The organism is Bacteroides sp. AF39-11AC (genome assembly GCF_003474285.1).
Lineage (GTDB): Bacteria > Bacteroidota > Bacteroidia > Bacteroidales > Bacteroidaceae > Bacteroides.
This window is the reverse complement of the sequence record NZ_QROH01000006.1, coordinates 57,672-173,014: the sequence shown is the minus strand read 5'-3', so window position 1 is coordinate 173,014 and position 115,343 is coordinate 57,672. Positions and strand designations below refer to the sequence as shown.

General features: G+C 42.6%; 80 protein-coding genes, 1 tRNA gene and 2 pseudogenes (2 of these 83 cut by a window edge). 48 read left to right on the top strand and 35 right to left on the bottom strand.

Annotation, left to right across the window (positions count from 1 at the left end; genetic code table 11):
• The 4 genes and pseudogenes from DW036_RS14425 to DW036_RS14410 all read left to right on the top strand — a co-directional run.
• A protein-coding gene (locus DW036_RS14425) for an MFS transporter (RefSeq protein WP_118465012.1) crosses the window boundary here: on the top strand, positions 1-450 show its 3' portion. It extends 759 nt beyond the left edge of the window; the window shows 450 of its 1,209 coding nt (coding positions 760-1,209); the start codon falls outside the window, past its left edge; the stop codon is at positions 448-450.
• Between the two features lie 5 nt (positions 451-455).
• Positions 456-1,118 (top strand): vancomycin high temperature exclusion protein, encoded by a 663-nt coding sequence (locus DW036_RS14420; protein ID WP_118465011.1) that lies wholly within the window; start codon positions 456-458, stop codon positions 1,116-1,118.
• A 122-nt stretch (positions 1,119-1,240) separates the two neighbouring features.
• Entirely contained in the window at positions 1,241-1,747 is a 507-nt protein-coding gene (locus tag DW036_RS14415) for a flavodoxin (RefSeq protein ID WP_118465010.1), read from the top strand.
• Positions 1,748-1,807: 60 nt separating this feature from the next.
• Positions 1,808-1,894: pseudogene (locus DW036_RS14410) on the top strand (DUF2023 family protein); the annotation flags it as partial.
• Between the two features lie 94 nt (positions 1,895-1,988).
• On the opposite strand, the gene ccsA (DW036_RS14405) reads toward DW036_RS14410, so the two are convergent.
• The 8 genes from ccsA (DW036_RS14405) to DW036_RS25995 all read right to left on the bottom strand — a co-directional run bounded on the left by ccsA (DW036_RS14405) (position 1,989) and on the right by DW036_RS25995 (position 11,790).
• Positions 1,989-4,049, bottom strand: coding sequence for a cytochrome c biogenesis protein CcsA (gene ccsA / locus DW036_RS14405; protein WP_118465009.1), 2,061 nt, complete (start codon positions 4,047-4,049; stop codon positions 1,989-1,991).
• Positions 4,036-5,190 (bottom strand): Rid family hydrolase, encoded by a 1,155-nt coding sequence (locus tag DW036_RS14400; RefSeq protein ID WP_118465008.1) that lies wholly within the window; start codon positions 5,188-5,190, stop codon positions 4,036-4,038. The genes ccsA (DW036_RS14405) and DW036_RS14400 overlap by 14 nt, the downstream gene beginning before the upstream one ends.
• Positions 5,191-5,202: 12 nt before the next feature.
• Positions 5,203-5,937, bottom strand: coding sequence for a hypothetical protein (locus DW036_RS14395; protein ID WP_118465007.1), 735 nt, complete (start codon positions 5,935-5,937; stop codon positions 5,203-5,205).
• Between the two features lie 18 nt (positions 5,938-5,955).
• Positions 5,956-7,167, bottom strand: a complete 1,212-nt coding sequence (locus DW036_RS14390) for a porin (RefSeq protein ID WP_118465006.1) — start codon at positions 7,165-7,167, stop codon at positions 5,956-5,958.
• A gap of 45 nt (positions 7,168-7,212) precedes the next feature.
• Positions 7,213-8,646 carry a di-heme oxidoredictase family protein gene (locus DW036_RS14385; RefSeq protein ID WP_118465005.1) on the bottom strand — a complete coding sequence of 478 codons (1,434 nt, stop codon included), beginning with the start codon at positions 8,644-8,646 and terminating at the stop codon, positions 7,213-7,215.
• Between the two features lie 128 nt (positions 8,647-8,774).
• A complete protein-coding gene (locus DW036_RS14380) occupies positions 8,775-9,893 on the bottom strand; it encodes an imelysin family protein (RefSeq protein WP_115502857.1) in 1,119 nt (372 codons plus the stop codon).
• Between the two features lie 40 nt (positions 9,894-9,933).
• On the bottom strand, positions 9,934-11,304 hold the full coding sequence (locus tag DW036_RS14375) for a hypothetical protein (RefSeq protein ID WP_022210573.1): 1,371 nt from the start codon (positions 11,302-11,304) through the stop codon (positions 9,934-9,936).
• Positions 11,305-11,418: 114 nt separating this feature from the next.
• Positions 11,419-11,790, bottom strand: a complete 372-nt coding sequence (locus DW036_RS25995; RefSeq protein ID WP_369906606.1) for a hypothetical protein — start codon at positions 11,788-11,790, stop codon at positions 11,419-11,421.
• Between the two features lie 99 nt (positions 11,791-11,889).
• Here DW036_RS25995 and DW036_RS14365 point away from each other — a divergent pair, with 99 nt between their 5' ends.
• Genes DW036_RS14365 through DW036_RS14355 form a run of 3 tightly spaced genes read left to right on the top strand, consistent with a single transcriptional unit; the run spans position 11,890 to position 16,108 of the window.
• Positions 11,890-12,501 (top strand): TetR/AcrR family transcriptional regulator, encoded by a 612-nt coding sequence (locus tag DW036_RS14365; RefSeq protein WP_233560447.1) that lies wholly within the window; start codon positions 11,890-11,892, stop codon positions 12,499-12,501.
• Between the two features lie 59 nt (positions 12,502-12,560).
• The gene (locus DW036_RS14360) at positions 12,561-14,381 is read left to right on the top strand and encodes an ABC transporter ATP-binding protein (protein ID WP_118465003.1); all 1,821 of its coding nucleotides are present in this window, start codon (positions 12,561-12,563) and stop codon (positions 14,379-14,381) included.
• A complete protein-coding gene (locus DW036_RS14355) occupies positions 14,378-16,108 on the top strand; it encodes an ABC transporter ATP-binding protein (RefSeq protein ID WP_118465002.1) in 1,731 nt (576 codons plus the stop codon). The genes DW036_RS14360 and DW036_RS14355 overlap by 4 nt, the downstream gene beginning before the upstream one ends.
• A 126-nt stretch (positions 16,109-16,234) precedes the next feature.
• Here DW036_RS14355 and hcp read toward each other — a convergent pair whose 3' ends face one another.
• Positions 16,235-17,887 carry a hydroxylamine reductase gene (hcp, locus tag DW036_RS14350; protein ID WP_187374623.1) on the bottom strand — a complete coding sequence of 551 codons (1,653 nt, stop codon included), beginning with the start codon at positions 17,885-17,887 and terminating at the stop codon, positions 16,235-16,237.
• A 196-nt stretch (positions 17,888-18,083) separates the two neighbouring features.
• On the opposite strand from hcp, the gene DW036_RS14345 reads away from it, so the two are divergent.
• Together DW036_RS14345 and DW036_RS14340 are read left to right on the top strand one after the other, a co-directional pair.
• A complete protein-coding gene (locus tag DW036_RS14345) occupies positions 18,084-18,722 on the top strand; it encodes a Crp/Fnr family transcriptional regulator (protein ID WP_118465000.1) in 639 nt (212 codons plus the stop codon).
• A gap of 45 nt (positions 18,723-18,767) precedes the next feature.
• Positions 18,768-19,457 (top strand): Crp/Fnr family transcriptional regulator, encoded by a 690-nt coding sequence (locus DW036_RS14340; protein WP_118464999.1) that lies wholly within the window; start codon positions 18,768-18,770, stop codon positions 19,455-19,457.
• A gap of 35 nt (positions 19,458-19,492) precedes the next feature.
• Here DW036_RS14340 and DW036_RS14335 read toward each other — a convergent pair whose 3' ends face one another.
• The 5 genes from DW036_RS14335 to nrfH are packed head-to-tail and all read right to left on the bottom strand — an operon-like array spanning position 19,493 to position 24,902.
• On the bottom strand, positions 19,493-20,770 hold the full coding sequence (locus DW036_RS14335; RefSeq protein ID WP_118464998.1) for an alginate export family protein: 1,278 nt from the start codon (positions 20,768-20,770) through the stop codon (positions 19,493-19,495).
• Between the two features lie 8 nt (positions 20,771-20,778).
• Positions 20,779-21,570 (bottom strand): cytochrome c biogenesis protein CcsA, encoded by a 792-nt coding sequence (gene ccsA, locus DW036_RS14330; protein WP_118464997.1) that lies wholly within the window; start codon positions 21,568-21,570, stop codon positions 20,779-20,781.
• Positions 21,567-22,799, bottom strand: coding sequence for a cytochrome c biogenesis protein ResB (locus DW036_RS14325; protein WP_118464996.1), 1,233 nt, complete (start codon positions 22,797-22,799; stop codon positions 21,567-21,569). The genes ccsA (DW036_RS14330) and DW036_RS14325 overlap by 4 nt, the downstream gene beginning before the upstream one ends.
• A gap of 9 nt (positions 22,800-22,808) precedes the next feature.
• Entirely contained in the window at positions 22,809-24,290 is a 1,482-nt protein-coding gene (nrfA, locus tag DW036_RS14320) for an ammonia-forming cytochrome c nitrite reductase (RefSeq protein ID WP_118464995.1), read from the bottom strand.
• Between the two features lie 21 nt (positions 24,291-24,311).
• Positions 24,312-24,902: a cytochrome c nitrite reductase small subunit gene (gene nrfH, locus DW036_RS14315; RefSeq protein WP_118464994.1), complete on the bottom strand. Its 591-nt coding sequence runs from the start codon at positions 24,900-24,902 to the stop codon at positions 24,312-24,314.
• A gap of 161 nt (positions 24,903-25,063) precedes the next feature.
• Here nrfH and DW036_RS14310 point away from each other — a divergent pair, with 161 nt between their 5' ends.
• The 10 genes from DW036_RS14310 (at position 25,064) to DW036_RS14265 (ending at position 43,206) form a co-directional block, all read left to right on the top strand.
• Positions 25,064-27,814 carry a heparinase II/III family protein gene (locus tag DW036_RS14310; RefSeq protein WP_118464993.1) on the top strand — a complete coding sequence of 917 codons (2,751 nt, stop codon included), beginning with the start codon at positions 25,064-25,066 and terminating at the stop codon, positions 27,812-27,814.
• 306 nt (positions 27,815-28,120) lie between these two features.
• The gene (locus tag DW036_RS14305) at positions 28,121-30,910 is read left to right on the top strand and encodes a two-component regulator propeller domain-containing protein (protein ID WP_118464992.1); all 2,790 of its coding nucleotides are present in this window, start codon (positions 28,121-28,123) and stop codon (positions 30,908-30,910) included.
• 95 nt (positions 30,911-31,005) lie between these two features.
• Positions 31,006-32,262 carry an ATP-binding protein gene (locus DW036_RS14300; protein ID WP_118464991.1) on the top strand — a complete coding sequence of 419 codons (1,257 nt, stop codon included), beginning with the start codon at positions 31,006-31,008 and terminating at the stop codon, positions 32,260-32,262.
• 213 nt (positions 32,263-32,475) lie between these two features.
• The gene (locus DW036_RS14295; RefSeq protein WP_118464990.1) at positions 32,476-32,991 is read left to right on the top strand and encodes a sigma-70 family RNA polymerase sigma factor; all 516 of its coding nucleotides are present in this window, start codon (positions 32,476-32,478) and stop codon (positions 32,989-32,991) included.
• Positions 32,992-33,036: 45 nt separating this feature from the next.
• Positions 33,037-34,293, top strand: coding sequence for a DUF4959 domain-containing protein (locus DW036_RS14290; protein WP_118464989.1), 1,257 nt, complete (start codon positions 33,037-33,039; stop codon positions 34,291-34,293).
• 32 nt (positions 34,294-34,325) lie between these two features.
• Entirely contained in the window at positions 34,326-37,688 is a 3,363-nt protein-coding gene (locus DW036_RS14285; protein WP_118464988.1) for a TonB-dependent receptor, read from the top strand.
• A 23-nt stretch (positions 37,689-37,711) separates the two neighbouring features.
• Positions 37,712-39,718, top strand: a complete 2,007-nt coding sequence (locus tag DW036_RS14280) for a RagB/SusD family nutrient uptake outer membrane protein (RefSeq protein ID WP_118464987.1) — start codon at positions 37,712-37,714, stop codon at positions 39,716-39,718.
• A gap of 46 nt (positions 39,719-39,764) precedes the next feature.
• A complete protein-coding gene (locus DW036_RS14275; protein ID WP_118464986.1) occupies positions 39,765-40,151 on the top strand; it encodes a hypothetical protein in 387 nt (128 codons plus the stop codon).
• 75 nt (positions 40,152-40,226) lie between these two features.
• A complete protein-coding gene (locus DW036_RS14270; protein WP_118464985.1) occupies positions 40,227-41,528 on the top strand; it encodes a matrixin family metalloprotease in 1,302 nt (433 codons plus the stop codon).
• Positions 41,529-41,775: 247 nt separating this feature from the next.
• Positions 41,776-43,206: a glycosyl hydrolase family 28 protein gene (locus DW036_RS14265; RefSeq protein ID WP_118464984.1), complete on the top strand. Its 1,431-nt coding sequence runs from the start codon at positions 41,776-41,778 to the stop codon at positions 43,204-43,206.
• A 135-nt stretch (positions 43,207-43,341) separates the two neighbouring features.
• Here DW036_RS14265 and DW036_RS14260 read toward each other — a convergent pair whose 3' ends face one another.
• Positions 43,342-43,677: a Spy/CpxP family protein refolding chaperone gene (locus DW036_RS14260; RefSeq protein WP_118464983.1), complete on the bottom strand. Its 336-nt coding sequence runs from the start codon at positions 43,675-43,677 to the stop codon at positions 43,342-43,344.
• Positions 43,678-43,889: 212 nt separating this feature from the next.
• On the opposite strand from DW036_RS14260, the gene DW036_RS25765 reads away from it, so the two are divergent.
• The 3 genes from DW036_RS25765 to DW036_RS14245 all read left to right on the top strand — a co-directional run bounded on the left by DW036_RS25765 (position 43,890) and on the right by DW036_RS14245 (position 48,310).
• Complete coding sequence (locus DW036_RS25765; RefSeq protein WP_187374616.1) at positions 43,890-45,479, top strand: hypothetical protein; 1,590 nt, start codon at positions 43,890-43,892, stop codon at positions 45,477-45,479.
• Positions 45,480-46,115: 636 nt separating this feature from the next.
• Positions 46,116-47,426, top strand: coding sequence for an ATP-binding protein (locus DW036_RS14250; RefSeq protein WP_118464982.1), 1,311 nt, complete (start codon positions 46,116-46,118; stop codon positions 47,424-47,426).
• A gap of 356 nt (positions 47,427-47,782) precedes the next feature.
• On the top strand, positions 47,783-48,310 hold the full coding sequence (locus DW036_RS14245) for a hypothetical protein (protein ID WP_118464981.1): 528 nt from the start codon (positions 47,783-47,785) through the stop codon (positions 48,308-48,310).
• A 75-nt stretch (positions 48,311-48,385) separates the two neighbouring features.
• Here DW036_RS14245 and DW036_RS14240 read toward each other — a convergent pair whose 3' ends face one another.
• Positions 48,386-52,279 (bottom strand): hypothetical protein, encoded by a 3,894-nt coding sequence (locus tag DW036_RS14240; RefSeq protein ID WP_187374615.1) that lies wholly within the window; start codon positions 52,277-52,279, stop codon positions 48,386-48,388.
• Between the two features lie 170 nt (positions 52,280-52,449).
• On the opposite strand from DW036_RS14240, the pseudogene DW036_RS14235 reads away from it, so the two are divergent.
• From DW036_RS14235 to DW036_RS14195, 9 genes and pseudogenes are all read left to right on the top strand, one after another.
• Positions 52,450-53,898: pseudogene (locus tag DW036_RS14235) on the top strand (family 43 glycosylhydrolase); the annotation flags it as partial.
• 54 nt (positions 53,899-53,952) lie between these two features.
• Positions 53,953-54,261 (top strand): discoidin domain-containing protein, encoded by a 309-nt coding sequence (locus DW036_RS14230; protein WP_118464979.1) that lies wholly within the window; start codon positions 53,953-53,955, stop codon positions 54,259-54,261.
• 113 nt (positions 54,262-54,374) lie between these two features.
• Positions 54,375-56,678 (top strand): glycoside hydrolase N-terminal domain-containing protein, encoded by a 2,304-nt coding sequence (locus tag DW036_RS14225; protein ID WP_118464978.1) that lies wholly within the window; start codon positions 54,375-54,377, stop codon positions 56,676-56,678.
• 12 nt (positions 56,679-56,690) lie between these two features.
• On the top strand, positions 56,691-58,076 hold the full coding sequence (locus tag DW036_RS14220) for a glycosyl hydrolase family 28 protein (RefSeq protein WP_118464977.1): 1,386 nt from the start codon (positions 56,691-56,693) through the stop codon (positions 58,074-58,076).
• 93 nt (positions 58,077-58,169) lie between these two features.
• Positions 58,170-59,612, top strand: coding sequence for a TlpA family protein disulfide reductase (locus DW036_RS14215; protein WP_118464976.1), 1,443 nt, complete (start codon positions 58,170-58,172; stop codon positions 59,610-59,612).
• A gap of 155 nt (positions 59,613-59,767) precedes the next feature.
• The gene (locus DW036_RS14210) at positions 59,768-61,411 is read left to right on the top strand and encodes a hypothetical protein (protein ID WP_118464975.1); all 1,644 of its coding nucleotides are present in this window, start codon (positions 59,768-59,770) and stop codon (positions 61,409-61,411) included.
• 61 nt (positions 61,412-61,472) lie between these two features.
• A complete protein-coding gene (locus tag DW036_RS14205) occupies positions 61,473-63,416 on the top strand; it encodes a glycoside hydrolase family 97 protein (protein ID WP_118464974.1) in 1,944 nt (647 codons plus the stop codon).
• Positions 63,417-63,561: 145 nt separating this feature from the next.
• Positions 63,562-65,211, top strand: a complete 1,650-nt coding sequence (locus DW036_RS14200; RefSeq protein ID WP_118464973.1) for a glycoside hydrolase 43 family protein — start codon at positions 63,562-63,564, stop codon at positions 65,209-65,211.
• Positions 65,212-65,224: 13 nt separating this feature from the next.
• On the top strand, positions 65,225-66,448 hold the full coding sequence (locus DW036_RS14195) for a glycoside hydrolase family 88 protein (protein WP_118464972.1): 1,224 nt from the start codon (positions 65,225-65,227) through the stop codon (positions 66,446-66,448).
• A gap of 18 nt (positions 66,449-66,466) precedes the next feature.
• Here the strand turns inward: DW036_RS14195 and DW036_RS14190 are convergent, their stop codons facing one another.
• From DW036_RS14190 to DW036_RS14175, 4 genes are all read right to left on the bottom strand, one after another.
• Positions 66,467-68,791 carry a HAMP domain-containing sensor histidine kinase gene (locus DW036_RS14190; protein ID WP_118464971.1) on the bottom strand — a complete coding sequence of 775 codons (2,325 nt, stop codon included), beginning with the start codon at positions 68,789-68,791 and terminating at the stop codon, positions 66,467-66,469.
• A 183-nt stretch (positions 68,792-68,974) separates the two neighbouring features.
• Positions 68,975-69,430, bottom strand: coding sequence for a preQ(1) synthase (gene queF / locus DW036_RS14185; protein ID WP_118465231.1), 456 nt, complete (start codon positions 69,428-69,430; stop codon positions 68,975-68,977).
• A gap of 11 nt (positions 69,431-69,441) precedes the next feature.
• The gene (gene queC, locus DW036_RS14180; RefSeq protein WP_118464970.1) at positions 69,442-70,098 is read right to left on the bottom strand and encodes a 7-cyano-7-deazaguanine synthase QueC; all 657 of its coding nucleotides are present in this window, start codon (positions 70,096-70,098) and stop codon (positions 69,442-69,444) included.
• 6 nt (positions 70,099-70,104) lie between these two features.
• Complete coding sequence (locus tag DW036_RS14175; RefSeq protein ID WP_118464969.1) at positions 70,105-70,785, bottom strand: queuosine precursor transporter; 681 nt, start codon at positions 70,783-70,785, stop codon at positions 70,105-70,107.
• Between the two features lie 832 nt (positions 70,786-71,617).
• On the opposite strand from DW036_RS14175, the gene DW036_RS14170 reads away from it, so the two are divergent.
• The 8 genes from DW036_RS14170 (at position 71,618) to DW036_RS14135 (ending at position 84,766) form a co-directional block, all read left to right on the top strand.
• A complete protein-coding gene (locus DW036_RS14170) occupies positions 71,618-74,836 on the top strand; it encodes a TonB-dependent receptor (protein ID WP_118464968.1) in 3,219 nt (1,072 codons plus the stop codon).
• 12 nt (positions 74,837-74,848) lie between these two features.
• Positions 74,849-76,654 (top strand): RagB/SusD family nutrient uptake outer membrane protein, encoded by a 1,806-nt coding sequence (locus tag DW036_RS14165; RefSeq protein ID WP_118464967.1) that lies wholly within the window; start codon positions 74,849-74,851, stop codon positions 76,652-76,654.
• 22 nt (positions 76,655-76,676) lie between these two features.
• Entirely contained in the window at positions 76,677-77,582 is a 906-nt protein-coding gene (locus DW036_RS14160) for a hypothetical protein (RefSeq protein WP_118464966.1), read from the top strand.
• 6 nt (positions 77,583-77,588) lie between these two features.
• Positions 77,589-79,460: a glycosyl hydrolase family 18 protein gene (locus tag DW036_RS14155; protein ID WP_118464965.1), complete on the top strand. Its 1,872-nt coding sequence runs from the start codon at positions 77,589-77,591 to the stop codon at positions 79,458-79,460.
• 132 nt (positions 79,461-79,592) lie between these two features.
• Positions 79,593-80,222: a DUF4369 domain-containing protein gene (locus DW036_RS14150; RefSeq protein ID WP_118464964.1), complete on the top strand. Its 630-nt coding sequence runs from the start codon at positions 79,593-79,595 to the stop codon at positions 80,220-80,222.
• Entirely contained in the window at positions 80,219-81,949 is a 1,731-nt protein-coding gene (locus DW036_RS14145; protein ID WP_118464963.1) for a DUF6057 family protein, read from the top strand. Before DW036_RS14150 ends, DW036_RS14145 begins: the two co-directional genes overlap by 4 nt.
• Positions 81,946-83,409: a PD40 domain-containing protein gene (locus DW036_RS14140; RefSeq protein ID WP_118464962.1), complete on the top strand. Its 1,464-nt coding sequence runs from the start codon at positions 81,946-81,948 to the stop codon at positions 83,407-83,409. Before DW036_RS14145 ends, DW036_RS14140 begins: the two co-directional genes overlap by 4 nt.
• A 76-nt stretch (positions 83,410-83,485) precedes the next feature.
• Positions 83,486-84,766, top strand: a complete 1,281-nt coding sequence (locus DW036_RS14135) for a DcaP family trimeric outer membrane transporter (protein WP_118464961.1) — start codon at positions 83,486-83,488, stop codon at positions 84,764-84,766.
• Between the two features lie 79 nt (positions 84,767-84,845).
• On the opposite strand, the gene DW036_RS14130 is transcribed toward DW036_RS14135, so the two are convergent.
• Positions 84,846-86,177 carry an OmpP1/FadL family transporter gene (locus DW036_RS14130; protein WP_118464960.1) on the bottom strand — a complete coding sequence of 444 codons (1,332 nt, stop codon included), beginning with the start codon at positions 86,175-86,177 and terminating at the stop codon, positions 84,846-84,848.
• Positions 86,178-86,757: 580 nt separating this feature from the next.
• Here DW036_RS14130 and DW036_RS14125 point away from each other — a divergent pair.
• From DW036_RS14125 to DW036_RS14105, 5 genes are all read left to right on the top strand, one after another.
• Positions 86,758-87,765, top strand: a complete 1,008-nt coding sequence (locus tag DW036_RS14125; RefSeq protein WP_118464959.1) for a 2-hydroxyacid dehydrogenase — start codon at positions 86,758-86,760, stop codon at positions 87,763-87,765.
• A gap of 103 nt (positions 87,766-87,868) precedes the next feature.
• Positions 87,869-88,573 (top strand): pirin family protein, encoded by a 705-nt coding sequence (locus DW036_RS14120; RefSeq protein WP_022391356.1) that lies wholly within the window; start codon positions 87,869-87,871, stop codon positions 88,571-88,573.
• Positions 88,574-88,654: 81 nt separating this feature from the next.
• Positions 88,655-89,386, top strand: coding sequence for an MBL fold metallo-hydrolase (locus tag DW036_RS14115; protein WP_118464958.1), 732 nt, complete (start codon positions 88,655-88,657; stop codon positions 89,384-89,386).
• A 12-nt stretch (positions 89,387-89,398) separates the two neighbouring features.
• The gene (locus DW036_RS14110) at positions 89,399-90,529 is read left to right on the top strand and encodes a DUF4468 domain-containing protein (RefSeq protein ID WP_118464957.1); all 1,131 of its coding nucleotides are present in this window, start codon (positions 89,399-89,401) and stop codon (positions 90,527-90,529) included.
• A gap of 26 nt (positions 90,530-90,555) precedes the next feature.
• The gene (locus DW036_RS14105) at positions 90,556-90,936 is read left to right on the top strand and encodes a VOC family protein (RefSeq protein ID WP_118464956.1); all 381 of its coding nucleotides are present in this window, start codon (positions 90,556-90,558) and stop codon (positions 90,934-90,936) included.
• A 90-nt stretch (positions 90,937-91,026) separates the two neighbouring features.
• Here the strand turns inward: DW036_RS14105 and DW036_RS14100 are convergent, their stop codons facing one another.
• The 4 genes from DW036_RS14100 to DW036_RS14085 form a co-directional block, all read right to left on the bottom strand.
• Positions 91,027-91,209: a hypothetical protein gene (locus DW036_RS14100; RefSeq protein ID WP_044155084.1), complete on the bottom strand. Its 183-nt coding sequence runs from the start codon at positions 91,207-91,209 to the stop codon at positions 91,027-91,029.
• Positions 91,210-91,302: 93 nt separating this feature from the next.
• Positions 91,303-91,986 (bottom strand): sensor histidine kinase KdpD, encoded by a 684-nt coding sequence (locus DW036_RS14095; protein ID WP_118464955.1) that lies wholly within the window; start codon positions 91,984-91,986, stop codon positions 91,303-91,305.
• Positions 91,877-92,461: a hypothetical protein gene (locus DW036_RS14090; RefSeq protein WP_118464954.1), complete on the bottom strand. Its 585-nt coding sequence runs from the start codon at positions 92,459-92,461 to the stop codon at positions 91,877-91,879. Before DW036_RS14090 ends, DW036_RS14095 begins: the two co-directional genes overlap by 110 nt.
• Positions 92,462-92,464: 3 nt before the next feature.
• The gene (locus DW036_RS14085; protein ID WP_118464953.1) at positions 92,465-92,965 is read right to left on the bottom strand and encodes a hypothetical protein; all 501 of its coding nucleotides are present in this window, start codon (positions 92,963-92,965) and stop codon (positions 92,465-92,467) included.
• Positions 92,966-93,121: 156 nt separating this feature from the next.
• Between DW036_RS14085 and DW036_RS14080 the strand changes: the two genes are divergently transcribed.
• On the top strand, positions 93,122-93,853 hold the full coding sequence (locus DW036_RS14080) for a bifunctional 2-polyprenyl-6-hydroxyphenol methylase/3-demethylubiquinol 3-O-methyltransferase UbiG (protein ID WP_118464952.1): 732 nt from the start codon (positions 93,122-93,124) through the stop codon (positions 93,851-93,853).
• Positions 93,854-93,876: 23 nt separating this feature from the next.
• Here DW036_RS14080 and DW036_RS14075 read toward each other — a convergent pair whose 3' ends face one another.
• The gene (locus DW036_RS14075) at positions 93,877-94,416 is read right to left on the bottom strand and encodes a TlpA disulfide reductase family protein (protein ID WP_118464951.1); all 540 of its coding nucleotides are present in this window, start codon (positions 94,414-94,416) and stop codon (positions 93,877-93,879) included.
• Between the two features lie 24 nt (positions 94,417-94,440).
• The gene (locus tag DW036_RS14070; RefSeq protein ID WP_118465230.1) at positions 94,441-96,306 is read right to left on the bottom strand and encodes an SLC13 family permease; all 1,866 of its coding nucleotides are present in this window, start codon (positions 96,304-96,306) and stop codon (positions 94,441-94,443) included.
• A 241-nt stretch (positions 96,307-96,547) separates the two neighbouring features.
• Here DW036_RS14070 and DW036_RS14065 point away from each other — a divergent pair, with 241 nt between their 5' ends.
• On the top strand, positions 96,548-102,343 hold the full coding sequence (locus tag DW036_RS14065) for a DUF3320 domain-containing protein (RefSeq protein ID WP_118464950.1): 5,796 nt from the start codon (positions 96,548-96,550) through the stop codon (positions 102,341-102,343).
• A 547-nt stretch (positions 102,344-102,890) separates the two neighbouring features.
• Here DW036_RS14065 and DW036_RS14055 read toward each other — a convergent pair.
• The 3 genes from DW036_RS14055 to feoB all read right to left on the bottom strand — a co-directional run bounded on the left by DW036_RS14055 (position 102,891) and on the right by feoB (position 105,698).
• A tRNA-Cys gene (locus tag DW036_RS14055) sits at positions 102,891-102,962 on the bottom strand.
• A gap of 52 nt (positions 102,963-103,014) precedes the next feature.
• Positions 103,015-103,230 carry a hypothetical protein gene (locus DW036_RS25985; RefSeq protein ID WP_118464949.1) on the bottom strand — a complete coding sequence of 72 codons (216 nt, stop codon included), beginning with the start codon at positions 103,228-103,230 and terminating at the stop codon, positions 103,015-103,017.
• Positions 103,227-105,698, bottom strand: coding sequence for a ferrous iron transport protein B (gene feoB, locus DW036_RS14045; RefSeq protein WP_118464948.1), 2,472 nt, complete (start codon positions 105,696-105,698; stop codon positions 103,227-103,229). Before feoB ends, DW036_RS25985 begins: the two co-directional genes overlap by 4 nt.
• A 163-nt stretch (positions 105,699-105,861) precedes the next feature.
• Between feoB and tilS the strand changes: the two genes are divergently transcribed.
• The gene (gene tilS, locus DW036_RS14040; protein ID WP_118464947.1) at positions 105,862-107,169 is read left to right on the top strand and encodes a tRNA lysidine(34) synthetase TilS; all 1,308 of its coding nucleotides are present in this window, start codon (positions 105,862-105,864) and stop codon (positions 107,167-107,169) included.
• Between the two features lie 20 nt (positions 107,170-107,189).
• Here the strand turns inward: tilS and DW036_RS14035 are convergent, their stop codons facing one another.
• The 5 genes from DW036_RS14035 to DW036_RS14015 form a co-directional block, all read right to left on the bottom strand.
• Positions 107,190-107,957: a phosphatase PAP2 family protein gene (locus DW036_RS14035; protein ID WP_118464946.1), complete on the bottom strand. Its 768-nt coding sequence runs from the start codon at positions 107,955-107,957 to the stop codon at positions 107,190-107,192.
• Positions 107,941-110,325, bottom strand: coding sequence for an outer membrane beta-barrel family protein (locus DW036_RS14030; protein WP_118464945.1), 2,385 nt, complete (start codon positions 110,323-110,325; stop codon positions 107,941-107,943). The genes DW036_RS14035 and DW036_RS14030 overlap by 17 nt, the downstream gene beginning before the upstream one ends.
• A 388-nt stretch (positions 110,326-110,713) precedes the next feature.
• Entirely contained in the window at positions 110,714-111,799 is a 1,086-nt protein-coding gene (locus DW036_RS14025) for a HAMP domain-containing sensor histidine kinase (protein WP_118464944.1), read from the bottom strand.
• On the bottom strand, positions 111,796-112,476 hold the full coding sequence (locus DW036_RS14020) for a response regulator transcription factor (RefSeq protein ID WP_118464943.1): 681 nt from the start codon (positions 112,474-112,476) through the stop codon (positions 111,796-111,798). The genes DW036_RS14025 and DW036_RS14020 overlap by 4 nt, the downstream gene beginning before the upstream one ends.
• Before the next feature lie 88 nt (positions 112,477-112,564).
• Positions 112,565-113,395, bottom strand: a complete 831-nt coding sequence (locus DW036_RS14015; RefSeq protein WP_118465229.1) for a 4Fe-4S binding protein — start codon at positions 113,393-113,395, stop codon at positions 112,565-112,567.
• A gap of 290 nt (positions 113,396-113,685) precedes the next feature.
• Here DW036_RS14015 and rho point away from each other — a divergent pair, with 290 nt between their 5' ends.
• Positions 113,686-115,343 carry the 5' portion of a transcription termination factor Rho gene (rho, locus tag DW036_RS14010; RefSeq protein ID WP_118464942.1) on the top strand. The gene runs 397 nt beyond the window's last position, so 1,658 of the gene's 2,055 nt are visible here — the first part of the coding sequence; it begins with the start codon at positions 113,686-113,688; its stop codon lies beyond the right edge, outside the window.

The following is a 115,343-nucleotide window of genomic DNA, read 5'->3' as shown; positions in this document are numbered from 1 at the left end:
AGTGTGCAGGACTCCCAGCTTTACCTCTTTGTGTTTCTTGTGGCTACAGCCATCGGTACACTGATGGGTGGTCCTATCGGAGATCGTATCGGAAGAAAGTATGTCATCTGGGGTTCCATCCTCGGTGCTGCACCTTTCAGTATGCTGATGCCTCATGTCGGCTTGCTTGCCACAATTATTATGAGTTTCTGTGTCGGCCTGATTCTTTCATCTGCTTTCCCCGCCATCCTGTTATATGCGCAGGAATTATTACCCAGTAAACTGGGACTGATCTCCGGATTATTCTTCGGATTTGCTTTCGGAGTGGCAGGTATTGCCTCGGCTGTATTGGGAAATATGGCGGATAAGTTCGGCATCGAAGCTGTTTATAATGTCTGCGCTTATATGCCGTTACTCGGATTGGTTACCTGGTTTTTGCCTGATCTGAAGAAAAACCGTAAGAATACCTGATTAGTATGAAGAAGCTTATAAAATCATCCAAATGGGCAAGACGGATCAAATGGTCTATCCTGACCGGCACAATCCTCATATTTGCAGTAATAGTTTGCGCTAATTACGCAGTACGCCATACTGCAAAAGCGTTTATCTATCAGAATATCGATTCTATTCCCCAGAATAAAGCTGGTCTTCTGCTTGGAACCTCTAAACTATTACGTTCCGGACTCCCCAACCAATACTTCCAGAATAGAATAAAGGCAACGGTAGACTTATATAAAGCCGGTAAAATAGAAGTGGTTGTAATCAGTGGTGACAACAATCGCGAAGGTTATAATGAACCGGAAGATATGAAATCGGAACTGATGTTACGCGGTATTCCTGAAGATAAGATTTATCTGGATTATGCAGGATTCCGCACTTTAGATTCCGTAGTTCGCATGGAAAAGATTTTCGGACAGAAAAGCTTCACAAGCATATCACAGAAATTTCATAACCAACGTGCCATTTACATTGCGCACGCCAAAGGATTACAGGCCGTAGGATACAATGCCGAAGACGTGAATGCTTACAGTGGTTTCAAAACACAACTCCGGGAGAAGTTTGCCAGAGTTAAGCTCTTTCTGGACTTGTGGACCGGCAAAAATCCGAAGTTTCTGGGAGAACCAGTAATCATTCAGTAACCCCCACTCCATCATACCTATAAGTGGTTAGCTACAAAGAAACATTTCATTATTTGTGGGTATTTCATAACCCCCTCTGATGCCGTTACTTTGCAACCGTACAAATTAAACCATTTTATAGTATGAAGAAAATAGGAATATTTTATGGTTCCTCAACCGGAACTACACAAGGCATTGCCGAAACAATCGCTTCTAAACTTGGTGTTCCCGCATCTGATGTAATCGATGTCAGCAAAATGAATGCCGACATGGTAAAAGAATACGAAGTTCTTCTTTTAGGAACTTCCACCTGGGGTGACGGTGAATTGCAGGATGACTGGTATGATGGCGTTAAAGTGTTGAAAGAATCAGACCTGAAAGAAAAAACAATTGCCCTGTTCGGTTGTGGTGATGCTGAGTCTTATTGCGATACATTCTGCGATGGCATGGGTATCATATACGAAGATATCAAGGATTCCGGTTGTACCATCGTTGGTAAGGTATCTGCAAAAGATTATTCTTTCTCCTCCTCTATCGCCGTCATCGACGGTATGTTTGTCGGACTCGCTCTTGATGACATCAATGAAAGTGATAAGACGGAAAAACGTATCGACGCTTGGGTGAACGACATAAAAAATCACTTGGCATAATTTTCTCTTACTCCATAGCCTTATGACAATATCTGACATTAACCCGGTAGAATTGAAAGAGAAGATTTTATACTCAAGGCAATGTTAGGTTATGATATATGCGCGCAATGCGAACGGTACTGTGAAAGAAAAGTCCAGTGCGCTTGATTAACTTTGCATGTGTTTAGTTAGTTGTTTTTGTAGAAAATGCCTGCGGATTCCGTAGGCATTTTTATTATATCATCCGAAAATAGAAAGATAATCAGGCATAGCTATGCATACCGCCCAGCAGATAATTTACTCCGAAGTAAGTCATCAGCACCGTAAGGAAAGCCAACACCATATAAGTATGAAAGAACCGGGGTTGCCGAAAGACGGCAAGCGATTGTCCGTGGAATGCCGCACCATAGATTAAAAAGGTGATCAAAGCCCAGACTTCTTTCGGGTCCCAGGCCCAATAGCGCCCCCATGAAACGTTCGCCCACACAGCACCAATAAAAATCCCCGTCCCCAGACAAAATACTGCCGGATAGAGCATCAACCGACTGAAAAGCATCAATTGCTCCACACGGACCTTACGCTGTTCCTGAATCTCCGAATCGATTGCCTTTTTTCGCCAGCCTCCTATGCAGAATGCGAGTAATCCATTTAGCATCATAAAGGCAAACATTGCATAAGATACCATAATCAGAGAAACATGGATACTTAGCCAAGGAGAAAGCAACACAGGCATCAGAGGAGTAATTTGAGGATTGTTCTGCCCAAGATAAGCTACCAACAAGGCAAAACCCGAAATAAGTAACCCAAAAGGCAACGTAAAAGAGAAGCGACGCCGGAATATGCATGCAAGCAGAAGTGTACACAGTGCCATAAACTGCATGGTTTCATATCCATTACTCAACGGAATACGTCCGCCAATATACCACCGCAAACAGTAGCCAAAGAGTTGAAAAAGAAATGCCGCATAAAGTGTAACTGTAAAAACGCTCCATGCCTTACCTGCCGAACGATGCATGCTGCAATAAAGTAAATAGAAAAATGCCAGCATCCCTACAGTCAGATTGAACATGAACAACAGTTTGCTGAATGGAATGCGATTGTACAATATTTCAGCCTGCACCTTTACGTCAGACAGTGGTTTTATACTCCCATCTTCCGGTAAAGGACGGATAAGTGTTCCACTCCGTAACATCAGTATCAATCCTACCTTTTCGTCCGTTTCCATGATAGCCTTTTCCAGCGAAGTCATTTTCATGTGTGGCTTTTGTCCTCCTTTCCAAAATTCCTGCAAGCGATAGTTTTGCCCATCAAACAAATCAGTAAGACGAGCATAGGAAGAAGGTAATTGGAGTAAATGACGAAGTTCCGCACTCTTTATATAAATCATCGGTTCATTCTGCCAAACCTCCGGACGGAGTAACCAACCTCCGACAACCTGTTCGGGTGTCATGCCACCATAAGAAGATTTCCCGGTCAGTTTCAATACAAAGTCTCGTGCAAGGGTATTAAAAGGTACTACGCGATCATGATAAATCACTTGTTTGGAAGCCAGACTATCCGCCTGTCTGAGTGCAAGTGCCGGAAGACTTCTGTTTTCTGCTTGCACCACCATTCCCGTAGCCATGAACAACCACATAAACATTCCCCCTTTTCGAAGCAACGGATGCCTGAGCAATCTACGGAATTCCCCACTATGACTGACAAGCATCCACAACATGGAAATACCCAGCAAAATATATCCTGCATACGTAATCCCTATTCCCCACGGATCATAATTCACCGACAACCAGCTCCCCTCCTTATCATCATCAAAAGAAGACTGGTAAAAGCGATATCCCTGACGGGAGAGGATACGATTCATAGAAACTGGTTCCGCATCCCGAATATAACTGACATAATCTGCCGGAGCTTCCGTCCCCGGATAATACTCCACTCGGAAACTGTCCAGACACAATGTGAATGGTAATTCGATTACCCGCTTACTGTCTTGGTCTATGAAAGTTCCCACCTCAGTACCTACAGTGAGATGCATATATCCTTTTTTGCTGCATGAAAATGTAATCATGGCTCCCACCAAGATAACGAGGAAGGAGCCATGCAACAACAATGTCGGGAGATGCCGCCACAACTGCCGCTTAACCAACACGGCAACTGCCAATGCGGCAAGTACTCCCCACAAACAACAAAACCAAACTGTATGATAAACATACTTTTCTACAAACTCTGTTCCGTGTACATGCTCCACAAAGGTCACCACAGCGAGCAAGGCCACCAGACAGATATATAAAAAGATGAGACTTTTCTTCAAATTAAAAAGGCGCATATTCCTTATTCTTCAAAGCCTTAACTCCCATACATTCCATTTCGATCAACCATCCGGGACGACATACAGGCGCATGTACAAAAACTTTAGGAGTATCCGGAAAACGCTTGTCATACATACTCTTCACAACTGCATAGTCTGCAATGTCACGCAGGTAAACAATCATATGTCCCAAATCATCAAATGTACACTCAGCCTCTTTCAGCAAGGCTTCTACATTTTCCCACATCCGTTCCGTCTGCCTGCGGATGTCACCGGGGTATACCACTTCCCCTTTATTGTTGATACTTGCTGTACCTGAAATAAACACTTGACGCCGGTCACCGTAATCGACATACGTTCCGCGTTCAAAGCTGACACCATACTCATAAGTAGGATTCAGATGCGTAGGAGCATAAAGGAAGTGTATCTGTTCCGGCTTTAAGCCTGCCACAGCATAGGTATCCATTTGTACCAATACTTTGGGATCAGCATGACGTCCGCCGATACCTGTACTGGCAATATAGTGTGTCTTTTCCGTCAGATTCTGAGTAACAAAAACCTCATTACGTGCCTTTACCACACCGGCATAATTCACATCTACATTCTGTACGAAGAACCAGGTACGAATACAGTTATCCGCCAATTTACATCCTTGTTCCATAAGTTGCATCACGTAGTCATTCAGCAACAAACGGGTCTGGTATTCAGAATTAGCAGCACGATTGAAAGCACTGCCTCCCCACAGGTGGCGATACGCATTGTGCTTTACTTCAAATAGTCCGTTGTGCAACACTTGTGTCTGCACATTGGTCTGTAAATAAGCCCACAAAGCTATTTTCGTCCCATCCAAAGGGGGTTGCTCTACCACGGAAAGAGCACAGTCGGAACTTTCGGTAGTGATAGCCAGCAGGAGGTCAGCCTGATTGGCGGTATCACTCAGGAAATAACGTTTAAACACAGCCATGGCACCTTTTAGTTCACCCGTAAGCAAATCATCATAGGCATTGACTACTGCATTTAATTGTTCCTCATAAGTATCTTCCGGCCGGATTGAGTGAATCATTACATGAAACTCTGAAACACCTTCTTTTACTTCATATTTAAAAATCTCGGTTAATGTATTCTCTGATTGGTTGGTTTGTTGTTTTTTGTTGTTCATTTCCAATATCGTTTACTCGTTATTCAAAAAAATTCCTTCGTTTATCCAATTATCTATCAGTTTCAATAAGGGTTGCTCATCTTCTGACAGCATATCGGTATGGTTCATACTCGTATCACCAGCCCTGTTCAAGACCAAATGTAGAAAACTCTCTTCCGCACTGCCGGGCTTCACCAATAGTATATCACTATTCTTATGCGCCGGCTGGTTGACCAACGCATTATAGCTCTTACCCTCCGTCAGAAATAAATTACCCGATGCAGAACCGGTCTGCCCATGACACGCCACACATCTTTTATCGAAAACCTGTGACTGGATAGAACTGAACATACCCACGTCCAGTGTTCCCACATCCATTAATATGGTATCTGTGATAGCTGTGAGTTCTTCATCTTCCATCGTCTTAAATTCGACTATGCATTCGCGCAAACGACTGATAACACACAATTTGAGTGATTTCACATCATCACTGATACCTCCCAGTGTCATAACGATATCTGTTCCGTCGGCTACATTGACTGGTAGTGATTTCGTTATAACGGCGTATTCACTTTTATCATTGAAGCCTGCCACAACGACACTATAATCGTCCGTCCAATTGCTGATACCACTGAAACGACCGGTCAACTTCATAGCACGTCCACCACGCTGTATATTGACCTCCTTCTCATAGATTCTTCCATCATCACATGAACAGAAGCAGAGTGTCATCCAGATAGCAGCAAAGAATAATATACATTTCTCCATAACTACTCTCTTTGTTTTTTAGAAAGTATATTGCAGCATTACTGTTGCAGAATGAGTAGCCAGACCTAAATTATCATTATCGCGGTCGAGCTGTGTATCGTGACCCGTACGGGCAATATACTGGTACATAGCCTGGAGTTTCAGGTTACAACCCTTAAAGAAATAATTCATACCCACAGCCGGCATATTCAAAAATCCGTCATCGCCAGTACCGTTACGGTTAAAGAAGTCATAACGCAAGGCAGCCTGCAAACGGGGAGCAATAAAGTAGCCGCCCTGTACATAACCACCCAGGTAATTGTAGCTCTCATTGATCTTCTGGCGATCCGTAAAACCTACATTCATATAATATGCTTCGGCACCCAAATACAGTTTGTTCTTTAACATGGCAAATTCCACTCCCACACGGGTATCATTGGTACTTTCATTCTCACTTTCCACATTGATTGAAGCCGATACACCGAACATGATCTTATCTTCATTCAAACGATTGGGATTACCTTGGGTGGACGGCATCACACCTTTAGGCATATAAGTAAAGCGCCCCGCATACAGTAAAGAAGGAATATGCCAATCATCACTCAGAGTTTTTGTTGCTGTATTTACAGAAGAACCGGTGCCATTAAATAAACCTACTTCATAGCCAAATTTATCAGCTACCAATCCATGAATTTCAACACCGAGATCGAAGCCGGTACCAATGTTAGGCGTTACCGCATTCAAAGAATAAGGCAGAATGACGGCAGAAGTCAATGATACCGGCAACTGCGGCAACAATGTTTCGCCCAACGTCGTCAGATAAGCATGCGAGAAAGGTGTTTTGAATTTACCGACACGCACGGCAAACTGTTTTTTAAGTTGTACATCGAACCATGCTTGTTGAAGCAATGCTCCCCCACTGGCAGCCGCATTGATAGAAAGATTAAAGGCTACTTTACCAAAAGCTTTACCGGTGAAACCCAATACAGCATAGGGAATTGAGAAACCGGAATTAGCTACATTATCCTGATTATATGCCTTATCCAGACCTTCATCATCATACCAATTGAAATTTGCACAAGTCTGTACCAACAGATAGGGTTTGAATACAAAGTCTCCCTTCTTAGTTTCTATCGTAAATCCCTCTCTTCCGGCAAGTGACACTACACCGTTTTCTGTATCTTCTTCATGCTGTGCCATAGCAGCCAATGAAAGGGCAGCCATTACAACCATTAAAATTATTTTTTTCATAATTGCTTGTATAATACTTATTGGTTTTATTGTTCGTTATTTGTTTTATAATGATTTCAGGAATGCGATCAAAGCATCACGATCTTCTTTACTCATCTTTTTGAAAAGGTTCTTCGATGCTTCACCTTCACCACCGTGCCACATGATAGCCTCAACATAGTTGCGGGCGCGTCCATCATGCAGGAAGTAAGTATGACCGTTCACAGTTTCCTGCAATCCGATACCCCAAAGCGGAGTCGTACGCCATTCGTTACCACGGGCCAAACCGCTTACATAGTTATCATTCAGTCCTACGCCCATAATTTCAGAGCCCATATCATGAAGCAGAAAGTCCGAATATGGATGAATTGTCTGACTACCCAGCCAGGGAAGGCGGGTTCCATTCAATAGTACAGAACCACGTGGCTTTGTGTGCAAGGTAGTTACATGACAGAGATGGCACTTCGCCTTATAAAAATTCTGCTCACCCCTGATCACTTGTTCATTATTCACATTACGGCGTGCCGGAACACTAAGGCTCTGCATGTAGAGATCTACATTCTCCATTTCTTCCGTAGATACATCCAACTGGGCATAAGAAAGTCCCATCATACTGCCTTGATTTACTTGTGCCTGTCCTTCGCAGATTTCTTCGGGATAGCGGCTGTTCGTAACTCCCATATCGCTGGAGAAACCAAGTTCCACTGTCAGGTCAGCATGCTGTGCTTTATTGCCGGACAAGCCTAAACTTCTCACTCCTCTCTCGGAGATATAGTTGCAACGGCCACTGATACCGTATTCCGGATAATTGCTTTTAGCAGCCAAAGCTTCAATTTCAGTGGGATCGAGCGCCATCATCTGTCCCATACCTACGTGGCGCAGAGGAATACGCACTGTACAGAACAGGTCCTCGGGTTTGATGCTGTCCGCATACCATTCATAAATGGAGTAATTGGGTTTGCAGAGTTCATACGTCTCACCATCAGGGAACTGGAAAGTCTCATAGGTATATTCCACTTTCAGTTTTCCCTCGGGCTTCACACCATAAATAGCCTGATCATGAAGCACACGTCCATAATCCTGAAAGAAAGCTCCATTCTTACGACTAATATAAACCAACATAGACGAAAAGCCGGAGCTACCGGAACCGCCTTCACTCCACAAAGTAGGTTGCGTACGTCCGGCATTTCGGTGACAGCTACCACAAGAATAACCGGCATAAACCGGTCCCAGTCCTCCACCTATTCCATTACTACTGGTGCGGATATCATCATACAATTTGTCACCACGGGTGAAACGTTTATCGTATGCCCCTGTTATCCAGTCAGCAGACCTGTCATAAGCATAAGAGGAAGTCAGGAAGTTGGTAGCAGTACCGGCAGAGAGGGCAAAGCCGGCAGGTACTTCTATATCATCCACATCAATTCCATCATTTTCGCAGGCAAACAATGCCAGAAGCGAAAAACAGATTGGAAATGAGTATTTTAATAAGCCATTCATTCGTTATTGAATTATTATTGCAAAATACGTAACTAACATTTATCTTTTTAACGCAGATGTTGCGGAAGCAACAGAATATTCATTATCCCGCTGTTTCCGCAAAATCTTATTTCTAACAAGTAAAAATCTTACTGAATGGTACGAGCTTCACCATCTTTGAAGATCAGATATTCCAAAGTGTGGTAACCACGCAAAGCTTGTGCACCGGCAATTTTATCATCTTCTTCATCATAGTCACCATCCCAGTTCAAGTCTGAATAGTTACCGGAAGTCAGAATCTGTACGATACCATCCTGATCGAGTGGCCAGCTATCCATATTGGGGTCAAGACCTTTGTCGGCAACCGGACCAAAAAGGAATGCCTCACTGGTTTCCCACGGTGTACGAGCAGCAAGCCATGCTGTGGCACAAGCCTTGAAGTTAGCATTGCTGGGAGAAGTACGGAATGTTTCAACAGCATCGAAAAGAGCCTGATTTCCCGCTTTCAAATCAGAATAAGTAGGTAATACAACTACATCCACATAATTTCTTACGACTTCGGCCAACACTGTTTTATCAATACTTTCGATACAATTCTTCAAACTTCCCTTGAGTACTCCCTCTAAAGTGGCACAAGCTTCCATAGCACTTACTGCTTCCGGACTATTGATATTGTTACGGAAAGGACTCGGGATAGCCCAAATTGCTGCTGCTGCATCATCAATCGCTTTTTTCACTTCAGTATCAAGATTAGCATTTACTGCAGCTACTGCTTTTGAGAGAGATGACTCGCTAATAGCTCCTGTACGTGTTCCGTAATAAGCATTACGAATAGAATAGATATTGTTACGATAGTCTTCACGAGAATGCCAGCTATACCATGACTCTACAGCATACAAAGCCTTTTCTTCATTGTTATGTATGAAAAGATCGTAAGGGTCACCAATTTTGGCAGTACCTACTTCATTGGCAATGTCTACACAGCCGTCAATCAACTGCTCAACACTTGTCAAAGCATCTTGATTCTTAAAGAAATCTGCATAGCTTCCACCTTCATTGTATTTAACCGCCCAGTCATCATAAAGAGCAGTAGCATCATTCACCAACAATTGTGCAACTACTCGCATGTAATTCCCCCAACTACTTGCATTCTCTGCCGTATAGTCAAGATTTTTAGCGTCTATAGTCGTAGTGTCATCATCACTACAAGCCGTAATGGAACACATCATGCCCAATGAAAGAGCCGACAAATAAAAAAACTTTTTCATATTACTTAAACATTAAATTAATTATAAATACCTATTTGAACTATCTCTTGGTAAACCAACCGACATAAGCTATGCCGATAGCAAATTCATTTTCATTGTTATATTTAGTCGATCCAAATACTTTGTTCGTACCAATATGACGGGTAGTGTAATCGGCCTTCACAACCAGATTCGGCAATGCAAACCAGTTAACTCCTGCCGTCCATTTGCTTACCTGACAGCGTTTCTCCATTGTAGCAGAACCTTCTGCCTCTTCCTGCGGGTTGTAGTATTCATAACGGGCATAAGGATAAATAACCGGACATTTCTTCTGCGAGAAGAAAGCACTCAGGTTAAGACCAGCCTCCAAGCCATAGCACAGGGCATTCTTTGCTACATTACGCATAGCACCGTGATAATAATTGGAGTTATTAGAAAGAGTAACCTTGCTAATCTTGGAAGAATTCTCTAAATCACCATAAATGATATTACCACGAGCGGTAACATATTTATTTTTATACTGTGCATCGGCAGAGTAGATTTTCACTGATGAGCGGCCTACGCTGCTATACTTATAATTCTTATCTGCATTGGCTGTCACGTCATTACAATAGTAAAAAGCAGCACCTACACGCAGTCCCGGTACCCCTTTATAGTCCAGACGTGCTACATAAGCAGGTGAAGTAAAGTTATCTTGTTCAAAGAGTCCCTGCTTACCACCGGCTACCCAGTTATCGCGACCGAATCCATCAGCATTCAAGCCGGCAACAATCATTGCCTGATAATCAAAGCGCGCATATCCTTTACCAAAAGAGCCGAAGAATTCCAATCCTGTCTCATGCCAGGTAGAAGGAATAATTGTGGTTTCACCCTCAGGACGAGATGTTCCGAAGAAGTTGATAGGCTCATGGTGTGCATTGGTCAATCCCATAGGTACAATCAAATGACCGGCACGAACGTTGAAAGCCGAATGTATCAGACGGGTAATGTGAAACTGCTCAAGAGCGACTTCTCCACCCTTTTCCATTTCTGTTTCATACTCACCGTTTTCTGAATTCTCAAGTTCTGTTTCAATACCTACACCTCCTGCTTCAAACTCAATTTCAGCACCCAGTATCCACTTGGAATTAAACTTGTAGTCAAAAGCCAACACAAAACGAGGAATTGCAATGGTATTGCGGTGATCACTGTTATCTACCCCACCATAGAAACGATTCGTTCCGTAGTTCATAAACTTTGCTACCATTTCTCCGTATCCACCGAAACGGAACTTTTCGTAGTCGTCATCTTTTGTTACCTGTTTTATTCTCTCTTTCTTTGCCGTAGTTTCAGATACCTCTTCTGTTGAGGTTACTTTTTCAGGTTCATTAGCCCGTAAAGTATTGTTAAAAAGCAAGAAACCTAAGGCGAATAAGCAAGTTAATTTTCTCATCTTTTATCTTAAATTTTGTTGGCGCAAAGGTAGAGGGAGTTAAAAAGGCGGGCAATACCCAAATATGAGTATTGTGTTATTAAAAATAATAACATGTAGGTACTTAAACGAACACTATTTCTTTTTGTTCTTTTTTACAAAACAGTAATTCACTAAAAAGACAGCCGCAAAGATCACAGCAATCCAGATAAAACTAATAAATATCAAATAACGGTTATAAATGTACTCTCCCTCTTCAGGAACATGATTAAGCATACATAGCAAACAGTTACACTGAGGATTATCAGCATCATGCGAAAAGTAAGAGTACAGTAAAAAAGATAAGCTACCTGCAAAAAGAATAATAATAGATATTATTCCCCATCTCTTACAACTTAAAGGTCTGTCAATTGCCTTTTTGTGGTTAGTTAGTTTCACCATATAGCAGTTTATAGTTAGATTGTACGCGCAAAGTTGCATGCTTTCAGTGACCTTGGCAATACCCAATAATTGTGATTTTTATAAAAATATAACAAAAAACCATCATTAATGGGTATTTCAAAAAACGCGGATTCTCCCCTACTTTGCAGTCGAGAAATAAAACTTATGCAATACCCTAAAGATGACATACAAAAAGAAATTTTGAAAGCTGCCGAAAAGGTATTCCTCGAAAACGGCTTTCCAAAGGCTTCCATGCGTGAAATTGCGCAAGAAGCACAGGTAGGGTTGAGCAATATCTATAACTATTTCAAAAATAAGGATGATATTTTCTGTACGGTGGTACGGCCTGTAATCAGTGCATTCGAAAGGATGCTGCACGAACATCACGGTCGTTATGGAGCAGATATCATGGAGATGTATTCCACAGAATACCTACGATATGTGATAGAAGAGTACATGACATTGATACAAAAACATCGCAAATTGTTGGTATTGCTATTTTTCCATGCACAAGGTTCTTCACTGGAAAACTTCAAGGAGAACTTTACCGAACGCTCCACATCACTCGTGAAAGAGTACTTCAGAGATATGAAAGAGAAACATCCGCAAATGAATATCAATGTAACCGACTTTTCTATCCACCTGCACACGGCATGGATGTTCACCATGTTTGAGGAATTGATCATGCACCGAGTCGGGATAGAAGATTTGGAACAGATAGTCACAGAATACATCACATTCGAAGTAACTGGTTGGAGAGAGCTTATGAAAATATAAGCTCTCTCTTTTTTTGAATAAATCTGAATATTGTTCGTTTTTTAAAAGTATGATAGATTATGAAAGAGAAACTGAAAAAGAAAAGAGGAATCGCCCGCCTGTTTGAAATTGCAGGCGAGCGGAAAGGGCTGCTGATCCTGGCTGGTATCTTGTCGGCAGGAAGCGCTACGTGCATGTTGGTTCCCTACTGGTCGGTATACCGCGTATTGCAGGAATTACTGCTTCACGCCAGTGATTTAGAAAAAACAGATAGCGAGATACTGATATACTGGGGATGGTTTGCCTTCTTCGGACTGATCGGAGGATTATTGCTACTTTATGCGGCACTGATGGCCTCACATGTAGCAGCTTTCCGTATCCTATACGGATTACGTATCAAGTTATCGGAACACATCGGACGCTTATCGTTAGGATACCTGAACGGTACATCTACCGGAAGCATCAAGAAAATTATGGAACAGAATGTAGAAAAGATTGAGAACTTCATTGCCCATACCATCCCCGACCTTGTGAATGTATTGGCTACGGTCACTCTGATGTTTATCATCTTCTTCTCCCTGAATGGCTGGATGGCTGCGGTCTGTCTATTCTGTATTGCATTGAGTATAGGATTACAATTTGCCAACTTCTTCGGGAAAAAAGCACAGGAGTTTACTAAAATCTACTTTGATACACAGGAACGAATGAGCGCCTCAGCCGTACAATATGTACGCGGCATGCCGGTCGTGAAAATCTTCGGTCAAAGCGTCCGGTCATTCCGCCGTTTCAATAGTGAGATTGAGGCGTATAAAGAATATGCACTGAAAGTATGCGATACATACGAACCCGGTATGGTGGTCTTCACCATATTACTGAACTCACTCATTACGTTTATTCTGCCGATAGGTCTACTATTACTGAGTCATGAGCCACAAAATCTGGCATTAGCTGCTGTCTATCTATTCTTTATTATTATGGGCCCCGGAGTAGCCTCCCCTATTTATAAACTGATGTTCCTCGGATCGGGTACACGAGAAATAGACGAGGGCGTAGAACGCATTGACCGTATCTTTGCCGAACCGCCCGTACCGGAAGCACAAACGCCGCAAGTACCTGCCGGTTATGACATTGAATTCCGCAAGGTTAGTTTCGCTTATGAGAATAAAGCGGAGACAACTCGTACCGAAGCGCTGCGCGACATCACCTTCACAGCACGTCAAGGTGAAATTACGGCACTCGTAGGCCCCTCAGGTTCAGGAAAGTCTACAGTAGCCAATCTGATTCCCCGCTTCTGGGATGTAACGGAAGGCGAAATACGGATCGGAGGAGTCAACATCAAAGATATTCCCACTGAAAAGTTGATGAACATTGTTTCCTTTGTTTTTCAGGATAGCTTCCTTTTCTTTGATACCCTCTATGAGAATATCCGGGTAGGAAACTCCAGTGCAGGACGTGAGGAAGTGATAGCAGCCGCAAAAGCCGCACAGTGCCATGAGTTTATAGAAAGCCTTCCGCAAGGTTATGAAACCCGCATCGGAGATGAGGGCGTCTACCTTTCCGGTGGTGAGTCGCAACGAGTCTGTGTGGCAAGGGCCATCCTGAAAAATGCTCCTATCCTGGTGCTGGACGAAGCGACCGCTTTTGCCGATCCCGAAAATGAATATAAGATGCAGCAAGCTTTGCAACATCTGATCCAGAATAAGACGGTTATCATCATTGCACACCGCCTCTCGTCCATCATTTCGGCACAGCAAATCATCGTACTGAACGAAGGAAAGCTCGTACAGCATGGGAAACACGAGATATTAAGTAAAACGGAAGGATTATATAAGAATATGTGGGACGCTTATACGGATGCGTTCCGCTGGGAACTAAACAGTAAGAAGGAGGTAAAAGAATGAATGCAATAGAAAATATTACGATAGGGCACACCGAACGCCTTCGCAAACCTGTGGGCTACACGATGCTTGCCAACCTGGTAAATATTGTCCCATTCTGCCTGTCTATCGAAGCAATCAACGTGATATTCCGTGCTTTCGATGGCAGCGGAACGCCGTTGGACACTCAACGGCTCTGGACTATTTTTATCCTGCTTGTAGTGTATGTATTTGTCATGGCATTGGCAGAAAGGGCTTCCTACCGCGCCAATTTCCGGGGTGCCTATGAAATGAGTGCCGCAGGACGTGTCAGCCTGGCAGAGCATTTGCGGAAACTCTCATTGGGTTTCCTGTCACGCCGCGATCCGGGTGATCTTTCGTCCATGCTGATTACAGACTTTACCATGGCGGAAACAGGTATTTCGCATCACCTACCCCAATTGATGGGTGCACTGGTGATGCCTGTACTTGCCTTCCTCGGCTTGCTATGGATAGATTGGCAAATGGCCGTTGCCATGTTTATAGCCCTGCCACTTGCCGTGGGAATATTGCTGGGCAGTACTTACCTGCAATACAAACTGAGCGGCAAACAGATTACTGCCAAAATCAATGCAGGCAATCGCCTGGAAGAGTACTTGCAGGGAATACGGGTAATGAAAGCATATAATCTGCTGGGCGACAAGTTTGTCCGTCTGAAGAATGCCTTTGCCGAACTGCGCCGTGCCTGTATCCGCCAGGAAGCATTGCTCGGCCCGTTCATACTGCTTTCTGTAACGTTGATACGGGCAGGTCTGACGTTGATGATACTTTGCGGTACGTACTTGTTGATAGGAGGAGATTTGTCTCTGCTCACGTTCGTTATGTTCCTCGTTGTCGGTTCCCGCGTCTTCGATCCGCTGACTTCGGCACTGACCAACTTTGCAGAATTCCGATATTTCTCCATTGCCGGAGGGCGTATACTAACGCTGATGAACGAACCGGAAATGCAAGGGAGTAAAGAGGCCCCGGAAAGTGGCGATATTACTTTCAATCACGTATCATTCGGCTACCAGAAAAAATGGGTACTGCATGATGTATCGGTAACACTGCGTAAGAATACACTCACCGCTCTGGTAGGTCCTTCGGGGAGTGGAAAAAGTACCATGCTGAAACTATGCGCACGTTTTTACGATCCGCAACAGGGACAGGTTTTATTTAATGGAGTAGATATGAAAACCCTGGAACCGGAATCATTGATGAGTCATATCTCAATGGTATTCCAGAATGTGTATCTGTTTCAAGATACCATTCGCAACAATATCCGTTTCGGCAAAACCGACGCTACGGACGAAGAAATAGAAGCAGCGGCCCGCAAAGCATGTTGCCACGATTTCATCATGCGATTGCCCAAAGGGTATGATACGCAGGTCGGTGAAGGCGGTTGTACCTTGTCCGGTGGAGAGAAGCAGCGCATTTCCATCGCACGTGCTATATTGAAAGAAGCTCCCGTAGTACTTCTGGATGAAGCAACGGCTTCACTCGATCCGGAAAATGAAGTGGAAGTACAGCGTGCCATCAATACATTAATTGCAGGACGTACGGTAATCGTGATTGCCCATCGCCTGAAGACGATCAAGAATGCAGATAACATCATAGTATTGGAGGAAGGATGCATTGCCGAACAAGGTAAGCATCAGGAACTACTCGATAATAAGGGGCTATACGCCAAGCTATGGAATATACAGGAAAAGACATTGGGGTGGAAGTTGTAATTTTCAAAGACCACTCAAGAAAATCCTACTAAAATAATAATTCGCCCCTACAAATTAATCACGATATGATTAACTTGTAGGGGCGGGAATTATCCATCCGAATATACTTCAGAATTTATTAATCATTTATGATAATTGGAACATCTTCAAGTCATCTTCCACATCACTGATGGTACCTATCTGAAAAGTATCTACCAAGACTTTTGCCACATTGGGCGACAGGAAGGCAGGCAGCGTAGGCCCTAAATGGATTTTCTTCACACCCAGGCTCAACAAGGCCAGTAGTACGATAACGGCTTTCTGCTCGTACCAAGCAATGTTATACACAATCGGGAGTTCGTTGATATCATTCAGTTCGAACACTTCTTTCAGTTTCATTGCAATGACTGCCAGTGAATAGCTGTCGTTGCACTGTCCTGCATCCAGTACACGTGGAATGCCGTTGATATCTCCCAGAGGCAACTTATTGTAACGATACTTGGCACAACCTGCTGTCAGGATGACTGTATCTTTAGGTAACGCCTTGGCAAATTCGGTATAATAATCACGTCCCTTCATACGTCCGTCGCAACCTGCCATAACTACAAAGCGACGAATAGCACCGCTCTTCACGGCATCCACCACTTTATCTGCCAGTTGCAACACCTGATTATGGGCAAAGCCACCGATGATTTCTCCACGTTCTATTTCCGTAGGCGGTTGGCATTGCTTAGCTATCTCGATAATTTCGGAGAAATCTTTTCTACCTTCGGCATCTGCCTGAATGTACTTGCAACCGGGATATCCGGTGGAATTTGTTGTAAACATACGTTCTTTATATTCAGCATTTGCCAACGGGGGAACAATACAGTTTGTTGTAAACAGGATAGGGCCATTGAAGGTGGTGAACTCCTCACGCTGCTTCCACCAGGCATTTCCATAGTTGCCTACGAAATGGGAATACTTCTTGAAAGCAGGATAATAGTGAGCAGGAAGCATTTCGCTATGTGTGTACACGTCGACTCCCGTACCTTCGGTTTGCTTCAATAGCTCTTCCATATCTTTCAGGTCGTGGCCACTTATCAGAATACCCGGACGCTTCCCTACTCCGATATTTACTTTTGTCATTTCCGGATTACCATAGCGTTCGGTATTCGCTTTATCCAGTAAAGCCATAGTCTTCACACCGTATTCTCCGGTCTGGAGCACCATCTTCACCCATTCGCCTGCCGGAAGTGATTTTGTGGCAGTGGCGGCCAAAGCATGTTGCATAAAAGTATGGATAGAAGCATCGTCATATCCCAGACGCATGGCATGTTCCAGATATGCCGCCATACCTTTCAGACCATAGGTCATCAATTCTTTCAGGGAACGCAGATCTATGTCGGGTTCACGCAGCACACCCACGCTTTCCGCCTTGGAAGCATACTCATCACGTCCGCCCTGCCATTGCAATTCGTCGATTTCAGGCAAGGAAATACCTTTTTCTGTGGCTTCTTCTATTAAACGGTTACGCAATGTCATACCTTTATCCACCCTGTTCAGAATGCTTTCATCATCGAAGTTAGCATTTGTAATGGTACAGAATAAGGCATCCACAACAAAACGGTTCACTTCGGCAGCCACGGGATGTCCGGCGTTGCGGAACTCATCAGTAACGACTGATATTCCACGTACCACGAACATCAGCAAATCCATTGCCTTTGCTGTATGACTTTCTTTTCCACACACACCTTTCAAGATACAACCGGTGCCTTTCATTGTTTCCTGGCACTGATAACAAAACATTTTAGCTTCCATCATCTTATTCTTTTTATTTAGTTATAAAATATATATTCCTTCTCTTTTAAGAAGATAAGCTGCATCTCAGCATAACTTTTTCATGCAAGCATGAAAGTTCTGCATTCGATTTGCATTATCTTTGTGCAAAGATGGAGAGTTTATGGCAGGTAAATTGTCACGTATGTTACACCCAATCACAAAAAACTTAAAAAGAATGGAAGCACATATATTATTACAGATGCCATTATTTCGAGGCATAACAGAAGAAACGCTATTAAAGTTCGTTCTGTTGCACCAACATACTCTTAAATCCTACAAACCAGGAGAGTTTATCGCCATGCAGGGAGATATTTACCGTTCTCTCTATATTCTATGCAATGGAACAGTGCGTACGCAAATGGTCAGTGCAGAAGGAAAACAACTCACTATAGAGACCCTCCGTGCCCCGAAACTTCTTGCACCGGCTTTCATCTTTGCTTCCGAAAACCGTTTCCCGGTGAATATCGAAACCCTGGAAACCTCGGAAGTATTGATTCTGAATAAGGATGCTTTTCTGGAGTTCATGCACCAGTACCCGGTCATCATGCAGAATTTCCTGAAGTTGATTTCCGACCGGAGCTTGTTTCTATCCAAGAAACTAAACGAATTTGCCTTACAAAGTCTGAAATCAAGATTGCTCAATTATGTAAAGATGCATGGAGGCATCGGTTCCCAACAGGAAGTAGCACATATACTTGGGGTAGCCCGTCCGTCATTGGCACGTGCCATATCTGAATTGAGCAATGAGGGTTGTATACAAATAGAAGGAAAAAAAATGTTTATTGACGAGGAGAATTCGAAGAAATACTTTTAATTCTACTTTTTCATCGTATCTTTGTACAACCAACTACCTAATATAATGAGGAAAATAACATTAACCGACAAACATCAGGAATTACTTTTCCAGATTCCGCTGTTCCGTGACCTTCCCCTTAATATCAAGCATTCGTTGCTCGACAGATTGGATATCTCCCTGTACTCGGTCGACAAAAAAGATATCATTGCCACCCAAGGAACACTCTGCAAAAAGTTATATGTATTGTTGGAAGGAAAACTACGGGTAGATATTATTGACGGATTGGGAAATGAAGTCATGATAGAATATATCGTTGCAGCACGTGCATTCGCCACTCCTCATTTATTCAGTTCAGACGGAGTGCTGCCGGCAACCTTTACTGCTATAGAAGACAGTACCCTGCTCACCGCCAGTAAAGAGTCCATGTTTAAGCTTATCAGTGAGGAACCTAAGATATTACACAACTTTCTTTGCATCACGGGCAACTGCAATGCCTGCACAGTATCTCGCCTGAAAACTCTATCACGGAAAACAGTGCGCGAACGTTTCGTTGTCTACTTACTGGAACACAAGAAAAAAAATTCTTCAACAGTCAACATCATCCACAATCAGGCAACCCTTGCCGAATATCTGAATGTAACCCGCCCTGCACTATCGAAGGAAATTAATAAAATGATAAAGGAAGGAATTATAGAGATGGATGGAAAGACAGTCCGTGTTCTGGACGAACCATCATTAGAAAAATACGTATGAGGAAGCTCCCCATACGTATTCTCTTTTATCTATCTTTACCACTTCACAAACAATACTCTCGGATTGATATTTACTGAAACCCATCCCCAGTCTTGCCAGCTTTTGTGATTACCGCCTTTCACGACATCCATGGTTTCCGTTCCGCGCATGAAGGAATATCCGGCAGAGAGTTTCACATCTTTCATCACCGACCAGTTAATCTGGTAATCTACTTCCGAACCTAATGCTTTCTTCAGATTCGGCAATTTCGCCGCAGTTGAAAAATGGTGGTAGTTCAAATCCATATCCACCTTATTGGAAGCACGGAAACGTACACCCAGACGTTTATCAAACAGCCCGGGAGCATATCCGTTTTTAAAGTCGGATGCGTAGAAATAATCCATAGCTCCGTAAAACTTGTGGTGTGTGCCATACAGAGCATTGAATGCCTTGTACTTGTCACCGTCACCGCTGTCTCCGCTTAGATAATCCACGCTTGCCACTACGGTCCAGGTCTTGTCAATGGCATAAGCGGCCTGCAGGCTTGCCATAAAGGCAGATACCTTTTCTACATTCAGGTTCTTACCCATCTGGTAGTAGAAAGCACCGTCCACATTCCAGCCGTTATCCTTATAAGTAATATAAGTACCCATCGTTTGCAGATAGCGGGTATGGGATTCTTTAGTTGCTGCATCTCCGGTCTCCAATCCCAGATTCATGAGCAATAAGGATGCATCAAAGGGAGTATAATCGGATTTATAGTGATACCAGAGTGTCTGCATATTCTTGTAAGGCTGTGCTCCGGCCTGCACATAATAGGTACCGCCTATCTTAGTCTCGTCATTCTGGTTGAAAGCGAGGATAAGATGCAATTGGTTGTTGGGGTCGGCATAACCCAGTTTCAATGCATCATGATAGCGTCCGGCTATGTTCCAATCCAGTCCGCCCAAAATGCGTTCGTCATCGTACGAAAGGGTCTGACGACCTAATTGTGCAAAGAAGTTTTTACCGAAATTCAGTTTAGCCCATGCCTCGTTCATGATGAAACGCCCATTCTTGTCAATCTGCGGATCTTGTCCCCATACCCCCACATGCTGAGCCGAGATTTTCATTTGCAAATCAGAACGCTTGTATTCCATAGACAATCGTGCACGGTTATTGATGAATCCCGCAGGTTCCGCTCCTTCCTCACGGGGCATCAGAGCACCATTACGATATTCCGCACGAGGCCTGATCTGGATGGACATTGTAAACTCATTCTCTTTTTCTGTCGTTTGCGTATACGCCATGCTTGGCAAAAGCATGAAAAGCATTGCCCAATAAGTAGTTTTCATAATGATTATCAGTTTAAATTATACGTATGAATGCTGACTCCCTGTGCAGAGGGCAGATAGTTTATGCCGTACCAGCACATTTGCAGCAAAACAAATGATATCAGAAGTAAAATTAAGGCCTTACGATGTAACAAAGGTTTTCCAAGGCGGAAATGTATATAAATAAGATAGGAGAACCAGGTAGCAGCAGCCCATGTCTCTTTCGGGTCCCACGACCAATAATGTCCCCACGCCTCTTTTGCCCATACAGCCCCCGACAGCATGCCTAATGTCATAAATGCCAGTCCTACATAAGTCAGATTATCGCATAGATCCATCTCCCGGCTGTCAATCGGCTTCTTCTTGAGCCAAAGCAGGTAAATAGCCATCACGGTAGCCGCACCCAGCATAGCATAGGCAAACATATATACGATGACATGCGGCGTAAACCACGGACTTTGTAAAGCCGGCATCAAAGTTTTGTTATGTATTTCCGGTTTAAAGATATTGATGCAGATAAATACCAATGACAGGATAAAACTGAAACTGAGTATCCACTTATACCTCCAACGGCTGTATGTGATGAGTCCTGCCAGTGGAAGAAAGAAAGAGTACCACAGGCGCGTCTCTCCCATGGTCCGCATAGGCGGACGTTCCAGGGAAATCCACATTCCCACAATGAAGCAGAAAAAGATAGCAAGTCCTATCAAGGTAAGCCCGCCAACAACATACGGTTTTCTTCCGCGCCAAGCGGCAAAGGCACCGAATCCCCAGAAGTGCAGGGCGGCAATTGAAAATGGTACAAAATAATCCCACGTCATTCAGCATCCTCCTCTTTTCTTTTTTGTGCGTTAACAAACAGACAGATAGCTCCCAACACCATCATGATAATGCCCGTATAGACAGCAGGCAGCCACGGATCACGTACCAATTCAAACACACTAATATCGCTCCAACGCCCTTTCGTATCATCATAACTCAATTGATAAATATTCCATCCGGCCACATTCAGAGGATGGTTCACTGCAATCGTATCTTCCACCTGTTTGCCGTCTTCCGTGTAAACTTTCACTGTAGATGCAAAACGCTGCGGCTCGCGTTCAGGCATGATAAGGCTTGTCAACGAATCCAGACGCAATGCTTTATATGGGAAAATAAAACTACCGCAACTTACCCACCCCTCCTTTGCAGCTTTTGTCTTTTGATTGATAGCCTGCAAATAAACGGCATACGTGGCTCCCATCGAATGGAATTCGGTAAACTTCACCGTATCTTCTGTAACCACGGAAGCCGCCCAGGGAATCGTTTGCCGGATAGTCACCAGCCAATCGGCCAGCTGCCCATCCGTTACACCTTCTTCCAGTAACAAATGTTCCGGTGCTCTCTCAGGCAGTGTACGACCCGTTTCATTATCAATCAACATCAGTTTCGGAGGATACTCGTCAATCGTGAAGTCTTTCAGTTCAATGGCCAGCGGAAGTTCTATCAATTTACCGTGCTCACCCATTGCACGCCATTCAGCATTATCTATCCGGGTGGTCATTTTCAGCCGCTGCATATCGGCATTTCCCAAGGTTGCCGTAATCAGGGCAATGAACAGCCCGGCATGATTCAAAAGGAAAGCAAACTTCTTCCATCTGAATGGAAATCCGGCACGAAGCGTAGTCAACCCCAGTACAGTCACCATCCAGATATAAAGTAATACAAAAGGCCATGCTGAAAGCATTCGTGAAAAGCCAAGCACATCCGCCGGATGACCGGAAGGGAGCTGACGAATAAGTCCCATCACCACCGTAATGCCCGCCACCCATAAAAGAGAAGAGACAGCCGATGTATAATGGCTCATCCAACCGAAGAAATAAACACGTTTGCGCAGGCAATGCATGGCAACTATTCCGGCTATATATAAAACCAGAACAATGATGTTCACCGGATAGGCAAACAGACTCCAATCTATTTCACCGATTGTAATCTGTAGCAGCCATCCTGTCACCAACAGTCCTGCGCCTATCAGGCATCCTTCTTTAAATCCCCACGGTCTGATCCACATATCTCTGTTTTATTTCTGAGCCAGGCGACCGTTAGCTTTCGCTTTTTCCAGCCACGCAGGTACAGTAGTTTTCAAGAATTTCTCTTTAGCAGCTCTTTCCGCATCCATGTCGAGGCCAATGTATTGTTGTGCTTTCTCTTTGGTTGAAATGTCCGGCATCGGCACATCATCCGTAAAGCCATGCTTAGCCAATACTCTTGATACAGCCAGACGAGCCTGCATAGCCTTGTCCAATCCGTGTGAAAGGATACGCTGGATTTCCTGCGGAGCGTGGAAAGAACCACCGTGAGAAGCCACACCGAAATCCCAACGCCACTGCGCCTGACGGATAAGGGCAAGTACATCTTTCATCTGATCTTCCGTAGCACCCTTGTCCCATGCAAACTTAGCCTCGATATGAGCCTTGGCAAGTTCCTGTTCCAAACGGTTACGTATTTCGTTAGCCTTACGTTGGCGTTCGTACACATTGTTACGCAGTGTTGCTTCACTTTCACGATGGCAAGTCTGACAAGTGCGGTCTATCATCGCCAGCGGGCTTTGAATATGGTGATCGCTGAATTTCACACCACCTTCGCTCTTATAAGGCATGTGGCAATCTGCACATGACACACCTCTCTGGCCGTGAATCCCCATCTGACAGATTTCATAATCAGGATGCTGCGCTTTCAATATCGGAGCACGGCTCAGTTTATGAATATAATCATAGAAACCTTCATTATCATAATAAGCCTCCATATCTTCCACAGTAAAGCCTTTATCCCAGGGGAAAGTCAGGTACTTACCATCACCCTTGAAGTAATATTCCACGTGGCACTGCGCACAAACCAGCGAGCGCATTTCCTGCGGAGTAGCTTTCGTAATATCTCTGCCTTGACGTGCAAAAGCCTCGATCAAAGCAGGACGGCTGATGTGCAGGTTCATATTTTCCGGTTCGTGGCAATCGGCACAACCGATAGGATTTACAATCTCATCGCCCATTGCTCCCCACTTATTATTATAGAATGCATCCACACCGATAGCCTCCATCATACGGGGAACATCCGGGCTCTTACAAGTCCAGCAGGTAGACGGTTGCGGACCATCTTCGGGAGTAGCAGGTGCACCCGTACGAAGACTTGCTGTAATATCCTCTATCGCATGCATATGGCCACGCGGAGTCGAATAATCCTTTGAGAAAGCATATCCTGCCCACAAAACCACCATTTCAGGACGTTGTTCCAATACATCGACTGCAATGTTTCCGTTGAATTCACTCTGGAAATCCGTCTTCGCTGTTTCCGTCCAGGTCTGATATTCGCGGGGGAAATCACTTTTGAACACTTCATTACGGGCTTCAATGCCTGTAATAACAGTCCTGCGGTTATTGAACACGCTTTCTAATTCCGCCCGCCTCTCCGTCAGTGCGGAAACACATAATCCTAATACAAACACGACTACCATCGAACCACCGAACAGCAGCCAGCCTTGCCATGATTTCAATTTCTTTTCCATAAGTATATTGATTTTATTTCATTATTTCTTAAGCATCTTTTGCAGCCAGTCCGGAACGGGCGATTCGGGATAAGGTACCAGTGCATTGGGAGTAGATGACAACGAATTGCTTCCGCCATGAGGCACATCCCGGTGACAATCCCAGCATGCCTTACCCTCGCCTACCTGAGACATCATATAATCTATTTTTCCGGTTTTCACAAACTCCGTATTCAACTGCGTATGGCAACGAATACAGTTGTTCATAATCACCTCTGAACTGGCTTCATGCGCCCTGATAACCTGCGGCTCGCTCTTTGTCAAAAAAGCAGCCACATGCTTCATACCGTCCATTCCTTTGAATGTCCATTTCTTAACGGCATTCTCATGAGGAACATGACAATCATTACAAGTGGCATCCCGACTATGTGAACTGTGGAACCATGTAGCGTAGTAAGGTGCCATAATATGACAGTTCACGCACGCCGACGGCTCATCCCCTAAGTAGGTATGCGCCCGCAGCAGATACATGAACAAGCTTCCCCCGCCTACCACAACACCGCAGATAATTATCGCAGCCACTTTCCATTTGTATGAAGGTAAAAACCTGTTTATAAATGACAATTTCTTCATAGGAAATAGTATTTTTCACAAAAGTAGGGGCTTTATTTTTAAAAAAGTGTAATAATGATTACATATTTTACATAGTCTTGCGCTATCTTTGAAGAATTCAGTTGAGTGATTATCCACCCTCATCCGTATATTCTTTAAACACCTAATGTTATTGATAAAATATGAAAGCACTTAGTTTATTGATATGCCTTCTCTTTTCAGGGATATTACAAGCTCAGGAGGCGGCAATCGCCTTCCAGCAGCAATTGCCGAACAGCCATCCACGTTACCTGACAGACAGCAATGGTAAAAGTGAAACCCTAAATCTGATAGAAAAAGAAGATTGGGCAAAAGACGTATTTGAGAAATTGAAAAGGCGCACCGATCTTTATGCTAACCTGACAGACGCACAGCCGGACTGGTTACTTTCACGTCTTGCCATGTATTGGAAGTCTCATGCTACGGATGTATATATAAAAGGTGAAACCTTCGACCATGCCGGAGGTGAAAAAGCGCCGGCACCCACCGTTCGCTATACCGGCACGCGCGGCACATTTGCCACCCACGGACGTCCCCGTCTGGAAGATGTAGTGCCATACGATGATGATGCGGAAGGAAATGTTACATTCTGTAACAATGCCCTGCCCGGCCGCCCAATGGAGAGTGTACATCCTTCTAAAACCGGTCGTAACATTGAGAGTCTGAACCGAGAAATCATGGGTATCGCCCGTGATGCCGCCTTCCTTTACTGGCTTACCGGAGAAGAAAGATATGCAAAACTTGCCGCCGGAGTATTCGATACCTATATGACCGGTATCTATTACCGGAATATCCCCATCGACCTCAACCACGGACATCAGCAAACCCTGGTAGGCATGAGTTCTTTCGAGGTTATTCACGAAGACATTCTTTATGATATCGTTCCCCTTTACGATTTCCTGTATGACTACCTGAATGCCCGGCATACCGACAAGATGGATATATACGCAGGAGCTTTCAAGAAATGGGCAGACAATATCATTGCAAATGGTGTTCCTCACAACAACTGGAACCTGATGCAGGCTCGCTATGTCATGAATATCGGTATGATACTGGAAAACAATAAGCAATATGCCGATGGTAAAGGACGCGAATATTACATTGATTATGTACTCAACCGTTCCAGTATCCGCCAATGGAGTCTGAATAAATTAGCCGATTATGGCTTCGATCCGAAGACAGGTATCTGGGCCGAATGTCCCGGATACAGCAATGTAGTACTGAATGACTACACCAGCTTTGCTACCCTCTTCGACCGGAATCTGAATTATGACCTGGTAAAAGCAATGCCGGTTCTTTCTAAAGCGGTAGTCGCTACTCCGCAATATTTATTCCCCAACCGGATGATCTGTGGTTTCGGCGATACCCACCCGGGGTATCTGAACACCAATCCTATATCCCGCATGATACGAAATGCACAGCACAACGGTAAAAAAGAACAGGAAGAATATTTCACTGCCATGCTAAAATGCTTCCATCCCGATGCGGGAAAAAACAAAGACAATAAAAAAAGTGTCCCCGTTTCTATCAGTTCTTTCTTTGATGAAAAGCCATTGGAACTGAATCCCAATATCGAAGCCGGAAAAATAGAACAATATGTCTCTCCCCTCTTCTATGCACCGAACGTTTCCTGGTTGGTACAACGAAACGGAATGAATCCCCGTAACAGCCTTATGATATCTCTGAATGCCAGTGAAGGAAACCACATGCACGCCAATGGCATATCCATGGAACTTTATGGTAAGGGATATGTTCTGGCTCCCGATGCCGGAATCGGCCTTTACTTATACAGCGGACTGGATTATCTGGAATATTATTCTCAATTTCCCAGTCATAACACGGTTTGCGTGGATGGCATTTCCAGTTACCCGGTTATGAAAAGTAATCACTCCTTTGATCTTAAATCCAGTTTCCCTGTTTCTTCCGAACCGGGAAAAGCTTTCACTTCCGTAACCTATAGCGATGTTTCTTTCCGTGAACCGGAAAGCCGTGCCGACCAGACCCGTATGATGAGTATCGTCACTACCGGTCCGGAAACCGGTTACTATGTAGATATCTTCCGCAGCCGGAAAGAACGTGGTGGTGATAAAATGCATGATTATTTCTATCATAATCTGGGGCAAACCCTAACACTGACAGGCACAGACGGTGCAGACTTGAATTTGCACCCCACCGAAGAACTGGCCTTTGCCGGTGCTCACCTTTATGCTTATTCTTATATCTATGATAAGAAGTCGGCTACTACCGACAAAGACATAAAAGCTACATTTACCATTGCCATGCCCGACAAGGATGACATTTCAATGAACTTGTGGATGAAAGGAGAAACAGACCGGGAAGTTTTCACCGCCTTGTCTCCCATGACGGAAGGTTTGAGCCGTACCCCGGGGATGCCATATAATATAAAAGAACAGCCTACCCTGACATTTGTAGCCCGCCAGAAAGGAGAAGCCTGGAACCGACCATTCGTCGCTGTCTATGAGCCTTCATCTGTAAAAGAACCCGGCTGCATTACCGAAGTAAGTTTCCCCGAAGTAAAAAGTAAAACGGAAAACAGTGCCACCAGCATATGTGTTGTACAGAAAGATGGACGTATAGATTATATCCTATCATCAGATAACCCCACGGATATCTGCACCAGTGGAAAAATGAGTGCACAAGCCACCTATGCTTTATGGGGAAATAAAAAGGGCGATGATTGCACCTTCTTTTTAGGACATGGAACTTTGCTAAGTACCCCGAATGTAGTTATCAAGGCGGAAACTCCCGCAGATGTATTACTGGAATTCAAGAAAGGGGCATGGTACTACACTGCATCGACTGATTGCACCGTCAGTATTCAAAAGAAAACGTACAAGCTAAAAGCCAATACAGAGGAAAAGATATTGAAGTAGAATTTTATTTAATGATTAATTGATTGTATTATATAATTAGAAAAAGAAATAGCAAAAGCATCAAGGTTATATCAACTTCCTATCGAAACCTTGTCAAGTCCGTATCATCTCCATGTCTATAGCCAAGGAGAAGGTACGGACTTGACAGGGACTTGGTACGGGCTTGGCATGGACTTGGTCATAAAACAACAGATCGGCAGAGGATTTCCGCCCTCTGAATTATCATTCTAAACCTAAACGTTTTCGTTCTTTTTCCTTATATTTGCTTGCAGAAACATAATACATAGAAACGAAATATAATATATAGTGAAAAACATATCAAAATATACCATCCTATTATTCCTACTGTTTAGCTTCCTGCCGGGCTATTCCCTCCCCTCTGTATTCCGGGGACTGTCCGTCACCGAAGGACTGTCCGACTTAGTAGTGAATGCACTTTATAAAGATTCCATTGGTTATGTTTGGATAGGTACCGGCAATTCTCTGGAACGTTTTGACGGCACACGCCTGAAACATTTCCTGATTTCGGGAGCAAATGAAAAGATCAAGCGAGTCAATGCCATTGCCGAAATGGAAGGCAACCAGATATGGATGGGAAACGGCATGGGACTTTGGCGGGTGAATACCGAAAAAGATATTCTCGAACCGATTGCTGCCGAAACATTACACTACGGTGTCCGCACACTTCTACCCGATGGAAAAGGTACTTTATATATAGGTAGCGAAGCCGGTCTGTTTATCTATAAAAACGGGAATCTGGACCAGGTACTTATAGACCCCAATGTCCTTTCGGCCTCTAATGTCATCACCGGACTCACTCTGGGTGAAGAAGGTCTTCTCTGGATATCCACCAACGACGGACTTTATTCCCTAACATTGGCTGACAAGAAAATTACCCCGTATCATAATATAGTAGAGGACAAACATTTTTGCTCTTACAATAACATCACCCGTATTGGCAACGTAATTTACCTGGGTACAATGGGGCAAGGCATCATCTGTTTCGACATACAGACGCATAAGTTTAAGCATTTTGTCGACGTAGGCTGTAATGTGATATCTTCCTTATCCAGTGATGGTAAAGATATGTTGTATGTGGGTACCGATGGAAACGGGGTTCATTTCATTTCGACCCAACAAATGAAACTTCTACGCTCTTTCCGCCATGAACCGGGAAAAGAAGAAAGTATCCGGTCCAACTCCGTATACTCACTTTTGGTAGATCGTGACGGCCTCATCTGGATAGGCTTCTATCAGCTGGGACTGGATTACAGCCTATACCAAAGCGGACTTTTCTCTACTTACAGTTATCTCCCGTATTTTGACTCCAAAGATATGCCCGTCCGCAGTATCGCAATCACTGAACATGAAAAGTTAGTCGGCTCCCGCGACGGTTTATTCTACATAAACGAAGAGCAACGGCGTTTCAAAAACTTTAAATCTCCCGAATTGCGTTCCAGTATGATCTTCTGTATCTACAAGTTTCAGGATAAATACTATATCGGAACTTATGGCGGCGGCATGTACATATTCAATCCTGCTGATCTTACTATCCACGACTTCGAACCTGGTGAACCGCAACCTTTCATGCGGGGACAGATTTTCTGTATAAAGGCTGATGCAAAAGACCAATTGTGGATAGGTACCTCAATGGGGCTCTATTGCTATAAGGATGGAAAAAGAATCAAACACTACACCAGTGCCAACTCCAAACTACCTGAAGGGAATGTTTACGAAATCTATTTCGACTCCACCCATAAAGGATGGATTTGTACGGAAAATGGCATGTGTATCTGGGACCCCTCTTCCGAAAGTCTGAAAACCGACATCTTCCCGGAAAACTTTATTCATAAAGAAAAGATCAGAGTTGTATATGAAGACTCCGACCATAATCTTTATTTCCTGCCGGACAAAGGCAGTATGTGTATATCCGATCTCTCCATGAGCCGTTTCAGAAGGTTGCAACCTGATACACAACTGGAAGGAAAAGATGGTATGTTCATATTGGAAGATGACGAAAAATGGCTCTGGATAGGAACCAATAACGGACTCTACCGCTACGACAAGAAAGAAACTTTTATTCCTTACAATTTCATAGACGGTATTCCCAGTTCTATTTTCACATTGTGCCCTCCCGTACAGGACCAGCAGGGCAATATATGGATGGGAAATTCCAAAGGTCTGATTTATATGAATTTCAAGGAAAATAATCAGATGAAAAGATACACTTATCCACTGACTATTACAGATATTTACGTCAACGGAAAGAAGTCGCTTCATCCTGTTATTGAAAGTGGAAAAGTTCCTGAAATACAACTTGAATCTTCCCAAAACAACCTGACTTTTCATTTCTCCGGTTTTACCTATACCGAACCGGCTTATATGACTTATGAATATAAATTGGAAGGTGAAGATGAAGACTGGCAGATACTGACCGGAAAGTCGGAAATTACTTATTATGATTTGTCATCCGGAAACTATCTTTTTAAGTTACGTTATATCGGAAACCCTGATTCTGAAGTATGTACAGCTGTCCACATTACCTACCCTGTAGAAACATGGAGTATTATTGCTATCTCTATAGCTTTAATCTTTATCGGATATATCTACTATCACCGAAAAAGGAAAGCTCAACAAATCAAAGTCATTCAACCTCAATTGCCGAAGGAAATACAGGAAGTTGAGAAGCAAGAAAAGATAGCTGAAGTAAAATACAAAACCAACAAGATAAGTGTAGAGGAATGTCAGCACCTGACCGAGAAACTGGAAGCCCTGATGCACCGTGATAAGCCTTACACCAACCCCGATTTGAAAATAGCTGACCTGGCAACTATGCTCGGCAGATCGGCCCATACCCTATCCTATCTATTCAATCAACATTTGAATCGTAATTATTACGATTACATCAATGACTACCGTATTGAGGAATTCAAACGTCTTATCAATGAAGACGAGTATTCCAAATATACGCTGGGGGCACTTTCCGAACTCTGTGGTTTCAGTTCACGCGCCTCTTTTTTCCGCTACTTCAAGAAAGCTACCGGCATCACTCCCAATGAATATATCCGGAGTATCGGAAAGAATAACAACGAATAATCCATAATATTAAGATATACTTCATTATTTTCCGCAATTATCTTTCAGTATATTGAAAGATAATTGCTATTTTTGTTGCAATAAACAGAAAGAACATGGAAAAAAGAGTTATTAAAAACTTGATAATAGAAAAGCAACGTGAAATTCCTCAGATGGAACTCATGCCCAGAACGCTCGAACTGGAAGACACATGCAACTATGTATTTGTCGGATTACGACGTGCCGGAAAATCCTATCTCATGTTTCAGCATATACAAAGTTTGTTAGCCACAGGAAAGGCTACAATAGAAGATGTGCTTTATATCAATTTTGAAGACGAACGAATAGCACCTATACAGGCAGAAGAACTCAACTTACTGTTGGAAGCCTATCATGAAATGTACAATAACAAACCACTGATCTATCTGGACGAAATTCAGAATGTAGCAGGTTGGGAAAAATTTGCCCGCCGACTGGCAGACTCTAAATATAAAGTGTTTATCACTGGAAGCAATGCGCAAATGCTGAGCAGGGAAATGTATACCACACTCGGCGGAAGATACATCCCAATAGAAGTCTTTCCCTTTTCTTTCTCCGAATATCTGCAATACCACCAATTCTCCTTATCACACAATTGGGAGTATGATATTTCAGTAAAAACAGATTTGGTGAAATTGTTTCAACCCTATTTCTACTATGGTGGTTTTGCTGAAACATTTCCACTCAAAGATAAACGTTCCTGGCTGAACTCCCTATTCCAAAAAATACTTTTGGGAGACGTTATATCAAGAAATGACATACGAAATGAAAGTGCTATCCGCCTGATCGTAAGAAAGCTGGCAGAAAGCGTCATGCAGCCCCTGGCATTAGCACGTATTCTGGGAGTTATCAAATCTGCAGGTTGCTCACTGTCGCACAATACACTTGTAGACTATCTGCAATATCTGAGCGACGCTTATCTCATTTTCGGAATTTCCAACTATTCTGATAAACTAAGTGAAAAGGAAAGCATCAAAAAAAGATACTTCTTCGATAATGGCTTATTGAATACTTTCATCATCGAACCGGAAAGCAAATTACTGGAAAATCAAGTGGCCATTGTCTTAAAAAAGAAGTACAGTAATGGTTTATACTACTATAACAAGAACGTAGAAGTAGATTTCTATATTCCGGAAGCAAGAACAGCCATACAAGTATCCTATACTTTATCGCAAAGCGATACCCGCGAACGCGAAATCAAAGCACTTCTTAAACTTTCTCAGGTATACCCAGTCGACAAATTGCAAATCATCACATGGGAAGAGGACTCTGTTATTGAAGAAGAAGGGCTTCACATCGAAATACTCCCCTTGTGGAAGTGGCTTCTCGAATAAAGATACATCCAAATTCCTTCACAGAGTCTCAAATTATTAGTTGACACTATGAGTCTCAAATTATTAAGTCGCTATTTATTAGTGACTTAATTTATTTTTAGTCCAACTTAATGAAGTGAGATTTGTTAAGCCCTCTAAAGAAATGTTTTCTATTTTTTAGCTTTTATATTTGCAATCGTAACGCTAATGTAAAACGTAACCAAAGTCTGAAACATGGAAAACCCAACGATGACATCCACTCAATTAGTAGCCGACTCTTACGCGAATTATCATCGCTCTGTTTATCTCTATATCTATTATAGAATAAATAGTAAAGAGGAAGCCGAAGATTTATCTCAAGACGTATTTCTGCGTCTGATGGACTACAAGAAAATGCTTCGTCCGGACACCGTGAAATATTTCATTCACACCATAGCCCGCAACCTGGTGAACGACTACTTACGCCGCCACTATAAGAAACAGGAAATAACCTCTTATATGTATGAGCATGCAGTAACCTACACGAATGAAACCGAAAGTCAGATTATTGCAAAGGATTTACTATCCTTAGAAAAGCGTAAACTACAAATGCTTTCCGATCAACGCAGGAAAGTCTATGTACTGAATCGCTTTCAAGATAAATCTGTCTCAGAAATTTCCATGAGTCTGAATATCTCCCATCGTACGGTTGAGAACCATTTGTTCGCCAGCCGTAAGGAGATACGAGAATTCATCAAACAATGCATCTAATTAGATTAATTATAAGACTCTATTTTAATTTTAAATTTAAGAATTATGAAGAATGATTTTCTAAAGTTCTCATCGAAAAGAAATCTGCTCTCTGCGATGATTATTTGTTGCCTATCTTTCGCGTTTAGTTCTTGTGATGACGAAGAAGGGCGAATCAAAATTGATGATTCGGCACCAGCCAAAGTCACCAACATTACTGCGACTCCCGGTCCGGGAGAGGTCATGCTGTCCTGGACTAATCCAAGTTCCTCCAGCTTTATGTATACAAAAATAGAATATACAAATGCAAGAGGAGAAAAGAAATACACAATGGTATCTAAAGAAAAAGCCAATGAAAACAATGTTTCCACAGCCACAATCAAAGGCTTTGCAAATACCAATGAACAAAAGTTCGAAATATTTGCCTGCTCTGTAAGAGGGAACAATGCTGGAGCTGTTGAAGTATCTCAATCACCAGGTAGCCCTGCTTTCCTAGAAGTAGTCAAAACTGTCAGTCTCGAACCAGTACTCGGTGGTGTACTTGTAAATTATGAAAACAAGTATAACAGTACTATTCTGATAGCATTGAACTTCTATGAAGCAGATAATGAAAGCAAGGCAGGCTCCATCAAGTTTGAAGCTCCAGCCAATTCGAAAGGTCCACAACTCGTAATGCTTACCAACGACAGCAGCAAAGAGTTTTTGAATGGCGAATGTATTGTCAAAGTCAGTGCTGAAGATGAATACGATAATGCATCAGAAGCCAAAGAATTAAGAGCAACACCTATACCTGCCGTAAAGTTCGACCGTAGCAACTGGAGTTTCCCCGGATACAATGAAAATTCCAGTGATGGCACTATAGGTTACAGTTCACAAGAAGCTATAGGTGAAGGCGACAAAGACGGTTTAAAGAACGGACGTGTAGCTTCTATGATAGATGGTAGCCTGAACACTTACTGGCATGCTTCATGGAAAACTCCTTCAACCAGTTATCCGCATTGGTTCATCCTTGATATGGGTAAAGAAGTCACGATAGCAAGTGTGGAACTAACACGCCGCCAAGGTGATGCCAGAGGACAAAAAGGGCAGATAATTTATACTTGTACCGAAGCCGGCGCAACTGATGCAAACAATCCGGACAGTTGGAGATGGGTTGATCATGGTTCATTTGTCTTTAACCCGAATATTGATGTTCCGCAATCCTGTGGTTTAACGACAACGCCCAAAGCCAGATATATCAAAGTTTATTTCGGAACAGAACATAAAGGCAGTGGCGCTCAGGCAATGCTTGCCGACCTGAACGTATATGGTGCCGAAGAATAAATCTAATACTAATAAGTAAACATATTTATATCATGAGAAAAAGAATCATATTTGCGACAGCTTTATGCCTGACAATAGCATCCCCTGCATATAATGTTCAGGCAGCAACAAATGTGGCACAAGAAATGAAGCAAGAAGGTACCATACGTGGTAAGGTCATTGATAATACCGGAGAACCCGTCATCGGTGCCAATGTCACGGTAAAGGGCACGACTAACGGAACCATTACCGATATAGACGGAAATTTCACTTTAACCAATGCCAAAGGAACTTTAGTGATTTCCTTTATTGGCTATAAAACCGTGGAAGTTCCCATCTCAGGAAAAAACACCATCAATGTCAAGTTACAAGAAGATTCCGAACTATTGGATGAAGTAGTTATCACCGGTTATGGTAGTGCCCCGAAAGCATCTTTAACCAGTGCCATCACACAAGTGAAAGGTGAAGATGTATTCAAAAACAGAGGTATCGCCAATACGACTGTAGCTCTTCAAGGCGAAGTTCCGGGATTGGTTGTAACACGCAGCTCTACCCGTCCGGGTAGCGAAGGAGCTGCAATAAAGATTCGTGGTGATGTTTCTTTAAATGGTAATGATCCGCTGGTCATCATAGATGGCGTTGCCGGTTCATTAAGTGAATTGAACTCTATGGATGGCAATGATATTGAAAACATTTCTGTACTGAAGGATGCTTCGGCTGCTATCTACGGTGCACGTTCCGCGTCCGGTGTAATATTGGTGACTACCAAACGTGGTAAAAAAGGTAAAGCACAGGTATCTTACAGCGGTACTGTCAGTCGGACTATTAACGGTATTCAGGCACCTCTTACTAATAATCAAGAGTGGTTGGACATGTTCTTTGAGGCACAATATTATGATACGGCTGCCAGTAATCCGAATCTGACAGATCCTCGAGAAATTTATCAAAATATAAACTGGTGGATATTTAATAGTTTTGGAGGAGGATCAGTAGCAAAAAATAGCAAAGGTGAATGGAAACCAAACTACAAAGATATTGATCCAGATACCAATGCTCCTATGATGTATAAAGGTGACAAACTCTTCAATGCTTTACGAACAGGAAGATCTCTTTTTGCACAAAACGGGAGTAAGATTGAAAGTTGGATGCCTAACAACTATATGTTGGATGCATTCTATGGACAAGCAACGTCACATAAACATTCAGTCAGTATTTCCGGAGCAGATGAGAAATTTGCATATAGAGCCTCTTTAAGTTATAGTGATGCTCAATCACAGTTAAAAGTAGCCGAAGACGGTGAAAAGAAATATGGAGCGCGTTTGAATACGGATTACCAGCCGACTGACTTTTTAAAGTTTGAAACAGGTATGTCCTACGAAAAAAGAGATGTCACAACTCCAAGTACAGACGTAGGCGGTGGATATTTTGATCCCTGGTTCTGGGCTCTATTAAATGAAAACGGAGATGCTTATGATACTTTCAGCGGAAATCGTAATCCCTATGGTGGGTTGCTACAAGGTGGTCGGAACAACACTTCACTCGCTACTTTTCGCGCTACGGGAAAGGTAACATTCGATTTTGACAAATGGGTAAAAGGATTCGATATTTCAGCCACCGGTGCTTATAAACTGGTTCGTGAAGATTATACGGAACAGAAAAACGCAGTACAATATTATGACTGGGTAGGAAATCCAACTGGCAATAAGCAAGGTCCCGGTTCACTGAAAGAGCAAAACAAAAAATGGGAAAATGTTACTTTGGGAGCATTTGCCAATTATGACCGTACATTTATGAATGTTCATCATGTAAAAGCTATGTTAGGTATGTCTGCTGAACAGGAAACTTACAAACAAATTGGTGCAGTACGTAAGATGGGTCCCCTTTATCCCGGTTCCGATTTGGTCGACTTGGATGTATGGGTTAACGGTACCAACAATGAAGCCTACGGTGGACAAAGTTCATGGGGATTCGTTTCTTATCTTACCCGCTTGAACTATGACTATGCCGGTAAATACTTGTTTGAGTTCTTGGGACGTCGTGATGGTTCTTCCAAATTAGTGAAAGAACAGCGTTGGAAAAATTTCTATTCGGTTTCCGGTGGCTGGATTATCTCAAATGAAGACTTTATGAAAGATTTTACTTGGTTGAGTAACTTGAAGCTACGTTACAACTATGGCAAAATGGGTAGTGTGAACGGCATCGGCAACTACGAATCTTATGCACTTATCAAAACTGAAGGTACTTTACTGGGTGTCAGTCCTTCCTCCCATACCTCATTAAAACTGGATGGTATGCGTTCAAACGAACGCAGTTGGGAAACGATTGAAAGTCATAATGCCGGTATAGATATTGCTTTTCTGGATAATCGGTTGAGCGGGTCATTCGATTACTTCGTAAAGACCAATACAGGCATGTTTATCAGTGTTACTTATCCTTCTATCCTCGGAGCCGGTGCACCCAAAAGTAACGATGGCAAGTTCCGTACAAAAGGTTGGGAAGCAATGGTAAACTGGAGAGATCAAATCGGCAGCGTGAAGTACAATTTAGGTTTTTCTTTGGCAGATTATAAATCAAAGGTATTGCAATTTACAGATATGACCAACGTTCCATTTCCGGGAAGTTTAGGTAGTGGTGACCGTATTGAAAACTGGAATGGCAATGCAAAGAATTACTATCTGGTAGGCAGATCCCTAACACCGGTTTACGTATTCCAGACAGACGGTATTTTCCAGACTCAAGAAGAAGTCGATGCATATTATGAAATGTATTATTGGAATGCCGATCACACCGCACCGAAAGCAGGTAACATCATTCCTGCACCAGCTGATTCGGGTACCGGCCGTCTCCGCCCGGGTGCTCGCAAGGTGGTCGACCTGGATGGTGACGGTGTCATTACAAAGGATGACATTTATTATGCAGGTGACAGAGACCCACATCTTACTTTCACTATCAAAGCCGGATTGGAATGGAAAGGAATTGATGTTAATGCCTTCTTCCAGGGAGTGGGAAATCAAGTGATTTTACGTCAAGGTCAGATACCATACCTTTGGAGGACTAACTACGTAATGCAAAACAAAACCTATATGGGTAAGACATGGACTCCAGACAATCCCAATGCTGAATACACTATTGCCTCACGTGATCAAAATTTCAACTCATGGAATTACCAATATAAAGATATCAGTTTACAGAAAAACAGATACATCCGTCTGAAATCACTGGTAGTAGGCTATACCCTCCCCCAACAGTGGACAGCTAAAGCCGGACTAAGCAGGGTACGACTCTATTTCTCGGGTGACGATTTGTGGGAATGGACCAAAGTTAAGGACGGCTACGATCCTGAATACGGTGCAGAAACCAATAACTCTTTCCCGTTCAGCCGTTTACTGTCATTTGGCGTAGATGTAACTTTCTAAATGAACCCTTAAATACGAAAGATATGAAAAGTATAATAAACAAAATATTTATAGCTTCGGCATTGACTCTTTTTTTGTCAGCTTGCAGTGATTTCCTAAACAAAGAGCCTTTATCGCAGGGCACGGAAGCAATTGTCTTCAAGACTCCTGAGCATTTCGAACAGGCAGCTTATAATTTATACGACCTGTATGGGTGGGATTATAATGCTATGGATCGCAACCTTGATATTTCAGGTTTGGGAAGTAACGGTGGTGGTACTGCTCCCGAAAGTAGTGGCAGTTGGGGAGGCCCTTATGGGCAAATCCGTAATTGTAACATCTTGCTCGAAAAAGCGCAGACTTATGCAGGAGATCAGAGTGCAATAGCTCATGCTGTAGGAACTGCTTACTTTTTTCGTGCTTGGCAATACTTTAAACTTTTGAAAACATACGGAGGGGTTCCTATTGCAGACCATTCTCTGGATTTATCGGATCCCACACTGCACGCTCCTCGTAATAGCCGTTATGAAGTAGCCAATTTTATTATCAATGATTTGAAAACAGCTATTTCATTACTTACGAAAGAATCAAAGATTCCCGATGCAGACAAAGGAAAAATAAGCAAAGAAGCCGCCCAAGCTTTCCTGGCAAGAGTAGCTCTGTATGAAGGAACGTGGGAAAAGTATGTACCAAACATAGGATACGACCTCGATGGTGACGGTAACAATACAGGAGCGGGTACTGTAAAGCCAGAAGGCTATCCTTCTGTAACGGATTTGCTGACTCTGGCAAAGGATATGTCAAAAGAAGTTATTAAAGAAGCTGAAACCGGAACTTACAAGCTCTGGAATGAATGCGACTCATTGAGTTATTTCTATCTCTTTAACATTGATGACACGGATGGTAATATTCCTAACTTCAAAAGCAAAGGAAAAGCTACTAACAAAGAATTTATCATTTATAAGAAATACGATTACAACTTGGGAAGACCGAATAAAAACATATCGCATACTGTCATTGTAGGTTTAGCCACGTCTATCAGCCAACAGTTCGGCGAATCCTTCTTGTGCCGCAACGGTCTTCCTATCCGTATCAGTTATACCGGTGACATGGCAAATGCGCAGAATAACCCGCAGTTTGGAGGATATAAAACATTCGTCAGCGAATTCCGCAACCGTGACTATCGCTTTGTAGGGTGTACCACTTCTATCCCTGACCGTACATTCTGGAGCAGTCGTACAGAAGACGGACGTCAATTAACAGCTGCCGGAAAGCCTTATCCTGATCCGGTTTTCCCTCAAAGCAATGACGTTTATAATCCCAGTGACCCTGCCTACAGTAGTTCTTGCGCCGTATTTAAACCCACTCTGCGCAACAATAGTACCGCTACCGGCTATAGTAGTCGTAAATACCTGATCGAAGGAGCCAATCGCCCAACTAATACGGAATCGGCAGACTATCCCAACCTTCGCTTAGCCGAAGTGCATTGCATCTATGCAGAAGCTACTTGCGAGTTGGGTAATGGAAGCATTTCTGATGAGGAGTTGAATTTCTCAATCAACAAGAATCGCGCCCGTGCTGGTGTAGCACCCTTAACTAATGCTTTGATTGCCAACATTTGGGATGCAGGGTATTGGGATTACGAACAGAATAAAACAGTTTGCAAAAAAATGACTATGCTAGATGAAATCCGCCGTGAACGTACTTGCGAACTCTTTGGAGAAGGTCACCGTTTGGATGACTTGAAGCGCTGGGGTATTGCACATATCAATTTGGTAGGTCAAAAACTGGGGCATTACGTACTTGGAACAGCTTATGAAACTGAAAAAGCGAATGATGCCACTTATTTCGGAGAACCTTGTTACTATCCCGAAAAATATCCTCTTAGATATGGCATTTACGAAGGAACAGGTAAAAATGATCCTGATTATGGACGTTCCATAGCCAATGACCCAACTACCCTAACCTTTGGACAACGCGATTATCTGACTCCCCTACCTTTGGACCAGATGCGACTGAATACAACTCTGAAACAGAATCCAGGGTGGTGATGGTTAAAATAGAATGATTATTATATAGATTAAAAATAATAGCTTTATGAAAAATTTAAAATATATTCTGGCATTCGTGCTTCTATTGCCGTTTTTAGCGTCATGCGAAGACGATGAAGTGGGTAATCCTAATGTTAGTTCTCAAGACTTTGTAACAGTCAGCAACCGTACGGCCCGTCTTTCTCTGGACAATACATCCGGCATGTATGTATTAGATGAATATGTGAAAGCCGATACACTTAATTATGAGACTTGCATTTTCATGGTTGACCGTAAGGTAGATCAAGAAAAAGTAAAAGCCTTGGGTAATGTGACGGATGTAGTCTTTAGCGGTACAGGCATGAAAACGGATTATCGACCAGCCGAAGCACAAAATGGTAAGAAATGCTATTTGATACTACTGAACAATATTGCTGCAAAGAAAAATCAATAACGTATAATTTAACGCCTGCAATTATTCTTGAATGATTAATTGCAGGCTATATTTCTTAATTTTAATCTTTTTAGTATGAAATATTATAAATTCAAGGGGGGCATTTTGCTATTATTAGCAGCAATGATTAGCGCATGTAACAATGAAAGTAATTTCTTTTTAGAAGAAGGCCAACCAGTAACAAGATCAGCTATATATAGTAATGAGAATGACTCCACGGAGTATGAAACAAGGGTTATCTATGATAGTAATTTGCGGTATATACTTAATGATTATCGTTGGAATAAGAAATCATTTAAGTATTATTTTCTCAATAATTCCTCGCAAATAGATGGCTTGGCTGCTCGTGCAGCCGTACAGGCTGCCTTTTGGGAGTGGAGTAAAGATTTAAATGTGTCATTTTACGAAGTTAATTCAAAGAATGATGCAGATATTGAAATTGGTTGGTTCAGTAATTCTCCTCATGAAGATAATTGTTCTTTTGATGCTAGCGCATTGGCACATACTGTTACAACTTATAATAGAAATACTCATATTGTTGTAAAACAACAACTTCATTTTAATGAGAATTATTCGTTTGACACTACTGGAAATACGCATGACTTGATGAGCGTGGCACTTCATGAGATTGGTCATGTTCTTTGTATTGGTCATTCAAACGATTATTCTGCTGTAATGTATCCTTCTTATAAAGGTGTACAAAGAACTTTATCTAAAGACGATTGGTTAGCAGGCTGGAGTATGTATCCATATCAAACAAATTTTAGAATAGAAGGTAATACAACTTTTGAAGACAATGCTGTCTATACAGTGACAGGTTTGCTTCCGGAGTATTCAATCGACCATTGGAGTGTCAATTGCGAATATTCAAATACTTTTTATGCAATGGACACCAAAACAGAAACAAGAGAGTTTATAGATCAAGATTTAACTTTAACGAATTGGTATCCTAATTACCGACTGCAGCAATATACATTGACTGCAACAATTAGAAATAATAAGTATAATGTTATTCTTTCTAATATGCCAGTTTCTTATATCACATATAATTGTTATCCTTCATCTTCTTATGGAGAATTATGTTGTAATACTCAAACTCAATATATCATTATACAGTCGAGTGGAAGTAGTAGTGAAAAATTAGATTTTGGAACAAATGATAATTTAGATGCCCAATTAGTTTATTTAGAAGACAATGGTCCATTGTGCTATTCTTCAGTGAATCCTAATTTTGGATTTTGGATAAATAGTCGAAAATATGATTATAGTGGAAACATCAAATTATATAAAACAGATATAGACCAATATGGCTATATTGATGTAGATGTATATTTTGGAACAAGAAGTGAAAGATTTAGTATAGCTGTCCAGCAATAATATCTATATTATTTTATAAATATACTTACTAATATTTCACAAAATTCATTTGAAAGGGCGTCATTAATAGACACCCTTTTTCTAGAAAAACTTATTTTCCATCATATTATTTGAATATACTTTCCCCAGCATTCGTATATTTGCATATCTCAACTTCAAGCATAAAACAGTTATCTGGAATATTGAATAGGTGAATTTCTTTTCTCGTTCGTATCATAAATGAAAGAACTATTATATAACTATAAAAATGAGACTAAATAAATTTATTGCTATAACAAGCATCCTGTTGGGTACCACCCACAATGCAAATTCTCAGAACCAATTAGTTACCTATCCGGCACCGGAAGGAGCCGAACTCATGAACGACTTCACCATCCAGGTAAGAGAAACAGGAAAAGACTGGAAACCGGTAGATACCTATATGGTTAAAGTAGATGAAGTGCGCGGTACTAAACATCAGGTAGAAAAAGCCTCCATGAGCTATTTCGACTTCTCCGGCGAAGTGGAAGTATCGGTAACCTTCAACCATGGCACTATTCAGACAGGGTGCGTTCGTCCACTCTCTTACCAAATCACTCCTTCCATATCCGGCAGCACCATGACCTTCAAACTGGATCGTCCGCGTAACTTGTCGGTAGAAGTGAATGGAGATATATTTCATAATCTCCATCTGTTTGCCAATCCGATAGATAAGAATAAACCTAAGAAAATAAAAGATAAAAATCTGATCTATTTCGGCCCGGGCATACATACTTTCCCGGGTGACACGCTAAATGTACCATCCGGAAAGACTGTCTATGTAGCAGGAGGGGCAGTAGTGAAAGGCCTTATCCAGATAGTCAATGCACAGGATGTGAAAATATTGGGAAGAGGAATCGTGATTCCTGACCGCTGGGCCGGACTGCGCATTGTCAATTCCAAGAATGTAACGATAGAAGGCGTAATCAGTACCCAGTGTCCCACCGGAGGCTCAGACAGCGTAACGATACGGAATGTAAAAGTCATCAGTTCCTACGGTTGGGGAGACGGACTGAATGTCTTCGCCAGCAACAATGTACTGTACGATGGTGTATTCTGCCGTAATTCCGACGATTGCACCACAGTTTACGGCACACGTATGGGTTTCACCGGTGGCTGCAAGAATATTACTATGCAGAACTCTACCCTTTGGGCGGACGTGGCACATCCCATATTCATCGGTATCCATGGAAACACAAAGAATCCTGAAGTTCTGGAAAACCTGAATTATATCAATATAGATATTCTGGATCACAAAGAGAAACAACTGGATTATCAAGGCTGCCTCGCCATCAATGCGGGAGACAACAACCTGATCCGTAACGTTCGTTTTGAGAATATCCGGATTGAGGATTTCAGACAAGGGCAACTGGTTAATCTACGCATTTTCTTTAACGAGAAGTACTGTACAGCCCCTGGTAGAGGCATTGAAGACATTTTGTTTAAGGACATCTCCTACACGGGAGAGAATGCGGAAGTTTCCATGATTATCGGCTATGATAAAGAACGGAAAGTGAAAAACATTCGTTTTGAGAACTTGCAAATAAACGGTGAAGTGATTTATGATGACATGCCTAATAAGCCTAAATGGTATAAGACCGGAGATATGGCACGCATCTTTGTGGGCGAGCATACGGAAGGGGTGACATTCAGTAAATAACCGCTTGAGAGATATGCAATAAAGATTATATACTTATATTTTTCATCCGCAGATGACACAGATTTCACGGATCTGTTTTTTAATTAAAATCCGTGTTTCTGCGTCATCTACGGATGAAAAATAGCTTATAGAAGATTATTTTCCTCTTCTCTGTCCTCTCTGAGGTCTCATGCTCTGATACTTCTTATACTGTTCATCGGTCAGAATCTTTTTTAGTTTTGCATCCGCCTCATTACGCTTCTTCTCCATTTCCTCGCGTGAAGGTCTTTCGCCCGAAGCATCTCTGTTTGGTCTCATTTCCTCCATTACTGCCTTGAATTCTTTAGCCTGAGTTTCATTCAGTCCCAGGTCAGTTACCATCTGTTCGATGCGTTTTGACGGATCAGGACGTTCGCCTCTGTTTTCCTGTGCCATACCTACAGCCGTCCCCAAAAACAGGGCAAGGGCCAAAGTTAAAATTTGCTTCTTCATAATTCTATTCATTTAAAAGTGAGTTAATTCCATTCTATTTATGAAACACGTATCTATGACAATATTTCCGGAATATAGTTTAATCCATAAATAGAAAAATCGACTAACAGAAGTTTTTTATCGATGAAAAAGAAAGTATTTATAACCAAAGCTTTACCTTTACATAAAAAGGAATTACTTTTGCATATATCACTTACCTTCAATTACAAACTATGGCCCGAAAATTATTACTTTTCCATCTGCTATCCTTCTGCTGTCTGCTTTCGGCAAATGCAACCGGACAGATTCCCGATTTAATCATCATCGGAAAAGACACCCTGATGCTACTGGAATGTCCCATAGAACATGACTCAATCCTCCGCCGACAAGTGGGTGAACGTTTATCTAACGAAAACTCCAGTACAGATTGCTGGAGAGGTTATCAAGCTCTGTGGCAGATTGAAAATGGCGAGTTAAGCCTTATACAAATAGAAGACGGCAAAAGCCTCTATACCCACATTCCTAAAATAACGGTAAATATGAACGGCATTTTCGACAAATACCGAAACAAAGAAGGGAAAGTGATAGCTACCTGGTTCAGCGGAAAACTAAAAGTAGTTTCCGGCAAAATGATTCATTATGTTCACTTCGGATTTATGCGGGAACACGAACATGAGACGGACTATCAGGTAGAACAAGGAAAGATTATTTCGCAGACCAGCTATCAAAACTCACTAAAGAAAGGAACGTCTATAGAAGAAGTGATGTCCTTTCTCACGACACAATTCAATGGAGACCGTTTTCCCGAATTAGCTAACCGCAGAGTATTCGTTTATATTAATGTTTTACCCAAAATGGATGGCAGTATCGACCATGTAAAAATCCATATACACCCGGATAGCATTACAGAAGAACGTAAGAAACTCTATGCGGAACAGATAGCTACGGCACTGCATAAAGTCCCCCGATGGGATGTGCTTACCGTACGAAATGAAATATGGGAAGTGGCAAATACGGAAGCATTGTATTTATGGAAAGGAAAAGGCTGCAAAGCCCTCTATCAGAAAGAACAGGTAATGGATACTTTACTATACAACGATACCGTTTATGCCTTGCGGGGATTTCCGCTTCAATATGATATGAACCTTTATGAAAAAGTAAAACCCTATTTAAAAGAAGAATGGAGAAACGATTGCTTCCGGGGCTATACCGGACAGTGGAAAATAGAGAACGGCAAGCTCTACCTTACTAACTTATTTTACGGAATAAGCACCTCCCCTCTCCCGCTCGACTCCATCTTCGGTACAGCGGACAAGCAACCGATAGAGGCTTCCTGGTTTTCCGGAGAACTCTATTTGATATGCGGAGGCAGGCTCATAGACAGTTACGGATTTAGGGATGTATTTAAAAAGGAAATATTCTGCGAAATAAAAGAGGGAAAAGTCATCCGGCAGAAAACTTACAATAATTCGTTCACCTTGGGAAATAGAGAAGCTTTGAAACAATGCGAGGAGAAACTACAGGCAACAGAGATATGGAGTAAATTCCCGGAACTGAAAGGAAAATCGGTGCATTGCCGCTATCAGATAAGCCTGCGACCGGATGGAACAACCGATTCAACTACCTGTACCGCATATGTGAATGGATGTGATTGGAGTCAAGGTCCCCAAAGATACCATGAAGAAATTACCAACCAGGAACATCCGTATATCCGGATTTTCAAGAAAGCATTGCAAACTGTTCCTCGATGGGACGTTCTGTATATCCGTGATAAAATCAGGGAATATGAAAATTGGATAGATGGTAAAAGATGTGACGATTAAATAAAAACAAGATTCAAGAGCTACAACTCATCATCAGGTATTAATTTGTTTTGCATTAGGGACTATTCTGTTTCCTCCTAAGGAACATCCCGTTCACCCTTAGGAATGATTGGGTCTTAACCTTGGTCAACCGCCCTGTTAACCTTGGTTGCTCGGCCTGTCGACCTTCATTAACGAGCCTGTTGACCAAGGTTAACACCCAATAAGACTTACTATAAAGACACAAAAGAAGCAGGGCAAAGTCAAGTGACTCCCTGTGTATTCCTCAATTACTATTGAAGCTTTTACTCTGATATGAAGGGGATTTCAACTCCTACTCCACTTTATCATTCAGGAAACTTTCAAGCTGCCTTGCATAATTAAATAGAAGGTTATACAACTAAGAGCTAATCGTTGAAATATAGACAAATATTCAATATTAAAAGACTGAATAAAGTCTAAAACCAAAGGAAAAATAGAGTTATTTTAGGTCAAAACCAAAGCTAAAATAAAAACATTTAGGACTAAAACCAAAGCTAAACTCAAGAAGAAAGAGCTCCACATTTTTTTTTGGCAACAAAACATAGAAAAACACTGAGCGTTTCCTTTCATTTAGGAAAGAATTTCATATTTTTGTCCTAAATAAAAGGAAACCCCATGAGAAAAGATGTTATTAAGTCGCTTTTTGCTATCAAGCAGAGTGAAATTCCTTTCGATGTAATTGAACGCGATACAAAGTTACCGATAGATCGCAAAAAAATTATCACTATCCCCGGTGTACGGCGCTGTGGTAAATCTACTTTGATGGAGATTGCCATAAATACGCTTGTCGAAAAAGGTGTGCCAAAAGAATATATTCTATGGTTGGGATTCGATGATGAACGTCTGAGAAGTATGACATCCGAAGAATTGGATGATGTCATTGCTTCATATATGGAAATGTATCCCAATATACCTATTAAAGATGTATATATGTTCTTTGATGAAATCCAACTCATCAAGGATTGGGAATATTTTATATTGCGAGTTTACAAAACTTACTGCAAAAATATCTATGTATGCGGTAGCAATGCAACAATGCTCTCAACGGAACTGAGTTCGGCATTGAGAGGATATCCACTTGAATATGAAACATATCCACTTTCATTCAATGAGTATTGCCGTTTCAGAGGAATCAGTACAAACAGCTACCTCGAACAGGACAGGGCAAAATTGAGAATCGCTTTCGAAGAATATAACCAGGAAAGTGCATTCCCAGAAATTGTACTGACCACCTCCCAATCAGAACGATTGAAACTATTGCATGGCTATTTTGATACAATGTTATTGAAAGATTTGGTTGAACACTACAAAATATCAAATGTAAGTGTAGTAAGATATTTTGTAAAGCGTATTATGGCGAATCTCACAAAACCGACATCAATAAATGCAATATATAAAGATATCAAGTCACAGGGGTTGAAAGTTGGCAAAGATGATCTATATCTATGGGCAAACTACATTTGTGACATATTTATGTTTGTTCGTATTTCCAAATATGATCGATCTTTGATTAAGGAACAAAAATCACTCGATAAGTATTACTGTATAGACAACGGCATACGGGGTGCAGTACTCCTGCCGCAAAGTAATGATAACGGAAAAAATTTAGAGAATACTGTTTTCATGCAACTGAATCGGACAAAATTACCCTCAGATAAGATTTCTTATTACCAGAGTAATGGTGAATGTGATTTTGTACTCCAACGCAATGATGCCGTAGTGCAACTGATACAAGTAACCTGGGATATGTCAGATGAAAATACTCGCGAAAGAGAGATTGGCGGAATTCTGGAAGCTTCAACTGCAACCGGATGTACCAATCTGCTTATCATCACCAAGGATGAAGAGACAGTTATCGTACGAGAAAGTAAGCAAATCAGTGTTGTGCCAGCCTGGAAATGGCTATTGCAGAACAAGTCTATTTAAAACTAAAACCCAAACAGAATTCTATTTGCCAAATAAAAATAATTAGCAGAATAGTGAAACAAATCTATGTTTTCATTGTTGGATTGTGAAAAAAACGTATCTTTGCAACAGAACACGCGACATGTGGTATATTATATATCTTGCATGTCCTCTTCCGGTACCAGTAAAATGTGGAAATTTAACTAAAAAACCGGATGAGCGTAGCCTGTATCAATTATTGGTACGGGCTTACTCTTCCTATTTTTAGAGGTATCCACATACCTACTGGTAGGGAAGGTGTAACGCCCCGTACCTTTATAATATAAAACCATTATAGCCGTATAGGGATTGATTTAAAACTTATAATCAAACACTATATGGCTAATTGGGTATCTATAAAATCAGTAGCCGAAAAATACGGCATACCGGAAGAGCAAATCCACGAATGGATCAGGCTCCGTTATTTGACATGTTCTTCTATAGACACAGAACCTTACGAAGACGAGAATCCGTTAGTAGATACTGACGAACTTGACAAGGCTCTTGAATTTAACTCACTAAAATCTTGTCCAGATGATGCTATTATGGTGAGAGTGCGAAAAGAGCACTTGAGTTGGCTCTATCAGGAGAGAGCACGCTTAGAAAAAATCAACAACTGTTTATTTGAGATCAATGATTATCACACCCAACGGGAAGCTGAGTTGGAAGAGAATTTTAAAAAGTTGATGAATTATACCAATGAAATCCTCGCGTTACATAAGAAAATGATAGAAGATTATGAGAACATGATGGAAAATCACGAGAACATAATGAAAGATTGCAAGAACATGAAGCTTGAGAAAGGGAGATTTTGGTCTTCCCTCTGCCACTTGTTTGTCACGAAAAAGAACAAAGCCCTCATCTAACCAATATATACCCCGTTTTTACAATCCTTTTCATCTTATGAATACGGAGCTCGTGATGAACTCCGTATTCTTTTTTTAATCACATACTGTATGTTCTTCACGCAGCAGCACACCTTCTTTCCATTCTTCCATCTTTACGGTAGGTGCACCTCCCTCCTCTTCCATTCCTGCAAAATAGAACCGTTGTTCCCTGCCATCCTTCAGTATTACAATCAGTTCATCTGCCGAAGGAGCAAATACAGACTGTACGCTATTCTCTTTTTCAAAAGGCTCTATGACAGTCAGGTAACGAACCTGAGCAGCGTCCATGCGCACTCCGAAAGTAATGCGCCTTTCAGCCTCATCACCCAGAGGATAATCTCCACCGATAACTGTTTTCAGACGGACGGCCTGAAGCCCATCCAAATCAAAAGTATATTGAGCAGGAGTTTCAAAACCTGCATTCATTGGTTCGGCAGGAAGCCCCCAACTGTAGTTCTCTCCACTGATATTGATGCGGCCATCGGCATAATCCCGAGTATTCCCAAAAGGATTCTCCTGCACGTTATCCTTGACAACCGGAAGATCGGCAAGGCGAATTTGTTTACCGTCTTTCGTTTCCAGAATGGCTTCTGCCCAGAACAGAGTTTTAGAACGGTTGGCATGTTGAGTGGCGGAGGACAGAGTTAGTTTCCGGATACCCGTAATATCAACATCCACCTTTCCTTCGCCCAGAATCCAGGCACCGAAACTGCCTTCGGCAAGTAGTTTACCATCTCCCTCTACCGTGTACTTCAGGTTGCGCTGCGTTCCGTGATCCTCGGGAGCACGTCCGGTGTAAGCAATCCGTTGGGTATTGGGCCAGGCATTATAAATATCCATGTAGAGATAGCCCGGCTCACCATACATACGCGTGCCCCGGTTATCAGCTTCGGGGCCGAATTTAGTCAGGAAGCTGGCTTTCAGAGTTCCGGTTACGAAATATTGATTGATATCAGTCACTAACGGTGCGGCACTCAGGGCATCGGTATCCAATTGTGCCTGATGGGAAATGAACTCTTTCTTATCGGCAGACAATCCTAACAAGCCTTTTATCTGGAAAAGAAGATCGAAGCGGTGTTGCTTGTTCCCGGTACTTTTGTCATAATCTGCAAGAACCACATAATCGTCCGTCACAACCATCAGTCTGCGTTGGAAAATAGGTTCGGTAAATCCTGTCAGCACTCCGAAGCCGGGATGCTTTTCGGGTGTGGGGAAATAACGGGCTTCCCACTCTGTTTTTTCTTTGAAATCCCTCGGTCCACGCATACTGTGCCGCAGTCCACCATAAGCGGGATAACTCCATGCTGCTGTTCCCTCTACACAACCGGCCTGAAATAAATCACCCGTATGGAACAGGCTACGCTTACTATCATCGGCTTCCTGCTGTTTCAGATCAACGGTAACCATATTTTTGGAGATACTGCTCTGTACATAGAAATTATACATATAGGGAGCATAGCTGTACCACACCATCTCCGGATTGTAGAAACTACGCCCGTAACGCATCAGTGAAAGCATGGCAGTACGGTCGAAATGTCCGTGATAGCCACCGTGTGTTCCGTACTTCAAAACGGCCTGTATCTTTTCGCGCGGCTCCTTCTGGGTGGAACGCAACATCAACGCTCCCGCATTGTCAGCATAAGTTCCCCGGACATCTCCCGACTCTACCTCGGGCAACTCGGGTACTCCATAAATCAAATCATTCCGTTTGGGAGACATCCGTATAAAAGCGGCATAGCGCGGATCACGGAAAGCATAGTATGCCATCTCGAAACTATCACCACCCACTTCGCGTTCGGTGGCGTCATTGATTCCGAATATCCAGCCCCGGTAATCGAGGAAAGGCAGAAGAGCATCCGACATCATTTTGATAGTGACATAAGGCTGGTGGATAGGACCGCGAATACGAAAACTGTGTCCATGATGAAGATTACGGCTGTCTTCACGCTCATTGGCCCCGACTTTCTCATACTCGGGGGTAAGATTATAATCAACGGGAAACTTTTCCGTCAGCAGGGAATATCCGAAAGGATTCAATGCTAACCCTATTTGTATATATTCGCTCGCTACCCAAAGGTTATAACTGACTGTACACTCGTACCACCATCCATCGGGCATTGTATAAGTACGGAACTTATCCAGCAGGCAGGAAGGCGCATAAAGCACTTCATCCACCAAGTTGAAATCCTGCATGACCAAAGCACAGAAGAAGACTCCCGTCAGTTGGGAAACCGCCCAGTTGGCTCCGCCCGTTGATTTATAACGCAGATATTGGTCGATGTAAAGCCGGAAGGTGTGTTCTATCTGAGCTTTTTCCTGTGCGTTCAGGATGTTGGCATCCATAATCAGATCATAAGCCTGCGCCAGATGCTGAAAGAAGTGCCCTTCCTGTACACTTGCCTGGTTGGAAGCTTTTCGGGTTAACGGAAAGCCGGTCTGATAATCGCTGATCATCAGCAGGAATTGCTTTACCTTATGGGCAAATTCCGTTTTACGTGTCAACTGCCATGCGATGGCATTATTCATCAGACCGTGCTCATGAGTGGTTGCACATAAATAAGGAATACCGTCGCTGTTAGCAGCATAAAGAGGACGCAAGGGCACTCCCCAACGTTCTGCATCCTGCACATAACGTTTTTTGCTCTCCATAGCCCAGTCATATTTTTCCGCTTTTGCGCGAACTTCTTCCCATCCTTCCGTCGTATGGATTGTAAACGGATGCGGCATACTACGCAAAGTGGTAAACGTTGATGTCTGCACAGCAGCAGGATTGGCAGCAGGCAAAATCTGTAGTACCTGTTTTTCACGGCCTCCGGCGGGAATACCCGGCGGTACCACCACCTGTAATTCCACTTTCCGTTTCTCACCCGGTGCCAACTCTATTTGTGCCGGTTCTACTGTAACCGGAAAAGCTTCCCAACCATATTTAGGAATGGAAAAAGAAACTGTTTGTGATTTTGATTCACAATTAGTAATCCATACCGGATAAATAACTGTTTCTCCAGCTTCTCCCGATTTGGAATAAGAGTCGGCTGTTACCTTCACCGAGTTTCCTTCTACCAGACGGGTAGAAAGTAATTTCACTTTACCGCCATGCTTTCCAGCAAGACGAACAGCAATGGATTTGATCCGCCGTATAGTGCTCTGTGAGGCTTTCGGAGTATCAAAGACAGAGAAAGGTACGAATAATCTGCCGTCGCCATTCTTTTGTTTTTGCAAGGTTAACCGGACTTTGCGGGTATCAAACGGATTGTCCTTTTTTTCCGGTTTTCCGAGCTTCAAGGCATTGCTTGAAACAAGTATTTCAACGGGTATATCGTCTGTGCCGGATAACTTCAGATTAAGTTCAAGACCATAATAAGACATCAGATCGATCACGGAATTGTCAGTATATGGATGTCGGGGGCCATCAGGCTCCGTATAGATAAAAGTTCCGTCGGAGGTACAAGTCCAATCGTTTGTAACCCCTTGCCAATTCTGTTTATCAGCAAATAAACCGGTCTTCAGCTTTTGGCGGACAATGGCAACTGCATAAATCTCGCCTATAGATGCCGACTGATCATATGCTTCAAAGCGGACAAGTGCAGAAGTCCCATTCTTCAACGCTTCCGCCGGAATGGGATATACCACTTCAAATAGTCCATGCCGGTTACGGTTGAGCCCTTCGGTATACAAGAGGGTATCATTGACAGATATATTAAATAAGAAATTCTCCCCTTTTCCGGGTTTATTCTCGCCGGAATACTGCACAACCAGCAACTGCGGAACGGTATCCGCTTTCATCCGGTAAATGAAAGCCTTTCCTTTTCCACTGGCTTGAACAGGGTAGTTCGATGTATAAACTACGTCTACAATATACGGTACATATCTTTCGGGCAATGTACTTTGGGCAGCTACATATAAAACAATCAAGCTATACGCCACTATCAATAATATCTTTTTCATCATAGTATTTATCATGGATGGTTTCAATATAGTACGAATCAAGTAAACATATCACTCATTTTACATTTACAATTATGATATCAGGAACAGAATGAGTGTTATTTATCTTTAGTTCGTATTTACATAAAAGGAAGCGTACAAGTAATTCCAGATAAAAAGGTAATATAAATATCATGAAACAACTTTTATTCTTTATTTTTCTGGCCCTGATGGTATCCCGGATGGATGCACAGGAATATCCGAAAGCAATCTTACCGGGCGATTATCCCGACCCCTCCATCATGCGCGACGGGGAGGATTATTACATGACTCATTCACCTTTCTATTATGCACCGGGATTCCTGATCTGGCACTCCCAGGATTTGATGAACTGGGAACCTGTATGTCGGGTAATGCCGGAATACGAGGGCTCTGCCATGGCTCCCGATCTGTTGAAATATAAAGGGAAATACTACATTTATTATCCCGCAGGAGGTACCAACTGGGTAATCTGGGCCAATGACATCAAAGGTCCGTGGAGCAAACCGATCGACCTAAAAGTACGTGGCATAGATCCGGGGCACATTGCCGATGAGAACGGAAACCGCTACTTATATGTGAACGAAGGAGAAGTAATTCAGTTGACAAACGACGGACTGGGCACCATCGGAGAAAAGAAACAGGTATATGAGGGTTGGATATATCCCAAAGAATGGGATACGGAATGCATGTGTCTGGAATCGCCCAAACTGAATTACCGAGACGGCTACTATTACATGACTTCCGCCCAGGGAGGAACAGCAGGTCCGGCAACCAGCCACATGGTGGTTTCCGCCCGTTCGAAGAATATCACAGGACCATGGGAAAATTCTCCTTATAATCCGGTGGTACATACTTACAGTGCAACGGATAACTGGTGGTCGAAGGGACACGGTACACTGATTGACGATGTAAACGGCAACTGGTGGATTGTATATCATGCGTATGCAAAAGGGTATCACACTCTGGGACGTTCCACGCTTATCGAACCGATTGAATGGACACAGGATGGCTGGTATCGCACCAAGTCGACAGCTACCCCGATCACTCCCAAACAGAAAATCAAACATGGTTTAGAATTATCTGATGATTTCAATGGGCCGGATCTCGGACTGCAATGGACATTCTGGAAAGAATATGCTCCCCAATCCCTGACATTCGAACAACAAACACTGTGGATGAATGCCAAAGGAAAAACTCCCGCCAATGCCCGCCTTCTGCTGGCTACCGTTGAAGACAAGAATTATGAAACAGAGGTGGAGATAAACACAGGAAATGGAAATACAGCCGGTCTGATTCTCTATTACAATGAAAAAGCTTACGCCGGAATCACCTCTGACGGAAAAAGCTTTACCATCCATCAAAATGCAGAGAAGAGCTTCGGACTTCCCAACAAGATAGGCAAACGCTTCTTTGCCAAAATTCAAAATCAGGGAAACATCATGCGGGTTATGGTCAGCAAAGACGGTAAAGAATGGAACACTTTAGCCGAGAATATAGATGTCTCCCAACTGCATCATAACAATTATAAAGGCTTCTATGCGTTGCGCATCGGATTGCTTTCCGCCGGCAAAGGAAATGCGGGATTCAGGCAATTCCACTATGCAATAGTACCGAAGTGATAAAAAAAATATGTCCGTACAAAACAAGAAAAGAGCATACAAACTTTTGAACGAAATAATCCGACTTTTGCAAGCAGTTACCACGAAGGACAAGCAGTGGGATTGGCTGCGGATGGCAATCTGGTAACCTTTTGGCAAGATGCTGAAAAAGATACGGCTCCTTACTGGATACTGGATACAGAAAAAAGCCTAACTTTGCATGAAATCCAGATTGTTTTTCCTTCGTCTGCCGTATATTGCTATACTGTAGATATTTCAGATGACAAACAACAATGGCTTACCGTATCAGACAAACAGAATACAACCAAAAGCGTACAGCAAGTCTTGTTATCTTTTAAGAAATAATCAGTAAATGCACGTTTTGTACGTATCCGCTTCTCTGAGAAATCGCCTGCTGCCATTTCCGAGGTCATTGTGAAAGGAATTGTACGCGAATAAAAATAATAAAGTAATATTTCATGATACAGAACAAGTTATTTTCTTTTATAGGCTTTCCAATCCTTTTTATATGGATTGTGTTTACTTTGATTTCTTGCACTAAAACGCAACCGGTAACCCTGAAGTTGTGGTACGCACACCCTGCTACAAACTGGATGACATCTGCTTTGCCCATCGGTAATGGAGAATTGGGAGCCATGTTCTTCGGTGGTGTGGCACACGAGCAAATACAGTTCAATGAAAAGACATTATGGACAGGGAGCACTACTGAACGTGGTGCCTACCAAAGCTTTGGTGACCTATATATTGATTTCAAGAATCAGGACAGCATAGCAACAGAGTATCGTCGCGAACTCTCATTGGATGATGCCATCGGTACAGTCAGTTATCAGCAGAATGGTGTGCAATATCTCCGGGAATATTTCGTCAGCTATCCAGACAAAGCGATAGTTATGCGCCTGAGTACTCCTGGAAGTAAAGGGAAGCTCAATCTTACAGTTAGCCTAAGTGATGCACGCCCCGGAACTCACTTGAAAGTAGATAAAAGCTCCATTTTTTTACATGGAAATTTAGACTTACTTTCCTACGAAGCACAACTGAAAGTACTTAATGAAGGAGGAACTTTAATCTCCGATTCAGATAAACTGAGCGTCGAAGAAGCTGATGCAGTCACACTTCTATTGGTTGCAGCCACGAATTTCGATCTTTCTTCTGCTACTTACGTAACTGAAACAGCAGAACAATTGCACAGTCGGCTGACCAATAGCTTGCAGCAGGCCACTACTAAAAATTACGAAGAGTTAAAAGCCGCACATCTCAATGACTATCGTCCACTCTTTAGCCGGGTACAACTGGACTTGAATGCAGAACTACCCACTATTCCTACCGATGAACTGGTACGCTCACATAAAGAATCTCTCTATCTGGATATGCTCTACTTCCAGTATGGACGTTATCTGATGTTATCTTCTTCACGTGGAATGAATTTGCCTAATAATCTGCAAGGTATTTGGAACAGCAATAATACTCCGCCTTGGCAATGTGATATTCACAGTAACATCAATATACAAATGAATTACTGGTCGGCTGAGAATTGTAATCTTACAGAGTGTCACCAACCCTTCCTTCAATACATTGCTACTGAAGCTCAACGTCCGGATGGCAGTTGGCAACAACTGGCACGCAGTGAAGGACTCAGAGGTTGGACTATCAAAACCCAAAGTAATATATTCGGATATACAGACTGGAACATCAACCGACCGGCCAATGCCTGGTATTGCATGCATCTGTGGCAACATTATGCCTATACATTGGATATGGATTATTTGAGCACTATCGCCTTTCCTGTAATGCGCAGCGCATGCGAGTACTGGTTCGACCGATTGATACCGATAGCTGACGGTACTCTTGTTGCTCCGAACGAATGGTCTCCTGAACAAGGCCCCTGGGAAGATGGCGTTGCATATGCACAGCAACTTATCTGGCAACTTTTCAGTGAAACAACGGAGGCTGTGCAGGCTTTGCAGGAAGCAAAAATTCCGATAGATGAGGATTTTGTCATTGAACTGACGTCTAAATTCAATCAATTGGACAATGGTGTTACAATAGGTCCCTGGGGACAAATTCGTGAATGGAAAGAAGATAAACAACAACTTGATACCTTAGGCAATCAACACCGACACTTATCTCAGTTGATCGCCCTTTATCCAGGAAATCAAATATCCAATCTGCAAAACATGGAATATGTCGATGCAGCCAAGAAGACATTAGAATCGCGTGGAGATTTAGGGACAGGATGGAGCCGTGCTTGGAAAATAGCTTTCTGGGCACGTTTACTGGATGGAGATCATGCCTATCGCCTACTCAAATCAGCACTCAGTCTTTCAACTATGACTGTTATTAGTATGGATAATGATAAAGGAGGAGTTTATGAAAACTTGCTTGATTCTCACCCACCTTTCCAAATAGATGGTAATTTTGGTGCCACTGCGGGTATTACTGAGATGTTGTTGCAAAGCCATCAGGGATTTATACAGTTACTACCGGCATTGCCTACAGCATGGAAATCGGGCTACGTAAAAGGATTGCGTGCAGAAGGCAATTTTACCTTTACTTTTGAATGGGAGAAAGCAAGACTTACAACCTGCTCCATACAGTCCGGAGCAGGAAGCATCTGCCGTATTTATTCTCCGAGCTCCCGAATTGAAGCAGTGAAAAGTATAGATGGAAGTACAGTGAAAGTAACTACAGACGATGAAAATATGTACTCTTTTCCTACAGAGAAAGGTGTAACTTATACTCTTTCACTACAGAAAAACATATAAAACAATAATCCTATGAAACTGATTACAACTATTTTATCAGTCCTTTTCAGCTTATCTATACAGGCACAGTTAGTGACTTATCCCGGCACACTGAGTACCGGGATGCCGCACAATGATGACTATACCGTACGCGTGCGCATCCCTGGTGGTGAGTGGAAAGATTTGTTCGAATATAACGTACAGGTAGATATGGACAAAGTGCAGGATGCTTCCATGGTGCAATTTGATATGGGAAGTCCTGTAGAAGTAATGGTGAAGAAGAACAATGGCACTGTGCGCGAAGTAGCCATACGCCCTTTGAGTAAAGGTATTGAATACAAACAGATACAAAACACCATTCTTTTCACTCTGGAAAAGCCACAATATCTCTCCATTGAGTTTAATGGTGACCGACTGCACAACCTGCATCTTTTTGCCAACCCGATAGAGACTGAAAAGTATGAAAAAGAAACTAAAGGAGTAATGTATTTCGGTCCGGGCACACACCGTCCCAAAGACTTACCAAACAATCAGATGCGGATACCAAGTAATACAACCGTGTATCTGGCCCCCGGAGCTGTGGTCAAGGCAAAACTCGTGGTAGACAAAGCCGAGAATGTCCGCATCATCGGACGGGGAATCATAGACCACGCTGTACGGGGCATTGAAATCACAGATTCCCAAAATATATGTATAGATGGCATTACAGTAGTGAATCCGGACCATTATACCGTATTCGGAGGTGGTTCCACAGGAATTACGATTAAAAATCTGAAGTCCTTCAGTTGTAAAGGATGGAGTGACGGTATAGATATGATGTGCTGCCGCCAGGTACTTATTGACAATGTCTTTATGCGCAATTCGGACGATTGCATTGCTTTGTACAATCACCGCTGGAACTGGTGGGGAGGTTCATCTGATATCACCGTGCAGAATTCTATTCTTTGGGCAGATGTGGCACATCCCATCAATGTAGGCGGTCATGGCGATCCGGACTCACCGACAGGAGAAGTGATAGAGAATCTGACTTTCTGTAACATCGACATTCTGGAACATGATGAGGATGATCCTATTTATCAAGGTTGCATGACAGTGGATTGTGGTGATAAAAATCAGGTTCGCAATATTCTCTTCGAAGACATCCGGGTAGAGAATATTCAGGAAGGACGACTGTTTTATGTAAAAGTACGTTTCAACGAAAAATATGATAAACAGCCGGGAAGCGGTATTGAAGGCATTACTTTCAGGAATATTACATATACAGGCATAGGAGAAAATCCATCGTTGATTCAAGGACTGGACAAAGAACGAACCGTGCAAAACGTGACGTTTGAAAATGTAGTAATCAATGGAGAACGGATGAAGGACTTGAAAGGAATAGTAACCAATGATTTTATAAAAGGCATCAAGATAAAATAAGCAATCATCGAGAAATAACAGAAAATAATTGTCCCAGTGTAACCTTATTACTATTTTAGCGTCTCAGATTATGAACCAAATGAAAAACAAATAATGGAATTTATCAACTCTTTATGCCTTGGCGGCATAGCAACCAGTATGCTCCTGAGCGGATGTACCCAGAAGAGTATTACTTTAGAAGGTAAAGTAACGAATACATCCGGCGCTCCCATTGTATATAACATCACTACAGATGGCATTTACTTACCGAACAATATTGATACTTTACGCTTAAATGCCGACAGCACGTATCAGATTACCTTACCTGTAAACGGGAGTGAAAAGCTGACTCTTTTTCTATATGGTAAGCGAAACTTAGGTAGTATCTATCTTGCTCCGGGAAAACAGACGCTTGATATCGATGCTTCCAAACCGAATGAACTAAACCCGGTTGACGGCTTGACGAAAGAAAATGAAATACTCAAGAAGTTGGCTGATCTGAATGAAGACGTATTTAATCTGCGTGCACGCCGGGGAGATATCTTTAACGTCAGTAAGGACACGGTTGCCTCATCCGTATATCAAAAGCTGACAGACTACGCCACTACATTAGAAAAAGAAGTGGCAGGAGTGGACGATCAGCTCAGGCAGAGAGCCATACAAGATATACGTATACAGGCTTTAATGGCATATATGAATCAGTATTTCGGTAACTACCGGAGAGGTTCCGAAACGGTCAAGAAGGAATGGGACGATGCTTACGCCCGGATGTTGGATTTTGCAAACGTCGGTCAGGCTGAAAGCGTATTCTCTCCTGCATTTGCAGATGTCGTATCGAATATGGCAGGCATAGATCTTTTCATGAAACATGAAAGGCGCACGAATGATGACAATGAACGCAATCAGCTTTTATTCGATTGGTATAAAGCAAATCTGCAAGGCCGGGTACAAGAGGTGGCAATGGGACTTCTCATTCTGGAAGATGAAAGCCGTGAGTATTTTGCAACCGGCATTCCTGCATTGTATGAGGGATTCAAGACATTATATCCCCAAAGCGTGCTAATGCCGAAATTAAAAACAGCGATGCAGAAGAACAAAGCGTTCAATGAAGCCGAACTTCCGAAAGACATTCATATATTGAATACGGACAGTGTACGCACCTTTAAGGAAATTACTGACTTATACCCGGATAAAGTGATCTTTATCGACGTATGGGCTACTTGGTGCGGTCCTTGCCGTGCTTCGTTTGCACACGTCAAGCCTTTGCAGAAATATGCTGCTGAAAATGATATCGTATTATTGTATGTTTCCATCGATACTCCCCAAAAAGCTGAACTCTGGAAAAAGATGGCAGGACACTATAACTTAAAAGGAGAACACGTCATCATCAACGAAGCCTTCAAAATGGAAATTTATGAGAAGTTCGGACAGAATGGTATGCTGTCAATTCCGCATTATGCCATTGTCAATAAAGAAGGGGTACTACAATTCCCATCGGCAGCCAGCCCGGAAGATATGGATAAGTTAACGGAACAACTGAAAGAAGCCTCTAAATAAAAGATTATTAACGAATACTAAGGCTCACCGAAATATAACAAAAACAGGCTGATTCCACAAATCTTATAAGATTTGTGGAATCATTGTTTTAAATCCCTTATTTTTGAGTGAAGCTTATTCCTCGTTCGTATTAATACTGTAAAAAACAAAAAAACATGAATAGATATAGACTGCTTTTTTCGATCATCCTCTTGCTGTTCTTCTCTCCCTGTTTGCGGGCAGGGGAATGGCAATGGTCTGTGACCCTTGACGGATTCGTCTCTAATGAAACGAACCGGAATCCTACGGCTTTCTTGTGGATACCCGCTGACTGTATACAGGTAAAAGCAATTATTGTAGGACAACACAATATGAGCGAAGAAACTCTTTTTGATAATCCCCTTTTCCGCGAAAAGATGCAGAAGCTGGGAATCGGCTTTGTATGGATAACTCCCGGTATTGATCAGCAATGGGATGTATCGAAAGGCACACAACAGATATTTGAGAAAATGATGGTCGACCTGGCAGAAGTCAGCGGATATAGCGAACTGAAGAATGTCCCCATCGTTCCCATAGGCCACTCGGCTATGGCTACCTATCCCTGGAATTTTGCAGCATGGAATCCGGAACGTACCTTGGCTATCATTTCCCTGCATGGCGATGCTCCGCGTACGAATCTTACCGGCTACGGGCGTGAGAACCTGGAATGGGGACGTACCCGTAATATAGATGGAATACCCGGACTGATGATTGAAGGAGAATATGAATGGTGGGAAGCCCGGGTAAATCCGGCACTGGCCTTCCGCATGATGTATCCTGAAAGTTGCATCTCATTTCTGTGTGACGCAGGACGGGGACATTTCGATGTGGCAGATGAAACAGCCGCATACATTGCTCTATTTCTGGAAAAAGCTATCAATCAACGACTGACGGATGAAGTAACGAAAGACGGTAAAGTAAAACTGAATCCGGTAAACCCAACCAAAGGCTGGCTGGCAGAACGCTGGCATCCCGATCAGAAGAAGCGAGTCAAAGCCGCCCCCTATTCACAATATAAAGGTGATCCTCATAATGCTTTCTGGTATTTTGACCGTGAAATAGCGGAAGCGAGCGAAGCACGGTATACACAAAGCCGCGGAAAGAAAGAACAGTATCTGGGTTTTGAGCAAAACGGCAGTTTACTGACATACGACAAGAAGCAGCATGTACGTGTACAGCCCCGCTTCAATCCGGAAGCCGATGGAATCACTTTCCACCTGAAAGCCGTATGTACGGATTCCCTGAGAACCAGACTATCTGATGAGCATGCAGATGCAACACCGATAATCAGTCGCATCTGTGGACCAGTAGAAAAGGTAAATGACACCACATTCATGGTATCTTTCTATCGGATGGGTATGAATAATCCGCGCCGTACCGGTGATATATGTCTGTTGGCAAGCCAGACAGGAGATCGGAAGTATAAAAGTGCTGTTCAGGAAGTCAGTATCCGCATCCCCTACCGGAATACGGAAGGACAAAGGCAGTATATATTATTTCCAGGATTACCCGATGTGAAAGCGGAAAGCGGTTCTTTATCTTTAAAAGCCACAAGTGATTATGGACTGCCCGTCTCTTACTACATCAAAGAAGGTCCGGCTGAAATAGAAGGAGACCAAATTGTATTCACTCCTATCCCACCCCGCAGTAAATTTCCGGTAAAAGTAACGGTAGTTGCCTGGCAATACGGTATTGCAGGCAAAGTACAGACGGCTGAACCGGTGGAACGTAGTTTCTATATTTCACAAACTATCTCAAACATTATATCCCTAAAAAGATAGAATACATTGAGTATCCTCATATCCCAAATCGTATTTATATAAAAACAATAAATACGAAGATATGAAGACTATCGACTCAGCAATTATTATGTTAGCTCTCACTTCTTCCCTCTTTGCAGACAATGGCAAGGAACTGAAGCTGACATCTCCTGACGGGACACATGAAATAGCATTTTACCAGAAGCAGGTTTCACCCGCGGTAAACGAACTTTGTTATCGGGTAGATTACAAATCACAACCTGTAGTCAATGAATCACGTGCCGGGCTGGAACTGGACAACCGGATATGGGAAATGGCTCTGGGAGCACGAAACCTAAAACAGCCTGCCTGCTGGATGGACAATCTGGAAGTGGACTCTGTGACTTACCAACCCGAAACTGACATCACCTGGCAGCCGCTTTACGGTGAACGTAGCAGTGTACGCGATCATTACCGGGCCGGCGCCCTTTATCTCTCCAAGAAAGATAACTCCGGCTACCGACTCAACATTGAGGTGCGTGCCTATAATGAAGGAGTAGCTTTCCGCTATTTCTTCCCGGAACACCCAAAGGCTATCTTTCATAAAGTAGTAGGTGATCTCACAGAATACGCCTTACCGGCAGGTACAAAAGCATGGACCGAACAATGGGCACAGGCTTTCTTTGAATACCTGAACATTGATGATATCAAACATCCGGTAGAACGTGCCCTTACGCTGGAACTCCCGAATGGTAAATGGGCTGCACTCGCAGATGCTGATGTAGACGACTGGTGTCTGACCAAATACCTTGCCTCCACAGACAAGAAGAATACACTGACTTCTGTAATGTATAGCCCTGTGGATGTAGTGACTTATTATGCCACTCCCTGGAAGATAGTCATGGCAGCCGACAAACCGGGTGAATTGCTGGAACACAATGATATCATCCAGAATCTGAATCCACCGTGTGAAATTGCCGATGCCACCGCATGGGTAAAACCAGGCAAGATTATGCGCGAAACAACTATCACAACCGAAGGAGCTATTGCAACCATCGACTTCTGTGCAGCACATAATATCCCGTATATGCTTTTCGACTGGCAATGGTATATACCCTGTACTTCACATGACGGGGATGCCACAAAAGTGGTTGCCAAACTGGATATGCCCCGTGTTATAGCTTATGGTAAGGAAAAAGGAGTTGGTATCTGGGTGTACGTAAACCAGCATGCACTCATGAAGCAAATGCGTGAACTTTTCCCATTGCTCCGCGAATGGGGAATTGTCGGAGTGAAATCCGGTTTCGTACAATACGCCAGCCATCGCTGGGCAACTTGGATGCACGACATGGTTCGCTTGGCGGCAGAGAATCATCTGCTGATGAATATCCATGATGAATATCGCCCTTCAGGCTTCAGCCGTACTTATCCGAATTTATTAACTCAGGAAGGCATTTGTGGAAACGAAGAATTTCCCGATGCAACTCATAATGTCACGCTCCCCTTCACTCGTATGATAAACGGTGCAGCCGACTATACGATCTGTTATTTCGACAAACGGCTGAAAACGACTCATGCTCACCAACTGGCAGCATCGCTCGTGTTCTGCAGCCCTCTGCAAACTATATTCTGGTATGACAAACCATCGTTCTATCATGGAGAACCGGAAATAGAATGGTTTGAGAACTTGCAAACCGTGTTTGACGATACGAAAGTATTGGATGGCGCTCCCGGCAAAAACATAACAATGGCACGCCGGAAAGGTCAGGAATGGTTTGTTGCAGCAATGACCAACAATGAAGGTTCTGAAGAAGAAATACCTCTCACGTTCCTCGATAAAGAAAAGAATTACCTCGCCTGCATCTATACGGATGGGGGAGAAAAGATAAAAACAAGTACACAGGTAAAATGTACTTATCTGCTTGTCAATGCTTCACAAACCATGAAGTTCCAGCTGAAACCCAGTGGTGGAGCTGCCATAAGACTGGTACCTATAGACAGGCAGGAAATGAAGAAGTATAAAAAGTACAAAGGAGAAAGATTATAAAATATGATATTCCATTGAGTGAATAAACAGATTCGCTCGTATTAATAGGCAAATAACACATTAAGATTATTTTCAGTAGATAAAGGTAAGAATTTGTTTAGGTAAAATCTTTGTTTTCAGGATATTTTAAAAGGTAAATAAAAAGATGAAAAAGATATTTCTGCTTACTACATTGCTATGCGTTGCCTGTTGGCAGGCGGAAGCCCAATATGTATCCAAAGCCTGGGTATCTGACCAGAAGGATGGCACATACATCAATCCGGTGCTGCATGCCGATTATTCCGATCCGGATGTCTGCGCGGCAGGTGAAGATTTTTATATGACGGCTTCCAGCTTCGGATGTGCTCCCGGTTTGCCCATTCTCCATTCCAAAGATCTGGTTAACTGGAAATACGCAGGCTATGCGCTGAAACAAATAGAACCCATCGAGTTCTTCAATGCTCCCCAGCATGGAAAAGGTGTTTGGGCACCATCCATCCGCCACCATAATGGAGAGTTTTATATCTATTGGGGAGATCCGGATCATGGCATCTTCATGGTAAAGACCAAAGATCCGACCGGAGAATGGGAGAAACCGATATTGGTAAAAGCCGGTCGTGGCATGATAGACCCTGCTCCACTATGGGATGAAGATGGAAAAGTATATCTGGTACACGCATGGGCAGGAAGTCGTGCCGCACTGAACAGTGTTATCACAATCTGTGAGATGAATGCAGAAGGAACAAAAGTGATAAGTGATCCGGTACTGGTCTTTGATGGTAATGATGGAATCAATCATACAATTGAAGGTCCCAAGCTCTATAAGCGGAATGGCTACTACTATATTTTTGCCCCGGCAGGCGGAGTAGCAACCGGATGGCAGTTAGTATTGCGTTCGCGGAATATATACGGTCCTTATGAGAAGAAGATTGTCATGGCACAAGGTTCTACCGACATCAACGGTCCCCACCAAGGCGCATGGGTTGATACGCAGACAGGGGAATCCTGGTTCGTTCACTTTCAGGATAAAGCCATGTATGGGCGTGTCGTTCACCTGAACCCGATGAAGTGGGTAAACGACTGGCCTGTAATTGGAGAAGATAAGGACGACGATGGTTGTGGAGAACCCGTAACCCGTTATAAAAAGCCCAATGTAGGCAAGGATTACCCGGTAGAAACACCTGCGGACAGTGACGAGTTCAATACTCGTCAGTTAGGACTACAATGGGAATGGCATGCCAATTATCAGGATACATTCGGATATACTTCCGACCTGGGATTCATCCGTATTTACGGACATATTCTCTCCGAAAACTTTGTGAATTTCTGGGAAGTGCCGAACCTTTTATTGCAGAAATTCATGGCAGAAGAGTTCACAGCAACTACCAAACTAAAAGTTTCCGCCAAAATGGACAGACAGCAATCCGGATTGATTGTAATGGGCTGGGACTATTGTTACCTCGGAGTAGAGAAAGAGGGCGATAAGTTTATATTAAAACAAGTGACTTGCAAGGATGCAGAGCAAAAGACACCCGAAACAGTCACTCGCCTGGCAGAATTACCTGCCAGCAGAAAGTACGAAGCAGGTTTGTTTCCCAACTACGAAAGAGACATCTATCTACGCGTAAAAGTGGAGAAAGGTGGTATCTGCCACTTCTATTACAGCCTGGATGGTAAGAAATATAAAGTTATAGGCATACCTTTCACAGCCCGTCAGGGAAAATGGATAGGTGCCAAAGTAGGATTATTCAGTACCACTCCTTATGGTAAGGAACGGGGATGGGTAGATGCCGACTGGTTTCACATAGATAAATAAAAAGACTGATTATATGAAAACAAAAGAACTACTGTTCGGTGCATGCCTGTGCATGCTTACAGCTTGCAACATGCCCGAGAAAGGAATGAATGTGGATGTATATGAGGCGCTGGATTACTGTGACGCCCAGGTACAACGCACTTTAACAGAGCTAAAAGCAGCAGAAGGTACTATCGACTACTCGATGATGCCCCGTAACATCATGGACAGCCTCAACACCTGGCATTGCCGAAAAGCAACAAAGGATGAATGGTGCAGTGGCTTCTGGCCGGGAATTTTATGGTATGATTACGAGTATACCGGCAAAGCAGCCATAAAGGAAGAAGCAGAGAAATTCACCGAACCGTTAAAGTTCCTGTCACAGATTCCGGCATACGACCATGACTTGGGCTTCCTGATCTTTTGCAGCTATGGCAACGGGTATCGACTGACGCATAATCCGGAATACAAACAGGTGATTCTGAACACAGCTGATTCACTGGCAACCCTGTTCAGACCTCGTGTAGGCACCATACTTTCATGGCCACGCAATATAGATATGTTCAGTGGACACAATACTATCATGGATAATATGATAAACTTGGAAATGCTTTTCTGGGCTGCCAAGAACGGAGGGAACCCATATCTGGCAGATATAGCTGTATCACACGCTGATAAAACTATGAAATATCAGTTCCGTCCCGACTACACCTCCTATCATGTAGCTGTCTATGATACTTTGACGGGCGACTTCATAAAAGGAGTTACGCACCAGGGATATGCAGACAATACCATGTGGGCACGCGGACAGGCGTGGGCGATTTATGGATATACAGTAGTTTACCGGGAAACGCTAGATCCGCGGTATCTGGATTTCGTGCAGAAAGTGACAGATGTATATCTGGAAAGATTGCCGGAAGACTATGTGCCATATTGGGATTTTGATGATCCCAGCATTCCAAATGCTCCACGTGATGCTTCTGCTGCATGCGTGACAGCTTCTGCCCTGCTGGAATTATCCACCTACCTGCCAGACAAAAAAGGAAATGAATATAAGAATGCCGCCATAAAAATGCTGAAAAGTCTAAGCTCCGACCAGTATCAATGCGGCAAAAACAAACCGGCATTCCTTCTTCACTCCACCGGACACTTGCCGAATAATTCGGAAATAGATGCCGCCATCATTTATGCAGATTATTATTATATCGAAGCCTTAGTTAGATTGAAGAACTTAATTGAGAATAAAGCTGTCATATAAGAACAACGCTTTCCCCTCTTACTGTTTTGGTTTGAGGGGAAGCGTAAACCAAAACGTAGAACCTTCTCCCAATTTAGAATTCACTCCGATTTCTCCTCCCATATTCTGAATAATGAGTTGGCAGATAGGTAAACCTAAACCGGTACCCTGCTTAAAGCTATCCAACTTGATAAAACGTTCGAATATAAGATGGAGTTTATCTTCCGGAATACCAGTTCCCGTATCAGTTACATAATAATAGATGTCTTTCTCACGTACTTCATAACCATAGCGGATACTACCGGTTGATGTAAATTTACAGGCATTAGTCAGGAAGTTCAAAACCAATTGCTGAAGTCTGTTTTTCTCAGAATAAACAATGTAATCATCCGGCATTCCCGGCTCAAATATCAGATCAACTCCACTCTGCAAACGTGACCCTACAACTCCTCTCAGAGTTACCAATACCCCATTTAATCCAAATTCCGAGTAATATAAATCAAGAACTCCGGCCTCTATCTTAGATAAGTCCAGAACATCATTGATCAGTTGCAACAAGATACCATTATTTTTCTCTATGATGCTGACATACTCCTTCTTCTCTTCTTCGTCTTCAGTCATTGTCAATATGCTGGAGAAACCAATAATAGCATTCAACGGAGTACGAATCTCATGACTGATATTAGCAAGAAATGCGGATTTAAGACGATTAGATTCTTCCGCACGCTCCTTAGCAGCAATCAGTTCACGCTCTGCCGCTTTACGCTCCGTAATAAACAATGATGACCCCACCACGATCAAAGGGTTTCCTCTTTCATCATATTGTTCCACAAAGGCACGGGCTTCCATCCAGTCTTCCGAATCGTTGGGCTTATCCGGACGATGAACGCGGTATTCTTCTTTAATTTTATCAACTCTATTGGCACGTACATCCTTAAAAACTTGCCGGATGCGCTCTCTATCTTCCTCGCAAACAAAGGTTAGATAGTTGTTGATATCAGTCGTATAGGTCATTTCCGAAACTTCTTTTTTACCCTGTTCTATCGGTTTGTAAGAACTATATGTTATTTCATCCGTCCGTAAATCCCATTGCCAAGGTAGCAAATCAACAACCTCTAATGCCATAGCCATTTTAGAGTGAGTGAAACGCTGATTTTGCTCTACCAACTGAAGTCGTTCCAGAATCTTATTCCGGCGAAGTTGGAAAAAGAGAACAACTAACAATAAAACAATGCTGCCTACTACCAAAGCAGACTGGTACTTTTCAAGGAAGGTAGGAGGAGCATTTAAATAAACCGTTCCCAGAGGACAGTTTTTAGGGGATAAGCCAAAATCCACCATGTAAGGATAGTTAAAAAGAACCATGGACTTCGGATTATAATATGGGATATCCCGCGCTTGCTTGCCGTCAGCTACAGCATTAATCATCTTAACTATTTCCTCACAGTACAGGTTCATATCATATACACACCCACCAATGATAGTCCCATCCTCCTCAATACTTGAAATAGAAGAAGATAATGCGAAAAACGGGCAAGGCAATATAGAGTTGGCAATCACTTTGTAAGAGTTTGCCATCATAAGCATATTACCCGCAAACATACGTTTGTGGAACCATGAAGCAAATAGAATACCAGTTTCTTCCGGAACCACCCTCCGCAATGTATCCAGCAACTGATCCGGACTCCAGGTACCGGCTGACAGAAACTTATAATCAAGATCAGAATATTCTGTCTTAATCAGTTCAGTGAGTTGCTGGTCATAATCAATATCACGGTCAGTCTGGTCACCTATTAACAGTAAACTCTTCATCTTCGGGATCATACGGCGCATCAACCGGACACTTTCAGGAATAAAAGCACGCGCAGCCAAAAAAGTCATATTATACTCATTGTGCAAATCTTCCAAGTAGATACGATCTTTATATGGAACTATCTGATTGTATATATAGGTAGAATCCGGTCCTATATATCTACTTTCAGCACATACTATCAAAGGTATATCTCCCCAGTATTTACGTATATCATCGCGTAATATCAAAGGAGCATTTCCCAACATCAATACCGCTTTAGGTGAATTATGACCATAAGTAGAAAAAAGATTTTCTTTATATTGATCCAATATTTCAGGTGTTTCTATAGTCAAAATATTCATATATTCTACTTTCATACTTATATCTTTCCGATCATACTCTTTTTGCATGATGTGTGAAATGATAGTCTGACTCCATGGGGCACCCGATACATAACTGCTGATAATCAGCAAATCAGTACCAGAATTCTCTTTCTTATCATCGGCAGACGCCAGAGTAGAAAAAGATAAGAGGAAAATAAGTAAAAAATATCCTATATGTAGTATTTTCATGATTGCACAATTAGTCTTTTAGACTAACAAGTCAAGAACCGCTTTTGTTCAAGAATGGCAATTTTGTCCTGTGGAAATCAATATAATACCAGAAAAATATTTATACTTGCATTCAATAACAATCATAAAAAAATAATTCAATAAACAGTAATGGGAGTGTTTCTTGTCACCCCCATTGCTGTTTTATTCTCTATTCATCAACCGATGCTCCGCCATGCCTTCATACTTTGTATCCGGACGCCCGTAATTAGCATAAGGATAAATGGAAATACCACCGCGTGGAGTAAAAACGCCTGTAACTTCAATATATTTAGGATTCATCAGGCGAATCAAGTCTTTCATTATAATATTCACACAATCTTCGTGGAAAGCACCATGATTGCGAAAACTGAAAAGGTACAGTTTCAGGCTCTTGCTTTCCACCATCTTTATATCAGGAATATAACTGATACGGATTTCTGCAAAGTCCGGTTGCCCGGTTATAGGACACAGGCTGGTGAATTCCGGACAATTAAAACGTACCCAGTAATCATTCTCGGGATGCTTATTATCAAAAGCTTCCAGCACTTCAGGAGCATAATCCTGCTTATATTCTGTTTTTCTTCCCAAAAGGGACAGTTGGTCTTTTAATTCACTCATAATATAAAGTTTTAGCATTTACGACTTAAATACTTCTCTAATCCTTCACGGCGTAACTTACATGCCGGACAATGCCCGCAACCATCCCCGGGAATACCATTATAACAAGTCAGGGTTTTATTGCGTATCAAGTCAAGTACTCCCAATTTATCTGCCAATGCCCAGGTTTCAGCTTTATCGATCCACATCAGCGGAGTATGAATTACAAACTGTTCATCCATAGCCAGGTTCAAGGTCACATTGAGCGATTTGATAAAGGCATCCCGGCAATCGGGATATCCACTGAAGTCTGTTTGTGACACTCCCGTCACAATATGATTGATGCCATGTTCACGAGCATACACGGCAGCAATACTTAAGAAGAATAAATTGCGCCCCGGTACAAACGTATTAGGAAAACTATCCGTCGGCTTTTCCTGATCCATTACCATGGTAGTGTCCGTCAAGGAATTATGTCCCAACTTACCGATGAACGATACATCCATTACTTCAAACTTCACATCGGCATCACGAGCTATTTCCCGTGCCAGTTCCACCTCCTTCTCATGTTTCTGTCCGTACAAAAAACTCAGGGCAACCACTTTTCTGAATTTACGTTTTGCCCAAAACAGACAAGTGGTAGAATCTTGTCCACCACTAAAAACGACTAATGCAACTTCTTTATTCACGCTATTTTAAATATCTTTGATTTTCAATATATTATAGGAAATATCCTCATCATACACATCGCTACCGTCTATCCGTTTAATAGCTGCTACTACACGGATAGTGACCGGAAGAATCAATACTTCATACAAGGATTTCAATACGATCTGAATACACATCATTACAAGCAATTCACGCCAAGCAATAATACCACCAAAAGCTACTGGAAAGAATATAAGAGAATCCGCCGTCTCCCCTACTATTGTCGACCAAATAGCACGGGCAGAAAAGTTTCGTCCACCACTTGTCACTTTCATACGGCTCATGACATAAGCGTTGAGAAATGAACCTACCAAAAACGCGGTCAGACTTGCTACAACAATACGCGGTGCCATCCCAAAAACAAAATTGAAATGGGCTTCTCCTTCCCAAAACGGTGCAGCCGGTAGTGCAACGGCTATCAAGCCAAGCATTACCACAAAGAAGTTCATGGCAAAACCACTCCAGATAATAAGACGTGCTTTACGGAAGCCCCACACCTCAGCAATGCAATCGTTTATAATATAAGAAATAGGGAAAACCAATAATCCGGCTGTAACGGTTATACCAAAAACCTGAATAACCTTGGTTTCAAGAAGATTAGCTGCAATTAGGCAAACATTAAATAAAATACCCAGCAGCATAAAAGGCACAGATACTTTTTGCTTCATAAATCCTGTTTTTTACGTGGTGTTCTAGAATACACGACCGCTATTCACGGTATCTTACATTTTAATCCGAGTGCAAAGATACGATAAGTTTCTAAAACAGACAAACATTCCTTGTTTCCAGAATAAATACGTTCGCTTTAATATTCGAACCGTGCCAAGTCCGTGTTTGCTCCGTATCTATACAGACGGACCAGACACGGAGTTGGTACGGGCTTGATATAGACCGGGTACTATTCAGATGAAACAGTAACACCTCTAATAATTAAGCTAAAAGAATCACTAATCCGCCAACTCCTCCAATGAGTAAACATTATACTTTTTAACTAAAAGTAGAGAAAAGCATAGCCCATTCATCCCATCATTCATTTCAATTTGAAGGGCAAAAATAGTTAACGAACTTTAAAAGCAAAGCTAAAACAAAGAAATATACGAACATAAAACAGCACAACTATTAATATAACAACATGATTATTAAATATATAATATCAAAATAACACATTTTTCAAATATGCAAGCGAGTTGTATCTAAATCAATATTTTATTCACGCAAGTTTCTTAAGCAAATAAAACGACATATAACAGTTATTAATATAGCTCACCATTTATTTTAAATAATGAAAATACGGATTATATTTGGAGTAGCAAGATCAGATAAGACATAAAATAACTTCTGATTCAGAATGCTGCAACACCTTAATTTATAATATCAACCTAAGAAAAACAAATGCTTATGAAAAAGGAAACAATGCACCCAGACATTCTATTGTCCATCTCATTTTCTATCTAGTTTATTTTATATTCCCATTTAGCTTTAAACAAAAATCATCAAATCATGAATGAAAATCGCGAACGAGGAACACTACATTACAAATTCCTCACCACTATTGCCATTGTAGCTTTACTAATAGGAAGCAATACCGCCCTGGCAATCGGTACTAATTCAGAAGGTTTATCTGAAATTGCAGAACAGCTACAATCGCAAGTCATCAATGGCACGGTAACAGATCAGACAGGCGAACCTGTTATCGGAGCAAGTGTTCTGGAAAAAGGAACAAACAATGGTATTATTACCAATATAGATGGTAAATTCTCTCTTACCGTGAAAAGAGGTGCTACTTTGGTAATCTCTTTCGTCGGATATAAGACACTGGAAGTAAAAGCAACACCCAAGATGGAAATCACGCTGACAGAAGATTCCGAATTACTGGAAGAGGTAGTAGTAGTTGGCTATGGAGTTCAGAAAAAGAAATTGGTTACCGGAGCTACCGTACAAGTAAAAGGTACTGATATCGCAAAGCTAAATACAACGGATGTTCTGGGGGGGCTGCAAAGCCAGGCACCTGGTATAAATATCACATCAAACGGCGGTTTCCTCGGACAGGGATTTAAAGTCAATATCCGCGGTCTCGGAACCAATGGTAATTTTTCTCCTTTATATGTAGTAGATGGAGTGGTCAACGGCAGCATAGATGGTCTAAGCCCTGCCGACGTTGAATCTATCGATGTACTAAAAGATGCCGCATCTGCTGCTATCTATGGTTCACGTGCCGCCAATGGCGTTATTCTCATCACTACCAAGCAAGGCAAAACAGGTAACTTTGAGGTTACTTACGATGGTTATTATGGTATTCAGAATCTTCCTAAAATCGCCACCCTGTTGAATGCTAAGGAATATATGATGATAGAAGATGAAATGCACATGATGGATGGTACTTCACTTCTGAACTGGGAAAAATGGTTACCGGCAGCTGATTATAAAGCTATTCAGGAAGGAACCTGGAATGGTACCAACTGGATAAAAGAGATCTTAAATAATGATGCTCCCATCCAAAGCCACTCATTGAACTTCACCGGAGGTACAGAACGTTCCAACTTCTCTATTGGTTTTACCTACTTCAATCAGGAAGCTACCATGGGAGCTCCCGGTCGCATTGCCAGTATGGACAGATACAATGCACGTATCAACTCTAATCATATTGTCAAAAAGATAGGGAACCTTGATGTACTCAAAATTGGGCAGACCCTTAATTACAAGTACCAGCAGACTGCAGGTTCTTTTGCTACCAGCGACATTTATTGGAATGGTACACGTGATATGTTAACCACTCCCCCATTGATGCATGCCTATAACAGTAAAGGAGAGTACTACTTATATGATGATGCACAAGAAGAAGGGTATGGGGAAAATACCACAAATCCAATAGCGTATATGGATTACTACACAAGTCATGCCTTAAGCAAAAGCCATTACTTACAATCCAGTTTTTATGCAGAGCTGCAACCAATCAAGAATTTACGAATCAAGTCACAATTCGGATACATCTTGTCTGCTTCAAGTTATCGTTCTTATATCCCCAGCTATCGCCAGTTAAGTCAAAGCCTGACGACACAAGAAGACAGGGTAACTCAGTCCATGTCACTCAACCACCGCTGGTCCTGGGAAAACACAGCCAGTTATAATTTCACCATAAAAGACCATCATTTTGACGCGGTAATCGGGCAGAGTCTTGAAAAATACGGAATGGGTGACTCCATGAGTGCCAATGCAGAAGGTTCTGAATTCTCAGACTTTAAACATGCATATCTGAGCAACATAAAGTACGATGATAAAAATAAAATTAAGACTTTAACAGGAGCTCCCGGAGCAGCAGGGCAAATGGCTTCCTTCTTTGGTCGTATAAACTACAACTATAAAGAAAAGTACATGGCAACCGCCATTATGCGTGCGGATGGTTCCTCTATTTTTGCCCGTGGTCATCGATGGGGATATTTCCCGTCTTTCTCGGCAGGTTGGGTCATTACAAACGAAAGTTTCATGCCGAATCTCAATTGGCTGGATTTCTTAAAACTGCGTGCATCCTGGGGACAGAATGGTAATAACGCCGTGAACACCTTCGAATATATATCACGTATCACTGCCAACAACGGCAATGGAGGTTATTCATTTGGCAACTCCATGGATCAGGTTTCTATTGGTTCCTACGCATATAAGCTGACTAATCCGGATCTTTCATGGGAAACCCAGGAACAGCTCAACATAGGCCTCGATGCACGATTCTTCAATGGACGTCTGGCGCTCGAATTCGACTGGTATAGAAGGTTAACCAAAGACTGGCTTATTACCCCACCCGTACTCTATTCATTCGGTTCAAGTCCGGCTGCCATCAATGGCGGAGTTATTCGGAATACTGGATTTGAAATCGGCCTTCACTGGAACGACAACATAGGTAAAGACTGGAATTATGGTATCAATCTGGCTCCTGCATTCAATAAAAACAGAATTACCGAACTTCCCAATGAAGATGGTATCCTCCATGGACCGTCGGGCAATTTATGGAATGCATCCGACGAATGTGCACGCGGAGAAATTGGAAAACCTTTAGGATATTTCTATGGCTACAAGAGTCTCGGCATTTTTCAGAACCAAAAACAAATAGACGAATACAAAGGTGCTAAAGAAAATGGTGCTCAAACACAACCAGGAGATGTGATCTGGGCAGATGTCGATAAGAATGGAGTCATTGACTCGAATGACCGTACAGAAATTGGTAATCCCCATCCGGACATGACACTTGGATTCTCTTTCAATGTCAGCTGGAAAATGATTGACCTATCGGTTACTACTTATGGAGCCTTCGGCCAGCAAATACTTAAATGCTACCGGGATTATGCCAGTTCTCCATTGCAGAACTTTACCACAGACATCCTGGAACGTTGGCACGGAGAAGGAACTTCCAACAAGTTACCACGCCTGGCAAGCACTGGTGGAAGCAATTGGTCTAAAGTTTCCGATATTTATGTAGAGAATGGAGATTATCTCAAAATCAAGAATATTACAATCGGAGTTGATATCAAGAAGATTTTCAAGAAAATCCCTCTGCAGCAGCTCAGACTTTATGCTACAGTCCAGAACTTATACACCTTTACCGGATATTCAGGTATGGACCCCGAAATCGGTTATGGTAGTGATTTTGGTTGGGTACAGGGCATAGATTTAGGATACTATCCGGAAGCTCGCACATGTATGCTCGGTTTAAATGTCAAATTCTAATAATATGAAAATATGAAAAAACTAATATATATACTATCTGCACTTTTCATACTCACGTCATGTGAAAGTTTCCTTGACACTGAGTTACTTACAGATAAAACAACAGAGAACTTTCCGGAAACGGAGAAAGATGCCAACCAAATGTTGACGTCTATCTATGCTAAGTTATTGTTTGAAGATCCTGAAACATCTTCAGAATACTATACAGCCCAATTGGCCAGTGATGATTGCTTAGGCGGTAACCTCTCTTATTCCGGCAATTGCGCCACGAACTTCTTGCTTTATCAAGGAAACTTGAACAGCAGACTTGGCATCTGGGACCGTTGTTATCAACTCATCAATCGTGCCAACAATACGATTAACACGCTCGATAACGTAAAAAGCTGGTCAAGTGAATCCGAACGTTTACGTCACTTTGGCGAAGCTTATTTCCTCCGGGCATGGACCTACTATGAATTAGTAAAGATATTCGGCGGCGTTCCCCTTCGTACCACGATTGAAGCTGTAAACCTCCCGCGGGCATCCGTTGACGAAGTATATGCCTTGATTGCTTCTGATATAAAGAATGCAATTGAGATGATGCCTAACCAGATATATCCGGCCGGGAATGCCATGGCAGGCCATGCTACCAAGTATGCAGCCGAAGCACTTGCAGCGCGAGTATTTCTATTCTATACCGGACGTTATGACAAGAAGACTTTACCTCTGACTCCCGAAGGCGAAATCACAAAAGAACAAGTTATCAGTTGGCTGGAAGACTGTATAGATCATTCCGGACACAACCTCATTTCTGACCAACGTAACCTATGGGGCTACACGAACTCTGCCACTAACAGTACCAGCTCCAAGAAGCAATATGCATATGCAGTGAAGCATAAACTCGCCTGGGATGGAAATTCTTCAATTGAAACACTCTTTGCCAACAAGCACAACCTGACCTCCACATGGACCTACACATGGTTTGCCAATACATGTGCAATGTTCTACTCCCCTTCCGGTGACGATGCCGACTGGAAAGAAGAAAGTTATCCGTTCAATTTTGGTTGGGGCGCAGGCCCGGTATCTCCCAGTATGGTTCAGGACTGGAAAGAGTGGTCTAAACAACAAACATTCTTGGATGGATACACTGAAGACCCGCGTATTTCCGGTTCTATTTGGTCATACAAGGCTATGGACCCCAACAATGAAGGAAATGTTTTGGCAGACTTCCGTTTAGATGATTCGGAACCCGCATATACCGTTTCTTACCGCTATTACGAGCAGACCGGATACTTCAACAAGAAATACATCAACATTAATGCATATAATAGCAACGGAGTACTCGAAGCTTTTGGAAAAACATTACATCCGGGCATATCCAGCCAGACCTCCCCGCAGTTACTGAATATCACCGATCTTATTCATATCCGCTTTGCCGATGTACTGCTGATGCATTCCGAATTGAAAGGAGATGCAACCGGTTTGAACAGAGTACGCCAACGTTCCCACTTAGCCCCTATCTCATACACGCTGGATGCACTTAAACAGGAACGCCGTTGGGAGTTTGCTTTCGAATCCATCCGTTGGTGGGATCTGCTCCGCTGGTCCGGCCCAAGTCTGGAAGAGGCAGGAAATGCACTAAATCGCCAGACAGGCTTTGAGGTTATCAATGCCGCCGCTCTCACGCCTATGGTCAAGTATGATTATAAGAAGCGTCTACAGCAAACCCAGGGTTACTGGCCTATACCTCAGATAGAAATAGACCGTTCCAATGGTGTGCTCGAGCAAAATCCGGGTTGGGGAACTGATGCACAATTCAGTGATTGGACAAAAATGTAATGCCATTTAAAATCTTAATGATATGAAAACATTAAAAGCTATACTATTATTATTCGCGGCAATGGCTATAGTCACAGCCTGCGACCCTATGGAAGACGAATCCTTACGCGATAAATACATTACTAATGCCGGAGACCCTATCAGCAAGGAAGAACTGAACAACATATTATCCGTCACCCAGCCTATTCCCAACCAGGATGACGCTGTAGAAGGAGATCAATATGTAGTACTCAAAAACAACCGTCCTGAATTGGGAGGTATCTGGCACTATGGAGTCGGCACAAAGATTTCCGGCAGCGATAATGATACGATCATATATGGTGCCAACGGAACTTATGAGATATATTATGAAGCTATTTCTAATGGTAAAATTGTAACCAGTGATATCTTTACCGTAACGGTCACCAATGTGTTTGACGAATGGATGGGCCTCTTTACCGGAGCCAAAGACAAGGCAGACGCCAATGCAACCAAGGCATGGGGATTCCGTGAAGTAAAATGGGGATCGGTCTGCAACATGGGGGCACATGGCGGATGGAAGTATACCAGTTCAGGATATACTCCGGAGTCTAATTTTGCATGGTGGGGATCAGTTAATCTTGCACAGGCAGGAGATCAGAGAATAGTATTCGAAATACAGGACACCAAGCTGAAGACTTATGATAAAAGTGGCAAATTACTGAATGAGGGAACGTTCCTCTTCGACCGCGAACAACCGGAAGATTTGGTTCAAGGCAGACTTACCACTAATATCCCCGTTATTGGAAGCAGTTATGATGACCTCGGCCAAAGTAAAGGGAAAAACAATGTATTCTGGATACTTACATTGACTGATGAGTATATCACTCTGTATCACCCGCAGAAATACACAGGTGGAGGTGACTGGGACGACTATGGTTGGTATGTATATTATGAATCCAAAGAATAATGCCTTATGAAAAAGATTATATTTATTGTAATAGCTATTATATTAGGACTAAGTTCCTGTCACGATGACGACTACATAACCGGTATACCCAGTTTTGGACCTCCGGAAGTGAACAACATGGCAGATAGAGTGAATGGACGCGTCGCATTAGGCTATGTGACCTACTATGGCAAAATGCTTCCCGACCCCACTTACATGACGCATATCAATTATGCTTTCGCCGAACTTTATGTTAAGAACAATGTCTATCAGAAGTTTGACTTGCAAGGTAACAAGGAACGTTTCAATCAAGTGAAGAAGTTAAAAGAAAGAAATAGCAATTTAAAGATATTACTCTCTTTTACAAATAGTGTCTCTAATACCGGTAATTCCCAGGACGGAGGTTTCTCCGCCCTGGCAAAGAGCGCTGAGATGCGCAAACAATTCGCTCAGGATTGCAAGAAGTTCGTTCAGCAGGAAGGCATAGACGGTATTGATATCGACTGGGAATTTCCCGGCATGACTTTCGGCAGTAACGCCTACGACCCGTTGGTTGACGTAGAGAATTTCACTCTGTTAATGAAAGATCTGCGCGAAACACTATCAAGTTCCACTTTACTGACCTACGCCGGGTATTGCAAGAACAAGCAACCGCAAGGAGCAGGATGGAAGTATATCGATGTGAAAGCTGTAGACCCCTATGTGGACTTCGTCAACATTATGACATACGACTTAGTGGGTGCCCCCGGTCATCAATCACCATTGAACAAACCAAGTGCCACCTGGGATTGCCAGCGTTCTGTCAACGAATATCTGAGTGCCGGTGTACCTGCCAATAAATTAGTTCTGGGTATTCCATTCTATGGAAGAGCACATTTCAACTCCGGTGGTTCTATCAATTACAGAGACATTGTCGACTTAAGCGCGGGAGAAGGCTATGTCATTGATAATTGGGATGAAGAGGGCAGCGTTCCGTACGTTACCAAGAACGGAGTATTCTATTGTGGTTATGACAATCCACGAAGCATTGCCGCAAAAGGTACATGGCTTTTAGGATTAGGCATGAAAGGTATGATGTTCTGGGACTACGATGGTGATGATAACCAGGGAACACTGCGCAATGCACTCTGGAATGCCGTAATGCAGGAAGACAAAGACGCCCAATTACATGACTTCATAAACAATTCGGATGGTTACAAAGCACTCGTCACCAGCTGCGACAAGATAATCAGCACCGGTCAATACATGGCGGGAACACTGATAGAGGAAACGACAACCTATCCTAATTATGAAGGATACCCGGTTAAGCTTTACGAATATTCAACCGGCAAGGACGTGCAAACCGGCGTTCAGAAAAAAGGCAAGGTATACATGCTCAATCCTACAGCCGAAAAGCTTGCAACCTGGATTGCAACTGCCGTATGGAAAGCGAAAGGTGACACTGATACGGATGCGATGGCAGCGGTATTGAAGCATATACAATTGCAGTCGGGAGCTCAGTTCCCGATATGCGGCATTGTATATGAAGACATGGACAACTCAGGATATTATCCTTATCTCTTCAAGGACGGAGTCACCGTGTATGCAGCAGACCGTTCCAAGTGGGCTACCGAAGATCCTGCCCATCCGGGAAATTACAGTTGCACGGACGATCAACTCAACTACGATGTTAAGGTAACCAACAATGACCTGAACACATATACCGGAACCTATGCCCGCATTTGCGGTACCCTGCGTGAAGATTATAAAGCATACGGCGGCACCGTTGATGTAGGAACAAGTGATTCTAAAGAGACCCGCAGCATTAAGTGGCTCGATGTGGTACGCGACCTTTATAAGGAAGCTTGGAACTCCAATGAAAACAAACTGATTACAGCATGGGCCAAAGCAAACTTGTAATACTCTAACTTAACACGGATACAGGAGGTTGTTCCACCCACCGGATGATTTTGCGATCTTCATTCATGAGTGAAAAAACATATAAATGGAGCAACCTCCTTTTTCTAAAGATAACAGAAAAGACAAACCGATATGAATAAACATTTCTTTTATCTTATCTTACTATTTTGCATCAGCAGTTGTCAGCCGATAACGAAGAAAATGATGAATATCGAAGGAGTGGTATCTTCGGAATACAACGGACAAATCATATATTTGGTTCCACGCCCCCATCCCACTCCGGAAACAGTAGATTCTGCCTATATTGTAAACGGAACTTTCTCCTTTTCCATTCCGGCAGATTCCGCTATTTACGATATTGTTATCAGCAGGCGGGCAAATGCACCTATACAACGTCTGCTCATTGTGGCAGAAAAAGGAACGCTGCATACCAACATGGGTATGAATAGTTCCGGAACCGGTACCCCACTCAATAACCAACTGCAACACTGGAAAGAACAGATGGAATCTGCCGGTGAAAAAGCAGCCTTACTATCGCAGAAAATCAATAAAAACAAAAAAGACAGTACCATTACAACAATCCTGAAAGGACAAAGGGATAGCATCTACGAAGATTTTGGTGACTCTACGTTCTGTTTCATTAAACAGAATCTGAATCCGTTAGGAGGATACTTATTCATGACGCTTGAGCACATGTTCAATGAGCAGCAAGCCAATGATTTAAAAAGACGTGGAATAGAAAAATGGAAACCCGAACCATGAGAAAACAAATAGACAGTATCTTTGTCTCCCTATTCTTTATAGCCTGCTGGATATTCTTCTTTTACTTCTATCCATATCATCTGCACTATAAAGAACAGATAACACTATGCGTACTCCAACCGGACTTTCTACAAACATACTTACAGAAACCGGCATTCCTGACCGAAATCTGTGGCGATTATCTTACTCAGTTTTTCCTGTGGACAGGTGGAGGAAGCAGTATATTAACCCTCACTTTTGTGTTCACCTGGCTGGGACTCCGGATAGCATTACGTAAGACCGGTATCACCAGCCATACATCCCTCTGGGCATTACTGCCCATAGTTGCCGAATGGGCATTATCCTGCCATTTGGAATATCTTCTTTCCATGTCACTTGGACTGATGTGCAGCGTCTGGGCATTCTTACTGTCAACATTGAGCACATCAACACGGACGAGGGGAATACTCCACGTAGTTATGCTTACCATCCTCTATTGCGCCGGAGGAGCACACTTCTTTGCATATGTCATTTTAGCCATAGTTTATGAGTGCAAGCACTTCAACAATTACAAGTTGTCCTTCTTCCTTCTACTCATCTCCCTCCTCATACCTATCGGAGGTAGTTATTTCTATTTTTTAACTCCCCGCCAATCATACTTCTATCCATTGATAAGCGGATACATGCTGCGTCAGCCTTTTGTCTTCCTCCTGACAGAAGGTTTTCTGCTACTCTCCCTCCTGCCGGTTTTTATTTTCCGGCAGTGTAAGCAATGGATTGCACTATTTACAGTCCTTACCCTGGGTACAATTACCATAACCAAAGCATACAACGCCTCCGAAGAAAAGACACTCGCCTTTTCATCCGAAGCCTACTTCGGACACTGGGATAAAGTAATCCGGCTCAACAAGACTAACTCCTACCCGACCTATCTCAGTGCCTACTACACCAATCTTGCCTATGCCCGCCAAAACAAGCTCTGCGATGAACTAATGCAACATTATCAGCCAGCTTTCCATGGGCTTTTACTACAAACCAACGAATCAACAGGCTATATATACGCCATGGCAAGTCCCGATGCCCTTATGGAATGCGGTGACATGGCACAAGCCCAGCACTCTGCCATGCTTGCTATGACATTTACCCCGCATCAGCGTTCTTCGCGCATGGTACGGAAACTGGCGGAAATTGCCATTATCAACGAAGATTATTCAGTTGCCCAAAAGTATCTACGCATGTTGTCCCATACTTCCTTGCACCGGAGCTGGGCAAAGGAGCGATTGGAACTTATTAAATCCGGTCAATGTGATTCCATCCCTTACTGGACCCATAAACGCCGGATGCTTCCGCAACAAGATACGTTGTTCTCCGCCAATCAATGGCGTACTGCACTGGCTAATTTAATCGAAAGCAATCCTCAAAACAAGATGGCTGCCGACTACCTTTTATGCTTCCACCTGTTGAATAAAGATCTGCAGCTTTTCAAGAAGGATTATGACCGTTACTATTATCCGGCATTCGGTTCGCTTCCATCCCGTCTCTATCAGGAAGCATTGATAGCATGTATGAATGAGAAAGAAAACCCGCAGGAACAACTGAAGCATTATCGCATCTCTGCTAAAGTTTACAAAGACTGTCTGCAATACCTCTCCATATACGAAGATGCCAAAGGAGACGGGCGGGCTTTGGAAAAGTTATTCGGAAAAACATATTGGTTCTATTACTATTATGCACAACTGAAACCATGAAAAGATCTATCATCCTGTTCATTGCAACCCTGACGCTTTTCTCCTGTGGAAAACGTTCACTTCAGGATTACACCGACTGTCCTGAACAGCCGCTCCTGTTTCCTGACTATACAGACATCACCATACCTTGCAACATCGCTCCGCTGAACTTCCAGCTGGAAGGTGCGGCAAACCTCTCCGTTATTATCCGGGGAAAGAAAGAGCATCAATTCGACAGCCAGTCCTACAGGCTCCAGTTCCCCATGAAGAAATGGAAAAAGATGCTTGCGGATGAAAAAGGGGATACACTGTCAGTGTCTGTCTATGCCTATATCTCGCAGCAAAAAATACATTACAAAGATTTCTACTGGTACATCTCGCCCGACAGCATAGACCGATACCTCAGCTACCGCCTGATAGAACCGGCTTATGAGATATGGAACATGCTGCAAATTTGCGAACGTAACCTTGAGAATTTCGACACCCGTCTTCTGGCCGATAACAATATCACAGATCGTAGCTGTATCAATTGCCATACATCCAACCGTGCAGCCAATCCCACTACATTTATGCATGTGCGTGGCAGTAAGGGAGGTACAATTTATAGTCGTGACGGGCAATTACGGAAAATCAATACCAAAACAAATCATACAGCTGGTGCTGTCTATGGAGAGATTTCCCAAGACGGGCGTTTCGGCATATTCACCACAGCCGAAATTATCCCCATTCTGCACAGCTATCGTACCGAACGCCTGGAAGTTTTCGATAAATGCAGTGATCTTATCCTGATAGATTTTGAACAGGGAACGGTTACCGATAACCCCGGTATCAGCGGAACGGAATATCAGGAAACCTTCCCTTGTTTCTCTGCTGACAACCATACCATCTATTTCTGCCGGGTACCCTATATCCCTCAGCCGGACAGTACCCGTCATATGCGCTATGATCTCTACTCCATCTCCTTTAATCCTCAAACCGGACAATTGGGTGATAGTATTCACGAAGTCTTCAGAGCTTCACCCGAAGGGAAATCCATTAGTTTTCCCAAATGCTCACCGGACGGCAAATACCTGCTGTTCTCCGTATCCGATTATGGTACTTTCCCCATCTGGCATCCGGAAACTAACCTTTGGATGCTGGAGCTTTCTACCGGAAATATTGATAAAATGGAAGAAACAAACGGACGGTACTCTGATTCCTATCATTCCTGGAGTAGTAATTCCCAATGGATAGCTTTCGCCTCCAAACGAGACGACCGGGTATATGGGCGTCCTTACTTTGCCCATGTATCCCAAGATGGAAGCGTAAGTAAAGCGTTTCTTCTTCCACAAGAAAATCCGGAAGCTTATCTGAATACGTTCAAGTCTTATAATATACCAGAACTTTACAATACAGCCGAGATGTATGATGCCCATGAATTGCAAAAAGCCTATTTCGGTAAAGAAACGGAGAACCTCCACTACAAATCAATCAAAAAATAGCATATCTGTCATTCTCCTACTCAACCTTTTTTCATTTAGGTTGTTCAATGGGCATTCACCAAAACCTAACTTAATAATGAAGACAATCTTTAAAGTAATGTTTCTGCTGTGCGCCATCGGCCTCGTTCCGTCTATGGCCAAAGCACAAGAAAAAGTGATTATTGACGACGAAGCATCTAACGGCATCGTCATGGTTACCATCGACAAAGCAGGCGACGAGATCGTCCGTATCATGAACGAATCACAGTTCAGATACATTCACGACCCACAGGCACCCCGCTTCCTGTTGATGGATAAAAAAGGAAAATTCGCCCTCGGTATCGGAGGATATGTACGTGCCACTGCCGAATATGACTTTGGCGGCATCGTAGACAACATGGACTTCATCCCTGCCTACATCCCGAATGCCAGCAAAGTAAAGAACCAGTTCCAGATGGATGCAAGTACTTCCACCATCTTCCTGAAACTGGTAGGACATACTAAGCTGCTGGGTGATTTCGTTGTGTACACTGCTGGTAACTTCCGTGGTGGGGACAAGGTATTCCAGTTGCGAAATGCGTACATGTCGTTCCGCAATGTGACAGTAGGTTATACCTACGGTGGTTTTATGGATTTGGCCGCATTGCCGTCCACTATCGACTTCCAAGGCCCTAACGGTGCTACTTTCTATCGTGCCACTCAACTGGCTTACACTTACAAAGGCTTAAAGAACTGGCGATTCCATGCATCCATAGAGGTACCCAGTGTGGATGGCACTACAAACGATCAACTCAGCGTAGCCCAACAACGTATGCCGGACTTCACCGCTTACGCCCAATATGGTTGGGGAGCTAACAGCCATCTTCGTGTAGGTGGCCTCGTTCGCAGTATGACATACACCAGCACGCTCAGCGATCATGCATCCGACGTTACCGGATGGGGTATACAGGCATCTACCTCATTTAATCTCAGTAAGAAATGGGAAATCTTCGGACAGGCTACTTATGGAAAAGGTATCGGACAATATCTGAATGACATAAGCAATCTGAATGTGGACATCGTTCCCAATCCCGAAAAAGAAGGAAAGATGCAAGCATTGCCTATGCTGGGCTGGTTTGCCGGGGCACAGTATAACATCTGCCCGAAAGTGTTTGTATCCACTACTTACAGTATGTCCAGATTGTATTCGGAGAACGGTTATCCCAACGATCAACCCAGTAGTTACCGTTACGGACAATATCTCGTAACCAATGTATTCTGGAATGTTACTCCGAATATGCAGGTAGGTGCTGAATACCTTCGCGGCTGGCGTACAGATTTCAATAATTCAACGCACCATGCCAACCGGATGAATTTGTTGGTACAATATTCTTTCTAAATCAGATATATAAATCAAGGAAGCCGCCTCAAAACAATGTTTCGAGACGGCTTCTGCTATATATAAAGTAATTATGAAATCAGAATCTGTAGTTGATACTAGCACCAAACACCTTGTTTGTACGACTATAGATATTTGTACCGCTCAATCCGGTATTATTATAGTTCTGAGATTTTTTAGTATAATCATCGTAGGTAGTCCACATGTAGCCAACGTTCAGGGCAGCTCTTTCAGTTAAATTCAACTTGGCACCAAAACCCAGAGTATAAGAATCACAAGAGAAACTGGTGTCACTCTGGTAATTGTCAGACAATCCATAGTCTGTAATCTGACCTCCACAACTCAAAGTCAAATGTTTGGTCACATCCCACTCAATACCGGCCAGATATTCGTTTGTTCCCTTTGTCAGATACTTCTGCTTACCACCGGCCATTCCTGCACTTTTATCATCAAAAAAGTGGTATTCTACAGATGCGCGCAATACCGGAAGAAACTCATAAGAAGCAGCTATAGAAAGCATGGAAGGGATATCATTTGGAGTATTCACACCATGCTTGTAATCAGCCAATTCACTTTCAGCAGCACCAATCATACGAAGCGAGTTCGCTTTAGTGGAATTTTCAATATTCAGGTTAGTCATGAACTCATACTTTGCACCAATATTCAGCTTACCCCACTTGGCATCCAAGCCGATAACCGGAGTAAATCCCCATCCGGTCTGATCACAATCCAAGTCTATGCCGATAAGCTCCGTACCAACAGGTATCGTTCCTCCGGCAGGAGAAGGCAAATCTACGGCAGCACTGGCTTTCAATGCACCCTGGTAACCACCGGTAAAGTAGTTCATCCGACCACCCGCAAAAGCAGAAAGCCATTCCGTTATCTTATAAGTCAAACCCAACTGTACAGAGTAGATGTACTGCTTGCCATCCATGTAGCTTTTCAACGAATAGGCATTGCTTGGAATTTTTTTGGCTCCCAATCCGCCTATCACCATAGCATCGAACATGGGAAGACCGTCGTCAAACGAAGCCTTTCCTCCGCCACCGGTAATACCGAAAAAGCCGGAGAGCGTCCAGTCACCCATCTTATAAGCGGCAAACAAACTGGGAATGACAGGCGCAGATGCCTTACCCTCATAATACTTATTCAGCCCCAGACCTTCGCACGAAGCATCGATATTCCTTGTTTGGAAAGCACTTTGAATACTCAAAGACATGTGAAAACCGTCATTGGGCAAAAAGGCCAAACCTGCCGGATTAGACAAAGCAGCGTCTATTTCAGTGGTAGCACCACGGGATAGCATACGAAGAAAAGCGGCATGCTGATTTGTATTCGTAAGGAGACCTCCTGCAAAAGTTGAAGTTGAAACGATTAGCAACATAAGGCTAATCAACGAAAATTTTCTCATCTAAATCTTTTTTAATTGTTAGCGGGCGCAAAGTTACAATAATATTGCACACCAAAAAGTCTTTTGTGCAAAAATATCAGATTGAGCCCATAATTAATTGAAAACAGAAACTGTTTCTAATGAAACTGATATAAATAAATCAGCACAATTCATTTCCGCCTCTCCTCCCCCTTCCACACCTCCGTATCCTTTCATTCATAGACATTAGCGGGTGGAAGGGGTATTAAGAAGAGACTTATTCAGCAACGTTCATTATCCTATCATATATAGTGCACAGATAGCATCTGCATATAGGATATACTTGTTTTGCCATAGGAATTGTCTACTGTTTACTATCATCAACAAGTATGTTGACGTCTGTCAGTAATCTTATTGACTGATATTGACATATCTATTGACAGCCGTCAACACTCAATATTGCCTTATACAAAACAGGACAATGTACTACCTATCAACGAAAAGAGCCATATCCCCATCCTTCCACCCGCTAATGCCTATAAAACAGCACCTATGTTTCTGAACCTTATTATCTATACGCGTGTTATATTATATACAATAAATTCTAAAAACTTCAGAAGTTATGGCATATACAGTTGCTTTTTTCGGCACCAAGCCCTACGACGAGGCTTCGTTCAATGAGAAGAATAAAGAGTACGATTTTGAACTTCGTTATTATAAAGGTCATCTGAACAAACACAATGTGATACTGACACAGGATGTAGACGCTGTCTGCATATTTGTGAATGACACCGCAGATGCGGAAGTACTCCGCATGATGGCTGATAATGGTGTTAAACTACTGGCACTGCGTTGTGCCGGATATAATAATGTAGACCTGAAAGCTGCTGCAGAATGTGGCATAACAGTAGTACGCGTACCTGCCTACTCTCCGTATGCCGTAGCAGAATACACCGTTGCCCTTATGCTATCGCTGAACCGGAAAATTCCCCGTGCTACCTGGCGTACCCGTGACGGTAATTTCTCTCTCCACGGATTGCTCGGTTTTGACATGTATGGAAAGACAGCCGGCATTATCGGTACCGGAAAGATTGCCAAGAAACTGATTATGATTTTGCGAGGTTTCGGCATGAACATACTGGCATATGACCTATATCCTGACTATAACTTTGCCCGCGAACACCAGGTGGTATATACCACACTCGATGAACTCTATCATAGTTCGGATATCATTTCCCTGCACTGTCCGCTTACGGAACAAACCAAATACCTCATTAACGACTACTCCATCAGTAAGATGAAAGACGGCGTAATGATTATCAATACCGGACGCGGACAACTGATACATACCAATGCACTGATAGAAGGACTGAAGAACAAGAAAATCGGTTCCGCCGGACTGGATGTATACGAAGAAGAAAGCGAATATTTCTATGAAGATCAGTCCGACCGCATCATTGATGATGATGTACTGGCACGCCTGCTCTCTTTCAACAACGTGATTGTAACTTCGCACCAAGCCTTCTTCACCCGCGAAGCACTGGAGAACATTGCCACTACTACTCTGCAAAACATCAACGACATCAAAAATGGAAAGGTATCAGAGAATGAAGTGAAAATTCAGAATTAACAATAAAGACAGTCAATAAATAAATGCTAACATTCGACTATAAACATTTTCATAGTCAGTTTGTTACTTCGGTATATCAAATATTTAAAGAAAGGAATAAATTATGAAAAAAGTAATAGACAAAGCGGAAAGCCGTGGACGTGCTCTATATGATTGGCTCGACAGCCACCATACATTCAGTTTCGATACATATTACAATCCCCGCCGTATGAATTTCGGTGCATTGCGCGTATTGAACGACGACCGTGTGGAAGCTGGTAAAGGCTTCGGTACCCACCCGCATAAAAACATGGAAATTATCTCCATTCCCCTGAAAGGAAAGCTGAAACATGGCGATAGCAATAAGAACAGCCGCACCATCACCATAGGAGACATACAAACCATGAGTGCCGGTACCGGTATTTATCACAGTGAAATGAACGGCAGCGATACCGAACCGGTAGAATTCCTGCAAATCTGGGTAATGCCGGAGAAGCTGAATACACCGCCCGCCTATCAAGATTACGACATCCGCCCGTTCTTGCGGAAGAATGAACTGGCACTGATCGTTTCGCCGGATGGCGATGCCCCTGCCAAGATGTTGCAACAGACATGGTTCTCCATCGGAGAGATAGAGGCGGGAAAAAAGATCGGCTATCACATGCACCAATCCCACGCAGGTGTGTATATCTTCGTGATTGAAGGTGAGGTGAAGGTGGATGATACCGTACTTTCACGCCGTGACGGCATGGGCGTATACGATACCCACAGCTTTGAGCTGGAAACCCTGAAAGACTCGCACATTCTGCTGATGGAAGTGCCGATGTAAGTCTTTTAGATAAAAATAACAGCAAAAACCAAAGGTTTGTGTAGCGTTTTTCGTAATATTGCGCTATAAATTAACCCGTGCATGAAACTTGATTACATTTACCATAGCGGCTTCGCGATTGAAGCGGACGGAGTGACGGTCATTATCGATTACTACAAAGATTCCTCTGAAACGGAATATAATAAAGGGATCGTTCATGACTATCTGTTGGGAAGACCCGGAGAACTATATGTACTCTCTTCCCATTTTCACCCCGACCACTTTAATCGCGAAGTTCTTTTATGGAAAGCCGAGCGCCCGGATATTCACTATATCTTCTCCAAGGACATCCTGAAACATCGTCGTGCCACGCGCGAGGATGCCACCTATATTAATAAAGGAGATGTGTACGAAGATCCGAATATCCGTATCGAAGCATTCGGTTCCACGGACGTAGGTATCTCTTTTCTCATTGACCTGCAAGGTGTCCGGCTCTTCCATGCCGGAGACTTGAACAACTGGCATTGGAGCGAAGAATCCACTCCGCAAGAAATCCGGAAAGCGGAAGGTGACTTCCTTGCCGAAGTGAAATGCCTTCAGCAAACCGCCCCGTCGGTAGATGTAGCTATGTTTCCAGTGGACAACCGCATCGGAAAAGATTATATGAGAGGTGCGGAACAATTCGTGGAACGGATAAAAACTGCTATCTTTGTACCTATGCACTTCAGCGAGGAATACAAAGGCGGAAATGCTTTCCGGGAGTTTGCCGAAAGCAAAGGTTGCCGTTTCTTGTCCATAACCCACCGGGGTGAAAGTTTTGATATTAATCAATAAAACATACGCATTATGAAAAATTTGACACACCTCCTTTTTGTACTCTTATGCATTTGTCTGCCTGTTGCAGTACATGCTCAAAAAGACAAAGACGACGATGATGATGACAGCAAGTATCTAGCGGGCGCAGTACCCGAAGTAGATGGCAAAGTTGTATTTACCAAAGAATTCAGTATTCCCGGTATGTCTCAGCAAGAGATCTTCAACCGCATGCAGAAATGGATGGAAGCACGGCTGAAAAAGAATGAGAATAACAGCCGCGTAGTCTATACGAACCCGGAAGAAGGACAAATAGTAGGTACGGGAGAAGAATGGATTGTATTCAGTTCAAGTGCACTCTCACTGGACCGTACAAAAATACTCTACCAACTGTCCGTGGTTTGTGCACCCGAGAAGTGCACAATGGAAGTTGAAAAGATTCGTTTCAATTACCGTGAAGGAAAAGAGAAGTATACGGCAGAAGAATGGATCGTAGACAAATATGCACTGAATAAGGCTCAAACCAAATTGGTGCGCGGACTTGCCAAATGGCGCAGAAAAACAGTCAACTTTGTAGATGACCTCGCTCTTGGAGCAGCAGAAGCCCTTAGCGCAAGTACTGCCAAGAAAACTGCCGAAACAGAGCAACCGGAAACCAAGAAAGAGGCAAAGAGCGCTGTAAGCTCAGGTCCGATAGTGATTGCTCCTAAAGCTGAAGTAGAAGTAAAAACTCCGGCTGAAACAACCAAAGTAACCGTTGTACCTGCTACCCCGCTTACTCCGGCCACTCCTGTTGCTTCTGGTACAGTGCCTGGCTATAAAGAAGTAGCTCCGGATCAACTACCGACGAATGCCATCCAAATGGGTGCAGGCAAATTAGTACTTGTAATTGGTACAGATGCTTTCAATATGACCATGATGACAGCTAATGCAGGTGGTTCATTGGGCAAATCTTCAGGTAAGCCTGTTATCTTCAGTTTCCTTTCACCTGATCAACCTTACGAGCAGATGGAAGCTGCAGAAACTTATACCGTTCGTTTCTATCCGGCAAACCAAACAGAACCTTCAGTTGTTCTGGAATGTAAGAAGATGCCTTCACAGGCTCCTATGGAAGGTCAGCCACGCATGTATGTAGGCGAAATTCTAAAGGCATTCGTAAAATAATCACTAATAACTAATTACTTAATTACGTGGAAATAAAAGCTAAATTCGATCATTTTAATATCAACGTCACCGATCTGGAACGTAGTATTGCTTTCTATGAAAAAGCATTGGGATTGAAAGAACATCACCGTAAAGAAGCCTCGAACGGCTCTTTCACGCTGGTTTACCTGACAGACAACAGTACTGGTTTCTTACTGGAACTGACCTGCCTGAAAGATCATCCGCAAGCTTATGAACTTGGAGAGAACGAAAGCCATCTATGCTTCCGCGTTGCCGGTGATTATGAAGCTATTCACCAATATCACAAAGAAATGGGCTGGGTATGCTTTGAAAATACAGCTATGGGATTGTACTTCATCCATGACCCGGATGATTACTGGATAGAAGTACTTCCGGCAAAAGGATGAAAAAATGATAAGATGGTAAAATGAAAAATGGTAAGATGATAGGATTGTATTTCCTCATCTTACCATTTTTCATTTTACCATCTTATCATCTTATTTATGACGATTCGCTCTTTTCTTTCGTATGTCCGCCTTCATCTTGGCAGCACCGGAACCATGTTTTCCGGTAATATACGATTTCTTTTTGGCCTTAGTCTTTACCTTTCCATCTTCCTTGGGCTTGTCTTTTTTTCCTTTAAAGACGATACCTCCCATTATTGCATCTTCTATACTCATATATTCGTTTTCTATTATTATATTATAAGCCAGGGTACAAAGATAATAATTTTCCCACACTTTTCTGACATCTATGAGATACAATCCTATTTACTATGACAATGGGAAACAGACTGTGATACAGGCTTTCTCACTTTCAATCGTATAACTACCGTGGAAGATCTCAATGAACAGACGGTTGATATCATGCTGTATCTGGCGTAATCTATCCGGTGATGATGCAGACAACGGACTTCCGATAACCACCAATTTAATTTCTTGCTCACCACCCACCACGATCAGTTTATGAAACTTACTGCTGTCAATGCGGAGCATCAACGACTCCACATCGTGTTCAAAAGTTACGGTAGCGAGATTCCCCTCCTGCATACCCGCCATATAAACCGCATCCCGACAGAGTTGCACGACATCATACGACTGTACATCAAAGCGCATCATTCCCGATTCCAGACGTGATAAATCAAGCACATTGTTTACCAGTGTTATCAGCTTTTCTGCATTCACTGTAATACTGGATGAATACTCAGTTCTCTGCTCGGTAGAAAGCGTATCTCTTTCTACCGACAATAGTTTGGAGAGATGAACAACACTATCAAGAGGTATCTTTATATCATCGACTATATTCTTCAAAAATATATCCTTCATGTGATTGGCTTTCCGGGCAAGTTCACTTACTGCACGGGTCTCGGCTTCGTCTTTCCTCAGCAAAGAACGGAAATACAGAGTACGGACAGTAAATACCAATATTATAATAAGGAGTACATATTCCTTTTTCATATCCTAACTCTTCAGCATCCCCCTTCATCTGTTTAGCCTGCAAAATGGCATATTCAATATTGCCTCTGGAACATTGTAAATCAAGCGCTGCCTCCCAGGCGGAAAAGTAATATTCATAGGATTTCTGGCGATAACAGCATTCTTTCAGAACTGCCAACCGCCGTTCCATTTCCGGCAAATCTCCACGATATTGCGAATAACGGAACACCTCATGGGATAACATCAATTCAAGACGCCCGTTACCCAAAGCTCTTGCTGCTTTCAGAGCCGAATCAACAAGTTCAATGGACCAGTCTGCCCTGATGTTCTGTTGATACATATCTCTCAGGTACTCTACGCGTACCGTATCTGCCGGCATATTATGATATATCTTAAAGATACTGTCGCGCAAGGTTTGTTCCTCAGGAGTCAGTCCGGCTGAAACACGTAGTACAGAACCTAATAATATCAGTAGAATATAAAGTCTCCGCCTCATACATCACTCCTTTCTACCAGGGGATGGATAAAGACGAATGCTCGAAGATCCGGCAAGTGCATTCAATGGCAATCTGACCTCATGACTCATATTGGAAAAGAAAAGGCTTTTATTCTTCACTGACTCCTCGGCCATGATTCTGGCCTCCTCCAGTTTCTTTCGGGAAATGGTGAGTTGTTTATTCTGCCGTCTGAAGAAAAAGAAACAGATTAAAACGATAGAGCTTAGAAGCAAAGCTATCCCGATGAAGTAAGAGAGCAGACGGTTGGCCTGTTCTTTATTCTTCAACTCAAGCTCGTCTATCTGGTAAGTAGCACGTAAGTCTTCAATTTCTTTGCTATAAACATGTTGGTAGACAGAATCATACTGATTGCTCAACTTTTGATAAGTTTGACAGGCTTCCTCATAATTCCCCTCTTCTGTTGCATGCTGTGCCTTTTGCCTCAATGAAATGCTGTCAGAGGCTGTTACGCTAAAAGCAAATAGTCCCCAGAACAGTATCAAACCCTAAAGTTTTATTTTCATTTACTTGAAATTACATAGTTTCAATAAGAAGTATATATACGATCTCCGTCATATGTACGCTACAAAGATAGCTTTTTTCTACTAATAGACTGCATTTTTCGTATCTTTGCCGACAACTTTTAAAGATTGAATAGAATGAACACTATGCTGCTTACTGCTGATAAAGACCCAATGGGTGCTGCTATTGCCGACTACAACAAACGACACAAGGCCGAACGACTGCGTGTTTTTTCTTCACAATTCGATGAGGATGAAATTCCGGTAAAGGAATTGTTTCGTACGGAAAAGCAGATGCCTCTTTTGGAACGTACTGCCCTACAAATGGCTACGGGAAAGATCCTGGATGTAGGAGCCGGAAGCGGTTGTCACAGCCTTGCCTTGCAGGAAGCAGGCAAAGAGGTACATGCCATTGATATTTCGCCACTTTCAGTAGAAGTTATGCAACAACGCGGCGTACGGCATGCCACATTGCTCAATCTGTTCGATGAGCATTTCCATGAGACATACGACACGATATTAATGTTGATGAACGGCTCGGGAATCATCGGCAAACTGGAAAATCTGCCTGCCTTCTTCAAAAGGATGAAGCAATTGCTACAACCCGGTGGCTGTATCTTTATGGACTCCAGCGACCTGCGCTATCTGTTTGAGGAAGAAGACGGAAGTTTTGTGATCGACCTGGCAGGCGACTATTATGGAGAAGTAGATTTCCAGATGCAATATAGGGATATCCTGGGAGAGTCATTCGACTGGCTTTACATTGATTTCCAGACACTCAGTCTTTATGCGGCCGAAAATGGTTTCCAAGCGGAGTTGGTAAAAGAAGGAAAGCACTACGATTATTTAGCCAAGTTGACCTTAAAATAAGGTCAACCTGGACTTTCTGTTTGTTATTTCTTTGACAACATTTCGTCAATCTTCTTCGTTAATGCAGCAAATTCCTTCTCATTGTACAGGCGGGTCAGTATTACAATGCGCCCATCTTTATCAATCAGTACATTGCGGGTAATTCCGGCATTGCGAAGCGCATATTTGGCAAAAATATCTGCACCGGGGTCTAAGCCCAAGGGATAAGTAATGCCAGTCGACTTGCCGAACGCAATTACTTTGTCCAACGGTTCATCACGGTCTATGCCGATAAGGGCAAATGCAGAATTATCTTTATGCTTCAACCAGATATCCTTTTCTATGAAAGGCATTTCTTTACGACATACTCCACACCAACTGGCAGTGAACTGTAACATCACCACTTTGCCACGGAGTTCGGAAAGGGTAACCTTCTTACCGTCTGTCAGGGTAATGGTAAAGTTGGGAGCCATCTCCCCTACTCTTACAATGTAGCCGGTGCTATCGGCAGTTACTTCCTGTGCTTTGCCCGATAAACTACAAAGGACAAACAGGATAAACATCAAACTCTTTACTACTTTCATTGATCTTATACTTTTAAGTTATTCTCAAAACGGGAACAATAACGGAAGTACAAAGATCATCACAATTCCCATAATTATCTGTAAAGGCAAACCAACTTTAACATAATCCATGAATGTATAACGTCCCGCAGGCATCACCAAAGCGTTGGGTGGAGTAGAGAATGGAGAAGCAAAACACATGCTGGCTGCCACGGTTACGGCAAACAGGAATGGATATGGACTCAAATCCAATTGTATGGCAGCCTGGAGGGCAATCGGAGCCAAAAGTACTGCTGTAGCTGTATTACTAATAAACATAGTCATCAGCGAAGTAGTGAAATAAATACCTGCTAATAACACATAAGGCCCGTAACTACCCAATCCGTTTACCAATGACTGAGATACCAAATCGGAGGCTCCGGTCTTTTCCAGCGCCAGCGACATGGGCATCATAGCGGCAATCAATACAATACTTTCCCAGTTAATAGTTTTATATGCCGCTTCCACATTCCTGAAACAGCCAGTAAGCACCATTAGCAGACCTGCAATCATTACTGCCGTTACCGGGGCAATAGGGATGAAGTCGAACATCATCATTACCACCATTCCCAACATGATTATGGCAGCAACAGGTGCTTTATGATTCAATGTTACTTTAGCAGCCTCAGCAAGCGGTTGTCCAAGTACTACCCAATCGGAGGGATCTTCACTCAAACGCGCTATATTCTCCCATGTTCCCTGCACTAACAGCACATCTCCCGAATGCATCTTTTCATCTTTCAGATTTTTCAGGATATACTGGCGCTTGCGTTGGATACCCAGGATATTCACACCATATTTTTCCCTGAAACCTGAATCTTTTACCGGCTTATTTACCAGATTGGAGGCAGGCATCAATACAATTTCAGCAATACCTATTTCTGTAAATTCCAGTTCTTCACTTTTTGCTTCTACCGTACCTTCCGCTGCATGGGTATCCAGCAACTTTAATGTATTTTCTTCGGCAAAATGTTCTACATTGGTAAAATCACCCAGTACATACAAAATATCATTCTCTTGAATAACAGTATCAGCAGCAGCCATTTCCTGGCTCATCGTCTTAAAAAAGTGACGACGGGAAGAGGATGACTGACGCCGAACTTCCATTATACCTACATTATAGCGTTGTGGAATACTTAATTCCTGTATAGTCTTTCCGGTTAAAGGCGATTTACTTTCTACCTGTACCCGACACAAATTCTGAAACAGTTGGTACTCTCCCGCCAATTCTTTCAACGATTTGTTCTTTTTACCCTTACGGTCCTTGTCACCTTTCTTAGTCAGGAAAATCTTACTCAATGGAATTAAGATTATCAATCCGACAGCCACACAAACCAATCCTACAGGAGTAAACGAGAAAAATGTAAGAGGTGTATATCCTGCAGAGGTCAATGCTTCCTGAATTACAAGGTTCGGCGGTGTACCGATAAGCGTCATCATACCTCCCATACTACTGGCAAACGCAAGCGGCATCAACAGGCGGCTGACATTGATCTGCGTCCCCATAGCCATACTGACTACAATGGGAAGCATCAAAGCTACTGTTCCGGTATTGCTGACAAAAGCACCGATGAAGGCAGTCACCAATACAATAAGAACGAAAAGTTTCAACTCACTGTCACCAGCTAACTTCAGAATACGACTACTTATCATCTTTGCCAATCCCGTCTGAAAGATAGCACCGCCCACAACGAACAATCCTATCATCATTATAACAACAGAATTAGAGAAGCCAGTCAATGCTTCTTCCGGGGTCAGAATGCCGAATATAATTAGTAACACCAAAGCACAAAGCGCAACTAAATCCGAACGCACTTTGCCACTCATAAAGAATATCGCAGAAAGAAATAAAATAATGAGAGTAATATACATATAGATATAAAATTTGTCTGTTATTAAACAATCCAATAGAGTATTTTGTTCTAAGGCGTTGCAAATATCACAAAAATCAAGACAATAGACAATAGAGTGAATCCATTTTGAACTAAATAAGCGACAAAAATCTCACTAAATTATAAATAAAAGCTAGATTATTAACATTATATTTATAACTTTGAATCCGGGAATGCTATTATAAAATTACGTCTTTCATCAGTTAAATTCTATAACAATAATGGGAAACGACAACACTATTACAGGCATCTTCAATGGGACAGTCCATCTGGAATACCTACCATGTATTAATTATGCAATGATACACAACCATGTGCCCTCATGCAATTTCTGCGAACTCATGAACAGTGATGAAGTCGACTGGAATAACATCAAAGTATCCATAGACGGAGAACTTATTAAATACTCAGAAAGCATTCTTGAGATAATTCCACCTGGACAGAACATACAAATCAACAATCTGGAAATATCACCTGAAAATGGAAAATTAATCGAATTGACAGAAGGCATCGATACTACCTTTCATCTGGTTGTTATGATTTCCGGTGAGATAGCCCATCAGCAAACGTTTCCTATCAAACTGATGGCATACGATCAGTGGAGCGGCTCCAGTATCATGCCCGAACTCTTAGCTACATTTGTTACTCCCAATCACCCCATACTTTCAAGAATAAGCGTAAGGGCCTCACAATTCCTCGAAAAGTGGACCGGAAATTCCGCCTTAGACGAGTATCAGACACAGGACCCCAACCGAGTACGTGCACAGGTAGCTGCTATTTATGAGGCTCTCCGGTCTGAGTCTTTAATATATTCTACGGTTCCGGCCAGCTTTGAAACTTCGGGGCAGCGTATCCGCTTGGTAGATAATGTACTCACCAGCAAGCTGGGTACATGTATAGACCTGACTTTACTCTATGCTTCCTGTCTGGAGGCAAATGGCATTCATCCTCTTTTAGTCTTATTGAAAGGACATATATTGGTAGGCGCATGGCTTACAGAAGATATTTATCATCAAACCGTAGGCGATGATGCTTCCTTTCTACTCAAAGGGAGTGCAAATGGCATCAGCGACATTGTATTAGTTGAGACAACCGCAGTGGCATCCTCTCAAAACATCTCATTTGAAGAAGCCGCTACAATGGCTCAGAGAGAACTTAAAGAAGAAAACAGATTCGAGCTGTTTATCGATGTATATAGGTGCAGACTGGATAAAATCCGCCCATTGCCGCAACGCATAAACCATAACGGTGAATGGCAAATAGAAAACAGTGGAATAGAGCATGAGAACGTAACCCAAAGAATACACCAACTGGACCGGTATGAAATAAAACTGGAGGACAGCAAGGATGAAATAACCAAGCAGATTATTTGGGAAAGAAAACTGCTGGACTTTTCTCTACGTAATAATCTGATCAACATCCGGCTTGGCAGAAGAGTCATACCATTCATATCTTTCGAAATTGACCATCTGGAAGATCATCTGCAAGCCGGAGAAAACTACCAGATATTACCCAGTCCTGCTAAAAGTAAAATAGAACCTGGTGAGACAGGGCTCTATGATTCTTCTTTATGGAAAGGGAATTTGGAAAAATTAGTAATCAGCGAACTGAGAAACAAAAAACTTCGTTCTTATCTGACCGAAAGCGAACTTCAGAACTCACTCAAATTTGTATACCGTACATCGCGAACCGCCATCGAGGAAAATGGCGCCAATTCACTGTTCCTCGTTTTAGGAGTCCTGAAGTGGTACGAGTCTTCTAAGAGTGTGAAACCACGCTTTGCTCCTATCTTACTGTTACCGGTAGATATTGTGCGTCGTGGAGGCTTAAGTGGATATATCATCCGCACCAGAGACGAAGAAATCATATTGAACATAACGCTCGTCGAACTATTGAAACAACAGTTCAGTGTTAATCTTTCCGGGTTGAATCCGTTGCCAAAAGATGATAGTGGGGTAGACCTGAAAAAGATATTCGCTACGATTCGCACCTGCATCCGTAATATGAAAGGTTGGGACGTAGTAGAAGAATCCATGTTGGGGTTATTCTCATTCAACAAGTTTGTCATGTGGAATGATATTCATACCAATGCAAGCAAAATGAAAGAGAATGCCATTATAGCCAGTCTGATGGAAAATCGCATTCAATGGCAAGATACAGCTCCGGAGATTGACGCCAGAGAAATAGACAAAAATCTTGAACCTATCAATTTTGCCATTCCTGTTGACGTTGATTCTTCGCAGCTTGAAGCTGTCATTGAATCAGGAGAAGGAAAGAGCTTCATATTGCATGGTCCTCCGGGAACCGGCAAATCGCAGACCATTACCAATATGATAGCCAATGCTCTGTATAAAGGGAAACGTGTGCTATTCGTAGCGGAAAAGATGGCGGCACTTTCTGTAGTGCAAAACCGTCTGACCAAGATAGGATTAGATCCATTCTGCCTGGAAATACATTCCAATAAAGTCACTAAATCCCATTTTCTGGCGCAGCTTCAGAAGGCTATAGAAGTCATTCATATCCAGTCTCCCGCTGAGTTTGAAAGCACTTCAAAGCAATTATTCGAGCGTAGAAGAAAACTGATCGATTATATGGAAGCATTGCATCATTCCCATGCTTCCGGTTTCTCTCTTTACGATTGTATTACACACTATTTATCGATACAAGGAGATGAATTGTCTATCGACTTTTCTCTGTTGCCCGCCATCACGAAGAATCAACTGACAGACTTTTGCGAAAAGATCCAGGAACTGGATACAGTTTTTCAGATAACAGGACATCCGCAAGACCACCCACTAAAGGGGCTGGAGCCATACGAAACTTCCATAGAAAGCTCTCAGAAACTACAAGCCGGAATCAGGCGCTTTATAAATTTATTCACCTCAATTACCGCTAACAGAAAGTTGCTTTCAAATAGCCTGGGAATCTCGATACCTGATAATTGGGATGGGATCAACTGGATGGGCAAGATAAGTAACCAACTTCTATCCATCCCATATCTGAACAAAACGCTATTGGAAATAGGTGGCAATACCGATTTGATAGAAGAATGGAAAGATGTTGTCCTGTTCGGCCGTAAACGAGACCAGTTACAAGCTGAACTGGGCAAAGAATACGCACTTCAAATTCTGGAAGAAAATGCATTTACCCTTCAGCAAGAATGGAAAGATATCGAAATGAAATGGTTCTTACCTAAATTCTTTGCAAAACGTTCTTATCTGAGAAAGCTCAGACTTTACAATACGAATTTGCAGGCAATGCAAATACCAAGCCTGTTAGAAAAGCTCAATGCTTATCAAAATAATAATAAGGTCATTCAAGAACAATCTTCCGAATTGTCATCTTCTTTCGGTTTCTTAGGAAGAAAGAACAAAGAGAAATGGAATGATATTGATTCTATACTTAAGAGTCTTCCGACGATTTACAACACTTTATCGGAATATGCAGCAATAGTTCAACAGCCATTTGCAGAAGTTCTGAATCAATTTGCAAATAAAATTAGTATTGACTGGAACATATTCCAGCAGTCTAATGAAAACACATTCAAGCAATTGATCGATACATCCAGCGAATTGAATACGGTTCTCAATGAAATTAAAGGTTTATGCTACATACAACTGCCGGATAATAATCTTGAAATGAAACTACCGATTCTACTGAATACCTGGTTAACTCACTTCAATATGATTAAAGACTGGGGACAATGGTGCATCCGTAAGAAAGAATTGGAATCTTTACATTTAACCATAGTTATCAACTATATAACAGATAAGCATAAAAGCGGATCGGAAGCTGCTGATGCATATATGAAGGGCATTTATCACCAATTAGCGCTAAAAACCATTGATGCAGATGAAACTTTGCGTCTTTTCAACGGATTGCTATTCGAAGAAATGATCAGCAAATACAAACAGTTGACTGTAGACTTTCAGGAGTTGAGTAAAAAAGAGCTGTACTGTAGATTAGCGGCCAAAATCCCATCACTGACAATGGAAGCCGCCTCCAGTTCCGAAATAGGAATTCTAAAAAGGAATATTTCAAATGGAGGACGCGGCACATCTATCCGGAGAATTATAGATCAGATACCAACTCTGTTGCCCAAGCTATGTCCATGTATGTTGATGAGTCCGATATCAGTGGCTCAATATATAGATCTGGATGCAGAGAAGTTCGATCTTGTTATCTTCGACGAAGCATCACAGATGCCTACCAGCGAGGCAGTCGGTGCAATAGCCCGCGGCAACGCATTAGTAGTAGTAGGTGATCCCAAGCAAATGCCTCCGACAAGTTTCTTCTCCTCTTCACAAGTTGATGAAGAAGAGGCTGAATTTGATGATATGGAGAGTATTCTGGATGATTGTATCTCATTATCCATTCCATCCCGTTACCTGACCTGGCACTACCGGAGCAAACACGAAAGTCTGATTGCTTTCAGTAATTCCCAGTATTATAATGGAAAACTATATACCTTTCCTTCTGTGGATGACAGAGTTTCAAAAGTACGCTTAGTTCAGATAGATGGTACGTATGATAAAGGACGTACACGCAGCAATCATGCCGAAGCGGAAGCCATTGTGAAAGAAATACTGAACCGGCTACGTATACCTGAAGTTCCTGAAAAGAGCATAGGTGTCGTATCCTTCAGCCAGGTGCAGCAAAATCTGATAGAAGATATGCTCATTGAGGAGCTGAACAAATATCCTGAATTGGAAGAAAAAGCTTTCCAAAGTAATGAACCTATTTTCATCAAGAATCTAGAAAATGTGCAAGGTGATGAACGGGATATTATTCTTTTCTCTATAGGATACGGTCCGGACAGGAACGGCAATGTATCTATGAATTTCGGACCATTGAATAATCAAGGCGGTGAACGTCGTCTGAATGTAGCCGTATCGCGCGCACGTTACGAGATGATTATATTTTCAACCTTACGCTCCGAACAAATAGATTTAAAACGCACAAAGTCCAAAGGTGTGGAAGGCTTAAAAAGATTCCTTGAATTTGCAGAACGCGGCACCTCACCTGTTCCGGCCATCCAGCTCCAGAACCTGCAACAAAGTAATCTCATCACTTTAATTGCACAAGAACTTACTCAGCGTGGTTATAAAGTGGAAACTCTGGTAGGGCGGTCTAATTTTAAAGTAGATTTAGCGATTGTTAATCCGCTGCAACCAGACACATATATTCTGGGAATCTTATGTGACGGAAGAAACTATTATGAAACAAAAACCACCAGAGACCGTGAAATAGTACAACCGAATGTCTTGCAAATGCTCCACTGGAATGTGATGCGTGTATGGTCTGTCGACTGGTTTGAACATAAGGAGAACGTCGTGAAGCGCATTATCAAAAAGCTGGAAGATTTAAAAAACACAAAAGTAGAAGAACAGCCTCCCCTCCTTCCGGCAGAGAATAATGTTCTGAAAACATTCAGTATAGAGAATGAACCTGTTGTAGAATTGGTGAACAATCGAGAAAAAGAGTATACATTCGCTAACTTGCCCGATATCGGTTACAGTACAGATATCGATACCGTAATAACTTCTTCCTATCAGGTTAAAAAACAACTTCAACAAATAGTCAAGATTGAACAACCTATAACAAATACTCTACTATATAAAAGGATATTACGAATTTGGAATCTGACAAGAGTTACCACCCGTTTACAGCTATTTATCGACAGTCTTCTTAAAGATGCATATAAAGACCCTTTATCGGGAGATACTATAATTTACTGGGAAGATGAAGAGAAAGCTAAAGACTGCGACTTTTACCGCATCAACTCCAAACGCGATATTCTGGATATTCCAATCCTGGAAGTAATGAGTGCCGCCCGCTATGCCATAGAGCAACAAATATCCATGCCGACTGAAGATCTGAAACGGCTGACTTCCCAACTTCTCGGTTTCAGTAGGAAAAGGAACAATCTAGATATGATAACGGAACAGGCCATACAATTGCTGATTGACAAAGAAATATTCAGCCATGCGAACGGAATGGTATCCATGAACAATTAGGGTTCATGGCTACTTTCTTACGAAGGGGAAACAGGATGAAAAAGAATGTCTGCCTAATAGTCTTCGATAGTGGAATTTCCGAATATATCCTTTTTAATCATAATCGTATTACCATTATCATCTTCAATAATCGTATTACCTAAAATGTCTTTTTTGACTGTTTTTATTTTCTTGACTGACTATCGAATATTCGTAACTATCCTCTATAGAATTAACACTATAGCTCTTCATTATATGGGGAGCTAAAACAAACTGAACTGTAAATTAGGATAAATAGAATCTTTTTCATGGCATATTTCTTTGGGGTTGTAACAAAAATAATATGGGAAAATGATAACTAACTGATGAATTCTATATATATTGATAGGAAAAAAACCAAAATTAACACTTTTCATGTGCTACAATCGTATCGTTTTAGGAGGCTCGGACTACATTCGGTCTACACTTGCACGATTTTCTACCCAAATGGCAGGGTAGCTAAGTTACTGAAGGTCAATAAACAACAAATGCCCCAAGTATTTCTACTCAGGGCATTTTGTTCGTTTTGAGGTTCCTGGCGGATTCGAACCGCCGTACACGGTTTTGCAGACCGCTGACTAAGCCACTCATCCAAGGAACCAATCTTTTCTCATTTGCGGTTGCAAAGGTAGTACATTTTTTGAGAACTCCAACTATTCGCAGCAATTTTTCTTCTTTTCTTTTTTCGTCGCACTACACTCTGCACGCTTCTCATCCATCAATCGCTTTAAGTCACAACCGGTTACGCAATTTGCACATGGGTTACCATTTCCTTTTGTCCGGCGAAAAAAAGCATAAATTCCCCATCCGATCCGGACAATACACAACAGTAACAGGATTGCAACTATCCATTGTTGCCAATTCATCATACAAATAATCCTCCTATTCTATAAATGGCAAATGCCATTACCCACGCAAGCAGCGTGGTATACACTGCCGTAAATAACGCCCATTTCCAGCTACCGGATTCTTGCTTGATTGCTACAATCGTAGCTATACATGGGAAATAGATCAATACAAACACCATATAACAGAAAGCTACCAACGGTGTAATCGGAATACGTTCGGCAAGACTTACGGCATCCGCTTCAGCATCATTCGTATAAAGCACCCCCAGTGTACTTACCACTAATTCCTTAGCGCCCACACCTGAAAGTATACCGATACCAAGTTTCCAGTCAAAACCCAAAGGTTCAATCACCGGCTCCATAGCCTTTCCTATCTGTCCGATGTAGGAATTCTCCTGCTGTTCGGCAACCGTCTCATACGCATCATGGTCAGGATAATATCCCAACGCCCATATTACGATGGAAGCTATCATGATGATGCCCCCCATTTTACGAAGATATTGCGCACCTTTCTCCCAAGTATGCCGGAAAATAGCCTTTGCTGTCGGCAAACGGTAAGGTGGAAGTTCCATTACGAACGGAGTATCATCCCCTTTCACCAAGAAACGGCTGAATAAACGCGCCATCAATATCGCCAACAAGATACCTATTGAATATATTAATAACAGTATCAAACTACCATTGTTCGGGAAAAACGCGCCTACCAGCAACAAATAAATAGGCAGGCGAGCACTACATGACATCAACGGATTGACGAGCATAGTAATAAGTCGGCTTTTACGGTTCTCAATAGTGCGCGAAGCCATAATAGCAGGTACATTACATCCGAAACCCATAATCAGAGGAATGAAGGATTTACCATGCAGCCCCATCTTATGCATAATCTTATCCATGATAAACGCGGCACGTGCCATGTAACCGGAGTCTTCCATAAGCGATATGCAGAAATAAAGAATAAGGATGTTCGGCAGAAAGACAATCACACCACCAACACCACCAACAATGCCGTCTACCAACAAGTCTTTCAATGGTCCGTCCGCCATATTGGCATGTATAAAATTGCCGAGGGTTTCTACCAACCACTCAATACCCATCATCGGGTATTCGCCGAGCACGAACGTCCCCTCGAACATAAGATACATGAACAGGAAGAAAATGGGGAATCCCCACACACGGTGCGTTACAATGGAGTCTATCACACGGGTAGTATGTTCTTTATCCAAATGATTATCCACAAAGGTTTCTTTCAGCGCACCGGATATAAAACCATATTTAGCATCGGTAATTGCCTGATCGCAATCCTCATTCAGCACGTCTCGAATACGGCGACTTTCCTGATCACGGACAGCAATGATTTCTTTGCCATTGGGTAAAGTTTTAATCAACGTTTCCAAGTCCGGATCATTCTCCAAAAGCTTGATGGCAAGAAAACGGGTGGAATACTTATGACGGATATCTTCATTCTCACTAATCACCCGCTTCACCTCTTCAATGCTGCGTTCCAGTTCGGGACCGTGATTAATGTGAATATGACGATAAAATCCATGATGACGCACCTCTTCCTCTTTATGAGCTCCACCGGTATAGCCGGGCACATATTCCCGATGCCATTCGCGCAGGTCATTCAACACTTCGGTACGTACTTTGCCTTTTTGATCGAGGAAGTCAGCACCTTCGTAAATGCTGATAACAACATGAAAAAGATCTTCGATGCCTTTACCCGTACGCGAAACGGTAGGAACCATAGGGACACCAAAGAGTTCACTCAGTTTCATGTAATCCAGCGTGTTGCCACTGGCTTCCAATTCATCATACATATTGAGAGCCATCACCATACGTACGTTCATATCAATTAGCTGGGTAGTGAGGTACAGATTACGTTCCAGATTAGATGAGTCTACCACATTGATAACAATGTCCGGAGTTTCATCAATAATATGATGACGAACATACATTTCTTCAGGACTATATGCTGATAGCGAATATGTACCGGGCAAATCGACTATGCGGAAATGATAGCCCTGGAAATTAAAGTAGCCTTCCTTGGCATCCACTGTAACTCCACTGTAGTTACCAACGTGCTCGTGTGAACCGGAAGCAATGTTAAACAGAGAAGTTTTTCCACAGTTTGGATTACCTACTAAAGCAACATTAATGGTACGGCGCTTACCGAGGGCGATCCGTTTCAGTTCTTCTTCACCCGGATAGATATCTTCACTCATTCCCAGATGATAATTCGGTTTTGTCACTTGCTCTTTCGCCTCATGTTCACTGAGTACTTCAATCATTCCCGCCTCCTGACGACGCAAAGAGATTTCATACCCCATTACTTTGTATTTTATGGGGTCTTTCAGCGGGGCATTCAGCAAAACCTCTACGGTCTTGCCTTTAATAAAGCCCATTTCTACAATTCGTTTACGGAAACCGCCATGCCCCAGTACTTTAACGATTACACCCTTTTCTCCAGTTTTTAATTCGGACAAACGCATAGTCTTCTCTCTTTCTTTAATTTGGATGCAAAGATAAATGATTTGTATTTAGCCTACAAATTATTTAGATTGTTTTTAAATAAGGAGGGAATATCCTCCATTCTCCACTTTGTTCCGAAGAATTAGAAAGAATTTAATCCGTTAATATTATCTTTGCACCATTATGAATAAAAAGAAAATAGCGCAATATATTGACCAGGAGAAGCTTTTCACACGAGAAGACAAAATACTGGTAACACTGAGTGGCGGAGCGGACTCAGTAGCTTTGTTGCGTCTACTTCTTGATATGGGGTACACCTGCGAGGCGGCACATTGTAATTTCCATCTGCGGGGCGATGAATCGGTTCGAGATGAAATGTTTGTCCGCGAACTATGCTTGCAACTGGAAGTTCCGTTATATATCCAACATTTTCAAACTACGGAAGAAGCGGAAAAGCGCCACATATCCATTGAAATGGCAGCGCGGGAATTACGTTATGCCTGGTTTGAACAGCTCCGTCTGCAACAAGGCGCCGATGTTATTGCCGTGGCCCATCATAAAGATGATAGTGTAGAAACTCTCCTGCTCAACCTTATCCGTGGAACAGGCATCAACGGGCTATTGGGTATCCGCCCCAAGAACGGAAACATTGTCCGTCCCTTGTTATGCCTCGACCGGAAAGAAATAACCGAATACCTGCAAGCAATCGGACAATCTTACGTAACGGACAGCACCAACCTGCGAGACGAATATACGCGCAACAAGATACGCCTCAACCTTTTGCCCCTTATGCAGAAAATCAATCCCTCCGTAAAAGAAAGCCTTCTCCGCACCGCAGAATATCTGAATGATGCAGCTCTCTTATATAAGAAAGGCATAGAAGAAGGTAAGCGGAAAGTACAAACCGGACAAGACATTCTGATCAGCGCTTTGCTACAGGAGCCTGCACCGGAAACTTTATTATTTGAAATTTTATCTCCATTAGGATTTAACGCTACACAAATCAAAGATATTTTCAACTCCCTGAATGGGCAACCGGGAAAGATATTCCTCAGCAGAGGATGGCGTGTGATTAAAGACCGGAAGTTTTTACAAATAGAACCGGTCTGTTCAGAAGATACTTCAACAGTATTCTCACCGGATGATCCTGCCCTGCCCTTTCGTCTGATAATGGAAGAATTAGAAGTCACGGATGATTTCGTCATTCCCCGCGACCGAAATACTGCTTGCTTCGATGCAGACAAACTAAAACAGCCCCTCACTGTCAGACGCTGCCGACAAGGCGACGCATTCGTTCCTTTTGGTATGACCGGGCGAAAAAAAGTCAGCGATTACCTTACTGATCGGAAGTTCTCCCTTTCCCGCAAAGAACAGCAATGGGTGCTTTGCAGCGGTTCCCATATCATTTGGTTGATAGGTGAACGTGCTGATAATCGTTTCAGAATAGACGCTCAAACACGGAAAGTTATTATCCTGAAGTTTATCCCTTAATTAATTGTAACAAGTATCTTTTAGAAAGTGATATGACAACTAATCCCTTTTTCTTCTTTTGAGAAATAAGGAGAAACAAATATATTCTTATACCGCTTACGGAAGAAAGTTTTTGTAATAGTTGGATAAAGCCAATAAGCCGCCTGGGTACTCAGTATTCCGATTCCGGCTCCGGCAAGCACATCTGTCAGCCAATGGCGATTATTGTACATACGAAAGAAGCCTGTGCCGGCAGCTACTGCATACCCGGCAACACCTATCCATGGAGAAACGTCCCAATATTCCTTACGCAAAAACTCCGCACCCATAAAAGCGGTTGCGGTATGCCCCGACGGGAAGGAGTTACGACTACTCCCATCAGGACGTTCTACACTGGCTGTCATTTTAAATGTGTTTACCGTGATACCCATTAGCGCATAGGCAGTGGCGAGGATTATGATACGATCCGTAAAGCTATGCCTTCCTTTTACACCACACAAATTCAAGCCATAAACAGCAAGCATCGGAGCATACTGCGAAAAATCATCAATCGTGAATTTACTGTCAATGTTTTCCCGTAGCTCATCGCGTAGCTCCCGGTTCTGATATTGCAGCCAATGGCTTTCCAGCCCGATGACCCCTACTCCAATCAAAGCTGCAGGCAAAATGACCTGCCGGATGCGGAAACGATAAGAGTTATTATCCATTACCCGAACCGTATCTGTTTTGGCAGAATCCTCCTGCGCCTGTCCGATCACTGAAAATGCACAAAGAACAAGCAATATAAGAATTTTACATACTCTCATCATATTCTAACTTCGCAGTGTGTTTTATACTCTTGTTTCCACCAAATGTATAAGAAATGCCGACATAGAAAATACGGGGATTACGGCGTTTTCCTACTTTCTGTTTCAATTCGGGTGTATCAAGCCTATACGACTTCCGATAGGTATCGAACAAATCGGTAACCGAAGCCAATACGGAAAGATTGATACTCGGGATATCATACTTCATACCCAGATTGATGCAAGAATCGGCATCTCTACGACCTTGAGGCACCAGTGTGACAGAACGATAACGTGCATTGAGCTGCATCATATAATGTTTGAACGCCATAAAGTTGGCATTGAACAACGTGCTCCATGAGAAAGTATTCCTGTGTCGTGAAAAGCCCAACTTTTCTGCATTGATCTGATTGAAATATCCGTTTGCATTCCAGATAAAAGAGAGCCAACGATTGATAGAATAACTCCAGATCAGCTCCAATCCTGCATTGTGACTCTGATCCAGATTCTCTTTAGTAGTCAGCAGTACGCCACCGTCTATACAGCGTGATACTTCGGTAATCTGATTGGTAAGATAGCGATAATAGACTGTAGTCATCAACGATGCATTTGTATTATTGTGCCACAGCCATCCCGCCTCCACCGAATGTATCTTCTCCGGTTTCAAATCAGGATTACCCGCCGAAAGACTGAGTGGATTGATACGCTCGGCAAATGGATTCATATCACTACCTTCCGGACGGTTCACACGAAGGCTATAGCTTAGTTGAAGTTCATTCTGCTCATTCAGTTTGCGGGAGGCATGTAATGTTGGATAAATATTGGTATAGTGCTGCTTCGTGATGCTGTCAAGAGAATAAAGATTGTTCCGGATATCAGCATATTCTCCACGCAGTCCGACCATAAGGCTCCACTCTCCCGGATTCATTTCTAAAGTAGCGAAGAAAGAATGAAGGGTGCGATGATGGGTAAAATCACTTGTACGGTCAAAATCAGGAATGAAAGCCGCGCCATCCCAGTTCTCCACATGATAATTCTGTTCGGCACGAAGCGCCTCCAGCTCATAACCCGCAGACAGTTTTGTCCGTTCCGACAAATGATGCCGCCAATGCACTTTTCCGATATGCAGATAATTGGCATCCCATACCCACTCATTATCTTTGGTGTCATTCTCCATTTGCATAGTAGAATATTCATTCTGTTCGTCTTCACTTTCGGAAGAATAAGTATAGTTCACGCTCCATTCATTGCCCTTTCCATAGGTGTGGGCATAGAGAAGGTTTCCTTCCCACATGTTCTCCCTGGCATCAGCCCTGCGATTGCGAAAATAAAAGTCTTCCAAATGATGATTTATATCTTCCGTAACAGATTCTATACGCTCACTTCGCAGGAAATGACGGCGATTATAGCTTCCTGAAATTTCCATGACATCATGCGCCGAAAGATTTGCTCCCATTCCAAGTCGTAATGTGTGCGACACGGGACGACCTGTGCCGAAAGTCGTCTGATTGATATATTCCGTGGGCGATGTACGATTGTCAAAAACACTACGGTCATAGCGATCTTGCCGGAAGGCATAGCCACCAAAGAAGTTTACCCCATTGATGCCGTAATTCAAATTAACTCCAGCATTGTAACGGTTGTGGCTACCGGTATTTGCCGTTAAAGTGCCATTCAGTCCCGCCTTACTCTCCTTTTTCAATACGATGTTGATAATACCGCTCACACCATCGGGTTTATACTCTGCCGAAGGATTAGTAATTACCTCAATACGTTCGATACTGTTTGCGGCAAGTTGATTCAGAGCATCAGTCCGTGTCCTGCCACTCATCAGTGCGGATGGTTTTCCATTAATAAGGATAGTCACATTCTCATTACCACGCAGGCTGACCGTACCTTCCAAATCCACCTCCACCGAAGGAATATTCTGCATCAAATCGCTTACCGAACCTGCCGAACTCATCAAATCCTGTTCTACATTAAATACCCTACGATCCAGTTTGGGCACAAAAGTGGATTTTCGCCCGGCTACCACCACCTCATTCAACACCTGACCTTTATCGTCAATCCACAATACACCGACATCAACCGTCTGATTGCCATTGCCTATGGCAAATATTGCAGATCGTGTTTCACCATAACCGACATAGCTACCCACCAGATAATATCGCCCCGTTGGCACATCTTCCAGCTGAAAGCATCCGATAGAATCTGTCATGGCTCCCGTCACAAGTTTTTGGGTTGTTGCCTCGTACAAAGCTATCGTAGCGAACTCCACCGGTACTTTATTCGTTTTACCGCTTAATATTCCTGTCACTTTACTGCCATTTCCTGCAGCGAATGCAATCGTAGTCCAACAAATGACCACGACGCCTAAAACAAATCTTTTCATACCTTTTTCTTACTTTTATCTCAAAATTCTGAGGCAAAAGTAAAAGGCAAATTAGAAGACATTTTGAATATTACTGGGGAAGACAATCTTTTTAAGGAGAATTTTTTAGAATACGTCAACTGATTATCAAAAAGACGTTGACGGAATTTATTCATTTCCCGTTAGAGGAATTTACAACTGCATAACGAGCTATTTTCCTACTACGACTGATCTTAGTGGAACACCAAGTGTATTACCACACAGATAGTTATGCTCTTTACAGCACTCCTATATAGCTCATATCGTATTAGTAATAAATAAATAGATACGCGGACGACGCGGACCCATTTAATTCATAACCGAAAAGCTTTGAAATAATTTCGCCAACAAATTACCTAACCTACATAATTCATACGCAGGAGTTAGAGGAGTTAAGCAGGCTAAAATGCACTGAAAACACATGGTGATTCTCTTCGAAAGCGTATTGCACCCTCCATCCATGGTAGTCGCAAATGGCTTTTACAATAGAAAGTCCAAGTCCATTCCCAGCCGCCTTTGTATCATCAGCACTGAAACGATGAAAAAGTGTACGGGCATCAAGAGATACCCCATCCGCCGGATTACTGACCGCAAAACAACTATCGCAAAGCAAAAGTCTAATCTCTCCATCCATTGCAGCAGTATGGCGAATGGTATTGACTACAAGATTATTCAACAGGCAACTTAGCAGAATCGTGTTTACCTTGTGCACAACATGACACGTCCGCTGGTCAAAAAAAGAAATGTTCAAATCACTGTGCAGTACATTGTAAGTAGGCATTGCCTCACGAATAAAGTTGCCTAAGTCGACCTCCTCCATCTCTGTGTACTGTGAATTCTCTATTTTTGCCAAGAGCAGCAAATTGCGGTTCAAATGTTCCATCCGGGTGTTGAGATCGTAAAGATCGGAAACAAGACTCATTGACCGCTCGTCCAGTTCTTCCTGCATCAACAAGTCCAGTTTACTGCGAATAATAGAAATAGGCGTTTGGAGTTCATGCGAAGCATTCTCGGTAAACTCTTTCTGTATACAATAAATCTCCTTATCTTTCTGCATCAGCTTTGCCAACGAATTGTTGAACCGGACAAATTCTTTTATTTCGGTTTTCTGAAACTGAGGCACTGTACTTTGCGCCAAGTTGAACTGTTCTGTCTTCCGCAACGTATCATCAAACGGCAACCACAGGCGATGTGTAATGAAACGCATCATAATAAACAAAGCAAGGCTCAAGACCAGAAAAATAAGCAGGAACTGAAGCATCATTCCCACCATAATATCCCGTTCTAAATCAATAGGTGGAATAGACGTCCCCAATTGCACCGCCTCGATAATATCTATCATATCCTCCGCATAGAAATACTTGGTGAGCAGGAAAAACACGGGAGTGGTCAGTATGAAGATCGCCACCGTACAGACAAGGAATCGGGAGAGTGTTTTATTCAAAAGACTTCTCATGACTCTATAGTCCATTTATATCCGGTTCCATAATATGTTTTAATGCAATCCGCCATACCCACATCCGCCATTTTCGCTTTTAAGTTTTTGATGTGGGCATAGACGAAGCTAAAGTCATTCATCATATCCGCCATGTCGCCGCTAAGATGTTCGGCCAATGCGCTCTTAGAAACAACGCGACGACGGTTTTCAATGAGGAATAACAAAAGTTCATATTCAGTTTTGGTCAAATCGAGTGTGACAGTTCCGACACTAACCACCTTACCGAGCAAATCAATACTTATCGGACCATTCTGTAAAGTATTACTGTTCGTAAAACATTTCCTCCTCAACAAAGCAAAGATACGCATACTCAGTTCCGGCAGATGAAAAGGCTTGGCTAAGTAATCGTCGGCACCGATCTTCAGTCCCGCCACTTTATCGTCCAAAGAATCCTTTGCCGACACAATGATGACTCCCGTCTGAGGCGATGTACTTTTTATTTTTCGCAGCACATCCAATCCATTTCCTCCGGGAAGCATTAAATCCAGCAAGATACAGTCATATTCGTAGAGTTCTACCTTCATGGCAGCCTCAGCAAAGGAAAAGGCTTGTTCGCACAAATAATCTTCCCGACACAGAAAGCTCACAATGCTGTCGGACAATTCACGTTCATCCTCTACTATCAATAATTTCATAGTTCCTAATTTTAAATACAGACACAAATGTATCGGAGAATTCTGTAGAAATTCTGAATGAAAGGAGTTTATTGCATGTAGGATTTAACTATAAAATAATCCGGCCCTCTTTCTGCCGCACAAAGCAGTCTGAAAGCAGTGAAGCAAACGGAGTATCATACGTACGCGCCTTAAACGAACATCCTTTGACGCATGCGCAACACTTTATGCACTTTTCGGCAATCGTATTGCATTCGTCACCTTTCAATATAGCTCCCGAAGGACAATGTACAGCGCAAACACCACAATGCGTGCAAAGTTCCACATTCACTTCCGGTACACGCGGCAAAGAAACACCACTTTTACGCAACTTTATCACCCGGCGCAGAAACTTGAACAACGGCAGAAAAGGCTGACGCGGGCGCTGAATACGATTCACATCCACCGGATACAAGTGTTCCATGTCAGTGGCGGCATTTATTTTCGTCCGTATCTTCGCACCAAATTCCTCCGCATATTGCAAATCATTTGCATCCGGACGTCCTGGGGCAATCGGATGTTGTTCCGTACTATACGAATGTTCTCCCACAAAAGTAGCTCCGGCAATGACCTTGAAACCCTGGGCAGAAGCAAATTCATCCAACTCTATCAAAGCCTTTTCATACGCGCGGTTACCATAAACCACTACCAGCACAACCGGAGCTCCCGATGCATGAATACCCTGCAAACGCTCCATAGCCAAAGGAGCTACCTTGCCGCCATACACCGGCACAGCAATAACAGTCAGTGTATTCTCCGGAATATCTACTTCTGCAGCATGTAGTGTTAAATTCGTAGTAGCAACATTTGTTAGTCCTGTTCCGCGAACAATTGCCTCGCCAACTTGTTTAGAAGTACGAGTAGGCGAAAAATAGATGAAATGAACTTCGTTTATATCCATAAATATATGCGCTTTTTCTTGGTTTATCAAGCAAAGATAAAGTTTTAAAATTAAAAAAAAGACGAATTGTTTATGAAACCAAAAATATTTATTACCTTTGCACCGTTGAAACATTCTGTAAACTCCTAAGTGCGGGTAGCTAACAGTTTTCCGGTTCAATAATAAATATCCCATAATCATTATATTAAATAAAGGTATATTTGCCACGTTGCTTGTGACGACAACCGCAGCCGTGTGAACATATCTGTCCAATAACAAAAGAAATTTTAAACCATTCACATATATACTGTATGTATAATATCATTCAATTGAACGACAAAAATTTGTCGGAACTTCAATCTATTGCCCAAGAACTGGGTATTAAAAAGACAGACTCACTAAAAAAAGAAGAACTTGTTTACAAGATACTTGATGAACAAGCCATCGCAGGTGCTACCAAAAAGGTTGCTGCTGAAAAGCTGAAAGAAGAGCGTAAAGTGGACAGACAACAGAAACGTACCCGCGTGACCGTAAAAAAAGAGAGTACTGACAAAGTCTTCACCGCCAACAAAAATGGCGACCTCACTAAGGCAAAAGCTGAAGCTTCAGCAGCAGCCGCTAAAGTACAACCGGTAGCAGAAGTAGTAAAAACACCGGTAGCAGAGGCTCCTAAAGCACCGGTAGCGGAAAAAGAAGTAGCTGTAGCAACTACAGCAGCTCCTGAAAAAGCTGAAACACCTAACTCTACAAAGCGCAAACCGGGACGTCCGCGTAAAACTAAGGTAGAAGAAAAAGCTCCCATACCCGCACCTGTACCTGTTGCAAAAAAGGAAGAACCTAAGAAAACTGAACCGGAATTGAATTTTGAAACAGAAGCGCCTAAGGTTAGCAAGAAAGTCGTAGTGGAAGACAGTCCTATCTTGTCAGAACCCGAAGATGACTTCATCCCTATCGAAGACCTTCCGACCGAAAAAGTGGAACTTCCTTCCGAACTTCTCGGCAAATTTGAAGCAACTAAAGCTGAAACACCCGCAGTTCCTGTAGTTGAATCTGTTCCTGCCAATCAACGTCCGCGCCTTCGCCCCCGGGACAACAGTAATAATGCTCCTTACAATAATAATAATCGGAATAACAACCCACGTCCCGTACAACAGCAGCGTCCTGCACAACAGAGTGCTAACAATGAGAATTATTCTCCCGCCCCCGAACGCAGACTTGTGGTTGAACGTGAAAAAGTATACGAATTCGATGATATCCTGACCGGTACAGGTGTATTAGAAATCATGCAGGATGGTTACGGATTCCTTCGTTCTTCCGACTATAATTACCTTTCTTCACCGGATGATATTTACGTATCGCAATCTCAAATTAAACTGTTTGGCCTGAAAACCGGTGATGTCGTAGAAGGTGTAATCCGTCCTCCCAAAGAAGGTGAGAAATATTTTCCATTAGTAAAAGTGGAAAAAATCAATGGGCGTGACCCGGCCTTCGTACGTGACCGCGTACCATTTGAGCATCTCACGCCATTATTCCCCGACGAAAAATTCAGATTATGCAAAGGTGGCTATTCAGACTCTATGTCTGCTCGCGTAGTAGACCTCTTTGCTCCTATCGGTAAAGGCCAGCGTGCATTGATCGTGGCACAGCCTAAAACCGGTAAGACCATCTTGATGAAAGATATAGCCAATGCTATCGCAGCAAATCATCCGGAAGTCTACATGATTATGTTACTTATCGATGAACGCCCGGAAGAAGTAACCGACATGGCACGCACTGTAAATGCTGAAGTCATTGCTTCCACTTTTGACGAACCTGCCGAACGCCACGTGAAAATCGCCGGTATTGTGCTGGAAAAAGCCAAAAGACTGGTAGAATGCGGTCATGATGTAGTGATCTTCTTGGATTCAATTACACGTTTGGCACGTGCTTACAATACAGTATCTCCGGCTTCCGGTAAAGTACTTTCCGG

Excerpts from the sequence above, each read along its gene's own strand:
- DW036_RS14420 (WP_118465011.1), top strand. The coding sequence starts at position 456 with ATGAAGAAGCTTATAAAATCATCCAAATGGGCAAGACGGATCAAATGG.
- DW036_RS14415 (WP_118465010.1), top strand. The coding sequence starts at position 1,241 with ATGAAGAAAATAGGAATATTTTATGGTTCCTCAACCGGAACTACACAA.
- ccsA (WP_118465009.1), bottom strand. The coding sequence starts at position 4,049 with ATGCGCCTTTTTAATTTGAAGAAAAGTCTCATCTTTTTATATATCTGT.
- DW036_RS14400 (WP_118465008.1), bottom strand. The coding sequence starts at position 5,190 with ATGAACAACAAAAAACAACAAACCAACCAATCAGAGAATACATTAACC.
- DW036_RS14395 (WP_118465007.1), bottom strand. The coding sequence starts at position 5,937 with ATGGAGAAATGTATATTATTCTTTGCTGCTATCTGGATGACACTCTGC.
- DW036_RS14390 (WP_118465006.1), bottom strand. The coding sequence starts at position 7,167 with ATGAAAAAAATAATTTTAATGGTTGTAATGGCTGCCCTTTCATTGGCT.
- DW036_RS14385 (WP_118465005.1), bottom strand. The coding sequence starts at position 8,646 with ATGAATGGCTTATTAAAATACTCATTTCCAATCTGTTTTTCGCTTCTG.
- DW036_RS14380 (WP_115502857.1), bottom strand. The coding sequence starts at position 9,893 with ATGAAAAAGTTTTTTTATTTGTCGGCTCTTTCATTGGGCATGATGTGT.
- DW036_RS14375 (WP_022210573.1), bottom strand. The coding sequence starts at position 11,304 with ATGAGAAAATTAACTTGCTTATTCGCCTTAGGTTTCTTGCTTTTTAAC.
- DW036_RS14365 (WP_233560447.1), top strand. The coding sequence starts at position 11,890 with ATGCAATACCCTAAAGATGACATACAAAAAGAAATTTTGAAAGCTGCC.
- DW036_RS14360 (WP_118465003.1), top strand. The coding sequence starts at position 12,561 with ATGAAAGAGAAACTGAAAAAGAAAAGAGGAATCGCCCGCCTGTTTGAA.
- DW036_RS14355 (WP_118465002.1), top strand. The coding sequence starts at position 14,378 with ATGAATGCAATAGAAAATATTACGATAGGGCACACCGAACGCCTTCGC.
- hcp (WP_187374623.1), bottom strand. The coding sequence starts at position 17,887 with ATGGAAGCTAAAATGTTTTGTTATCAGTGCCAGGAAACAATGAAAGGC.
- DW036_RS14345 (WP_118465000.1), top strand. The coding sequence starts at position 18,084 with ATGGAAGCACATATATTATTACAGATGCCATTATTTCGAGGCATAACA.
- DW036_RS14340 (WP_118464999.1), top strand. The coding sequence starts at position 18,768 with ATGAGGAAAATAACATTAACCGACAAACATCAGGAATTACTTTTCCAG.
- DW036_RS14335 (WP_118464998.1), bottom strand. The coding sequence starts at position 20,770 with ATGAAAACTACTTATTGGGCAATGCTTTTCATGCTTTTGCCAAGCATG.
- ccsA (WP_118464997.1), bottom strand. The coding sequence starts at position 21,570 with ATGACGTGGGATTATTTTGTACCATTTTCAATTGCCGCCCTGCACTTC.
- DW036_RS14325 (WP_118464996.1), bottom strand. The coding sequence starts at position 22,799 with ATGTGGATCAGACCGTGGGGATTTAAAGAAGGATGCCTGATAGGCGCA.
- nrfA (WP_118464995.1), bottom strand. The coding sequence starts at position 24,290 with ATGGAAAAGAAATTGAAATCATGGCAAGGCTGGCTGCTGTTCGGTGGT.
- nrfH (WP_118464994.1), bottom strand. The coding sequence starts at position 24,902 with ATGAAGAAATTGTCATTTATAAACAGGTTTTTACCTTCATACAAATGG.
- DW036_RS14310 (WP_118464993.1), top strand. The coding sequence starts at position 25,064 with ATGAAAGCACTTAGTTTATTGATATGCCTTCTCTTTTCAGGGATATTA.
- DW036_RS14300 (WP_118464991.1), top strand. The coding sequence starts at position 31,006 with ATGGAAAAAAGAGTTATTAAAAACTTGATAATAGAAAAGCAACGTGAA.
- DW036_RS14295 (WP_118464990.1), top strand. The coding sequence starts at position 32,476 with ATGGAAAACCCAACGATGACATCCACTCAATTAGTAGCCGACTCTTAC.
- DW036_RS14290 (WP_118464989.1), top strand. The coding sequence starts at position 33,037 with ATGAAGAATGATTTTCTAAAGTTCTCATCGAAAAGAAATCTGCTCTCT.
- DW036_RS14285 (WP_118464988.1), top strand. The coding sequence starts at position 34,326 with ATGAGAAAAAGAATCATATTTGCGACAGCTTTATGCCTGACAATAGCA.
- DW036_RS14280 (WP_118464987.1), top strand. The coding sequence starts at position 37,712 with ATGAAAAGTATAATAAACAAAATATTTATAGCTTCGGCATTGACTCTT.
- DW036_RS14275 (WP_118464986.1), top strand. The coding sequence starts at position 39,765 with ATGAAAAATTTAAAATATATTCTGGCATTCGTGCTTCTATTGCCGTTT.
- DW036_RS14270 (WP_118464985.1), top strand. The coding sequence starts at position 40,227 with ATGAAATATTATAAATTCAAGGGGGGCATTTTGCTATTATTAGCAGCA.
- DW036_RS14265 (WP_118464984.1), top strand. The coding sequence starts at position 41,776 with ATGAGACTAAATAAATTTATTGCTATAACAAGCATCCTGTTGGGTACC.
- DW036_RS14260 (WP_118464983.1), bottom strand. The coding sequence starts at position 43,677 with ATGAAGAAGCAAATTTTAACTTTGGCCCTTGCCCTGTTTTTGGGGACG.
- DW036_RS25765 (WP_187374616.1), top strand. The coding sequence starts at position 43,890 with ATGGCCCGAAAATTATTACTTTTCCATCTGCTATCCTTCTGCTGTCTG.
- DW036_RS14250 (WP_118464982.1), top strand. The coding sequence starts at position 46,116 with ATGAGAAAAGATGTTATTAAGTCGCTTTTTGCTATCAAGCAGAGTGAA.
- DW036_RS14245 (WP_118464981.1), top strand. The coding sequence starts at position 47,783 with ATGGCTAATTGGGTATCTATAAAATCAGTAGCCGAAAAATACGGCATA.
- DW036_RS14240 (WP_187374615.1), bottom strand. The coding sequence starts at position 52,279 with ATGATGAAAAAGATATTATTGATAGTGGCGTATAGCTTGATTGTTTTA.
- DW036_RS14225 (WP_118464978.1), top strand. The coding sequence starts at position 54,375 with ATGATACAGAACAAGTTATTTTCTTTTATAGGCTTTCCAATCCTTTTT.
- DW036_RS14220 (WP_118464977.1), top strand. The coding sequence starts at position 56,691 with ATGAAACTGATTACAACTATTTTATCAGTCCTTTTCAGCTTATCTATA.
- DW036_RS14215 (WP_118464976.1), top strand. The coding sequence starts at position 58,170 with ATGGAATTTATCAACTCTTTATGCCTTGGCGGCATAGCAACCAGTATG.
- DW036_RS14210 (WP_118464975.1), top strand. The coding sequence starts at position 59,768 with ATGAATAGATATAGACTGCTTTTTTCGATCATCCTCTTGCTGTTCTTC.
- DW036_RS14205 (WP_118464974.1), top strand. The coding sequence starts at position 61,473 with ATGAAGACTATCGACTCAGCAATTATTATGTTAGCTCTCACTTCTTCC.
- DW036_RS14200 (WP_118464973.1), top strand. The coding sequence starts at position 63,562 with ATGAAAAAGATATTTCTGCTTACTACATTGCTATGCGTTGCCTGTTGG.
- DW036_RS14195 (WP_118464972.1), top strand. The coding sequence starts at position 65,225 with ATGAAAACAAAAGAACTACTGTTCGGTGCATGCCTGTGCATGCTTACA.
- DW036_RS14190 (WP_118464971.1), bottom strand. The coding sequence starts at position 68,791 with ATGAAAATACTACATATAGGATATTTTTTACTTATTTTCCTCTTATCT.
- queF (WP_118465231.1), bottom strand. The coding sequence starts at position 69,430 with ATGAGTGAATTAAAAGACCAACTGTCCCTTTTGGGAAGAAAAACAGAA.
- DW036_RS14175 (WP_118464969.1), bottom strand. The coding sequence starts at position 70,785 with ATGAAGCAAAAAGTATCTGTGCCTTTTATGCTGCTGGGTATTTTATTT.
- DW036_RS14170 (WP_118464968.1), top strand. The coding sequence starts at position 71,618 with ATGAATGAAAATCGCGAACGAGGAACACTACATTACAAATTCCTCACC.
- DW036_RS14165 (WP_118464967.1), top strand. The coding sequence starts at position 74,849 with ATGAAAAAACTAATATATATACTATCTGCACTTTTCATACTCACGTCA.
- DW036_RS14160 (WP_118464966.1), top strand. The coding sequence starts at position 76,677 with ATGAAAACATTAAAAGCTATACTATTATTATTCGCGGCAATGGCTATA.
- DW036_RS14155 (WP_118464965.1), top strand. The coding sequence starts at position 77,589 with ATGAAAAAGATTATATTTATTGTAATAGCTATTATATTAGGACTAAGT.
- DW036_RS14150 (WP_118464964.1), top strand. The coding sequence starts at position 79,593 with ATGAATAAACATTTCTTTTATCTTATCTTACTATTTTGCATCAGCAGT.
- DW036_RS14145 (WP_118464963.1), top strand. The coding sequence starts at position 80,219 with ATGAGAAAACAAATAGACAGTATCTTTGTCTCCCTATTCTTTATAGCC.
- DW036_RS14140 (WP_118464962.1), top strand. The coding sequence starts at position 81,946 with ATGAAAAGATCTATCATCCTGTTCATTGCAACCCTGACGCTTTTCTCC.
- DW036_RS14135 (WP_118464961.1), top strand. The coding sequence starts at position 83,486 with ATGAAGACAATCTTTAAAGTAATGTTTCTGCTGTGCGCCATCGGCCTC.
- DW036_RS14130 (WP_118464960.1), bottom strand. The coding sequence starts at position 86,177 with ATGAGAAAATTTTCGTTGATTAGCCTTATGTTGCTAATCGTTTCAACT.
- DW036_RS14125 (WP_118464959.1), top strand. The coding sequence starts at position 86,758 with ATGGCATATACAGTTGCTTTTTTCGGCACCAAGCCCTACGACGAGGCT.
- DW036_RS14120 (WP_022391356.1), top strand. The coding sequence starts at position 87,869 with ATGAAAAAAGTAATAGACAAAGCGGAAAGCCGTGGACGTGCTCTATAT.
- DW036_RS14115 (WP_118464958.1), top strand. The coding sequence starts at position 88,655 with ATGAAACTTGATTACATTTACCATAGCGGCTTCGCGATTGAAGCGGAC.
- DW036_RS14110 (WP_118464957.1), top strand. The coding sequence starts at position 89,399 with ATGAAAAATTTGACACACCTCCTTTTTGTACTCTTATGCATTTGTCTG.
- DW036_RS14100 (WP_044155084.1), bottom strand. The coding sequence starts at position 91,209 with ATGAGTATAGAAGATGCAATAATGGGAGGTATCGTCTTTAAAGGAAAA.
- DW036_RS14095 (WP_118464955.1), bottom strand. The coding sequence starts at position 91,986 with ATGAAAAAGGAATATGTACTCCTTATTATAATATTGGTATTTACTGTC.
- DW036_RS14090 (WP_118464954.1), bottom strand. The coding sequence starts at position 92,461 with ATGAGGCGGAGACTTTATATTCTACTGATATTATTAGGTTCTGTACTA.
- DW036_RS14080 (WP_118464952.1), top strand. The coding sequence starts at position 93,122 with ATGAACACTATGCTGCTTACTGCTGATAAAGACCCAATGGGTGCTGCT.
- DW036_RS14075 (WP_118464951.1), bottom strand. The coding sequence starts at position 94,416 with ATGAAAGTAGTAAAGAGTTTGATGTTTATCCTGTTTGTCCTTTGTAGT.
- DW036_RS14070 (WP_118465230.1), bottom strand. The coding sequence starts at position 96,306 with ATGTATATTACTCTCATTATTTTATTTCTTTCTGCGATATTCTTTATG.
- DW036_RS14065 (WP_118464950.1), top strand. The coding sequence starts at position 96,548 with ATGGGAAACGACAACACTATTACAGGCATCTTCAATGGGACAGTCCAT.
- DW036_RS25985 (WP_118464949.1), bottom strand. The coding sequence starts at position 103,230 with ATGATGAATTGGCAACAATGGATAGTTGCAATCCTGTTACTGTTGTGT.
- feoB (WP_118464948.1), bottom strand. The coding sequence starts at position 105,698 with ATGCGTTTGTCCGAATTAAAAACTGGAGAAAAGGGTGTAATCGTTAAA.
- tilS (WP_118464947.1), top strand. The coding sequence starts at position 105,862 with ATGAATAAAAAGAAAATAGCGCAATATATTGACCAGGAGAAGCTTTTC.
- DW036_RS14035 (WP_118464946.1), bottom strand. The coding sequence starts at position 107,957 with ATGATGAGAGTATGTAAAATTCTTATATTGCTTGTTCTTTGTGCATTT.
- DW036_RS14030 (WP_118464945.1), bottom strand. The coding sequence starts at position 110,325 with ATGAAAAGATTTGTTTTAGGCGTCGTGGTCATTTGTTGGACTACGATT.
- DW036_RS14025 (WP_118464944.1), bottom strand. The coding sequence starts at position 111,799 with ATGAGAAGTCTTTTGAATAAAACACTCTCCCGATTCCTTGTCTGTACG.
- DW036_RS14020 (WP_118464943.1), bottom strand. The coding sequence starts at position 112,476 with ATGAAATTATTGATAGTAGAGGATGAACGTGAATTGTCCGACAGCATT.
- DW036_RS14015 (WP_118465229.1), bottom strand. The coding sequence starts at position 113,395 with ATGGATATAAACGAAGTTCATTTCATCTATTTTTCGCCTACTCGTACT.